The organism is Roseobacter insulae (assembly GCF_019375555.1).
GTDB lineage: Bacteria > Pseudomonadota > Alphaproteobacteria > Rhodobacterales > Rhodobacteraceae > Roseobacter > Roseobacter insulae.
Genome location: NZ_JAHXDN010000006.1, coordinates 230,687 through 327,200, shown reverse-complemented (window position 1 = coordinate 327,200; position 96,514 = coordinate 230,687). Strand labels below are relative to the sequence as shown.

At 61.7% G+C, this 96,514-nt stretch carries 90 protein-coding genes (1 of these 90 only partly in view); 45 read left to right on the top strand and 45 right to left on the bottom strand.

Annotation, left to right across the window (positions count from 1 at the left end; genetic code table 11):
- Nucleotides 1-932: 932 nt before the first annotated feature.
- From KX928_RS20770 to KX928_RS20740, 7 genes are read right to left on the bottom strand one after another with little or no spacing between them, the layout of a single operon-like run.
- Complete coding sequence (locus tag KX928_RS20770) at nt 933-2,195, bottom strand: ABC transporter substrate-binding protein (protein WP_219506478.1); 1,263 nt, start codon at nt 2,193-2,195, stop codon at nt 933-935.
- 17 nt (nt 2,196-2,212) lie between these two features.
- Nucleotides 2,213-3,169 carry a branched-chain amino acid ABC transporter permease gene (locus KX928_RS20765; RefSeq protein ID WP_219506476.1) on the bottom strand — a complete coding sequence of 319 codons (957 nt, stop codon included), beginning with the start codon at nt 3,167-3,169 and terminating at the stop codon, nt 2,213-2,215.
- On the bottom strand, nt 3,166-4,080 hold the full coding sequence (locus tag KX928_RS20760) for a branched-chain amino acid ABC transporter permease (protein ID WP_219506474.1): 915 nt from the start codon (nt 4,078-4,080) through the stop codon (nt 3,166-3,168). Before KX928_RS20760 ends, KX928_RS20765 begins: the two co-directional genes overlap by 4 nt.
- Entirely contained in the window at nt 4,077-4,808 is a 732-nt protein-coding gene (locus KX928_RS20755) for an ABC transporter ATP-binding protein (protein WP_219506472.1), read from the bottom strand. The genes KX928_RS20760 and KX928_RS20755 overlap by 4 nt, the downstream gene beginning before the upstream one ends.
- Nucleotides 4,801-5,574 carry an ABC transporter ATP-binding protein gene (locus tag KX928_RS20750; RefSeq protein ID WP_219506470.1) on the bottom strand — a complete coding sequence of 258 codons (774 nt, stop codon included), beginning with the start codon at nt 5,572-5,574 and terminating at the stop codon, nt 4,801-4,803. Before KX928_RS20750 ends, KX928_RS20755 begins: the two co-directional genes overlap by 8 nt.
- A complete protein-coding gene (locus tag KX928_RS20745) occupies nt 5,567-6,643 on the bottom strand; it encodes an aldo/keto reductase (RefSeq protein WP_219506468.1) in 1,077 nt (358 codons plus the stop codon). The genes KX928_RS20750 and KX928_RS20745 overlap by 8 nt, the downstream gene beginning before the upstream one ends.
- Complete coding sequence (locus KX928_RS20740; RefSeq protein ID WP_219506466.1) at nt 6,640-7,017, bottom strand: TIGR04076 family protein; 378 nt, start codon at nt 7,015-7,017, stop codon at nt 6,640-6,642. Before KX928_RS20740 ends, KX928_RS20745 begins: the two co-directional genes overlap by 4 nt.
- Before the next feature lie 116 nt (nt 7,018-7,133).
- On the opposite strand from KX928_RS20740, the gene KX928_RS20735 reads away from it, so the two are divergent.
- Nucleotides 7,134-8,600, top strand: coding sequence for an aldo/keto reductase (locus tag KX928_RS20735; protein ID WP_219506464.1), 1,467 nt, complete (start codon nt 7,134-7,136; stop codon nt 8,598-8,600).
- Nucleotides 8,601-9,017: 417 nt separating this feature from the next.
- Here the strand turns inward: KX928_RS20735 and KX928_RS20730 are convergent, their stop codons facing one another.
- The 6 genes from KX928_RS20730 to KX928_RS20705 all read right to left on the bottom strand — a co-directional run bounded on the left by KX928_RS20730 (nt 9,018) and on the right by KX928_RS20705 (nt 14,045).
- Nucleotides 9,018-9,710 (bottom strand): hypothetical protein, encoded by a 693-nt coding sequence (locus tag KX928_RS20730; protein ID WP_219506462.1) that lies wholly within the window; start codon nt 9,708-9,710, stop codon nt 9,018-9,020.
- Nucleotides 9,707-11,167, bottom strand: coding sequence for a PucC family protein (locus tag KX928_RS20725; protein WP_219506461.1), 1,461 nt, complete (start codon nt 11,165-11,167; stop codon nt 9,707-9,709). Before KX928_RS20725 ends, KX928_RS20730 begins: the two co-directional genes overlap by 4 nt.
- Before the next feature lie 97 nt (nt 11,168-11,264).
- Entirely contained in the window at nt 11,265-11,618 is a 354-nt protein-coding gene (locus KX928_RS20720; protein ID WP_219506459.1) for a light-harvesting protein, read from the bottom strand.
- Between the two features lie 12 nt (nt 11,619-11,630).
- Nucleotides 11,631-11,786 carry a light-harvesting antenna LH1, beta subunit gene (gene pufB / locus KX928_RS20715; RefSeq protein WP_219506457.1) on the bottom strand — a complete coding sequence of 52 codons (156 nt, stop codon included), beginning with the start codon at nt 11,784-11,786 and terminating at the stop codon, nt 11,631-11,633.
- 383 nt (nt 11,787-12,169) lie between these two features.
- Nucleotides 12,170-13,297, bottom strand: coding sequence for an MFS transporter (locus KX928_RS20710; protein WP_257883981.1), 1,128 nt, complete (start codon nt 13,295-13,297; stop codon nt 12,170-12,172).
- Nucleotides 13,290-14,045: a DeoR/GlpR family DNA-binding transcription regulator gene (locus tag KX928_RS20705; protein WP_219506455.1), complete on the bottom strand. Its 756-nt coding sequence runs from the start codon at nt 14,043-14,045 to the stop codon at nt 13,290-13,292. The genes KX928_RS20710 and KX928_RS20705 overlap by 8 nt, the downstream gene beginning before the upstream one ends.
- Nucleotides 14,046-14,319: 274 nt before the next feature.
- Here KX928_RS20705 and KX928_RS20700 point away from each other — a divergent pair, with 274 nt between their 5' ends.
- Nucleotides 14,320-15,306, top strand: coding sequence for a LysR family transcriptional regulator (locus tag KX928_RS20700; protein ID WP_219506454.1), 987 nt, complete (start codon nt 14,320-14,322; stop codon nt 15,304-15,306).
- Here KX928_RS20700 and KX928_RS20695 read toward each other — a convergent pair.
- A complete protein-coding gene (locus KX928_RS20695) occupies nt 15,290-16,816 on the bottom strand; it encodes a trimethylamine methyltransferase family protein (protein ID WP_308342420.1) in 1,527 nt (508 codons plus the stop codon). The genes KX928_RS20700 and KX928_RS20695 overlap by 17 nt on opposite strands.
- A 205-nt stretch (nt 16,817-17,021) precedes the next feature.
- Here KX928_RS20695 and KX928_RS20690 point away from each other — a divergent pair, with 205 nt between their 5' ends.
- The 13 genes from KX928_RS20690 (at nt 17,022) to KX928_RS20630 (ending at nt 34,809) form a co-directional block, all read left to right on the top strand.
- A complete protein-coding gene (locus KX928_RS20690; protein WP_219506452.1) occupies nt 17,022-19,442 on the top strand; it encodes a GcvT family protein in 2,421 nt (806 codons plus the stop codon).
- Nucleotides 19,443-19,590: 148 nt separating this feature from the next.
- Nucleotides 19,591-20,718, top strand: a complete 1,128-nt coding sequence (locus KX928_RS20685) for an MHYT domain-containing protein (protein WP_219506451.1) — start codon at nt 19,591-19,593, stop codon at nt 20,716-20,718.
- A 138-nt stretch (nt 20,719-20,856) separates the two neighbouring features.
- Nucleotides 20,857-21,711, top strand: a complete 855-nt coding sequence (locus KX928_RS20680) for an FAD binding domain-containing protein (protein ID WP_219506450.1) — start codon at nt 20,857-20,859, stop codon at nt 21,709-21,711.
- 13 nt (nt 21,712-21,724) lie between these two features.
- Nucleotides 21,725-22,219 carry a (2Fe-2S)-binding protein gene (locus KX928_RS20675; protein WP_219506449.1) on the top strand — a complete coding sequence of 165 codons (495 nt, stop codon included), beginning with the start codon at nt 21,725-21,727 and terminating at the stop codon, nt 22,217-22,219.
- The gene (locus KX928_RS20670; RefSeq protein WP_219506448.1) at nt 22,216-24,633 is read left to right on the top strand and encodes an aerobic carbon-monoxide dehydrogenase large subunit; all 2,418 of its coding nucleotides are present in this window, start codon (nt 22,216-22,218) and stop codon (nt 24,631-24,633) included. The genes KX928_RS20675 and KX928_RS20670 overlap by 4 nt, the downstream gene beginning before the upstream one ends.
- Before the next feature lie 51 nt (nt 24,634-24,684).
- Nucleotides 24,685-25,560, top strand: coding sequence for an AAA family ATPase (locus KX928_RS20665; protein WP_219506447.1), 876 nt, complete (start codon nt 24,685-24,687; stop codon nt 25,558-25,560).
- A complete protein-coding gene (locus tag KX928_RS20660) occupies nt 25,557-26,738 on the top strand; it encodes a vWA domain-containing protein (RefSeq protein WP_219506446.1) in 1,182 nt (393 codons plus the stop codon). The genes KX928_RS20665 and KX928_RS20660 overlap by 4 nt, the downstream gene beginning before the upstream one ends.
- Entirely contained in the window at nt 26,735-27,535 is an 801-nt protein-coding gene (locus KX928_RS20655) for an XdhC family protein (RefSeq protein ID WP_219506444.1), read from the top strand. Before KX928_RS20660 ends, KX928_RS20655 begins: the two co-directional genes overlap by 4 nt.
- Nucleotides 27,536-27,666: 131 nt before the next feature.
- Nucleotides 27,667-28,116, top strand: a complete 450-nt coding sequence (locus tag KX928_RS20650) for an SRPBCC family protein (RefSeq protein WP_219506442.1) — start codon at nt 27,667-27,669, stop codon at nt 28,114-28,116.
- Nucleotides 28,117-28,341: 225 nt separating this feature from the next.
- On the top strand, nt 28,342-28,977 hold the full coding sequence (locus KX928_RS20645; RefSeq protein ID WP_219506439.1) for a glutathione S-transferase family protein: 636 nt from the start codon (nt 28,342-28,344) through the stop codon (nt 28,975-28,977).
- Nucleotides 28,978-29,003: 26 nt separating this feature from the next.
- Complete coding sequence (locus tag KX928_RS20640) at nt 29,004-31,130, top strand: putative bifunctional diguanylate cyclase/phosphodiesterase (RefSeq protein WP_219506437.1); 2,127 nt, start codon at nt 29,004-29,006, stop codon at nt 31,128-31,130.
- A gap of 714 nt (nt 31,131-31,844) precedes the next feature.
- Nucleotides 31,845-34,190, top strand: a complete 2,346-nt coding sequence (locus KX928_RS20635; protein WP_219506435.1) for an ATP-binding protein — start codon at nt 31,845-31,847, stop codon at nt 34,188-34,190.
- The gene (locus tag KX928_RS20630) at nt 34,174-34,809 is read left to right on the top strand and encodes a response regulator transcription factor (RefSeq protein ID WP_219506434.1); all 636 of its coding nucleotides are present in this window, start codon (nt 34,174-34,176) and stop codon (nt 34,807-34,809) included. The genes KX928_RS20635 and KX928_RS20630 overlap by 17 nt, the downstream gene beginning before the upstream one ends.
- 378 nt (nt 34,810-35,187) lie before the next feature.
- On the opposite strand, the gene sucD is transcribed toward KX928_RS20630, so the two are convergent.
- The 4 genes from sucD to KX928_RS20610 are packed head-to-tail and all read right to left on the bottom strand — an operon-like array spanning nt 35,188 to nt 39,459.
- Entirely contained in the window at nt 35,188-36,084 is an 897-nt protein-coding gene (gene sucD / locus KX928_RS20625; RefSeq protein ID WP_219506431.1) for a succinate--CoA ligase subunit alpha, read from the bottom strand.
- A 12-nt stretch (nt 36,085-36,096) separates the two neighbouring features.
- On the bottom strand, nt 36,097-37,272 hold the full coding sequence (locus KX928_RS20620) for a malate--CoA ligase subunit beta (protein WP_219506429.1): 1,176 nt from the start codon (nt 37,270-37,272) through the stop codon (nt 36,097-36,099).
- 15 nt (nt 37,273-37,287) lie between these two features.
- Nucleotides 37,288-38,229 carry an HpcH/HpaI aldolase/citrate lyase family protein gene (locus KX928_RS20615; protein ID WP_219506426.1) on the bottom strand — a complete coding sequence of 314 codons (942 nt, stop codon included), beginning with the start codon at nt 38,227-38,229 and terminating at the stop codon, nt 37,288-37,290.
- Nucleotides 38,230-38,256: 27 nt separating this feature from the next.
- Entirely contained in the window at nt 38,257-39,459 is a 1,203-nt protein-coding gene (locus tag KX928_RS20610) for an aminotransferase class V-fold PLP-dependent enzyme (RefSeq protein WP_219506424.1), read from the bottom strand.
- Nucleotides 39,460-39,597: 138 nt separating this feature from the next.
- On the opposite strand from KX928_RS20610, the gene KX928_RS20605 reads away from it, so the two are divergent.
- The 4 genes from KX928_RS20605 to KX928_RS20590 all read left to right on the top strand — a co-directional run bounded on the left by KX928_RS20605 (nt 39,598) and on the right by KX928_RS20590 (nt 46,637).
- Nucleotides 39,598-41,001 carry a helix-turn-helix domain-containing protein gene (locus tag KX928_RS20605; RefSeq protein ID WP_219506422.1) on the top strand — a complete coding sequence of 468 codons (1,404 nt, stop codon included), beginning with the start codon at nt 39,598-39,600 and terminating at the stop codon, nt 40,999-41,001.
- Nucleotides 41,002-41,181: 180 nt separating this feature from the next.
- Nucleotides 41,182-44,331 (top strand): AAA family ATPase, encoded by a 3,150-nt coding sequence (locus KX928_RS20600; RefSeq protein ID WP_219506420.1) that lies wholly within the window; start codon nt 41,182-41,184, stop codon nt 44,329-44,331.
- Between the two features lie 83 nt (nt 44,332-44,414).
- A complete protein-coding gene (locus KX928_RS20595; RefSeq protein ID WP_219506418.1) occupies nt 44,415-45,449 on the top strand; it encodes a hypothetical protein in 1,035 nt (344 codons plus the stop codon).
- Nucleotides 45,450-45,635: 186 nt separating this feature from the next.
- Nucleotides 45,636-46,637 carry a D-cysteine desulfhydrase family protein gene (locus tag KX928_RS20590; RefSeq protein ID WP_219506417.1) on the top strand — a complete coding sequence of 334 codons (1,002 nt, stop codon included), beginning with the start codon at nt 45,636-45,638 and terminating at the stop codon, nt 46,635-46,637.
- Nucleotides 46,638-46,661: 24 nt separating this feature from the next.
- Here KX928_RS20590 and KX928_RS20585 read toward each other — a convergent pair whose 3' ends face one another.
- A complete protein-coding gene (locus KX928_RS20585) occupies nt 46,662-47,165 on the bottom strand; it encodes an anthrone oxygenase family protein (RefSeq protein ID WP_219506416.1) in 504 nt (167 codons plus the stop codon).
- A gap of 14 nt (nt 47,166-47,179) precedes the next feature.
- Nucleotides 47,180-47,809 carry an NAD(P)-dependent oxidoreductase gene (locus KX928_RS20580; protein WP_219506415.1) on the bottom strand — a complete coding sequence of 210 codons (630 nt, stop codon included), beginning with the start codon at nt 47,807-47,809 and terminating at the stop codon, nt 47,180-47,182.
- A 246-nt stretch (nt 47,810-48,055) separates the two neighbouring features.
- Between KX928_RS20580 and KX928_RS20575 the strand changes: the two genes are divergently transcribed.
- Nucleotides 48,056-48,454, top strand: coding sequence for a DUF4440 domain-containing protein (locus tag KX928_RS20575; RefSeq protein ID WP_219506414.1), 399 nt, complete (start codon nt 48,056-48,058; stop codon nt 48,452-48,454).
- Between the two features lie 50 nt (nt 48,455-48,504).
- Here KX928_RS20575 and KX928_RS20570 read toward each other — a convergent pair whose 3' ends face one another.
- Nucleotides 48,505-48,789 (bottom strand): DUF2312 domain-containing protein, encoded by a 285-nt coding sequence (locus tag KX928_RS20570; RefSeq protein WP_219506413.1) that lies wholly within the window; start codon nt 48,787-48,789, stop codon nt 48,505-48,507.
- A 216-nt stretch (nt 48,790-49,005) separates the two neighbouring features.
- On the opposite strand from KX928_RS20570, the gene KX928_RS20565 reads away from it, so the two are divergent.
- The 3 genes from KX928_RS20565 to KX928_RS20555 all read left to right on the top strand — a co-directional run bounded on the left by KX928_RS20565 (nt 49,006) and on the right by KX928_RS20555 (nt 50,745).
- On the top strand, nt 49,006-49,248 hold the full coding sequence (locus KX928_RS20565) for a hypothetical protein (RefSeq protein ID WP_219506412.1): 243 nt from the start codon (nt 49,006-49,008) through the stop codon (nt 49,246-49,248).
- A 63-nt stretch (nt 49,249-49,311) separates the two neighbouring features.
- Nucleotides 49,312-50,175, top strand: a complete 864-nt coding sequence (locus KX928_RS20560; RefSeq protein WP_219506411.1) for an MBL fold metallo-hydrolase — start codon at nt 49,312-49,314, stop codon at nt 50,173-50,175.
- Nucleotides 50,176-50,313: 138 nt separating this feature from the next.
- A complete protein-coding gene (locus tag KX928_RS20555; protein ID WP_219506410.1) occupies nt 50,314-50,745 on the top strand; it encodes a protein tyrosine phosphatase family protein in 432 nt (143 codons plus the stop codon).
- Nucleotides 50,746-50,751: 6 nt separating this feature from the next.
- On the opposite strand, the gene KX928_RS20550 is transcribed toward KX928_RS20555, so the two are convergent.
- The 5 genes from KX928_RS20550 to KX928_RS20530 form a co-directional block, all read right to left on the bottom strand.
- Nucleotides 50,752-51,873 carry a FliM/FliN family flagellar motor C-terminal domain-containing protein gene (locus KX928_RS20550; protein WP_257883980.1) on the bottom strand — a complete coding sequence of 374 codons (1,122 nt, stop codon included), beginning with the start codon at nt 51,871-51,873 and terminating at the stop codon, nt 50,752-50,754.
- A gap of 183 nt (nt 51,874-52,056) precedes the next feature.
- A complete protein-coding gene (locus tag KX928_RS20545; RefSeq protein WP_219506405.1) occupies nt 52,057-54,750 on the bottom strand; it encodes an ATP-binding protein in 2,694 nt (897 codons plus the stop codon).
- A complete protein-coding gene (locus KX928_RS20540) occupies nt 54,750-55,028 on the bottom strand; it encodes a hypothetical protein (RefSeq protein WP_308342418.1) in 279 nt (92 codons plus the stop codon). The genes KX928_RS20545 and KX928_RS20540 overlap by 1 nt, the downstream gene beginning before the upstream one ends.
- Nucleotides 55,029-55,031: 3 nt before the next feature.
- A complete protein-coding gene (locus KX928_RS20535) occupies nt 55,032-55,415 on the bottom strand; it encodes a response regulator transcription factor (RefSeq protein WP_219506403.1) in 384 nt (127 codons plus the stop codon).
- A gap of 164 nt (nt 55,416-55,579) precedes the next feature.
- Nucleotides 55,580-56,869, bottom strand: coding sequence for a helix-turn-helix transcriptional regulator (locus tag KX928_RS20530; RefSeq protein ID WP_219506401.1), 1,290 nt, complete (start codon nt 56,867-56,869; stop codon nt 55,580-55,582).
- A 236-nt stretch (nt 56,870-57,105) separates the two neighbouring features.
- Between KX928_RS20530 and KX928_RS20525 the strand changes: the two genes are divergently transcribed.
- The 5 genes from KX928_RS20525 to KX928_RS20505 all read left to right on the top strand — a co-directional run bounded on the left by KX928_RS20525 (nt 57,106) and on the right by KX928_RS20505 (nt 62,394).
- A complete protein-coding gene (locus tag KX928_RS20525) occupies nt 57,106-58,455 on the top strand; it encodes a substrate-binding protein (RefSeq protein ID WP_219506398.1) in 1,350 nt (449 codons plus the stop codon).
- A 117-nt stretch (nt 58,456-58,572) separates the two neighbouring features.
- Nucleotides 58,573-59,604: a branched-chain amino acid ABC transporter permease gene (locus KX928_RS20520; protein ID WP_219506396.1), complete on the top strand. Its 1,032-nt coding sequence runs from the start codon at nt 58,573-58,575 to the stop codon at nt 59,602-59,604.
- A 4-nt stretch (nt 59,605-59,608) separates the two neighbouring features.
- A complete protein-coding gene (locus tag KX928_RS20515; protein WP_219506395.1) occupies nt 59,609-60,808 on the top strand; it encodes a branched-chain amino acid ABC transporter permease in 1,200 nt (399 codons plus the stop codon).
- Between the two features lie 10 nt (nt 60,809-60,818).
- Complete coding sequence (locus KX928_RS20510; protein ID WP_219506394.1) at nt 60,819-61,583, top strand: ABC transporter ATP-binding protein; 765 nt, start codon at nt 60,819-60,821, stop codon at nt 61,581-61,583.
- Nucleotides 61,584-61,638: 55 nt separating this feature from the next.
- Nucleotides 61,639-62,394 (top strand): ABC transporter ATP-binding protein, encoded by a 756-nt coding sequence (locus KX928_RS20505; RefSeq protein WP_219506393.1) that lies wholly within the window; start codon nt 61,639-61,641, stop codon nt 62,392-62,394.
- Nucleotides 62,395-63,079: 685 nt separating this feature from the next.
- Here the strand turns inward: KX928_RS20505 and KX928_RS20500 are convergent.
- Complete coding sequence (locus KX928_RS20500; protein ID WP_219506392.1) at nt 63,080-64,582, bottom strand: class I adenylate-forming enzyme family protein; 1,503 nt, start codon at nt 64,580-64,582, stop codon at nt 63,080-63,082.
- A gap of 154 nt (nt 64,583-64,736) precedes the next feature.
- Between KX928_RS20500 and accB the strand changes: the two genes are divergently transcribed.
- From accB to aat, 3 genes are read left to right on the top strand one after another with little or no spacing between them, the layout of a single operon-like run.
- The gene (gene accB, locus KX928_RS20495) at nt 64,737-65,231 is read left to right on the top strand and encodes an acetyl-CoA carboxylase biotin carboxyl carrier protein (protein WP_219506391.1); all 495 of its coding nucleotides are present in this window, start codon (nt 64,737-64,739) and stop codon (nt 65,229-65,231) included.
- A gap of 12 nt (nt 65,232-65,243) precedes the next feature.
- The gene (accC, locus tag KX928_RS20490) at nt 65,244-66,596 is read left to right on the top strand and encodes an acetyl-CoA carboxylase biotin carboxylase subunit (RefSeq protein ID WP_219506390.1); all 1,353 of its coding nucleotides are present in this window, start codon (nt 65,244-65,246) and stop codon (nt 66,594-66,596) included.
- Between the two features lie 13 nt (nt 66,597-66,609).
- The gene (gene aat, locus KX928_RS20485; RefSeq protein ID WP_219506389.1) at nt 66,610-67,242 is read left to right on the top strand and encodes a leucyl/phenylalanyl-tRNA--protein transferase; all 633 of its coding nucleotides are present in this window, start codon (nt 66,610-66,612) and stop codon (nt 67,240-67,242) included.
- On the opposite strand, the gene KX928_RS20480 is transcribed toward aat, so the two are convergent.
- The 6 genes from KX928_RS20480 to KX928_RS20455 form a co-directional block, all read right to left on the bottom strand.
- Entirely contained in the window at nt 67,206-67,562 is a 357-nt protein-coding gene (locus KX928_RS20480) for a DUF2155 domain-containing protein (RefSeq protein WP_219506387.1), read from the bottom strand. The two genes, aat and KX928_RS20480, sit on opposite strands and share 37 nt — an antisense overlap.
- On the bottom strand, nt 67,559-68,005 hold the full coding sequence (gene mlaD / locus KX928_RS20475) for an outer membrane lipid asymmetry maintenance protein MlaD (protein ID WP_219506385.1): 447 nt from the start codon (nt 68,003-68,005) through the stop codon (nt 67,559-67,561). The genes KX928_RS20480 and mlaD overlap by 4 nt, the downstream gene beginning before the upstream one ends.
- 8 nt (nt 68,006-68,013) lie before the next feature.
- A complete protein-coding gene (locus KX928_RS20470) occupies nt 68,014-68,397 on the bottom strand; it encodes an NADH:ubiquinone oxidoreductase subunit NDUFA12 (protein ID WP_219506383.1) in 384 nt (127 codons plus the stop codon).
- A gap of 92 nt (nt 68,398-68,489) precedes the next feature.
- Nucleotides 68,490-68,852: a RidA family protein gene (locus tag KX928_RS20465; RefSeq protein ID WP_219506381.1), complete on the bottom strand. Its 363-nt coding sequence runs from the start codon at nt 68,850-68,852 to the stop codon at nt 68,490-68,492.
- Nucleotides 68,853-68,981: 129 nt separating this feature from the next.
- Nucleotides 68,982-70,247: an ATP-dependent Clp protease ATP-binding subunit ClpX gene (clpX, locus tag KX928_RS20460; RefSeq protein ID WP_219506379.1), complete on the bottom strand. Its 1,266-nt coding sequence runs from the start codon at nt 70,245-70,247 to the stop codon at nt 68,982-68,984.
- A gap of 138 nt (nt 70,248-70,385) precedes the next feature.
- Nucleotides 70,386-71,015, bottom strand: a complete 630-nt coding sequence (locus KX928_RS20455) for an ATP-dependent Clp protease proteolytic subunit (RefSeq protein WP_219506377.1) — start codon at nt 71,013-71,015, stop codon at nt 70,386-70,388.
- A 151-nt stretch (nt 71,016-71,166) separates the two neighbouring features.
- Between KX928_RS20455 and KX928_RS20450 the strand changes: the two genes are divergently transcribed.
- On the top strand, nt 71,167-72,369 hold the full coding sequence (locus KX928_RS20450) for an FAD-binding domain-containing protein (RefSeq protein ID WP_219506375.1): 1,203 nt from the start codon (nt 71,167-71,169) through the stop codon (nt 72,367-72,369).
- 268 nt (nt 72,370-72,637) lie between these two features.
- On the opposite strand, the gene KX928_RS20445 is transcribed toward KX928_RS20450, so the two are convergent.
- On the bottom strand, nt 72,638-73,570 hold the full coding sequence (locus KX928_RS20445; RefSeq protein ID WP_219506373.1) for a zinc ABC transporter substrate-binding protein: 933 nt from the start codon (nt 73,568-73,570) through the stop codon (nt 72,638-72,640).
- Between the two features lie 82 nt (nt 73,571-73,652).
- Between KX928_RS20445 and KX928_RS20440 the strand changes: the two genes are divergently transcribed.
- The 3 genes from KX928_RS20440 to KX928_RS20430 are packed head-to-tail and all read left to right on the top strand — an operon-like array spanning nt 73,653 to nt 75,669.
- Nucleotides 73,653-74,132, top strand: coding sequence for a transcriptional repressor (locus KX928_RS20440; RefSeq protein WP_219506371.1), 480 nt, complete (start codon nt 73,653-73,655; stop codon nt 74,130-74,132).
- Nucleotides 74,129-74,881: a metal ABC transporter ATP-binding protein gene (locus tag KX928_RS20435; protein WP_219506369.1), complete on the top strand. Its 753-nt coding sequence runs from the start codon at nt 74,129-74,131 to the stop codon at nt 74,879-74,881. The genes KX928_RS20440 and KX928_RS20435 overlap by 4 nt, the downstream gene beginning before the upstream one ends.
- Nucleotides 74,881-75,669: a metal ABC transporter permease gene (locus KX928_RS20430; protein WP_219506366.1), complete on the top strand. Its 789-nt coding sequence runs from the start codon at nt 74,881-74,883 to the stop codon at nt 75,667-75,669. Before KX928_RS20435 ends, KX928_RS20430 begins: the two co-directional genes overlap by 1 nt.
- On the opposite strand, the gene KX928_RS20425 is transcribed toward KX928_RS20430, so the two are convergent.
- The 11 genes from KX928_RS20425 to KX928_RS20375 form a co-directional block, all read right to left on the bottom strand.
- A complete protein-coding gene (locus tag KX928_RS20425; RefSeq protein WP_219506357.1) occupies nt 75,666-76,064 on the bottom strand; it encodes a RidA family protein in 399 nt (132 codons plus the stop codon). The genes KX928_RS20430 and KX928_RS20425 overlap by 4 nt on opposite strands.
- 26 nt (nt 76,065-76,090) lie before the next feature.
- Nucleotides 76,091-76,780 carry an ABC transporter ATP-binding protein gene (locus KX928_RS20420; protein WP_219506356.1) on the bottom strand — a complete coding sequence of 230 codons (690 nt, stop codon included), beginning with the start codon at nt 76,778-76,780 and terminating at the stop codon, nt 76,091-76,093.
- Complete coding sequence (locus KX928_RS20415) at nt 76,777-77,532, bottom strand: ABC transporter ATP-binding protein (protein ID WP_219506354.1); 756 nt, start codon at nt 77,530-77,532, stop codon at nt 76,777-76,779. The genes KX928_RS20420 and KX928_RS20415 overlap by 4 nt, the downstream gene beginning before the upstream one ends.
- On the bottom strand, nt 77,525-78,508 hold the full coding sequence (locus tag KX928_RS20410) for a branched-chain amino acid ABC transporter permease (RefSeq protein WP_219506352.1): 984 nt from the start codon (nt 78,506-78,508) through the stop codon (nt 77,525-77,527). The genes KX928_RS20415 and KX928_RS20410 overlap by 8 nt, the downstream gene beginning before the upstream one ends.
- Before the next feature lies 1 nt (nt 78,509).
- Complete coding sequence (locus tag KX928_RS20405; RefSeq protein ID WP_219506350.1) at nt 78,510-79,427, bottom strand: branched-chain amino acid ABC transporter permease; 918 nt, start codon at nt 79,425-79,427, stop codon at nt 78,510-78,512.
- A gap of 97 nt (nt 79,428-79,524) precedes the next feature.
- Nucleotides 79,525-80,673 carry an ABC transporter substrate-binding protein gene (locus KX928_RS20400; RefSeq protein WP_219506348.1) on the bottom strand — a complete coding sequence of 383 codons (1,149 nt, stop codon included), beginning with the start codon at nt 80,671-80,673 and terminating at the stop codon, nt 79,525-79,527.
- Nucleotides 80,674-80,746: 73 nt separating this feature from the next.
- Nucleotides 80,747-81,937, bottom strand: a complete 1,191-nt coding sequence (kynU, locus tag KX928_RS20395; protein WP_219506347.1) for a kynureninase — start codon at nt 81,935-81,937, stop codon at nt 80,747-80,749.
- Entirely contained in the window at nt 81,938-82,759 is an 822-nt protein-coding gene (locus tag KX928_RS20390) for a tryptophan 2,3-dioxygenase (protein ID WP_219506346.1), read from the bottom strand.
- Nucleotides 82,756-84,375, bottom strand: a complete 1,620-nt coding sequence (locus KX928_RS20385) for a benzoate-CoA ligase family protein (RefSeq protein ID WP_219506529.1) — start codon at nt 84,373-84,375, stop codon at nt 82,756-82,758. Before KX928_RS20385 ends, KX928_RS20390 begins: the two co-directional genes overlap by 4 nt.
- A 376-nt stretch (nt 84,376-84,751) precedes the next feature.
- A complete protein-coding gene (locus KX928_RS20380; protein WP_219506345.1) occupies nt 84,752-85,810 on the bottom strand; it encodes an ABC transporter ATP-binding protein in 1,059 nt (352 codons plus the stop codon).
- Between the two features lie 4 nt (nt 85,811-85,814).
- Nucleotides 85,815-86,606 (bottom strand): IclR family transcriptional regulator, encoded by a 792-nt coding sequence (locus KX928_RS20375; protein WP_219506344.1) that lies wholly within the window; start codon nt 86,604-86,606, stop codon nt 85,815-85,817.
- A 227-nt stretch (nt 86,607-86,833) separates the two neighbouring features.
- On the opposite strand from KX928_RS20375, the gene KX928_RS20370 reads away from it, so the two are divergent.
- From KX928_RS20370 to KX928_RS20325, 10 genes are all read left to right on the top strand, one after another.
- The gene (locus KX928_RS20370) at nt 86,834-88,090 is read left to right on the top strand and encodes an ABC transporter substrate-binding protein (RefSeq protein ID WP_219506343.1); all 1,257 of its coding nucleotides are present in this window, start codon (nt 86,834-86,836) and stop codon (nt 88,088-88,090) included.
- Between the two features lie 138 nt (nt 88,091-88,228).
- Nucleotides 88,229-89,155, top strand: a complete 927-nt coding sequence (locus tag KX928_RS20365) for a carbohydrate ABC transporter permease (RefSeq protein ID WP_219506342.1) — start codon at nt 88,229-88,231, stop codon at nt 89,153-89,155.
- Complete coding sequence (locus tag KX928_RS20360; RefSeq protein WP_219506341.1) at nt 89,152-89,505, top strand: MmcQ/YjbR family DNA-binding protein; 354 nt, start codon at nt 89,152-89,154, stop codon at nt 89,503-89,505. Before KX928_RS20365 ends, KX928_RS20360 begins: the two co-directional genes overlap by 4 nt.
- Before the next feature lies 1 nt (nt 89,506).
- Nucleotides 89,507-90,355, top strand: a complete 849-nt coding sequence (locus KX928_RS20355; RefSeq protein ID WP_219506340.1) for a carbohydrate ABC transporter permease — start codon at nt 89,507-89,509, stop codon at nt 90,353-90,355.
- A complete protein-coding gene (locus KX928_RS20350) occupies nt 90,352-92,436 on the top strand; it encodes an alpha-galactosidase (RefSeq protein WP_219506339.1) in 2,085 nt (694 codons plus the stop codon). Before KX928_RS20355 ends, KX928_RS20350 begins: the two co-directional genes overlap by 4 nt.
- Nucleotides 92,437-92,524: 88 nt before the next feature.
- Nucleotides 92,525-93,295: an SDR family NAD(P)-dependent oxidoreductase gene (locus KX928_RS20345; RefSeq protein ID WP_219506336.1), complete on the top strand. Its 771-nt coding sequence runs from the start codon at nt 92,525-92,527 to the stop codon at nt 93,293-93,295.
- Between the two features lie 7 nt (nt 93,296-93,302).
- Complete coding sequence (locus KX928_RS20340) at nt 93,303-94,208, top strand: 2-dehydro-3-deoxygalactonokinase (RefSeq protein WP_219506334.1); 906 nt, start codon at nt 93,303-93,305, stop codon at nt 94,206-94,208.
- A complete protein-coding gene (locus tag KX928_RS20335; protein ID WP_219506332.1) occupies nt 94,205-94,810 on the top strand; it encodes a 2-dehydro-3-deoxy-6-phosphogalactonate aldolase in 606 nt (201 codons plus the stop codon). The genes KX928_RS20340 and KX928_RS20335 overlap by 4 nt, the downstream gene beginning before the upstream one ends.
- Complete coding sequence (locus KX928_RS20330; RefSeq protein WP_219506329.1) at nt 94,807-95,667, top strand: SMP-30/gluconolactonase/LRE family protein; 861 nt, start codon at nt 94,807-94,809, stop codon at nt 95,665-95,667. The genes KX928_RS20335 and KX928_RS20330 overlap by 4 nt, the downstream gene beginning before the upstream one ends.
- A protein-coding gene (locus KX928_RS20325) for a beta-galactosidase (protein ID WP_219506327.1) crosses the window boundary here: on the top strand, nt 95,664-96,514 show its 5' end (the start). It continues 1,048 nt past the right edge of the window; only the first 851 of its 1,899 coding nucleotides appear in the window; the start codon lies at nt 95,664-95,666; the stop codon falls past the right edge of the window. The genes KX928_RS20330 and KX928_RS20325 overlap by 4 nt, the downstream gene beginning before the upstream one ends.

The window sequence follows — 96,514 nt, the reverse complement described above, 5'->3', positions numbered from 1 at the left end:
AACCCTCTCTTATCAAATCGACCTAATCTGTCCCATTGGCGCTGACGTTAGACAATGCCAATCAAACATCAAAACACTGGAAATGGAGCTTTCATCGCTAGCTAGCTCTACAGAACAGAATTGATATCAAACAGACGGCTGAATGCATATTGAAAAGGCGTTTGTACCGCAACTTCATCGGTAAGCCCCAGCAACTGAGTATTTCGATGAGATAGGGGTAAGTGACACTAAAACGCTGCAGCCTTAAGGTCATTTTTCGATTTCAGAGTAATCGCGAGATGTGGGTCGATGACCCGTTTCCGCTGCGACCCTTCGGGCACCTTCCGATTTCAGAGTAATCGCAAGATGTGTGTGGTAGTACCACACGTCTTTAAAAAGGGGCTGCTGCGCTCCCCCGTTTTATCCCCCAAAGCTGATGGCCGTGATGCGGCGTTGAGCCTTCCCATGACCATGCAAACATATCGGTGTTTGATCCCTCGTTGGGGAGATGTCATCTCTCCCCAACACCCCATAGACCAACCCTGCGCGGATTGAATGCCGTCAACGTAATCGACGCTGAACCCGAGCAAGGAGATTTCACTCTCCCTGCACCCATCGACATGAGGGCGTTCCTGCCCCCAAGACCCCAGACCACTTCATGGAGACCAAACGGTTCAGCCCGTTGGATTGCTGCTTGGGGCTACAGCCCCGAGCGCGGATCAAAGGGTGGGTCTTCGCCATGCTCGCTTCACTTACGTTGCAGCTTGCGCGTGGCTCTGGTCCCGCTGGCGCGCCTTTGATCCTTGCACCCCCGTTCATCCGGACCAACCGGCCATAAAGCTCAGCGGACATCCACCTTAAGGTGCAACATCTACACACAACCAAAGGAAAAGGCCGCCCAACCTGGGCGGCCTTCGGATGAAACGGCTCCTGCTGATCCGGCGTGACGCGCCCTAATTCAGGGAGGCCATAAACGCGTCGACGTCGTTCAGGGACATGTACTGGACCTCTTGCGTGCCGCCCTCGGAGAAGGACCAGACAACCGCCGGTGCAGAGACATCGCCGTTCGCATCAAAGCGGACATTGCCCGTCGCACCCTGGAACATCACCGTCCCGCCCCCGGCAAGCAGCTCTTTTGCGGCGGCAAATCCGGACGTGTCGGCGCTGACCGGCGTGCCATTCGGGTCTGTCACCCGGGACATGGCCGCAGCCACGTCCGCACCAGATGCGTCCTTGCCAGCGGCTTCCATGGCCAGAAGTGCCAGCATTGCCGCATCATAGCTGTTGGCAAGGCCGGGCCCGTTTGGCTCGGAGCCGAAACGCTCCTGGTAGGCCGCTCGGAACGCATCGGCACTCTCCGACCGAGGCGAGGCGGTGTCCGTGCCAAGCGCTGAGCCGAGATACTGCAGACCGACGTTGTCACGGAATTCATCTGACTTCAGCGAATTGGCAAGGATCATATTCTGCGTGCCGCCCAGCGACAGCCATTCGCGCACGGCAGCTGTGCCTTCCGCGGGATAGAGCGCGAGATAGAGCGCTTCGGGCTGGCCGGACAAAGCATCCGTGACCTCGGCGCGGTAGTTGGGTTGCGCATCGTTGATGGCCACTGATGCCGTCACTTCAACGCCGACGGCTGCGAAATCAGCGGCGATCAGACGGGCCATATCCTGCCCCCAGTCATCGTTCTTGTAGAGTATTGCGACCGTCTTGTAGCCCTTGTCTGCTGCGACTTTCGCCCCCACCGCCGATTGCACACCGGTGGTGGCAAAGGTGCGATACCACAGCCCTTTCGTCTTGCCCTCTTCCGACAGGCCGGTGAAGGCGGTCGATGACGAACAGCACGACATCTGCATGACACCGCTGGGTACGGTGACCGAGGTCAGGATCGGCATGGACACGCCCGAGGACACGGCCCCCAGCAGAACCTTTACGCCCTCCAGATCCACCAGGGCCTTGGCAGCATCGACGCCGACTTTCGGATCGACTTGCGTATCCCGCAGAACCATCTCGATCTGGCAGCCCGCCGCCCCGCCGGCGGCATTGACCTGATCGACGGCGAACTGCGCCGTTTCGGCAATGGGACGGCCCCAGTCGACCGACGTCGGCAGCACAGCTCCGATCTTGGTTGTGCAATCCTGCGCATGGGCGGCCCCTGAAAGGGCGCTGAACCCAAGGGCAAGCAAGCTTAATGTCCTCGAAACTCTGGTGGTAGGCATGGTCATAATTCTCCCTGTTACTCTGTTTGGGTCGTCCCCTTGTGTGATACGACAAGACGCTCTGGCAAAAATCCCTGGGGCCGCCACATGAGCATTCCGACGATAACCGATCCGATCAGTATGAATTGAACCGAGCCAGTGTAAAGCTGTACCTCCACCGGCGCAAATCGCGACAGCGCCCATCCCGAAGCGGTCCACGCGCCCCAGATCAGGAACGCGCCGAAGATCGCGCCGCGGTTGTTGCCGGCACCGCCGACAATCAGCATCGCCCAGATCTGGAAGGTCAGTGTCGGCAGAACATCCTGAGGGCTGACGAAGGCATAGAACGTACCGTACAGACCGCCGGCCAACCCGAGGATGACCGACCCTGTCACGAAAGCCACCAGCCGAACTCTTGCAGGGTTCTTGCCCAGTGATTGCGCGGCTTCTTCATCCTCACGGATGGCCCGGAGCAAGCGGCCAAAGGGCGAGACGACAAGACGTTGCAGGAACACATATGTGGCGATCAGGACCAGCAGGACGACCGCAAAGAAGAAGAGGTTGTAAACAAATCCGTCGCCAAGCGCGGCGCGCAGCGGCCGCTCGAACCCACGCACGCCCTTTGCGCCGCCCGCCAGCCATTCAGCGTTGCGCATCAGGTTCTCGAAGGCAACGGCGACACCAAAGGTTGCAATGGCAAGGTAGTCGTGGCGCAGCCGCAACGTCAGCAACCCGACAATCCACGCCATCAGACCGGCCATCGCCATACCGCCAAGAAGGGCCAGCGGATAAATGACGCCATAACCGCCAAGATGGCCGGTCTGCGCTGTCCCGCCAAGGATCAGCGTGCCGTAGGCGCCCGCACCGAAGAAGGCAACAACACCCCCGTTGAAGAGGCCCGTATTGCCCCATTGCAGGTTCAGCCCGAGAACCGCGATCGCCAGGATCGACGCCGTCGTGGCGAAGAAAACAAGATATGAGATAACACCAATCACATGCGTGCTTCTCCGAACAACCCGTGCGGTCGGATCATCAGAACCGCGAGGATCATCAGTAAGGGCACCGATGGCGTGTAGCCAGAGGGCAGCACGACCAGCGCCAGATTACCGGCAATGCCGACGATGAACCCCCCGAGCACCGCGCCGTAGACGCTGCCGATGCCGCCCACAATCGTGGCCGCAAAGATTGGCAGGACCAGATCGCGCCCCATGACCGGGATCAGCTGGTGGCTGATGCCGTAGAACACCCCCGCGACCGCCGCCAGCCCGCCGCCGATCAGCCAGACCGCCATGATCGTGCGCTGAAGGTTGACGCCGTTGACCTGTGCCAGCGTCGCGTTTTCGGCCACGGCCCGCAGCGCATATCCGAAGGTCGTGCGTGACAGGATCAGGTGCAGGATGAACATCAACAGCAGTGCCGCGATGAGCACAAATACCTGATCAGGCTTGACCAGGATCAGCGGGTCACGGCTGAGGATCGTTGCGAAGGCGATGTCGCGGGAATAAAGCTCTGGACTGAGTCCGAAGATCAGACCGATGACATTGCGGATGATCAGCGCCATGCCGAAACTCGCGAAAACCATCGAGAGTTCCTGCCCCTTTTCCCGCACGCGTTTAAAAACCAGCCGGTCCATCAGCAGGGCCGATAAGCCGGTCACGATCATGGAGACGATAATCGCCAAAATCAGCGACCCGGTCAGAGACAGCGGCGCCAGCTTGACCGCGAGAAAAGGCGCCAGTGCCGACACCAGCGCATCGCAAACCAGAGCAACATAGGCCCCCAAAGACAACAACTCGGCATGTGAAAAATTGGCAAACCGCAGAATGTGCATGACCAGCGTCAGCCCGATTGCACCGAGCGAGAGGTAGGATCCGGTCAGGACACCGTCGATCAGGTGCTGGATCATGCGGCCCCGACCCGTCTGTTTCCAAGATAGATCTCGCCAACGACCTTGTTGTCCCGCAGATCCTCCGCCGGTCCGTCTATCTGATTGCGTCCTTCCGCAAGAATGAAGCAGTGATCGGCCAGGCGCAGCGCCTGATTGACGTTCTGTTCGACCAGCAGGATCGAAACGCCCCGGGCCGTGAGCGCGCGGGCATGTTCCAGCACCTCTTGTGCCGCCTTCGGGGACAACCCTGCCGACGGTTCGTCCATCAGGATCAGCCTGGGGCCGGTGGCCAGCGCCATGGCGATCGCGAGAAACTGGCGTTGCCCGCCCGAAAGGGTGCCCGCCTTGTCCCGCTGCTTGGCGGCGAGCGCCGGAAACTGGTCAAAAAGGAGCCCCATCCTCGCCGCCGCCTCGCTGCCCGCACGCCGTAGCGCAAGGTCGAGGTTCTGCCGGATCGTCAGGCTGCGAAAGATGTTATCGGTTTGCGGAACATAGGCGATGCCGTGGGCAGAGAGTTGATCGGTGCGGATGCCGGTGATGTCCCTGCCGGCAAAAGTGATGTGACCTCCGCTGACCGGCAGCAGCCCGGCGATCGCCTTGATGAGCGTTGATTTTCCAGCCCCGTTCGGACCGATGATCAGCGTGATTTGCCCAGGCTGCACGGTCACAGACACGTCTCTCAGGATCGGCAGGTCGGGCACATACCCCGCCGTGACAGCATAGGCCTCCAGGATCGCCTCACTCATCCGTTGTCGCCCCGAGATAAGCATCCAGCAGCATCGGATTTGTCAGGGCCGCGTCACTGGTGCCTTCGAAGATCACCCGGCCCTCCGCAAGCGCGATGACGGGGTCACAATGACGCATGACGAAGTCCATATCATGCTCGATGATCACGAATGTCGTGCCTTGCCGGTTCAGTTCCTCGATCTTGCCGATCAGCGTCTCTGTCAGCACCGGGTTCACACCCGCCGCCGGTTCGTCCAGCAAGATCAGTTTCGGATCGCCCATCAGGACCCGAGCAAGCTCAAGCAGTTTCATCTGACCGCCCGAGATCTGCCCCGCCGGGTGATCCGCCAAGGCATCCAGCGTGACAAAATCCAGCACTTCCAGCGCCTTGTTCCGAATATCGCGCTCTTGCGCCTGCATCCGTCCCCGGAACAGGAAGGGCCCGGCGATGGCCTCGCCGATCTGGCCTTTCGGGGCAAGCATGACGTTTTCCAACACGCTCATTCGCGCAAAGGGCCGCGGGATCTGAAAAGTCCGGCCCAGCCCAAGCGCGAAGAGCCTGTCGGAAGGCATGCCGGTGATGTTCTGCCCGTCGAACCGCACGGTGCCGGCATCGGGTTTCAACGCCCCGGTCAGCAGATTGAACAGCGTTGACTTGCCCGCACCGTTCGGCCCGATGAGCCCGGTCATCGCGCCACGCCGCACCTTCAGGGATACGGCATCCACCGCCTTCAGCGTGCCAAAGCTGAGGCCGAGACCATCGGTTGCAAGGATCGGGTCAGCCACGCCCCAGCACCTTGTCGTCGGGCCGCGTGTTGAGGTTGTATTTCATGATCCGCCCATGCCGGCCGCCCCTGTCGCGTTCCAGGCCGAAGACGGCCCCCTGCGGCCCCGGAGCCTTCTGCAGCACAGCATCAATGGCAGCCTCGTCCTCGGCATCCAGCGCGAATCCAAAGACTTCCAGCGTTCGTGGAAGGTGACGTGCATAGCGCGCGCCGACGATGGCGGCACCAACCTGCGGCCGCTCCAGCACCCAGCGCGTGGCCACGGATGAGAGCGACACGCCATGCTTGTCGCCGACCGACTTCAAGACGGCGAGCAGGTGCTGAAACCTCTTCCATGGGCCGAATTCATCGATGATCAGCCGGTATTTGATCAGGCTGCGGTTCTCGAAGGTAAAGCCGGGGTCTTCCGCCCCGAGCCAGCGCTCGGTCAGAAAGCCGCCCGCCAATGTGCCATAACACAGAAGCTGCATATCCTGAGCATGGGCCCATCTGGTCAGGCCGTTCTCGGGTCGGCGATCAAGAAGGGAATACTGCACCTGGGTCGATATCACATCGAACCCGGCCGCCAGGAACGGCTGTGTCTCTGCCACGTCCCAGTTTGTCACGCCCAGATGCGCCACCTTGCCCTTCTCCTGACAGCGTTTCAGGACATCCAGCCCGACCAGCGGGTCGCCAAGCGTCAAATCCCACCAGTAGAATTGCACCAGATGCAGTTGCGCCACCTGAAGGCGCTTGAGCGACCGGTCGATGATCGCCTCGACCTGTTCGGGCTTGATGTTTTCCAGCAAGCCCAGATCCGGCACCAGTTTCGTGTGAACCTTCACACGGTCAGCAACCTCAGCGCCACGGCGACGACGCAGATCGCCGATGAAATCGCCGATCATCTCTTCGACACCAACATAGATATCCGCGCAGTCGAAGGTGGTGATGCCCGCATCCAGAAAGGCTTCCATATCGCGCACAGCCTCCGCCCGGTCCACCGGCCCATGGTCGCCAGCCAGTTGCCAGCCGCCCTTGATCACCCGCGAGATGGCGTAGCCCGGCCGCAGGTCCGCGGTGTGCACGGTCACGCGCTGTCCTCCTGCCAGTAAGGTGTGCCCCGGGCCTCCGGCTGTCCGGTTGTTGCGGCGTGGGTAAACCAGCGCTTGTCAAGCCGCGTGATCCTGAACCGCCCGCCGCAATGCGGATCGGGACAGGCCACCTCGGCATCGGTGCTGATCCAGTCATTGGGATCGGTCATGCGCTGTTTGGCAGGCAAAAGCGGCATCAGAGCAGTCAGCGCATACATCGACACACGTGTGCCGGGCTCGAACACCAATGTCTCCCCCTCGACCAGAAAACTCTCGCCTTCGATATGGCGACAGACAGGGGTGCGGCCGTCAAGGACCGTCTCCACCTTCAGATCATAGAGCCAGAAGCCCCGGCTCTCCGTACCCTCTTGCATCCCCGTCCTTTCCGCTGGACTGACGCCAACGCTTGGTCTTATCTGGACGAGGTTATCGGATATGGCGCGGTGCTCAAGTGCCATTTGCCGAACAGCACCGAAAGACGGGAGCCTTCATGACAGACCCACGCGCCCCGGAGCGTTTTCAGCTTTCGGATAGTTTGAACATATCGCGCGTCCTGACCGGCCTGTGGCAAGTCGCGGACATCGAAAAGGACGGGGCGACTATCGACCCTGACACCGGGGGCGATTGGCTGGAGGCCTACGCCCGCCATGGTTTTGATACCTTCGACATGGCGGACCACTACGGCAGCGCCGAAATCATTGCCGGAAATCTCCTGGCGCGCAGCAAAGCCCCGCGCGCGCTGGCCTTCACGAAATGGTGCCCCGCGCCCGGCCCAATGACGGCGGATGTGGTCCGTTCGGGTGTTGAAGACCGCTTGCGCAGACTTGGCGTCGATCAGGTGGATCTGCTGCAATTTCACTGGTGGAGCTTTCAGCATCCCGCCTGGCTTGACGCCCTGCATGAACTGGCGCTTTTGCGCGAGGAAGGGCTTATCGCAGAGGTGGGCGTCACCAATTTCGATGCCGCGCATTTGCAACTTGCCCTGTCCGACGGCGTGCCGCTGCTGACCGATCAGGTCTCGTTTTCGCTGCTGGACCGCCGCGCCGCCCACCAACTGTCCGATCTTTGCGCGCGTACCAACGTCAGGCTTCTGGCGTATGGAACGCTGTGCGGCGGGTTTCTGTCCGAACGCTGGCTGGGCAAACCCGAACCACAGGACATCGCGGACTGGTCCAAGATGAAGTACAAGCGCTTCATTGACGTGACCGGTGGTTGGGGCGGCTTTCAGGGCATCCTGGCTGCGGCTGGGGAGATTGCACAAAAGCACGGCGTGTCCATCCCGAACATCGCGACGCGATGGGTGTTGGATCATCCGGCTGTCGCTGGCGTGATCGTCGGCGCGCGCCTGGGCGAACGGAGCCATGCTGAAGACAATCTGCGCCTGTTTTCCTTCACGCTCGATGCAGAGGATCACGCGCGTCTGACGGAGGCTTTCGGCAGTACCGGAGAGGTCCCGGGCGATTGCGGCGATGAATACCGCCGCCCGCCGTTTCTGACCGCGTCGGGCGATCTGACCCACCATCTTGACGCACTCCCCTTGCCCCACGTTGCGACACAATCCCCGCACCGGAAAGACGGCCAGCAGGTCCTGAGCGGATCACGGTGGGAAGACATCGCCGGCTACGCCCGGGCGCAACGGGTTGGCGACCGCATCCTTGTCTCCGGCACGACTGCCACGGCAGGTGCAGACCGGATTGTTGCAAGGGAGGATGCAGGCGCGCAAACGACCTTTGTTATCGACAAGATACTGGCCGCGCTGGCCGCTTTGGGAGCCACCGCCGAAGATGTCGTGCGCACACGCATCTACATCGTCGACGAGGCCGATGTCGAAGCTGTCTCCCGGGCGCACGGGCGCGTCTTCGGCACAATCAAGCCCGCCAATACGCTGGTCGTCGTTGCAGGTCTCATCGATGGATATCGGGTCGAGATCGAGGCGGAGGCGATTCTGGCACCCTGACCCCGATGTCCGCCGTCTCACGGCCGTGCGAACTTTAAAGACACAGCCCCTGCTCCGGCAGTCAGATGGCATTCGTCGAGGTCGGCGACATCATGTCAGACCGCCCCTGGCGTGGATGGAGGCCACCGCAGGTGTGTCACATGCGGCCTTTTCGTCACCGTTGCTGGCAGATCGGCACTCAGGTCAGATCAGCGCCGGGTTTTCTCGGCGTCTCGGTGAAGAGAACCTCATCGCGCGTACCTGAGGCGTTTCAATGCATCAGGGGTGCCCGGCTGGACGAGACCGCCCGCGCGGCAACAGTTTCACAAGCTGAGGGCCGGGCTCCGCACCGATCTGCAAAGCCTGTCAGGTTCGGAACGTTCACCTTTCGCGGTCAAGGACACCAGGATGAACCGGATGCGGTGCTCCGGGTGTCCGTCAGCTTACAGGCGGCCACCCCAAAGCACGCGACAAGGGCAAATCCCCCCCGCGGATCACCGAGTTGGACCGGGGCTTTCGCGACAACAGGGGCATGGGCCAGAATGACTGCGACACGAAGCGGCCACCGCTGATCACCGATGACTTGCGGGGTTTGGTGGACAACAGCGGCATCGGCCAGAAAACCCGCGATTTGAACCCGCCACCACGGATCGCCGAGTCCCGCTTCTTGCGCGCGCTCAGCAACCGGATGCCCAGGCCGCGCGAGATCGGCGCGCCTTCGTACCCTGTCTTGTCGATCCGTACGGTCAGGAAATGCGGGTGTTCCTTCAATACGCTGGGCGTTGGTTCCGGACCGTCTGCCATGTAATAATCATCCACCACATCTCCAACATCCACGGTGTCGCGTTTTGCCATCGACTCGCGTACCTTGGTCGCCGCCATCAGCGGTTTATAGGTGGCCCGGACCGCCACCAGCGCCTTACCCTGTTGCACGTGCTTTGCGTACGTATCTATCGCGCTTTCGTGGACCTGCGCCCGCGTCATTTTAGACTTCAGCGCATCCGCATCCGCCGCACTGTCCTTGGTGATAACAGAGACCGCCCGCCCCGGAACACCGAGAAAAACAATCTTTTCGGCCACGTAGCGTGCTGTTTCTTCGTCTTCGAACAAACGTGTGATGACTGTTGTCATGGTACCTCCACCGGGTTTGAATGCGTCTCAGAGGGGTCGATATGACCCAGATGTGCCTGCGGTTGTTGCGGTCTGCCGGATCGCTGCCCCACGATCGGCCACGCGATAACGATTGCCGACGCGAGGAAAATAACCTCGATCGCGAAAACAAAATTATAGGGCGTCTGAGGGGCATTTCCAGCGATGTGCTGCAATCCCACGATCAGATCGCGTACAATTCCCGCCAACGCGATACCAATGCCTGCGGCGGTGGCCTGAACGGCCCCCCAGGCCCCCAGAGCAAGACCGATCCGGTCAGCGGGCGCCGCACGGAGTGTTGCCGTCAGGGTCGCGTGGCCGAACAGCCCGGCCCCCAGGCCCGTTGAAAAGGTCCCCGCCAGGAAAACCGGGATACCAGCCCCCAGCGACGACAGGATGATCGCTCCGAAAGCCGGCATCCCGACCAGCGCGCCGGTAATTGCATATCTCGCGGGCGATCCCCCCTGCCCCAGCCCCTTTGACGCCAGGGCGAATCCGATAAGCGTGCCTGCCGCGAAAAGCGCCGTCAGCTTTGTCGTGCTGGCGACGGAAAGGCCCAACACCTGCCCGCCATAGGGTTCGAGCAGCACATCTGCCATACCGAAGCCGAAGGTCCCCAGACCGATCACGATGAGCAGGCGCATCATCCCCGGCCGGTGAATGAGACCAGCCCAGGCATCACCGAAAGAGCTCGGGCGCATATCCTTCATGGCGCGCGCGCGGGTCCTGTCCCGCGCTTCCTGCTGCCACATGGCCAGGAGGTTCAACGCGACCGTAACAACCGCCGCGCCCTGAATGACCTGTATCAGCCGGCCCGGCGAATAGTTTTCCAAAAGGGTGCCGAAGACAAGCGCGCTGACCACCATGCCGACAAGCAGCATGACATACATCAGGCCCACGACCTTTGGCTGGTCCTCCTCCGCCACCAGATCGGTCGCAAGCGCCAGCCCGACGGTCTGGACGATATGGACGCCCGCCCCGACCAGCAGGAAGGACAGCGCCGCCGAACTATATCCGATCCACCGCGGCGCATCGATTGCGTCGCCGTAGCCGGACAGCACAAGCAAAGAAAACGGCATGATGGCGAATCCGCCAAACTGGTAGAGCGTACCCTTCCAGATGTAGGGCACCCGGCGCAGGCCGAGCGCCGACACATGCACGTCGGATTTGAAGCCTATCAGGGTCCGGAAGGGTGCAAAGACCAGCGGCAGCGCGAGCATCACAGCCACAAGCGTCGCGGGCACAGCCAGTTCCACGATCATCACGCGATTGAGCGTTCCGACAACGAGTACCAGCGCCATGCCCACGGTGATCTGAAACAGGGACAATCGCAGCAGTCGGGCAAGCGGCACCTCGTCGGTGGCCACATCGGCGAACGGCAGGTACTTGGGCCCGAGAGCCGCCAACTTGCGCGTGGCGAATGCACGATAATCAAACATGCTTTGACCAATCCCCGCGCGCGCCGCTCGCAGCGCGGCGCACGTTCTGCGGTTTTCGAAAAAGGGCCCGCCGTGCAAACGACGCGGGCCCTTTTTGCTATTGCGTTATGACCGAGTAGGTTTCAGCTGAACCCGAGGTTGCATGTATCTCGGGCGGCTGCAGGATGGCCTTGACCGGGGTTCCATCCGACATGATGATCGTCACTTCACGTGCGCCATCCGGTGTTGGCGCAACGTAGGACGCCTTTGCTGTGTCGGGGTCAGCCAGTATTGTCGCCGAGGCCGACTGCGCGCCCGAACCCAACTCGTTCCCGGACAGGAAGTCCGAAACCCACGTGGTATTGCTGAGCACCGCAACATGCACGGCGAATGATCCAATGGCGACCGCGCTGAGAAACAGCGGCACACCGACGGTCGGCTTCACGACGAGCCACATCTTTGCATTGTTCATGACGCGCCTCCCCTATCCCAGCCACGGGGTCGCGACCGCGACCAATATATGGGCAAGCAACGCAATCACGCCAAAAACGCGCGTTCCGTCAATGAGATAGCTGTGTACCTCTTCTGCCTCTTCGAGAGTCAAGCCGGTTGGCCAAACTTTGTCCTCACTGTCCGCCATATTTCGTCCTCCGCTTTTTGACGTAAGCAACTGTGGCTAGACACTTTGCCAGCCCGACCACCTTACAAAGAACGCGCACCGTAAGCGACAATGTGTCACGTTACAATTACATTCTCAAGTGTAAATTCAAGTTGACAGGTGTTTATCCGGCAATATAGCGCATAAATTTGCGTCCTTGATCCGCCCTATTCGCAGGGCCACCCGCATGAAAATCCAAGGCGCGGGCTGGCCGTTCAGATCGCCACGGGCGCCTGCGGTGCACAGTTTCCACGCCGGAAGTCGTGGAAAGCGGTCGGAGCAACCGCCGCCGCAGCCGGGTCAATGGCCGCCATTGCCCGCTGCCACCGGGCCTTCCGACATCACGGCTTGGGAAGGGTGCGGGGTCACCGCAGCGACCCAGCGACAAAGATGATCACGCCGGCAAGCGCGGCCAGAAGCCCGAAGGCGACGGGCAGAGTGCTGAGACCGGCAACAAACCCGATCACGGGTGGACCCAGCAGCATGCCACCGTACCCAAGGGTCGCAACACTCGAAATCGCCTGACCTGCCGGTATCGTCGGGTCGTTTGCGGCCCGGCTGAAGGCGAGCGGCATGATGACGGCATATCCGATACCCATGAGCGCAAAGCCGAAAAGCACCACCTCGACGGGGGCGGTCAGAATGACGCACACCACCCCCGCAAGGGCGAATGCCCCCCCGAACCGCGCCGCAACCACCGGTCCGAGATGCGTCGTGATCCTGTCGCCCAAAAGACGGATGACAACCATGGCCGCTGAAAAAACCGTATAGCCAAGGGCGGCCGTGCTTTCACTGGTGCCAACCACGTCACGCAGATAGACAGCCCCCCAGTCAGCCACGGCCCCCTCGCCGAGGGCGGCGCAGAAGGCCAGCACGCCCACCAGCACCAGTATCCCCGAGGGAAACGCAAAGACCGGCGCGTCGGTCTGCACAATGGATTGCGATACCCACGGGATATGCGCCGCATAAAGTGTAACCGCCGAGATCAGGGCGGACGAGATCAGGAAATGTGAGAAAAGACCTGCCCCCAACTGCACCGCAACATAGCCGCTCAGCGCCCCGAGGCCTGCGCCAAGGCTCCACATCGCATGAAAGGATGACATCATGCGCCGACCCACGCGGCGCTCCACCTCCGCGCCCCAGCTGTTCATGGCCACGTCCATCGCGCCATGCGCGGCACCGAACAGAAAGAGGGTCGCGCCAAGTGTCGCATAGGTGGGCGCAAGAGACATCAAGATCAGGGACACCGGGTAAGCAACCGCGATCAGTTTTGTGACCTTCACAGCGCCGACACGATCGACGGCCTTGCCTGCAATCGGAAACGAACACACGGCGCCCGCCGCCAGCGCCAGCAGCAAAATGCCAAGCTCGGTGTGAGAGAGGCCGATCTTTTCGGCGACCGCCGGCACGCGTGACGCCCAGATGCCGAACAGCGCCCCGTTCAGGACAAACATCGCGGACACCGCAACCCAGGGGGTTCTTATGTCAGACATGTGTGATTTCGATCCCCTGTGCGCGGAACCCGTCGCAGGCCCGTGGCATGGCATCGGTGATCAGGTGAGAGACCGCCGCCGGCACCAGAGTGCGATGGCGCGCGCGCGTTCCGATCTTTTGGGCATCCGCAAGCACCAGCCTGCGCGTCGCCGCCTGCGCCATTGCTTTTTTGACCCGCGCCTCGCCGCAATCATCCGAACTGACGCCGAATTCATCATCAAGCCCGCAGACTCCGATAACGGCGACCTCCGCCGCGATACCGGCGAGTTGCTCTTCACATTCCGCGCCCACATTGATGCCGCCACGCGCGCTGAGCCGCCCGCCAAGCATATGCACCTCGACGCCATTCTGCAGACAGGCGAGGGCCGCCCATGGCGAGGGCGTCACGACCAGCAAATCAGCGGCAGGTTGCAGGGCGCGCGCAAGGGCAAGCACCGTGGAGCCACCGTCCAGAATGAGCGTCTTGCACCCTGCCACGACATCCAGCGCGGCATGGACCATCGCGCGCGGAGGTGTCTTGCAGGCGAGGATTTTTTCCTGCATCGGCTCAGCCGGGTGCAAGATGGGGACCGCACCGCCACGCACCCGGTGTGCCTGCCCTGCACGCTCCAGCGCGATCAGATCCCTGCGCGCGGTGTCAATCGAGATCCCGAACTCTTCGGCAATCTCGGCCGCGACGATATGGGCACCCGCCGCCAACCGCTGCTGGAGATTGCGCTGCCGGGTGTCGGGGATATTCAGGCCCATCGCCAATCCTGCACTTTCTTGCAGAAACCTGCATAACATTGCATATTCGGTCTGCCAACCGTAAAGCACACGCGTGGTTGGTGTCGGTCTTCACCGCTCCACCAGGGTACGTGTCTTGGTGCCATCACGCTCTGCTGCCACTCCCCTGGAGCACCGTCGTCCCACAAGCGACAGGCCGCGCCCACGCAGATTTATCAAAAGTAACTTTTAATCTTGTTGATATCCGCGGCGGTCTTGATACCGTGGCACTGGTCAGCGCGTTTTCCGAGGCCCTATGCATCGCTCCAACCTCAGCCTGAAGTCGCTGGAAATCTTTCGCGAAACCGCGCGGGCGGGCCACGTCCAGTCGGTGGCGCGGGACAGCGGGCTGTCGATCGGCACGGTGTCTCATCACCTGAGCAAGCTTGAGAGTACCCTTGGTGTCCGTCTGCTTGACCATACACGCCGCCCGATGGTTCTGACGGCGGAGGGTACGGCTTTCCTCGGCTACATCGAACAGGCCCTGGCCCTTCTGCACAAGGCGGAAACCGAAGCGTTGTCGGGCCGGTTGTCGGACGTGCGCAGTCTGCGCCTTGCCCTTATCGAAGATTTCGACAGCCAGATTGCCCCTGAACTTGCGACGCTTCTGGCAAAGGTCATGCCATCGTGCGCCTTCACGCATCTCACCCGGCCCAGCCATGAAATCCTGTCTCTTCTCAGCGGTCGTTCTGTGGATGTCGGCATTGCCACGCAGCCGCAGACGGATCCTGACGGGCTGCGCGCACACCCCCTGCTGCGGGATCCTTTCGTGCTGGCGCTGCCGATGGGCGCGAGCATGGATCCTGACAGTTACATCAACGGGCAGACCGCCCTGCCGTTCCTGCGCTACAGCGATGAACAGATCATCGGCGGCCAGATCACCGCGCATCTGCGCCGGTTGCGGATCGATCTGCCGGGGCGGTTCCAGTTCGAGAGCAACCAATCCCTGATGGGCATGATCGCGGAAGGTACCGGATGGGCGATTACCACGCCGACAAATTTCATCCGCGCCAGCAGGTTCAGGGACCGGATCCGCCTGCTGCCCTTTCCCGGCAAGGAATTCGCGCGCTACATATCGGTGTTCACGCGCACCGATTTTGCGCCCGCCACATCGCGCGTCATCTGGACCAGCATGCGCTCCCTGATCGACCAGCATATGGTGATGCCCGCCACGCACGGCCTTCCATGGTTGCGCGGCAAGCTCACGCTTCTGGACGCGCCCGAGATCAGCTCAGAATCCTGAACGCGTTTCGAATGGCGGCGTCCTGCGCCGCATCTATGTAGGTCGGATGGTGCGTCTCCAAGATGCGACGGGCCGTGTCGCGCGCCCGCGCCCATGCATCCTGCGCACCGCCTTCCTGCCAAGTCCGGGGTGGGTTCCGGTCTGCGAGGGTTGGATAAAAATAGTCCCGTTCCATCGCGCCGTAGGTGTGCTGACCGCCCAGGAAATGGCCCTCGCCCAGAACCGCCTCGCAGATTGCGTCAAAGCCGAGATTTTCCTCAGTCACCTCTATTCCACGCAGCGCCCGGTAGGTGGCGGAATGCATTTCATCGTCGAGCACAAAGGCCTCGAAACTCGCCCCCAGCAGCGATGCGGTCATGCCAGAGCTTTCGTAGATCAGGTTGCCCCCCGCCAGCGCGGCCGCCAGCGACGTCATGCCTTTTTCAACGCCGTATTGCGCGTCGATCGCCTTGGCATCCGTCATCGAGGCAGCAACCCCGGACGGCAGCCCCAGCCAATTGCTCAGCTGCGCCGAGGCGGCGTTCAGGACCGTGATCTCGCCCCCGCCACCGGCAAAAGCGCCCGTCCGAAGGTCAATGACCAGCGGCCAGTTGGAAAACACCAGCGGGTGGCCCGGTTTGACGGCATCCACCATCATCAGCGAGGCAAGGGTCTCTGCAAGCGATTGCGCGAGAAACCCGGCAAGGGTCGCGGGGGCCGTTGCCCCGGACTGCGCAGCGGTGATGCAGGACACCGGGATGTTGTGGGCGAGACAGGCATAGGTGACATCAACCGCATCCTCGCCATAGCGCATCGGGGAAATCACCGGGCTGATATGCGCTTTGACAAAGGGGCGTCTGGAAAATGCCCCGGCACCACCGGCGATATGATCGAACAGCCCGACGATGGGCGCTACGTGATCGGCGTGGGTGAAGGCTGTTGCAACCGGTTTGGTCGTGTTGCGGAGCAGAGCGTAGGCCGTGTTCACATCCAGATCGAACGGGTCTGCGACATCGGTGGCAATGCAACAGCGCGTGAACCAGCTGACATTGGTCAGAACGTCCTGAAGCCGGGTGAAATCGTGAAGGTCCCGCAGGGTCGAAGGCCGGTATTCGGCGGTATCGATGTCCAGCGTCTGCACCGCGGCCCCGCCAGTGCCAAAGAAGACGCGGTCGCCGCCCACTTCGATGGAACGCGCGGGGTCCCGACCGTGCAGGACGAATTTTCCTGCGGCGCGGGCAATCGCATCCTCGGCCAGCGCACGCGAAAAAACCACGCGCCCGTCCTGCCGCGACCGCGCACCGGCGCGCACCAGATCGCCGCGCAGACGATCGGGCACCTCGCCCATCCCAAGCTCTGCCAGCAGCCTCAGGCTGGTGTCGAAAATCGCCGTCATGTCGCGCTCGGAGAGCGGCCTGTAGGCGCCGCCCCGGCGGCCGGGTGCTGCCGGGTTCACCTCCGGTTTCGCGGCACGCCTGGCCCTCCGGGCGGATCGACCGGCGCGCCGCGAAGCTGTGTTTTCCTGCGTCACCGCTATCGACTCCTGCCCGGGCATCAGGCCCCTGGTTTCCACCGTGGTGCGACAGACCGGAACCTGACAAGGACGTCGCGCCCCTTGAAGAGAAAATCGAAACTCAGTTTCAAAATTTTCAAACAGCCGCGCGCGCGCTTGACCCGCGAGGCTATGACCGGATGTGTTGGCCCGGAAACAGAACACCGGTGGCAAGGGGACTCACATGAAATCGTCAACGCGCGTCGTTGTGATCGGCGGCGGCATCGCGGGCTGTTCAACGCTCTATCACCTCACGCAGGAGGGCTGGAGCGACGTGATGCTGCTGGAGCGCAACGAGTTGACCTCGGGCACAACATGGCACTCCGCCGCCCAGGTGACCAATTTCGGCATGAACCAGACGATGGTGGGGCTGAAATCCCATTCCATCGCCCTCTACAAGGCGTTGGCAGAGGATCCTGACTACCCGATAAACTACCACCATGCCGATGGCGGGATCCGATTGGCCAACACGCCGGAACAAATGGACGGGTACCGGCATTTCGCCTCGATGGCGCGGGGCATGGATGTGCATTTTGAGATCATCGATGCGGCGGAATGCGCCTGCCGACACCCGCTGATCTCGACGGACAACCTGTTGGGCGGCTTGTGGGATCCGCTGGACGGTGACATTGACCCGGCTCAGCTCTGTCAGGCACTGGCGCGGCGCGCGCGGCTGGCGGGTGCCGAAGTACATCGCAATACGCCGGTGACCGGGCTGCACCAGCACGCCGATGACAGCTGGACGGTGCACACCGACAAGGGCGACATCCGCGCCGAGATCGTGGTCAACGCCTGCGGCTACCGCGTGAATGAAGTGGGCGCGATGATGGGTGTGCACCATCCGGTCATGTCGATGGAGCACCAGTACTTCCTGACCGAGGAGATCCCCGCGATCCGTGACGCGGACCACCGGATGCCCCTGCTGCGGTGCCCGATCAGCGATTACTACTGCCGTCAGGAAAAAAACGGCCTGCTCGTGGGGTTCTACGAGCAGCAGTGCAAGACATGGGGCATGGAGGGCATCGACCCGAATTTCGTGAACGCCCTCTGCCCGGATGATCTGGACCGCGTCACCGACGTGCTGGAGGGTGCGTTTGCACGGATGCCGGCCCTGATGGAGACAGGCATTCACACGGTGGTCAACGGCCCGATCACCTATACGATCGATGGCGCGCCGCTCGTCGGACCTGTCCCGGGCAAACGCAATGCATATTGCATCATCGGCTTGCGCGCCGGGCTGGGCGAAGGCGGTGGCCACGGCTGGTTGCTGGCGCAGCAGATCGTGCATGGCGAGGCCTGCTATGACACATGGGTTATCGACCCGCGCCGGTTTACCAGTCATGCCAACGTGGAGCTGACCGCCCTGAAGGCGGTCGAAGACTATCAGAACGAATTCCGCTTTCATTTCCCGCACGAACACCGGCCTGCCGGGCGGCCGATGAAAACCACGCCGCTGACGCCCGTTCTGGCGGGCGAAGGGGCCGCTTTTGGTGTCGTGAACGGCTGGGAACGGCTGGAGTACATCAAACCGGAGGCGGCATTCCACGAAGACTACAGCTTCAAGTTCAACAACGTCTTCGACATTGTCGCCGCCGAGGTTTCCGCCGTGCAGAATGCCGTCGGCCTGACGGAAGTAAGCGGGTTCAACAGGTTTGAACTGACCGGAGACGGCGTGCATGAGTTTCTGGACCGGATGATCTGTGGCCGCGTGCCGCGCAAGCCTGCCAAGGTCGGGCTGGGATATCTGCTTACCCATGACGGCATGCTAAAGTCCGAAGCGACAATCGCCAATTTGCCCGACGGCCGTGTCTGGTATGGCTCCGCTGCCGCGGCAGAGTTTCATGACATGGACTGGTTGCTGAGCCATCTGCGTCCCGACGACGACGTTCAGATAAAATCGCTCACCAACGAACACACCATTCTGGTGCTCGCCGGTCCGAAAGCCCGCGATGTCATGACATCGGTCAGCCGCGCGAACTGGTCTGCGGCGGCCTTTCCATGGCTTGCCGTGCGCGACTGCTTTATCGGTATCGCACCTGCCGTGGCGATGTCGGTCAGCTTTTCGGGCGAACTCGCCTATGAACTCCACGTGCCGAATGCGCATCTCTATGCCGCATACCGTGCGCTGCGACAGGCAGGTCAGGCGCATGGGTTGACGCTGTTTGGCAGCCGCGCGGTGGAGTCCATGCGGATTGAAAAAGGATATCTGCACTGGAAATCGGACATCCTGACAGAATTCGACCCCTTCGAGACCGGATTGCACCGCTTTGTGACGTTGGACAAAGCGGATTTCATCGGCAAGACGGCCCTGCTTGCACGCAAGGCGCTCGGCCCGGCAAAGAAACTTGTCACCCTGCATCTCGATACGGCTGACGCACCCGCGCATGGCGGCGCGTCCGTTCTGTCAGGTGGCGCGGTCGTGGGCACCGTGACATCCGGCGACTGGGGGCACCGTGTGGCCGCCAATCTGGCCCTCGCCTTTATCGACCCGGAGCTGTCTGAGGCCGGCCAGAGCCTTTGGGTCGATGTGCTGGGGGACAATGTCGCCTGCCAGGTCATTGCGACCGGTCCTTATGACCCCGATAACCTGCGTGTCAGGGGCTGAGATGCAGCAAAGCGCCGTCGCCTTTGCCAGCCCTGACCGCGTCTCGCCTGCCGCTCCGGTGGTCGTGGGCGCTTAAGCATGATCAAACATTAAGGAACAGCATGCATCACGCGTTGCATTGCCGGTTTTTTGACGACATTCTCGGGCCATGGATTATCTGGCCATTAGTCACAATGCCGGTTTGATTGCTGCATCCCTTGTCGTCGCCCTTGTTGCGGGATTTACCGGGCTGACGCTGACGAAAGACCTTTCGCAGAAAACAATCAGGCAACGCAAGTTCGCCATTGCGCTGGCCGCGGTGGCCCTTGGTGGCGGCATCTGGTCGATGCATTTCGTGGCCATGCTCGGGATGCAGATGCCGATCCAGTTCTATTACGATTCCGCTGTCACACTCGCATCCGCCCTGCTGGCGATCCTGATCGTCGGGGCCGCCCTGAGCATCCTGCATTTTGCGGACCGCTCCCCGACAACCGTCACTCTCGCGGGCGGACTTGTGGCGCTTGGGATCCTGTCGATGCATTATCTCGGCATGGCCGGTCTGCAACTGTGTCGCGCCGTCTATACGCCTGTCGGTATCGCGCTGTCGGTTGTCTCTGCTTTCGTCCTGTGCATCGCCGCCTTCTGGATCGCCTATGGCCACCGAACCAACAGGAACATCCTTTTCGGCACGCTCTGCTTTGGCATCGCCGTATTTGCCGTGCATTTCGTGGCCATTACCGGAACGCGGTTCGTTCAGGTGCCCTCCTTCAATGAGCTGGGTCCGGTAATGAGCAACGAGGTGTTGGCCCTGGGTGTCATACTCTCCAGCTTCGTGATCTTCGGCGCATTCCTGTGGATGAGCGTGACCTTTCTGTTGCCGCAGCCGACCGGGCCATCCGACACAGGCAGACAGGCCGCGCCGTCGCAGGGCATCGCCCGGACGCAGACCGATCCGGTTGCACCACTGCCAATGCGGATTCCCTGTGAAAAAGACGGTACCACGCTTTTCGTGGATCCCGCGCAGGTCGCTTTTGTCAGGGCCGAGGGGCATTACACGAATGTCTACACCGATGACGCCCAGCATTTCTGCGTCTGGCCCATCACCGAAGCCACGAAAAGGCTTGTCCCCCGCGGGTTTCTCAAGGTTCATCGCAGCTATCTGATCAACCCCGCCCGGGTCGAGAATTTCGAACGGTTGAAGGACAACGGGCTTTGCCGGTTTGCCGGCACCGGCCTGCCGCCCGTGCCCGTGAGCCGCTCCAACCTCAAGGCGGTCCGTGAGGCGCTCGGCGTCTGAGCCATTCGCATTTCGTGCACTCTCAGCCGCATTTCGTGAAAATTTCCGCCCCTTTCGTTGAATTAGGCAAGCGCATGTCGGCCTGGCGAGGCAGCCTTTATCTCAGCCAGACGAATTGCTCACGAGGGAGGACAAGCAATGATTCCAGCGCCGTTCGACTATTATCGGCCCACGGACATCGCGGGCGTGATCGCCCTTCTGGAGGAACACGGTGATGATGCGCGCGTGATGGCGGGCGGGCACAGCCTGATCCCGATGATGAAGCTGCGCATGGCCGAAATACCACATCTGATCGACCTGCAGGATGTCGCCGGGCTCGGCGGCATCACGATTGACGGCAGCGAAATTCGCATCGGTGCGATGACCACGCAGGCCGATCTGATCGACCACGAGGGCCTCGCGGCGGCCGCGCCCATTCTGCGGGAAGCGGCGCTGCAGATTGCAGACCCGCAGGTGCGCTACATGGGCACGGTTGGGGGCAATGTGGCAAATGGCGATCCCGGCAACGACATGCCCGGGCTGATGCAGTGTCTGGACGCGCAGTTCACGCTTGTGGGTCCGGATGGCGAACGCACCGTCGCGGCGCGCGATTTCTATGAAGCCGCCTACATGACGGCGCGCACGGATGAAGAGGTTCTGACCTGCGTGTCCTTCACCGCGCAACCGGGCGGCGCCGCCTACGAAAAGCAAAAGCGCAAGATCGGGGATTACGCGACCGCTGCCGCCGCCGTGCAACTGACCAGGGAGGGCAGCACATGCGCCGCCGCCTCGATCGCCATGACCAACCTGAGCGACGTGCCGGTCTGGTCACCTGCCGCAGGGGCGGCCTTGGCAGACACGCCCGTTGACGACAGCGCGATCAAAGCAGCCGTGGACGCAGCGCTCGCCGATATCGATCCCACCGAAGACAACCGTGGCCCTGTCAAGTTCAAGCGCCATGTGGCCGGCGTGATCCTGACCCGCGCGATCAAGAGCGCCTGGGCGCGCGCATAGTAGAGGACCCAAGATGCCAGATAAAATGCATATCAAAGTGACTGTGAACGGCCAGGATGAGGAGTTCCTCGCCGAACCTCGGGAACTGCTGATCTACGCCCTGCGCGAGCGGCTGAACCTGACCGGCCCGCACGTGGGTTGCGAAACCTCGCATTGCGGCGCCTGCACGGTGATCGTGAACGGCAAATCCGTCAAATCCTGCACGATGTTCGTGGGTCAGGCCAATGGTGCCGAGATCACGACAATCGAAGGGCTGGGCAGCCCGGATGCGTTGCACGTACTGCAGGAAACCTTCCGCGAGCACCATGGGCTGCAATGCGGATTCTGCACACCGGGCATGATCACCCGGGCGCACAAGCTGCTGGAGGAAAATCCCAATCCGACCGAAGAAGAGGTGCGGTTCGGCATGGCGGGTAACCTGTGCCGCTGCACCGGCTATCAGAACATCGTGAAATCCATTCTTGCCGCTGCGGCACAGATGAATGGCGCACAGGAGGCCGCGGAATGAAAGACGAAGTAGAAAGCCGCGACGACCGCGTCGCCAACCTCAAGGGCCTGGGATCGGCGCGCAAACGTGTCGAAGACGTGCGGTTCACCCAAGGCAAGGGCAATTACGTCGATGACATCAAACTGCCCGGCATGCTGCACGGCGACTTCGTGCGCTCGCCCTATGCGCACGCGCGCGTCAAATCGATCAATATCGATGCCGCCATGGCGCTCGATGGCGTGGTCGCTGTTCTGACCGCCAAGGATCTGGAGCCCCTCTCGCTGCACTGGATGCCGACGCTCGCAGGCGACAAGCAGATGGTGCTCGCGGATGGCAAGGTTCTGTTCCAGGGGCAGGAAGTGGCCTTTGTCGTTGCACGCGACCGTTATGTGGCCGCCGATGCGGTGGAACTCGTGGAGGTGGATTACGAAGAACTGCCGGTTCTGACCGATCCCTTCGAGGCGATGAAATCGGACACTGTGTTGCGTGAAGACCTTGAGGATGGGGCGGATGGGGCGCACGGCCCGCGCCGCCACCACAACCACATTTTCCTCTGGGAGGAAGGCGACAAGGCGGCGACCGAGGAGGTGATCGACAGCGCCGAGGTGGTTGTCGAAGAGATGGTCTATTATCACCGTACCCACCCCTGCCCGCTGGAAACCTGCGGGGCGGTGGCCTCGATGGACAAGGTGAATGGCAAGCTGACGCTTTACGGCACGTTTCAGGCGCCTCACGTGGTGCGCACCGTCGCCTCGCTGCTCTCGGGCATCGAGGAGCACAACATCCGCGTGGTCAGCCCCGACATCGGCGGCGGCTTTGGCAACAAGGTAGGCGTCTACCCCGGGTATGTCTGCTCCATCGTTGCCTCCATCGTGACCGGTTTGCCGGTCAAATGGGTCGAGGACCGGATGGAAAACCTGATGGCCACGGCCTTTGCCCGCGATTACTGGATGCAAGGCAAGATCAGCGCCACCAAGGAAGGCAAGATCACCGGTCTGCATTGCCATGTAACGGCGGATCACGGTGCCTTTGACGCCTGCGCGGACCCTACAAAGTACCCCGCGGGCTTCTTTCACATCTGCACCGGGTCTTATGACATTCCGGTGGCTTACGTCGGGGTCGATGGGGTCTATACCAACAAGGCGCCGGGCGGCGTTGCCTATCGCTGTTCCTTTCGGGTGACCGAGGCTGCCTATTTCATTGAACGCATGATCGAAGTGCTGGCGATGGAGCTGAACATGGATGCCGCCGAGCTGCGCCGGATCAATTTCATCAGAAAAGAGCAGTTTCCCTATCAGTCCGCCTTGGGATGGGAATACGATTCCGGCGATTACCACACCGCATGGGACAAGGCGCTGACCTCCGTTGGTTATGACGATCTGCGCCGTGAACAGGCGGAACGTGTCGAAGCCTTCAAGCGGGGCGAGACGCGCAAGCTGATGGGCATCGGGCTGAGCTTCTTCACCGAGATCGTGGGCGCGGGCCCCGTCAAGAATTGCGACATCCTCGGCATGGGCATGTTCGACAGCTGCGAGATCAGGATCCACCCCACCGGATCGGCAATCGCGCGGCTTGGCACCATCAGCCAGGGGCAAGGCCACGCGACGACTTTCGCGCAGATTCTGGCGACGGAAACCGGTATCCCGGCGGATTCGATCACCATCGAGGAGGGCGATACCGACACCGCGCCCTACGGGCTGGGCACCTACGGGTCGCGCTCCACCCCGGTGGCGGGGGCGGCCACGGCGCTCGCAGGCCGGAAAATCCGCGCCAAGGCACAGATGATTGCGGCCTACCTGCTCGAAGTGCACGACGATGACGTGGAGTTCGATGTGGACCGTTTTGTCCTTAAGGGTGCGCCGGAGCGGTTCAAGACGATGAAAGAGATCGCCTATGCCGCCTATAATCAGGCCATTCCGGGGATCGAGCCGGGGCTGGAAGCGGTCAGCTATTATGACCCGCCGAACATGACCTACCCCTTCGGGGCCTATGTCTGCGTGATGGACGTGGACGTGGACACCGGCACCACGGACATCCGCCAGTTCTACGCGCTGGATGACTGCGGCACGCGGATCAACCCGATGGTGATCGAGGGGCAGGTACACGGCGGCCTGACCGAAGCCCTGGCCATCGCGATGGGACAGGAGATCGCCTATGACGATCTGGGCAATTGCAAAACCGGCACGTTGATGGATTTCTTCATCCCCACCGCGTGGGAAACGCCGAATTATGTCACCGATCACACCGAAACGCCCTCGCCGCACCATCCGATCGGGGCCAAGGGTGTGGGCGAGAGCCCTAACGTGGGCGGGGTTCCGGCGTTCTCCAATGCGGTGCATGATGCCTTCCGGGCCTTTGGGCTGCGCCAAGCGCATATGCCGCACGATCACTGGCGCATCTGGCAGATCGCCAATGATCTGGGCCTGCACGACTAAAGTGACCCCGGGCGGGTCATGGCACCTGCCCGCACGGCAAAGAGACGGATAATGGCCTGGAACGATCTTCAAGACGCAATGGCGGGGCATGGGTATGTCGCTTCCGACGATCTGTCGGTGGCGCTGCACCTTGCGCTGTCGCTGGGGCGCCCCATCCTGCTGGAAGGCGCGGCGGGCGTGGGCAAGACCGAAGTGGCGCGCGTTCTGGCCGCGGTTCAGGACACCCGACTGCTGCGGCTGCAATGCTACGAAGGTCTGGATGCGGCACAGGCAATCTATGAATGGAACTACCAGCGCCAGTTGTTGTCGATCCGCGCGGCGGCGGAAGATGGTGAAACCGGCGCCAGCGTCGAAGCGCGCATCTTTTCCGAAGACTTCCTGTTGGAGCGGCCGCTGCTCGCCGCCATCAGGCAGGACAAACCGCCTGTCCTTTTGATCGACGAAATTGACCGGGCAGACGAGGAATTCGAAGCCTACCTGCTGGAGATCCTTGCGGATTACCAGATCACGATCCCCGAGCTGGGCACGATCCGCGCCGTGACCCGGCCCATCGTGGTGCTGACGGCCAATGGGACACGTGATCTGTCCGATGCATTGCGACGACGCTGCCTTTACACCTACGTGGACTACCCTGACCGCGCCACGGAACTGGCGATCCTATCAGCGCGTTGCCCCGAGATCGAAATGAAGCTTGCAGGCCAGATCATTGGTTTTGTTCAGAAACTGCGCAAAGAAGAGCTTGAGAAAGCCCCCGGCATCGCCGAGACACTGGATTTCGCGGCCGCCCTCATGGGTCTGGGCGTGGCCGATCTGACCGATGATCCTGCGGTGCTGCAAGCGACGCTGACCACCCTGCTCAAAACCCAGAGCGATCAGGCCAGTATCACGACGGAAGTGGCGCAGCGCATCGCCGGGCGCGCCGCATGAGCCGCGTGACCAGATTTGCGGCACGAGACCCCGGCCCCGCCGCGCGTGTCAGCGGCTTTCTGGCGCATCTGCGCGAAAATGGGCTGCGCCTTGGCGTGGCGGAGACAGAGCTTGCCCTGACCGCCCTGACACAGGTCGATGCCGCCGTGCCGGTGCAGAGCAAACGGGCGCTGCGGGCGGTTTGCACCGGATGCAGGGAAGACGCGGACCGCTTTGACGACCTGTTCGACAGTTTCTGGCTGAACGGCGGGCGGGTCAAACAGAAGATTGTTCCCAGCAAGGGCGAAACGGCCAAGGATCACGTCCACTCGTCCCGTGTGGCGCAAGGCGCGCCGGCAACCGGCGCCGGGGAGGCCACCGCGCCGGATGGCGGCAGCGGCGCGTCGGAAGGCGATGGTCTGGGCAAGCTTATGGCGACCGAGGTCACAAACCTGATGAAAAAGGACCTGCGCGATCTGGTGCGACCCGAGGATATACTGGCAGCAGAGCGGGTGGCGCTGCGCCTTGGCGCGGCGTTGCGGGATCGCAGGTCGCGGCGACGCAAGGCCGCGCGCAAGGGCGACAGGCTGCATTTCCGGCGCGTGATCCGGCAAAGCCTTGCCACCGGCGGCCAACCGTTTGACCTGCCGAAAAAACACCGCCCGGACCGTCTGCGCAAGATTGCCGCGATCTGCGATGTCTCGGGATCGATGTCGGTCTACGCGCAGGTCTTCCTGGCGTTTCTGGCCGGGCTGATGCGTGCTGATCAGACGGCGGATGCTTATCTCTTCCACACGCGTCTTGTGCGAATTACCCACGCCCTGCGCGACCGGGATGCGCTGCGGGCACTGGCGCGCATGTCGCTCATGGCCGATGGTTTTGCCGGGGGATCCAAGATCAGCCACAGCATCGGCCGTTTCGCCGACACCCATGCCAAGAGATTCGTCGACGGGCGCACCGTGGTCCTGATCTTGTCGGACGGATTCGATACCGACCCGCCCGCCGCGATGTCGGCGGCGCTGAGCCGTCTTCGGAAACGCGGCTGCAAGGTGATCTGGCTCAACCCGCTGAAAGGGTGGCGGGATTATGAGGCGACCGCACAGGGAATGGCCGCCGCCCTGCCCTACATTGACCTGTTCAAAGCGGCGAACACGCTGGAGGAGCTGGCCGGGCTGGAACCGGAGCTGGTGCGCCTATGATGCCCAAAGAGTTGCTGGACCCGCAGATGACCGACGCGCTGGAGGCGCTGCGGCTGCGTGACGAGCCCTTCGCCGTGGCAACCATTGTCCGCACGGCCGGGGCGACAGCGGCCAAGCCCGGCGCCAAGGCGCTGCTCCGGTCCGACGGCACGATACTGCACGGCTGGCTTGGTGGCGGCTGCACGCGGGCCGCGGTGCAAAAAGCCGCCCTTGTTGCCATAGCCCAGGGCAAACCACAGCTTGTTTCGGTCGCGCCGGAAGACATTCTTTCGGACAAGGGACTGGTGGCGGGTGACGAGGTCGAGGGCGTGTATTTCGCCCGCAACGGGTGCCCGTCGAAAGGCTCCGTGGACGTATTTATCGACCCCAGCCTGCCCCGCCCCGAGGTGGTGATCATCGGCGCATCGCCCGTTGCCACGGAGCTTGCCGAGCTTGCCCCCCGGTTTGACTGGGAGGTGACCGTTCTGGCGCCGGGTGACAGCTTTGCCCAGACCGCGCCGGGCCGCAGGCGGGCGATCGTGATCGCGACCCAGGGCCAGGGCGACCGCACAGCACTTGAAAAGGCGCTTGCCACAGAGGTCGATTATGTAGCCTTCGTCGGCAGTCGAAAGAAATATGCCGCCCTGGCAGAAAAACTCCGGCAATCAGGGATTTCGCAAAACCGCATCAATGCCGTCCGTGCCCCCGCCGGCATCGACATTGGCGCGGTCACGCCCGAGGAAATTGCGCTTTCCATCATCGCTGAACTCACGCAGGTCAGACGCCATGCGCGACACGGGGCCGTCGCCGATGCGTGATGCCACCGTTGCCCGGCGCGCTGCAGACTTGGGTTGTGCAGCACTGCCACACCCCCCGCAGGCGGATGAATGGCGATCCGGACGCACGTCCCGCCGGAATAAAACCCCATACAGTTAACAAAGGAACCGTCATGGAACTGAGCGATGAAATCACCATCAACGCGCCGATGGAAGATGTCTATGCGGCGCTGAACGATCCAGAGATCTTAAGGCAATGCATTCCCGGCTGCGAGGAACTTGTCCAGACATCTGACACCCAGCTTGAGGCCAAGGTCGTGCTCAAGGTCGGCCCGGTGAAGGCAAGGTTTTCAGGCGAGGTCGCGCTGGATAAATCCGGCGCCCCCACCCGGTTTTCACTGACCGGTCAGGGCAACGGCGGGGCGGCGGGACATGCCAAGGGCGGTGCCGATGTCACCCTTGAAACACTCGGGGATCAGACTGTTCTGCGGTATGATGCAAAGGCACAGATCGGCGGCAAACTGGCGCAGCTGGGCAATCGGCTGATCCAGGGCACGGCCAAGAAGCTGGCGGCGAAGTTTTTCGCGAACTTCGCGAAAGTCATGCAGCAACAGGCGGCATGACACCGGCGACGCAAGCTTGGTTGCTCTTTGGACGGACAAAAGGGCGTGATTTCGTGCAATTCGGATTTGGGAAACGACAGCCCCACACCCCGAAACCTACAGGATCGAATGGTGAAATCCCTCTGAGGGGCCATTAACCATCCCGCTCTGTTTTGCCGCTTGTTTAAGGATTTTTAGGGATAGTTTTTCATATGTGATGTCCGACTTTGCACCTTGGAGATCGATATGACACAAAAACTATATGCCTGTCTGGGATCGGGCAATTGTTTCAAACCGTGGCTAGCGTTCCATCAGCTTAACCAGTCTTTTGACCTGCAAATTATCGATGTTCTGGCCGGTGAGCAGAAATCGCCCGCGTTCTTAGAGGTCAATCCCCTCGGTGTGGTCCCCTATCTGCAAACAGAAACCGGTTTTGGTATCGGCGAAAGCAACGCGATGCTCTGGTACATTGCCGACGGCAGCCACCTCATGCCACAGTCGCTGGCGGAACGCGCCGAAGCGTTGCAGTGGATGTTTTTTGAACAATCCAAGCTGGAGCCATTCATTTCGCCAGCCCGGTTTTTCACCACGATTGTGCCGCAGCAACGCGAAGAGCGCGCAGCCGACATCCGCGTCTGGCAGGACAACGCGCTAAACGGCCTGATGCGCCTCGAAGCGCACCTTGCGCAGCGCAAATTCATCCTGTCCTGCGGATATTCGATCGCCGATATCGCCCTCTTTGGCTACACACATGTGCTCGAAGAGGCCGGGCTGACACTCGAAGACTACCCCGCCATCGCCCGCTGGATCGATGACGTTGCACAGACTGAAAACTTCCGTCCTCTTTCCGAGCTTGGACAGGTGGCGTCAGCTGCCGCTTAACACCAGACTGGTCCGGAGTGGGCACCATGGGAGAAGGCAAAATCACGTCCGCTGCCCGCAGTGAAAGGTCATTGATACCTTTGTCCAACGCCCCCGACCCTTCCGGCCCGGAATTTGACCCGTTCCAGGCAGCCCGGCAATTACGCACGGCTGTCTGGATTTTTGACATCGACAATTCCTGCATTCTCCACGCGAATGAATCCGCATGCAAACTGTGGCAGGCCGACAACGAGGACCTGCTGTGCGCGCGCGATTTGTCTGAAGGCATGTCGTCGACAGTTGCGGCCCGTCTCAAACAGTATCAAATCGACTTTGAAGAACGTAATTCCGTCTTCAATGAACTCTGGACCTTGTACCCTAACGGAGAACCGGAAACCGCCATGGTGGTCTTTTCCGGTTTTCGCCTGCCCGACGGGCGGATGGCCATGCGATGCGAGGCCACCGGAAGCGTTGACGATCTGCCCGAAAACCTGCGCAGCGCCGAGGCATTGTTGCATACCGATGTGATGATCATGCTCTTTGATCTGGACGGCCCGGCGCTGTATATGAACCCGGCAGCCCGCAAAGCCACCCCCCGATCCCTGGACAGCTTTGCTGAGATTTTTACGGATCACGCCGACTTTGTGGCTCTGGAAAAAATGCTGGAGCAACATGGCGAGCACAGGTGCGTCGCCCTGGTGGAAACCGCGACGGAGCCACATTGGTATGACATCTCCGCCAAACGCTGTTCTGACGCGGTAACCGGCAGTCCCGCGGTTCTGGTCACCGCCATTGATGTGAGTGAGCTTAAAAATGCACGCGATCAGGCGCATTACCTTGCCGAGCGCGACCAGCTGACCGGCTGTTTCAACCGCTCTTTCGTACAATCCCGGCTCGAAGCGCTCGAAGCCAAGAATACCTCCACGACCTATGCGCTTTTGTATCTGGACGTGGACCGGTTCAAACAAATCAATGACCGCTTCGGTCACGAGATGGGTGACGCTGTCCTGAAAGAGCTGGTGTCACGGTTCGACGCCGAGTTATCGGAGGATGATACGCTCGCGCGCATGGGCGGCGACGAGTTCGTCATCCTGATCAAGAATGCGTCACAAGAGTCTGATCTTATTGAAAAGATCGAAAGGCTGAGGCTCGCGATCAACAAGCCGATGGTGTATGATGCGATCCTGCTGAACGTGACGATCAGCATCGGGGTCGCGCTGATCGAACCCAATGACCAGACCGTCATGGATGCGATCCAGCGGGCGGACATCGCTCTTTATGCCTCAAAACAGCGTGGCCGGAACCGCTTCCTGTTCTTTGATTCCGAAATGGGGGCCGAAGCCTCGGAGCGCAATCAGCTGGAAGTGGAGCTCATGCGCGCCTTGGAAAAGCGTGAATTCGTCCTGTATTTCCAGCCCCGCTACGATCTGAGAAGCAACCAGGTTGTATCTGCCGAGGCGCTGGTGCGGTGGCGTCATCCGGTGCGCGGGCTGGTAATGCCGGGCAAGTTCATTCCGATTTGTGAAGAAACCGGTATCATCGAGGAGTTGGGGCAGTTCGTTCTGGAAGAAGGCTGCAATCAGGCCATTGAGTGGCATCGCAGAGGTCTGGACATCGGATTGTCCATCAATGTCTCTCCCCGTCAGTTCTCTGGCGATAAACTGATGGAAACACTGCGCGCATTCTCTCAAAGGCCCGATTTCCCCAATGGTTACGTCGAGTTGGAGATCACCGAGACAGCCCTGATCGGTGATCTGGAGATGATCGCACAGAAGCTGCGGGCAATCACCGACCTTGGGTTTCGCATCGCGATTGACGACTTCGGCACAGGCTATTCAAACCTCTCCTACATCACACGCTTTCCGCTAAACTGCCTGAAGATCGACAAGTCCTTCGTCGACCAGCTGCCCGACACCATTCCGATCATCCAGCTGATCTTGACAATGGCGGCTCAGATCGGCGTCACCACTGTTGCGGAAGGTGTTGAAACCGCCGAACAGATCGAACAGCTTGCGGTTTCAGGGTGTGAACAGGTTCAGGGGTATTACTTCACCAAGCCCGTGCCGCTGGAGGCCTTCGAGGAAACAACCCGACGCCTGAACGAAAACGGGTTTTCAATCGATGCCGGAGACGCTCCCGAGGCTCACCGGATACCGGCACGCGCCACCCGGTAGAACCTCGCGGCGCACCCCGATTTTCGCGCGGAACCGGCGAGGACTGCGAGACAACGGCGCCTGGGCACAGCTCTGGCTGTTTTTAACGGGTCGTCAGCGTTCCGGAAGGTCAGGATCATGGCGTTTTGCCTGCCGCGCTCTGCCTGCGCCGGTTTCGTCCAGCCTGCCCGCATTGAGGCTTAACAGTAGTCTTTTAAAACAGGCTTCTGATGGCCGGGGGCGGAGATTGTCCCGGGGAAGATCACGGCAATGTCGGGCATTATGTTTGATCCATAATCGCGTCTCTGCCTGAACCACCGCGGCGTCAATTTGATCAGGTGTCTCAAGCCAAAACAGACGCTTTTGCCGAATGGTGCCAGCACAAAGCCACACACCGCATTTTCCGCCACAACGGGGCAGATAGCCTAGCGTCCGCCTGCCTTGGAACCCGTGGACGGGCAAAACCGTCCCAATGTCGCGAAAGCTTTCACAGCTGCGACATCACGCCGATGCAGCGAATTGTTGCTCAAATCGAAAGTGCCATGCAAAGCAACTGACGAAACATGCCACAGTGTGACAGAAGAGCCGCCAATAACTTGCGAGACATAATCGCACTTTTCCGCGACCTTTGTCTTTCAGGACGCACGACAGCGATGGAAATCTATTGATCGAGACCCTATTCGCCTGCACCATCACCCTGCAAAAACGCGGCAGGTATAAAAAGTTGTATTTCCCATGAAAATTTCACTCGGAATGGTTCTGGCCCTTTGCCTTGCCGGATTGCAGTTTGTCGCGGTTACCTTTGTTGTCTTTTCGTCCTTTTTGACGTCTGAAAAAGTGCTGCTCGCACATGCGCGCGACCTGCTGCGCGATGTCGGCACCAATACCATCGAACACTCCAAGGGGTTTCTCAAACCGGCGCGCGGGGCAGCCGAACTGGCCACGCGCCTTGCAGAGAACGAGGTCATTGCCAGCGACAACTTCGAACAGCTGGAAAAACTGCTGTTTCAGCAACTTCAGATCTCGCCCCAGTTCGCCGGCGTGTTTTACGGCGATGAGACGGGCAACTTCGTCTACGTCATGCGCAGCGATGGCCCCGGGCCCTTCCGGTCAAAGATCGTCATGTGGGAAGACGGCCAGCGGACAACCGACCTGATCTGGCGCGATGATCGCTATGCCATTGTCGAAGAACGCGCGGACCCGACCGACACCTACGACCCGCGCGAACGGCTCTGGTACCAGACGGCCAGCGAAAAGCTGACAAGCATCTGGACCGACCCCTACATCTTCTTCACGTCGCAAAAGCCGGGCATCACCGCAGCCTCGCCGGTTTTTGATCCCTTTGGCGGTATTCGGGGCGTTGTGGGGGTGGACATCGGGATCGACGCAATTTCCGAGTTTTTGTCGCGGTTGAATGTCGGCGACAGCGGTAAGGCGCTGATCCTCAACCGAAATGGTGATGTGATTGCGCATCCCAACCAGGAACTGATCCGAACACAGAACACTGATGGTACGTTCCGCTTTGTCAATATCGCGGAAATCGGCGATCCGGTGGCACGGGCCGCCTTCGGACACCTGGACAGCACCGCCGAGGTCTCCGTGGAGCGCGAGGTCTCGTCGCGCTTCGGCCTTGGCGACTCGACCTTCGTGTCCACCCTGATGCCGGTGATCAGCGAGGAATTGCCCTGGACCATCGCCGTTTACGCCCCCGAGGCCGATTTCACCGGTGAAATCAAAGCCAACCGCTCGCAGAATGTCTGGATTGCGGCCTCCATCGCCCTGATCTCGGGCATTTTCGGACTGGTGCTGGCCAACTACATCCATAAGCCGGTGCGCGCTTTTGCCGTGCGGTCATCGCTTGTCTCGCAGGGGGAGGTTTCCGCATCCGAACCCCTGCCGAAAACCTACCGCGAACTTGAACGCGCGAATGAAACGCTTGTGCAGGCCATCGCCGAGCGCAAGAAATCCGAAGCTGAATTCGGACGCACCTTCGACCTTGCATCGCGGGGTATGGCACAAATTCAGGCCAAAACCGGAAAGCTGATGCGCGTAAACACAAAATTCGCGGATATGCTGGGATATACCAACGACGAAGTGCTGCAACTGACGGCGCATGACATCTCTCACCCCGACGATCCGGTTGCCGCTTTCTTCTTCGAGGACGGCGGGAACACCGGGTCGGAATATCTGCATGAAAAGCGGCTTTTGCGCAAAGACCGCAGCGTGATCTGGGTCAGCGAGAACGTTATCGTGATCCGGGACGACGCGGGCAACCCGCTGCATGCCGTCGTGACCGTGGATGACATCACCGAACGGAAAGCCTCCGAGCGCAAGATACAGCAACTCAGCTGGGACCTGTCCCATTCGGCGCGCGTCAATGTGATGGGCCAAATGGCTACCAGCCTCGCACACGAGTTGAACCAGCCGCTTCTCGCGATCACGCAAAACATGGACAGCGCGTTGTTCAACCTGCAGCAAAGCACCTGCGACATCGAAGAACTGAAGACCATTCTGCAGGAAACCGACCGTCAGGCCCATCGCGCAGGCGATATCATCAAGGCGCTGCGGGGCTTTGTCAAAAAAGATGGGGTTGAAAAGGCCGAATTCGATTTTCAGGAGCTGTTGGAACAAACGCTGCAGCTGGTGCGTTCTGAAGCGAAGGAGCATGGGATTCACATCAGCACCGACGCGGTTGACCTCGATCCGGTTTACGGATCGCGGGTTCAGATTGCGCAGGTCCTTGTGAACCTGCTTAGAAACGCCATTGAGGCGATTGCAGATAGCGATGTGGAAGAGCGGTTAGTGAAACTGAAGGCCATGAATACGGACAATGGGCTGATGGTGGACGTCCTCGACACCGGGCCGGGCTTTGACCCGACAAGCGACCTCTTCGAACAGTTTGAAACCACGAAGGAGGACGGCATGGGGCTTGGCCTGTCGATCTGCCGCACGATTGTGGAATCGCACGGCGGAAAGCTCTGGTATCAGGAGGACGAAAACGGCAATTCGCGGTTCTGCTTTACCCTGCCCGCCCTGATCCCGAAATCGGTGCCAGAGATCCAGAATGAACTCAGCGCCTGAGCCCTGCATCTTCATCGTCGACGACGATGAAGATATCCGTGCCTCGCTGTCGCGCGCCTTGCGCACCCGCGGCTACGCGACCGAGGCTTTTGCCTCCGCACAGGCGTTTCTGGATGCCTATCACCCGGAGCAATCCGGGTGCCTGATACTGGACTACGGCATGCCGGCCATGTCCGGCCTCGAACTTCAGGAGCTGCTTGTCACCAAGGGGATTTCATTGCCCATCATCTTCATCACCGGGCACGGTGGTGTGCCGGAATCGGTGCGTGCAATGAAGCTGGGGGCAATCGACTTTCTGGAAAAACCGTTTCGGCAGGAAGTGTTAATCAAGCAGATTGATGCAGCGCTTGAACTTGACGCCAAGGGGCGACGTGGCCGCGACCGGGCCAGAAACGCCAAGGAGCGGTTCACCAACCTGACCGACCGGGAAAAGGAAATAGCCGAGTTGCTGGTCTCCAACCCTTCCAGCGCATCGAGCAAGGACGTGGCGCGTCACCTCGACATCAGCCCCCGGACGGTGGACCACCACAGGGCCCGTATTCTTGAAAAAATGCGGGTGAATTCCGTGGCCGAACTGGTCGATCTGTCGATCAGCACACGGCTTTTCGAAAGACGCTAATCCGGCATAGGCAAAATTACCTACGTAGTTACACGAATTTACGGGGCTCCCCCCATCCAGCATACTTCCGGCACAATGTGAGTGTTGAGTGTTGGGAACCGTGAGCACAGTTTTGTGCAAGCTGTTAGTGAGTGACCGAGTTCCGATTTGGTGAGCAACTCGTAAAAAGTTTTTTTCGCATCCGGAAATTGGTTTCGAGTACACGTTGCTTGGACAGTCCGGAACAGCGTTGCAACCGGGGTCACATTGCTGGTTGCAACGCGCTTGCACGCTCGGTTTTGAATTTAAGAGTACCTAATCATTTAAAGGAAACCCGCAGCGATCCGATTGCTGCGGGTTTTCGCATCTTGCCCCGATATGCATCCTCAAAGCGGAGGATCACGCGGCCTTCTGCAACCCGAGAACATCCGCAACCGTCGCCCCCATCGCCGATGGGTTTGGCGCAACCGTAATCCCGACAGCGCTCAACATCTCCACTTTCTCCTGCGCGCTCTCCCCGAAGGCGGAGATGATCGCCCCCGCATGTCCCATCTGACGGCCCTTGGGCGCGGAAAGGCCAGCCACATAGGCAATAACCGGTTTCGTCATGTGCTCGGACACGAAAGCAGCCGCCTCCGCTTCCTGCGGCCCGCCGATTTCGCCGATCATCATGACGGCGTCGGTCTCCGGATCGGCTTCGAAAAGCGCCAGTATGTCTCGAAATGAGGATCCGTTGATCGGGTCGCCACCAATACCGACCGAGGTGGAAACCCCAATCCCCAGGGCCTGCATCTGGCTGGCCGCCTCATACCCCAGCGTGCCGGAGCGCCCCACGATACCGACCCGGCCCGGTGTGTAGATATGCGGCGGCATAATCCCCATAAACCCTTTTCCCGGAGAGATCACGCCCGCGCAATTCGGACCGATCAGACGCATTTTGCGCTCTCTTGGGTAGCGTTTGAGAAACCGTTTCACCCGCATCATGTCCTGCGCCGGAATGCCATCAGCCACGCAAACAGCGGTGCGGATACCCGCATCTGCCGCCTCCATCATCGCGTCGGCGGCAAAGGGCGGTGGCACGAACATCAGGCTGGCCTCCGCGCCGGTGGCGGCGACCGCCTCGCGCACTGTATTGAATACCGGGCGCCCCAGAACGGTCGTGCCGCCCTTGCCCGGGGTCACACCGGCCACAACGCGGGTGCCGTTCTCGATCATCTCCTCCGCGTGGAATTGGCCAATGCGTCCGGACATGCCCTGCACCACCACTTTGGTGCTCTCATCTATCAAAATCGCCATGGATGGTTCTCCCTATGCGGCGGCCGGTTGGGGCCGCAGTGAAACCGCGGCGTCAGCGGCTTCTGCCAATGTGTCCGGTGTGACGATCGGCAGGCCCGAGGCCTGCAGGATCTGCTGACCCTCTGCCACATTCGTGCCTGCCAGCCGCACCACGACCGGCAGGTGGAGCCCAAGGTCACGGTAGGCCTGCACAACCCCCTCGGCGATCCAGTCGCAGCGGTTGATACCAGCGAAGATGTTCACGAGGATCACACTGACATTCGGATCGGACAAGACAGTCCGGAAGGCCTTGCACACACGATCCGGGCTTGCGCCACCGCCAATATCAAGAAAATTCGCAGGCTCACCGCCAGCAAGCTTGATCATATCCATCGTGGCCATCGCCAGCCCGGCACCGTTGATGATGCAGCCGATGTCGCCCTCCAGCCCCACGTAGGCCAGACCATGGTCAGCCGCCATCGCCTCGCGGGGGTCTTCCTGGCTGGGGTCACGCAGGGCCGACACCTGAGGACGGCGATAAAGCGCATTGGTATCAAAGCTCATCTTGGCATCCAGCGCCACCAGATCACCCCCGCCTCGGATGACCAGCGGGTTGATCTCGACCATCATCGCGTCAAGATCGCGGTACGCGCGATAACAGGCCCGCAGCACATTCACCATCTGCGCAATCTGCCCGCCGGTCAGCCCGAGGGAAAAGGCCAGTTCGCGGGCCTGGAATTCGGCCAGCCCAACCGCGGGGTCGACGACCATGCGCCGCAGGCTGTCCGGATCCTTCTCCGCGAGGTCCTCGATCTCCATTCCGCCATGCGCGGACGCCACGATCATGATCCGCTCGGTTTTGCGATCCAGCACGAACCCCAGGTACAACTCCCGCTGGATGTCCGAAGCTTCTTCGACCCACAGGCGGTAGACGCCCTTGCCCGCCGCGCCGGTCTGCTTGGTCACCAGTTGCTTGCCGAACAGCTCGGCGGCACAGTCCCGCACTTCCTCTTCTGTTTGGCAGAATTTCACGCCGCCCGCCTCGCCGCGGCCCCCGGAGTGTATCTGCGCTTTGACAACCCATGCAGCACCGCCCAGTTCGCGCGCGCGATACCCGGCCTGCTCCGGCGAATAGGCCACGCCGCCGCGCGGCACAGGCACGCCGAAGCCCGCCAGAATTTCCTTGGCCTGATGTTCGTGAATGTCCATATCGTCCTCCTGAAATCAGACCTTTTCAGCAATCGCCTGCGCCACCTCGATGACGTTGCGCGCCATCTTCTCGGATGCCGCGTCGATCATCTTGCCGTCGAGCGACGCCGCCCCGCGGCCCTCGTCTTCGGCCTTCTTGAGCTCTTCGATGATCCGCTCCGCCTTGGAGATTTCGGTCTCCGGCGGGCTGAACACTTCGTTTGCCATTGCAACCTGACTGGGGTGGATCGCCCATTTGCCCTCGCAGCCAAGAGCGGCGGCCCGGCGCGCGCCCGCCTTGTACCCTTCCGGATCAGAGAAGTCGCCAAACGGTCCGTCGATCGCGCGCAACCCGTAGGCGCGGCACGCGATTACCATGCGCGTGATAGAGGCATGCCACTGATCCCCGGGATAGTCCGGGTTGAGCCCGCCAATGTTAACCGTCCGCGCGCGCATCGAGGCGGCATAGTCCGCGACCCCGAAATGCAGCGCCTCAAGACGGCCGCCAAACTGCGCCACGGCCTCGACATTTGCCATGCCGAGGGCAGTTTCGATAAGCGCTTCGAGACCGACACGCGTTGCAAGCCCGCGCCCCTGTTCGATCTGGTTGACCATCGCATCAACCATGTAGAGATCCGCCAGCACACCCACTTTCGGCACCAGAAGCGTGTGCACGCGGTCCCCGGCCTGTTCCATCACATCCACCACGTCGCGGTACATGTAATGCGTGTCCAGACCATTGATCCGTACAGACACGGTCTTGCCTTTCGCCGCCCAGTCGATGTCATTCAACGCCTGAATGGCATTGCGGCGCGCCTGTGTCTTTTCGGGCGGCGCAACCGCATCCTCAAGGTCGAGAAAGACGTAATCCGCGCCGCTTTCGGCGGCCTTGTCGATCATCGTCGGGTTAGACGCGGGAACGGCCAGTTCCGAGCGTTGCAGACGTTGCTTGTTGAGCGGATAAAGCGTGTGGGACACGGGGCAATTTCCTTTGTTTGGTGGTGATTATTCTGCGGCGACCCGAAAGTCGCGCTGCGCGAGGTGTTCGGACATGAACCAGCTTTGCGCGGCCGCAACGCCGGCCCCCAGGTCAAGACGGGTACCGGCCCGCATCAAGGCCATTTCGGCAACCGACAGTGCGGTGAGGCACATGCCTTCATTCAGGTCGCCAATATGCCCGATGCGAAAAACCTTGCCCGCAAGACGCGCCAAGCCGGAGCCCAGCGACGTGTTGTAGTCTTCATAGGCAATGCGGATCACCTCACGGGCGTCTACGTGGGGCGGTGTCCGGATGGCCGACACGGTGTTCGAGTAAAGCGACGGATGCTCTGCCACCAGATCGAGACCCCAGGCCGCCACGCCGTGCCGGACACCTTCCGCGAGGCGCCTGTGGCGGGCGATCACGTTATCCAGACCCTCCGTCGCGATCCGGTCCAGCGATTGACGCAGACCATGCAACAACTGCGTTGGCGGGGTGTAGGGAAAGTACCCGTCGGCATTCATGGCCACCATATCGGCAAAGTCATGGTAGGCGCGGCGCATCGTCGATGTGCGCGACATCAGCATCGCCTTTTCGCTGGCGGCCAGAATGCCCAGCCCGGCAGGCAGCATCAGCCCTTTCTGGCTGCCGGTGATCGCCAGATCGACCCCCCATTCGTCCATGCGGAACTCCAGCGATCCGATGGAGGAGACGCCGTCCACGAACAAAAGCGCATCATGAAAGTTTTCATCCAACGCGCGGCGCACCCCCGCGACATCGGATGTGACACCTGTTGCCGTCTCGTTGTGGGTCACGAAAACCGCCTTGATCTCATCGTTGGTGTCGGCGGCCAGCAGGCGGTTGAATTCACGCACCGGTGCCCCTGCACCCCAGGGAACATCGACCACCTGCACATCGAGCCCAAGGCGCTGCGCCATCTCCACCCACAGGGTCGAAAACTGGCCATGACGCGCCATCAGCACCCGGTCGCCGGGGTTGAGGGTGTTGGTGATCGCCGCCTCCCACGCAGAGGTGCCGGACCCCGGAAACATCATGACGGTGCCGCTTTGCGTGCGGAAAACCGATTTGAGGTCGTCGAAAAGGCGCCGCGTCAGGTCACCAAAATCCGGCGCGCGCATGTCCTGCATGGGCAGATTCATCGCCTGTCGAACGGTTTCGGGCACGTTGGTCGGGCCGGGAATGAACAGGTGGGTGTGGCCGGTGCGCATGCGAGGTCTCCTTGCTGGTTTCCCGGACCATGCAACCATCGGGCACATCCGCAAAACGGAACCGCGTCCTGCTGTGTATGCAAAATTTTACAAACAATAATTTTTGTAAATTTGTGAACTTTTCAGTAAAGTGCAATTATGAAGACATTCATCGGGCCAAAATTACGGCGACTTCGTACCGACAGTGCACAGACCCAGGGACAAATGGGCAAGGCCCTTGGGATCAGCACGTCTTATGTCAATCTGTTGGAGAAAAACGAACGCTCGGTATCCGTGCCGGTCCTGTTGCGGCTGCTCGAAGTCTACGGGGTCGACTGGCGTGATCTCGTGGAAGACGATGACACCGCAAAGCTGGCAGACTTGCGTGGCGTGCTGCAGGACCCGCTTTTTGAATCGGATCGCCCCGACCTCACGCAGTTGCGCGGCGCGTTGACCCACAGCCCCGATCTGGCCGCGTGCTTTTTGCGCCTGCACCGCGCCTATCTGGCCGCGACCGACCAGTTGATGAGCGTGGCCCAGGCCGGAGACGGCGCCCAGACAAAACTGCCCACATCAACAGAAGCGTCGGTTCATAACTTCTTTCGCGAGAACGATAATTACTTCGATAGCCTTGAGCTGGCGGCCGAAGCTTTCTGGGGCGGCAGGAAGGTGGCCACGGATGATATCTACGCGGCGCTGAAAGACAGGTTGCGCGAAAAACTGGACCTGCGCGTGCGTGTCGTACCTGTATCGGAATTGCCGGAAACACTGCGCGAATACAGCGAAGAACGCCGCGAAGTCGTGATGTCCGAAGCGCTTGATCACACCAACCGGGTCTTTCAGCTGGTGCATGTCTCAGGCCTGATCGAACAGCGGCAGGTGCTCGACGATCTGCTGGCCAAGTCAGGTATTGACGACACACTCGGCCGAGCAAGATGCCGTGTCGAACTGGCAAATTACTTCGCCGCGGCCGTGCTGATGCCCTATGAGCCATTTCTGGACGAGGCGCTGGCCAGCGAATATGACTTCGATCACGTTGCCACGCGGTTCGGTGTCAGTTTCGAACAGGCCTGTCACCGGGCCACCACCCTGCAACGTCCGGGGATGCGCGGGGTGCCATTCTTCTTTCTCAGGATCGACAAGGCGGGCAACGTCTCCAAAAGGTTCAATTCCACCGATTTCCAGCTGGCCGAATATGGCGGGGCCTGTCCGAGGCTGGATGTGCACACGTCCTTTCGCACACCGGGGCGGATCGTTCCGCAATTTGTCGAAATGCCGGACGGGAGCCAGTTTTTCGTCTTTGCCCGTACCGTGGATCGTCCCAATGTGTCCCGCTTTGCCCAGGATGTCCGGCTGGCCGTCGCCATGGGATGCAGTACCGAGCACATCGGCGCCATCGGATACGCGGAGGGCCGCAGCCTGTCAGCGGTGCGCATGACCCCCATCGGGATCAACTGCCGGATATGCCCGCGCGTGAACTGCGACCAGCGCGCGCATCATGCGGTGGTCTTGTCCGATCCGCTGGACATGCGGCGGCGGGGCGCGACGCGGTATGCAAGTTAGCCGCACGCCAGCGCGCGGTCCCCAAAAATGCTCTTGCTGGCCCCGCCGGGGCCGCTCTGGGCGCTTCACCGCCTCGTCCCGGTGTTTCCTGTCGACATTAACACGACCGGTGGTAGTCTGCGTTCGGGGAGTTTTGGAATGTAGGGGAAGCAGGTTGCTGATCTGCCGAGTTGCACGGGCATGAAGTCACTAGAGGCCTGGTTGCAGTCTCTGAACCTCGAAAAGTATCTTGAGACTTTCGAGGCCAATTCCGTTGATCTCGACATCATCGCGGACCTGACCGAGCAGGATCTGGCGGACCTCGGGGTATCGCTGGGGGATCGCAAACGGATCAAACAGGCCACAGCGAAACTGGCCCGCCCCGACGGCATGCCCGCAGCACATGCGCAGGCCGACCGCGCCGAGGCGGCCGATCCGACAAAGAACTTGCCCCCGTCCAACGCCGTGGAGCTGCGCCAGCTGACGCTGATGTTTGTCGATCTGGTCGGGTCCACCAAGCTGTCAAACCAGTTGGATCTAGAACAGTATCACGACGTGCTGGCCGGCTTTCAGCGCTGTTGCCTCACCGCGATCCGCAATCATTTCGGCTATTTCGCGCAGTTCGTGGGGGATGGAGTGGTGGCCTATTTCGGCTATCCCATCGCCGAGGAGGATGACGCGGAACGCGCGGTTCTGGCGGCGTTGGATATTCAGCGCACGATCGCGGACGCGGCGCCCGATCTGGACACCCGCCTGCAGGCGCGTGTCGGCATTGCCACCGGCGACGTGCTGATCGACGACCTCCCACGTGACGACAAGACAGCCGATCATCTGGCGCTTGGCGATATTCCCAATCTGGCAGCCCGGTTGCAGTCACTCGCGGAACCCGGTCAGGTGGCAATCAGCGATCAGACGAAAATCAGGCTTGGGGCGAATTTCAGCTGCACATCCATCGGCCAGCACCAGTTGAAAGGGTTTTCCGAACCCGTTGGTGTCTGGATCGCCAAGTCTGCCCGCGACACGGAATTGAGGTTTGAGAAACGCCAGCACGGCAAGCTTTCCCGCCTGGTCGGTCGCGAAGACGAATTGCGTCTGCTTGAGGGGCGATGGAGCAATGCGCGCCAGGGAAGCGGGCACGCTGTTTTCCTGACTGGCGAAGCCGGTCTGGGCAAATCGCGCCTTGCACAGGCCTTGCATGACAAACTGCGCGCCACGGAGGCGGTGCGGATGAGTTTTCAATGCTCTCCCTACCACCAGACAAGTGCGTTCTACCCGGTCACATCGCACCTCAACCATGCCATCAAACTGCGCGAAGACGACGCAACGGATGCTCGCAACGCCAAGATCGACGCTTTCGTGGCAACCATTGCAGACCCGGTGCGTGCGCCTCTGACGCAGGCCATCTTTGCCAACCTGCTGTCGGAAGACACCTCCGGCATCACGGCTGCGATGACACCGGAAGAGTTAAAAGAGAAGACTTTCGAGACGCTGATCAGGTATTTCGAACGGGCTTCCGCCACCCATCCGGCCCTTGTGCTTTTCGAGGATCTGCACTGGATCGACCCTTCGACCGAAGAGTTGCTTGGGCTTCTTGTCGACCAGCTGGACCGGATCAACCTGTTGCTGATCGGCACCTACCGCCCGGACTACATAAGACGCTGGGGCGGGCAATCCCATGTCACAACCCTGTCTCTGGCGCGGCTTGACACGCGACAGTGTAAATCGCTTGTCTCCGAGCTGTCGCAGGAACTGCAGATGGCGCCTGAACTGGTGCAGAAGATTGCCGACCGGGCCGAGGGCGTGCCGCTGTTTGTCGAAGAAATGGTGCGCATGGTGCAGCGTCGGCAACGCATGACGGCACAGGATGACCTTATTCGCAACGGGCTGGAGCTGCCGTCGAACCTGAAAGACCTGCTTCGCGCGAAAATCGACCACCTGCCCAGCACGCGCGACATCGTCTTTGTCTGTGCGGCCCTGGGCAGGGAGATCTCGACCGAGGTGGTTTCCGCCATCTGCAAGACAGACCGGGAGTCCACCGAACGGCACCTCGATATCCTCGTGCAGGCACAGATTCTGACAGCCCATGACGACGGGCGCAGCCATTCGTTTCGGCACGCCCTGATCCAGGATGCAGCCTACGAATCGATGCTGCCACGGCGTGCCAGCAACCTGCATGGTCAAATTGCGGACACACTGGTGCAGAGCTTTCCGGCCTTTGCCGAACGCAGCCCGGAGGTGGTCGCGCAGCACTATTGGCGCGCGAATGTTTTCGACAAGGCGCGCGACAAGTGGCGCGAAGCCGCCGAAATCGCGCTGAGAAGCTACGCCGGTCAGGAAGCAATGGGGCATCTGGAGGCCGCCATTGAGGCCAACACGGCGGCAGATCTTGGCGAGGAAGGCGAAAGACAAGAGATCGAACTGCGCGAAATGCTGAGTGTCGCCCTTGAAATCCGGTCCTGGGGCGCGCCGGAAATTGCGACCAACCTCGACCGGCTGCGCATTTTGCAGATGAAAACCGGGACGCCCAGCGACGTGTTTCTGGTGTTGCATGGGCTGTGCGGCACCCATCTGATCGGCGGACGCCCGGACCTTGCGCAGGATTATTGCGACCAGATGAACGACCTGGTGGGCGAGGACGCCCCGCCCGCCATGCTGACGCTGCGCGAACACAATACCGCTGTCACCTCGCTTTTCCTGGGGCGATTTGATAAGGCAATCCGGCATTTCGACAAGGCGCTGGACTACCGGCAACACGCCGAGATTGCGCAGATCAACCGCTATTATGCCGCGGACCCTGCCACCATCGACAGGGTGATGCGGTGCTGGGCGGGAGCGCTCAACCAGAACGACAGAGCGGCGCTGGAGGTCGAAATCGATACGGCGATCGCCACGGCGCAGTCGGAACCCAGCGACTTTTCGAGATGTTATTCGCTGAGCATTATTGCCAATATATTCCAGACGCTTGACGATCCGGAGCGCGCCCTTCAGTTCGCCCAGGCAGCATATGCGATCAGCCAGAAGATCAAGTTCGAGTATTGGGAAGCCTGGTGCAGTATCATCCTGGGCTGGGCGCTGGCCCGCACGGGGGAGCCGACGATTGGGACAGAGACGCTCAAGGCAGGGCTGAAGGGCTACATCAGTACCGGCTCGGCACAGATTATCACCTATGCGAAAACCCTGCTGGCCGACGCGCATCTGGCAGCGCATCAGCCTGAAACAGCCGAAGCGCTGATCCGGGAAGTGCAAACCACGCTTGAGCGCTCGCCCATTCGGTTTCACGTGGGCCTGACGGAAATGATCGCCCAAAAAGTCAGCCACGCGCTGAATGATCAGCCGTCTTCGCAAGATTGACCCTGGCTGACGCTAAGTAAAGGCAGGCTTGACACAAAACCATTCCTGAACACACACTAACCAAGGGTTGTAGGGAGTTTATTATGCTTTCACGTTTTAAGACATTAGCAATTGCAGTTCCATTTGCATTCGTTCTCGCCTCTTGTGATGAAATTTATAGTCCACTCAAAGAAGCACATACCGTTGATGCGGAGGTTGACGAGGTCTACGGGCCGCATCCGCTGAACCTGAAAGTGGGCGGGTTTTCCACTAACCGCGAAGAAGGTCCGCGCAATGTCAATGACTTCAAAAATGCCCGGGAGTTCCGTCAGGCGCTGACCAGCCTGGCCCCCGAGCTGTGCTCCGAAGAAGACAAGCTGGGCACCTGCCTGCAAAGGCTGCGCAACGAGGAAAACGACAAGGCCAACGGGCTTTTCCAGGGGGTCGCCGGGCTGACCGGGCGCACCTTTCTGCGCGTCGGGCAAAGCACGATCAAAGAGGGTGGCCGCTTTCGGCGCGCCAACGTCACGATCAAGGGGCAGATTACCCCTTACTGCCTTCACGACAGCAAGAAGCGTGGCTATGCATATGACGCCCGGAACGCAAAAATGCATATCTGCGTGATCGTGAAAACAACGATCGAACATCCCGGTGTGAACGCTTTCACGGCGCAGAAAGACCCTGAAACGCTCTACCAGTACTTTCACGTGGCAGCGCGGAAAAACGTTGGCGTCGACGATGGCGCGGGTGGCAGCGCCGATAATGCCTTCCCCAAGGCAGCCGCGGCGACCAAGCTGAAAATCCCGCAATCCCTGCCGGACAGCTTCACGCCGCCGCTTACCCACAAGCTCTATGCATGGGGCGAGGCGATCCGGGTCATGAACTATTGGGAAACGACCAAGGCCGACGCAAACGGTGACCCGATTTGGGACAACAATCAGAAGTACGCGCGCCAGTCCAACGGCGCGCCGCCGACCAATGCACCGCAGCGCATCAAGGCGTTTTTCGCGCTCGATCCCGAAGCCTGCATCGACATGCTGTTCCTTGGGCCACCGCCCTCCGACCTGCAGGGGTACACCGGCGGTGTCTCCTATTGCCTCGGGCGGTGCGACTTCCCGCCGATTGTCAACACGCGCTAGCCATGACGGCCTGCGCCTCACAACACACCCGCAGCCGTTGGTTGCGGGTGTTTTCGTTGGAACGTGGCCATCTGTGCGGGATGGCTTTTAATGTCCGACGCCCGCCTTGCGTCGTGTTACACTGACGCCCGCGATCATTCATCGGGCACGCTGTCCCGAGCAGCCTTCACCCAGTCCGGAGTTATTATGACCTTTGCCCGTGCCGACCTTGTCAGTGCCGCGACGCCGATTGAGCCTCTGCCGAACCTGTCCGCATTGCTTGGCATAGACTTGCACATCAAACGCGATGATCTCGCCGGGACCACGATGGGCGGCAACAAGTCCCGTCAGCTGGAGTATTACCTGGGAGCGGCACAGCAAAAGAATGCGCAGACCGTGCTGATCACCGGTGCGGTACAGTCAAATTTCGTGCGCACAGCTGCAGCCTCCGCAGCCAAGCTGGGCATGAAGACAATCGTTCAGCTGGAAGCCCGGGTTCCGGATGTCGATGCGCTTTATGGGTCCAACGGCAATGTTCTATTGTCCCGGCTGCTGGGGGTGGAGGTCATGCATTACCCGGTGGGAGAGGACGAAGCCGGTGCGGATGCGGCCCTGCGCGCCCGAGCTGAGGCCGAGGAAGCCGCGGGCCGAACGCCCTATGTGATACCGCTTGCACTGGGCAATCCGCCGCTCGGCGCGCTGGGATACATGCGCGCGGCAGAAGAAGTTATCCATCAGGACCCTGATTTCGATGTGGTTGTCATCGCCTCCGGCAGCGGTCTGACACATGCCGGTATGTTGGCCGGGTTGCGGAACGCTGGTCATTCCGTACGTGTTATCGGCAGTTGCGTGCGCCGCGACGCGGAACAGCAACGGCACCGGATCGCGACGGTGCTGGAGGCATTATCCCGCCTGTTGGGGTCACCGGTACCGGTATCGCACGATGACATCGATATCTGGGATGGCGCGCTGTCGCCGGGTTACGGACGCCTCGGGCCGCAAGCGGCACAGGCGATGGCGATGATGGCACGCTCCGAAGGTATCGTTCTGGATCCGGTTTACACCGCAAAGGTTTTCGCCGCCGTGCCAGCGATGGTCAAAAGCGGTGAAATTGCCGCGGGCGCACGGGTCCTTTTCGTTCATACGGGCGGTCTGGCGTCGCTCTTTGCCTATCAATCCGCACTGGAAAACGCCTTTCCGCATGGCTGAGCCACGCCCACGTCTTCATGCGGATCAACTCGTTTGCGCTAGATGGAGAGCGGCCAGCATGTAACAGCCGGTTGCCCCCAGGGCCGCGATCCACCTCACGTGATTACACAAAACCCACGCGTTCGCGTAGGCGGGCCAATAGGCCTGCGCGTCCTCACTGCCATCGGCGCACGCCGCAAGCTTTTGGTTCATCGGGACGTTGCCGACCGCGGATACGCCAAATACGCCCAGAACATAGAGGGATGCCGCAACAACCAGGCTGGATTGAGCGGGACCGTCCAGAAAATAAGCCCCGACAAGCGCGAGGCCAAGTGACACCGGAATGAGGCCGACGAACAGCAGCATGAACAGCGATCTGTAGACCTTGCGGTTGATGATCTGCATGGCTTGCGTCCCGGCCGCGGGGTGCGCGGCCACCAGAGACTTCATCACGAAATCTGAGAAGGCGAGGAGCACGCCCGCCACCAGACCGCAGGCCATCGACATGCCAACCAGCCCGGCGATCAGAGGAGATATCGACACGATCATGGCTCTCCCCCGGATCAGTTTGAAATACCGACGGCGGCCCGCAGATAGGTCATCTCTGACACCTGCCGGGCGAGGAATGCGGCCACATTGGCACGGGTGATTTTCAACGAAAGACCCCGCTCCAGCGGGCCGAAGTTCTCCTTAAACTGACCGTCAGCCGGACCATTCGTGAAAGCGCCGGGGCGCACAATTGTCCAATCCAGCCCGCTGGCGCGGACCAGTGCCTCCTGCAACTCGTGGTCGCGGAAGACCGGTTTGAGCAGAGCGCCGAACATGATCCGCTTCCAGAAGAAGTTCAGATTGCTCCAGCTTTCATGGGCTCCGAGGGTGGATTGACAAATCAGGCGGTCGATCCCCTGCTCCTGCATGGCTTGTATAACGGCCAGCGTGCCCGTCGAGCGGATCAGGTTTTTGCGCGACATCCCGGCGCCCAACGTCACGACGACAACATCATGCCCGGCCACTGCCGTGGAAACAGTCGACAGATCCGTTGCATCGCCCGCGAAAGATCTCAGATTGCGGTGCGTCACGCGCAGGTGATCCGGGTTGCGTGCAAATGCCGTCACCTCGTGGCCGTCCTCCAGCATCCGCTCAACCGCCAGGCTTCCCACCGTGCCGGTGGCTCCAATAACAATGACTTTCATTTCGGCGTCCTTTCATCAAATCACTTTACTCAGTGTAAAGCTTCTGATGGCGAAATAGGAAATACTTTACATCATGTCAAGCTCAAAGAGAATGCGATATGACCCCGCTGACACCCCGGCATCCAATGTGTAGGAGTCAATGGTAACTGAGCGGCGGTAAAATCGGTGTCCCCGGCTTGCCAGGCGTGTGACGCCACGCGTACCTAGGCCCGACGCCACCGCCACCAACTATCTGAAAGGCTGCCAATGCCCAGCGACACATCGGCCGATACCCTTTTGACGCAAACGCTTTTGCCTTGCGAAACGGCGGTCTGGGAGGCGTTGGTCAAGGGTGACGCGGCGCAGGATGCGGCGGCGCTGGATGAAACGTTTCTCGGCGTCTATCCCGACGGGTTTGCAACAAAACACGAACATGTGGCGCAACTGGCGAACGGTCCCACCATCCGCTGGTTCAGCATAACCGACGCGCGGTCGATGGCTTTGGGCCAAGGGTTCGCCCTATTATCCTATCTGGCAATATATCAGCGGGTAACGCGGGAAACACCCGAACAGATGTTCGTCAGCTCCATCTGGCGGCGCGAGGGTGATACCTGGATCGGCGTGTTCAGTCAGGACACCCCGGCCCAATCGCCAGCGGCCACCTGACCTGTCACACCCAAAAACAGCCGCCCGACCGGGGCAAGCTGCGGAAAGGCTTACATACCCAGGGCTTCTTTATACATCTCAAGCACCGCTTCTTCTTCTGCGATGTCGTCCGCGTCCCGTTTGCGCAGCGCAATGACCTTGCGCATGACCTTGGTGTCATACCCACGGGCCTTGGCCTCCGCCATGACTTCCTTCTGCTGCTCCGCAAGGTCTTTCTTTTCCGCGTCCAGCCGTTCAATCCGTTCCACGAATTGTCGCAATTCGTTTGCCGTCACGCGGTAAGTTGCGTCGCCGGGGGTTTCTACAACGGCAGGGTCGGTTGCGGTGTCACTCATGAAAAGCTCCTTGCGGGTTGCAGATATCGGGTCGGCACCTGACTAGCCTCCCGTTCCCTGCGCCGCAAGCGGGTTTGACGACAATTGTTGCGTTGCGCAGGGGGCACCGGCACAGGCCAGCGTGCGCGTCCAAAAGTCAACGGCACGCTGCTCTGCCCCCGCGGCGGTCAAGGGCTTCCTCTTGCACGATATGGATTCATTCGATAGCCCGGCACCATGGAAATCACTGCGGCATATTCGGTATTCGACCTGCTGATCTGGGGCGGCGCCTTGCTGACGCTCACCGGGTTTCTCGGCTTGATCTGGTGTATCGTCTACGTTGCGCGCGCGCGGCGCGCCAATCTCGAAGATGAGGCCATGCGTGCCAAGTTGCAAAAAGCGCTGCCCATGAACCTCGCGGCCCTTTTCCTGTCCGTGATCGGGCTGATGCTGGTTATTCTGGGTATCTTTCTGGCCTAGCAAGACGCTTGCCACAGCTTCATGCGCCAGCTTACACTTGGAAAACTTCAAGGGAGCCTCGCAATGTCCCCGCATGTAACCGCCTTTTTCGACACGGCAACAAACACGGTCAGCTATATCGTTCAGGACCCGCAAGGCGCGGCCTGTGCGATTGTCGATTCGGTTCTGGATTTCGATCACGCCTCAGGGCGCACCAACACCGCATCTGCCGATGAAATCATCGCCCACGTGCACTCCGAGGAGCTTCAGGTCCAATGGATACTGGAGACACATGTGCATGCAGATCACCTGTCGGCAGCCCCCTATCTGCAGGAAAAACTGGGGGGACAGATCGGCATCGGTGATCAGATCACGACAGTTCAGGACACTTTTGGCAAAGTCTTCAATGAAGGCACGGAATTTCAGCGCGACGGCAGCCAGTTTGACCGGCTCTTTTGTGACGGTGACAGTTTTCACATCGGCCAGATGCGCGCGGATGTCATGCACACGCCCGGTCACACACCCGCGTGCATGACCTATGTTGTCGGCGACGCGGCCTTTGTAGGCGATACGCTGTTCATGCCGGATTTTGGCACCGCCCGATGCGATTTCCCGGGTGGGTCTGCGCATGATCTCTACCGCTCCATCCAGCGCATTCTCAGCCTGCCCGACGAGACCCGCATTTTTGTCGGCCATGATTACAAGGCACCCGGACGCGAAGAATTCGCGTGGGAGACAACTGTGGGCGCGCAGAAGGCACGCAATGTTCATATAGGCAAGGGTCTGGATGAAGACAGTTTTGTCGAGATGCGAGAGGCGCGGGATGCCACCCTTGGCATGCCGAAACTGATCCTGCCCTCTTTGCAGGTCAACATGCGCGCGGGCCACATGCCCGAACCCGACGCGGATGGCGATGTGATGCTGAAACTGCCCATCAATAAACTGTGAGCCGCGCGTTAGGCGGCACCGCGCCGACCATAGTGTCGCTGGTAGTAAAGCCTTCCTGGCGTACCATTACCTTTTCGATGAGCGCTGATCCGCGAAGCCATCTGGACAGTTCCGCCAGCTGAATTTAAGCCTAAACGCATGGATATCCGCCAGATTACACCCGATTTTTACGCCGCACCGCAGATTTGTGCCGAAGACATGGCCGACATTGCCGCCATCGGTATCAAGCTTGTGCTGTGCAACCGGCCCGATGCCGAAGTGCCGCCCAGCCATCAATGTGCCGCGATCGAAGAAGCCGCAGCCGCCGCCGGGCTCGATTTTGCGTATCGTCCCCTCACCCATCAATCGATGACACCCGAGGTGATTGCCGCAAACCGCGGGGTGATGGATGACGCGAATGGCCCTGTGCTGGCCTATTGCGCATCCGGTACACGCTCGACAATTGCCTGGGCCCTGGCTGCCGCGCGTGACCGCCCCGCCGAGGAGATCATTCAGGCGGCGCGCGCCGGAGGCTACGATCTGGAAAATCTGCGCGGCACATTAACGGCGATTGCCGGGCAGGCCCGCTGAAAGCGGTCAGGCAATTTTAATGTCCGGCAGCCCGTCAAGAGGCGGCAGGTCACCATCGTTGTCCAGGTCCGGCAAATCGGGCAACTCCGGTAGATCGGGCAGGTCCGGCAACGTGGCTGCCTCGTCAAGGTCCGGAAGGTCCGGCAGATCGGGCAGATCGGGCAATTCGCCGGCAGCGTCCAAATCCGTCGGCATATCGGTTGGCATATCGATGGTGTTCAGGGGGTCGGCGGACATTCTGGGGGACAGCGACGATTCAACCGGGGCAACCTCCGGCAAATCAAGGCCATCGCGATCCGCGGCCCGTCGCTTTGGGTTTTGCGGCGTTGCGGGGTTTGACTGTAACTGGACAGCGCGCTGCCCATCCACCTGCCCCATTGAGCCACGACTGACCACCCGGCCTTGCCGTGTGATCACCTCCACCGCGTCAAACGCATCAGGGCGCAGGGTCAGCACGTCTCCCGCGGACATCTGGCCCAGCTTCGACAGCGGCAGCTTGACGCGCCCCAGGACCGCGGTCAGGTCAGCCTGAATGCTCATCACGGTTTTTTCGAGCGTCACCGGAGCGGGCGCCTCATCCGGCCGGTCCGGCACCATGAGATCAGCGCGTTTTTCAATCACCGGCAACAACAGGGTCAGGCTGGACTGGAAAGCCCCTCCCGAGACATCAATGGTCAGCTTGAAAACCTGATATTCCGTCGCTTCCAGGGCCAGGCCGAAAAGCCGGGTGTTTTCAACGCGCGCCCCGAATTTGAAGACCGGGAACATGTCACGGTCCTTCTCCGTTTCGAGCATATCATGCGCCCGTTGAAAAAGCGCATCAAGCAAGGGCGCGCAGAGCGCTGCATCGGTTGACGTGAGGGGCCGCTCGGTCGCCGGCTCCTTGGACACTTTGCCGGTGGTCTGCTGCTGGATCATCGCGCCCACCAGTTCCGGACCGATCATCGCGCCGCCAGAACACTCCGTCGGCCCGTCCAGAAGCACAAGCAATGCCGACTCGTCCAGTTTTTCAGCAATCGTATCGCCTTCGCAGCGTTCTTGCGTGATCCCGATGACCACAAGGGCCATGTCAAACAGCTGGTCGGCGATTTTGGCGACACCCACGCGCAAAGCTTTGGGCACGGTCATAGCCCGCGCCTGATGTTCCTGTTTACCTGCCTGCGCCTTGCGCTGCAAAACTGACATCTTCGGCCCTTGTCAAAATAGCCCGCACTGATCCCGCCGCGCGAGGCTTCGTTCAGTCAGGGAATAAGGGCCAATGGTTACGATTGCCTTTATGGCTGTGACTGCGTGGCCCATCAGGCCAAAAAATTATTGTGCAGCAAGGGCCTGCGCCTGGGGCAGCACCACGCGAAACGCCGTGCCCCCGGTCCCGTCCAGATAGGTCACATCGCCACCCAGACGTGTCATGATCTCCCGACAAATCGCCAGTCCCAGCCCCGCGCCATTACTGTCTTCGGCCCCGATGCGACTGAACTTTTCGAACATCACATCACGCGATGCACGCGGGATACCGGGACCATTGTCCATGAAATCAACCACCACAGCCTCACCCTGGCGGGAGACGGCGATTTTCAGGACCGGATCATCGGCGCCGCAGTACTTCTGGGCATTGGTGATCAGGTTGATGAACACCTGCCCCAGACGGTCCAGATCGGTGTGCAGTTCGACGGTTTCTTCCAGCCGTCGTCGGTCAATCCTGATGTTGCGCGCCTCGCTGGCCTGCGCGGTGGCGATCGCACGGTCCAGCAGATCGACGAGGCTGCCGGTTTGCATGTTCAGCGTCACCTGTCCGTTTTCCAGCACGCTGAGATCGAGCAGATCATCCAGGAGGCGTGTCAGACGGATGGCTTCAACATGGATGATGTTTGCATATTTCGCCTTTTCGATAGCCCCCAGGCCGTCTGTGTCCCGCAGGATTTCCGAAAAGGCGCGGATCGAGGTCATCGGCGTTCTCAACTCGTGGCTGATCTGACTGAGAAAAGCATCTTTCTGGTGGCTGAGCTGGGTGAGCTTGGCATTGGCGTTGCGCAACTGGGCGGCGGTCTGGCTCAATTCGCGCGACTTCACTTCAAGCTGGCTTGAGTATTCAAGCATCTGCGCGGATTCGTCTGCCACCGCCAGCAGATCCTGCACCGAGACCGAGGACCCTCCGACAATCTGCCCGATCATGGCATGCGCCGTTGCCGCCCCGACCGACCCGGCCAGCTCGCGCTCCAGCCGTTGCAGGAAATCCGGCGTCGGTTCGGGCAGATAGCCCCTGCGCCCCTGCCCCGCGGCCTCTGCCTGAAACAACCGCTGCGCTTCGGAGGCCCCCAATATCCGCTGCGCCATGATCATCAGATCCTCGCTTTCCGCAACGGACGCCTGCCAGCCACGGGTCTGTGCGGAGTGTTCGAACACGTTGACGAACTGGGCACCCTGCAACCGTTCCAGCGGATGCGGGAAGGTCATCAGCGACACCAGCGCAAAGCTCACCGCGTTCAGCAGCAGGCTCCAGAAAATGGCATGTATGGTCGGATCCATGCCCGGAATGCCAAAAAGCGCTTGCGGGCGCAGCCAGCCGACACCGAGCAGCCCGTTATCAAAGGTCGCGGCGCTGAGGAACACATCCGGGCCAAAACTGGGCAGCAGCATCGTGAACACCCACAGGGCGAAGCCAACACCAAGCCCCGCCAGGGCCCCGATCCGCGTGGCGCCACGCCAGAAGATACCGCCCAGCATCGCCGGCAGGAACTGGGCGACACCTGCAAAGGAAATCAGACCAATCGCGGCCAGCGCGCCGGAGCCTCCCGAGGCCTGGTAATAGACGTAGCCCAACCCGATGATGCCCAGAATGGACAGGCGCCGCGATAACAATACGACATTGCGTACGTCACCGGATTGCGTGGCCCCGCCCTGACGCAGATACAGGAAGATGGGCATGACCACATGGTTCGACACCATCGTCGACAATGCCAGCGTCGCCACGATCACCATGGAGGTGGCCGAGGAAAATCCGCCCAGAAAGCTCAGCGTCGCCAATCCCTCCCGCCCCTGGCTGAGCGGCAGACTGAGCACGAAGAAATCCGGGTTCGATCCCTTTGGCAGAAGGTCCAGACCGATGACCGCAATGGGCACCACGAAAAGGCTCATCAGCATCAGGTAGAGCGGAAAGGCCCAGCTGGCGATTTGCAGGTGCCGTTCGTCGTCGTTCTCCACCACCATGACCTGAAACATCCGGGGCAGGCAGAGAAAGGCAGCGGCGGACACGAAGGTCAGCCCGGCCCAGCGGCTCCCGTCGATCTGCCATGTCCCGAGCGCCGAGGCGTCGATGCGCGCCAGCGTCTCCGACACACCGCCGGCGATCCCCCAGACGACGAAGACGCCCACGGCCAGCAAGGCGATCAGCTTGACAACGGCCTCCACCGCGACGGCGATCACCACACCATGGTGGCGTTCATTCACGTTGAGATTGCGGGTCCCGAAAAGCACGGTGAAGAGCGCAAGCCCGATGGCGATCCAGAGCGCGGCAGAGGCAGCCTCCGTCCCTTGATTGAAGCCCCCTTGCTCGGCTGCGGCAAAGATGGAAAGAGACGATGTAACTGATTGAAGCTGAAGCGCAATATAAGGTGTGACGCCGATCACGGCCATGACCGTCACCACGATCGCCAGCGCATTGGATTTGCCGTATCGCGAGGAGATCAGATCCGCGATCGACGTCACCTTGTGACTACGGCCGATCCGCACCAGACGCCGCAATATCCACCACCACCCGACGATCACCAGACTGGGTCCGAGGTAGATCGTGACATACTCCAGACCGGACCGCGCCGCGTAGCCGACGGCCCCGTAAAATGTCCATGCCGTGCAGTAGATCGACAGGGAGAGCGTGTAGACAAGCGGTGAGCGCAACAGCCATCCGGCCCGGCCCTTCATACCCGCGCGTTCGGCCAGAAACGCAACACAGAACAGCAGGAAAACATAAACGAGACAAACAGCGATGAGCGCGTTGAGGGACGCCATCACGCGGCTCCGCTATCGTCCGTCCGCGACGGCATGCGCCGGATGCCCCGAGCCAGAAACGCCGACCCGACAATCAGGAACCACCAGACACCGAACACATACAGCAGCGCCCTGGATGTGGACACCGCCTCCGCTTCGGACGCGCCGTCAGAGGGCCACAGCAAGGGGATCATCCACAAACCGGCACCAAGAATGACCAGCAGACGCACCGCATCCATCATCCGCCGCTGGCGGTACCCGTCACGCTCCAGAAACAGCGGTGTGCCGGGCGCGGCCAAGGCTCAGGTCCTTTGTCCGTGAACGTAGAGCAGGTCGCGCACGGCGGTCAGCACTTCGGTGTTCGAGAACGGCTTGGTCATGAAGCGGCTCACGCCCGCCTTCTCCGCCATTTCCCGATCCCGGCTCTGGCCGCGGGCGGTCAACATCAACACCGGCAAATCCTCCGTCTCTTCATGGCCCCGCAACTCCTCCAGTATGTCAAAGCCGCTTTTTCCGGGCAACATGACGTCCAGCACCACCAGATCCGGTTTTCTTTCCCGGATGATTTGCGCCGCATCCGTGCCGTTGGAGTGCGTGTCAACCTGCCAGCCCTCACGGCTGAGCAGGAATCGAATGGCTTCGATGATGTTCAGCTCATCTTCTACCAAAAGCACATGCTTGCCCATTGCGCCCTCCTCCCAAAGGTGCCCACCCCGCCGGACCCGCAGTCCGTCTCCCTCAGGGGTGAGGTTGAACTATTGTCGGTTTTGCCTGCGGTGTCAAAACCCTCAACGGGCGCGGGGCACATTTCAACCGGCGGTTCCGGTCCCATAATCCGCCCCGAACAGGCTTACAATCCGGTGCTTAAAATCGATGGCTCGCGGCGGCCCGGGCAACCGGTCCGGGGACAAACGCCGCAAGTGGCCCCGACCTCGGTTGCATCCGTGGTGTCCCGCGCGGAACTCGGGAGCACCAGCATGCTCGCCTGCACCAGCGGCGCCTGGTTGTAGGTTGGCCCGCCGACAACTTCGGCGACGGCAATGCAGTCGAACGCTGCCCGCCCCCGACCCAATTGCACCAGCGGCGTCCGCAATACCTGACCCGGCTGTCCCAGCACGGCAAAGAGTGGCCATAACGCACAGGCGGACCCGAACCTCGGAATGACAAAGCCCTGCGTTGGTTTGCGAAACAGCAGGCTGCCCGCGCGGTCACAGACCACCAGACCCGCTTCCAGTTCCGGCAGGCTGGCAAGACGCCGCAATATCCTGCCAATGGGCGCAGCGAAGCGGCGCGCCAGTTTCACCGGGTCGGGGCCCATATCCTGCAGCGCGCCGCGCAGGCTCTCCGCCGACACCGCGCCTGCATCTTCTGCCACACGGTCGAGGATGGACTTTGCCATGTGACGCGCCGCGCCCGTCCGCAGGCTTGGCGCATCGTCAATGACCTGGTCGACGGATTTGCTGCCGGTTTCCAGCGCGTCGAAGCAGAATTTATTCTCCGTCAGAAAAGCTTCCAGCTCATCCTGTGGACTGGTCGCCGCATCTTCGACGCCCTGCCCGGCATCAAGGTAGTCAACCAGCGCCTTGGAGCTTTCCGCAAGGCGGCGGCTGTCCTGATTGATATTGGCGTGGAAGCGGTCACGCCATTCGTCGGTCAAATCCGTTTCATCCGCGAGAATGGCGGCCGTCGACCGGATCGCCGCCGCGGTGGACAGGAGTTCGTGCACGGAGGACGCCAGATGCGGATCATGGGTCAACCGGTCCGACAGGGTTTCAACCGTCCGTTCAAGGCTCGCGATGCGCCGATGCCCGGCGGCCAATACCTCCGCCCAGCCCGGAAACCGGCCCGCAAGCTCATCCGCACGAGCCACTTCGGCGCGCGGCATATTGGCGGCATTCGCCGCTTCGCGCAGCGTCGCGATCAAGGCGGCCTCGGCCCCTTCGGTGAGCGTTGAGGGTTCCACGTTTAGAATGCGCGCAATGTCGAGCAGCAGCTTGCCGCCGATTCTGCGGCGGTTGTGTTCGATCAGGTTCAGGTAGGATGCCGAAATTCCCAGCGCGCGCGCAAGATCGGCCTGGCGCATGCCCGTCACGGATCGGCGCTCGCGGATGCGACTGCCTGTCAATCCTTCGCGTGCCATGTCACCCCCATAAACAATCTACCGTCTTTTCAATGGCTTTCTGCACTGCAATATCACTTAATTTACAGATAACCATTTCCATTTGTGCATTTGTTTACAAAATAGTTGTTCATTTCAAGGCACTTGTTGCGAAATTTTCTGTCGCCGGGTGATAAGTTCTTTGCACCTTTGTGCCGCGCGCACCCGTCGGGGAGGAAATCGTCGGGCGCGGCGTTTTAACAACTGGGAGGATATTCATGTCCAATTCGAAACTTACGCGTCGTGGTCTGATCAAGACTGGCGCCGTCGCTGGCGCCGCCGGCCTGACGTTGCCGACGTATCTGCGTGCTGACGGGCACGCGGGCTTTACCAACGCCCCGACAGGCGACACGGTGACGCTTGGCTTCAACGTACCGCAATCCGGACCCTACGCCGACGAGGGCGCAGATGAATTGCGCGCCTACGAACTGGCTGTCGAACACCTGAACGGTGGCGGCGATGGCGGGATGATGAACACGTTTTCATCCAAGGCGCTGCAGGGCAACGGCATTCTGGGAAAGAAAGTCGAATACGTTACCGGCGACACGCAAACCAAATCTGACGCAGCGCGCGCCTCCGCCCGCTCGATGATCGAAAAAGACGGCGCGGTGATGATCACGGGTGGCTCGTCTTCGGGTGTGGCGGTTGCCGTGCAAGCGCTCTGCCAGGAGGCAGGCATCATCTTCATGGCCGGTCTCACGCACTCCAATGACACAACAGGCAAGGACAAGAAAGCCAACGGCTTCCGTCACTTCTTCAACTCCTACATGTCCGGTGCAGCGCTCGCGCCGGTGCTGGCGGCGAATTACGGAACGGACCGCAAAGCCTATCACCTGACCGCCGACTACAACTGGGGCTACACCACCGAAGAAGCGGTGCGCTCCTCGACCGAAGCGATGGGCTGGGAAACTGTGAACGCGGTGAAAACACCCCTGACACAGACCGATTTCTCCTCTTACATCGCGCCTGTTCTGCAATCCGGTGCCGATGTGCTGGTTCTGAACCACTACGGCGGCAACATGGTGAACTCGCTGACCAACGCGGTTCAGTTCGGCCTGCGCGACAAGCTGGTCAACGACAAGAACTTCGAGATCGTCGTGCCGCTTTACTCGCGCCTGATGGCGAAGGGTGCGGGGGCCAACGTGAAAGGCATCTTCGGCTCTACCAACTGGCACTGGTCGCTGCAGGACGAAGGCTCGAAGGCCTTCGTGCAGTCCTTCGGCACCAAATACGGCTTCCCGCCCAGCCAGGCAGCGCATACCTGCTACGTGCAGACGCTGCTTTATGCGGATGCGGTGGAGCGGGCCGGATCGTTCAACCCCTGCGCGGTTGTCGAAGCGCTCGAAGATTTCGAGTTCGACGGCATGGGCAATGGCAAGACGCTCTATCGTGGCGCCGACCACCAGTGCTTCAAGGACGTGCTGGTCGTGAAAGGGAAAGAGAACCCGCAGTCCGAGTTCGACCTTCTCGAAATCGTCGAAGTCACGCCGGTTGCGCAGGTTACCTACGATCCCGATCACCCGCAGTTCTCGGGTGGCAACCTGGGCACGTGTAACCCGGGCGCGTAAGCGACCCGTCGGGTGGCGTGACCGCGCCACCCGCACCCCTCAAACACGGCGCGTGGCAGATGCTGCCACGCGCCTCTCCCGGCACCCGGGCGACAATCGCTTCATGAAGGTGGGACCATGGACGCAATCATCCTGCAAATCCTCAACGGCCTCGACAAGGGCTCAGCCTATGCGCTGATCGCCCTCGGCCTGACACTGATCTTCGGCACCCTGGGGGTTGTGAACTTCGCACATGGTGCCCTGTTCATGATCGGCGCATTCTGTGCCGTCACCCTCAGCCGTATCCTGACGCTCAGCCACACGATCATTGACGAGACACAAAAGGACTTCCTGGGCAATCCGCTGAAAGTGGATGTGCCTTACATCTACGACATCTTCGGACAACAGACCGGTGACGCGATCATCGACTGGGCGGTGCCCTTGTCGATCCTCTTTGCGATCCCGGTGATGATCGGTATCGGCTTCATCATGGAGCGTGGGCTGATCAAGCATTTCTACAAGCGTCCCCATGCGGATCAGATCCTCGTCACCTTCGGTCTCGCCATCGTGCTGCAGGAGATCATCAAATATTTCTACGGTGCAAACCCGATCCCCACCCCGGCTCCGGATGCCTTTCGCGGCTCGTTCGACTTCGGCGCGATGCTGGGCTTTGACCCCAACACCATCATCTACCCCTACTGGCGTCTGGTGTATTTCGCCTTCGCCGCCGTGATCATCGGCGCGGTCTTTGCCTTTCTGCAATTCACCACCTTCGGCATGGTGGTACGCGCGGGCATGGCCGACCGCGAAACCGTGGGGCTGCTGGGCATCAACATCGACAAACGCTTCACCATCATGTTCGGCATCGCCGCCGCCGTCGCCGGGCTCGCCGGCGTGATGTACACCCCCATCAACTCGCCCAATTACCACATGGGCATGGACTTTCTGGTGCTGAGCTTCGTGGTGGTCGTCGTGGGCGGCATGGGCTCTCTGCCCGGCGCTGTGCTCGCAGGGTTCCTTCTGGGGATTCTGGAAAGCTTCGCCTCGATGGCGGTGGTGCTCGAGATCCTGCCCGGCATCAACCAGATCATCATCTATCTGGTCGCCATTATTATCTTGCTGACACGTCCGCGTGGCCTGATGGGCCGCCGGGGCGTGATGGAGGAATAGGATCATGTTCGGATTGACAAAACGCGACTCCACCCTGCTGATCATCGTGATCCTGCTGACCGTCCTCGCGCCCTTCATCCTCAACCCCTTCCCCGAAGGCTCGGCAATGGCGCAGTTCAACGCGGGCTACCCGGACCTGATGCAGCGGCTGGTGATCTTCGGCATCTTCGCCATCGGGTTCAACATTCTCTTCGGCCTAACGGGCTATCTCAGCTTCGGTCATGCGGCCTTTCTGGGTGTCGGGTCTTACGCCGCCATCTGGATGATGAAGCTGCTGACAATGAACGTTGTCCCCGCGATCATCATTTCGGTCGTCGTCGCCGGTCTCTTCTCGCTGCTCGTGGGGTGGATATCGCTGCGCCGCTCCGGCATCTACTTCTCGATCCTGACGCTGGCCTTCGCGCAGATGTCTTACTCGCTTGCCTATTCGGTGCTGACCCCGATCACCGGCGGTGAGACGGGCCTTCAGCCAAAAGTCGATGATCCGCGCATCCTCGACGGCGCCCTTGCCGCCGGTCAGACACCACGCGCCAACTTCTTCGGGCTCGAGATGGGCACCAGCTACGAACTGGAATTGGGCAACTGGATCTTTACCTTCAACGCGGGCTACTACATCGCGGCGATTGTCATGATCCTGGCCTTCTACCTGTCGATCCGTATCTTCCGGTCGCCTTTCGGCATGATGCTGAGGGCTGTGAAATCAAACCAGCAACGGGTCAATTACACGGGCCTGAACGCCAAGCCCTACACGCTGGCCGCCTTTGTCATCTCCGGCATGTATGCCGGTCTGGCCGGGGGCCTGCTGGTGGCGATGGACACGCAGGTGGGCGCGGAACGCATGTTCTGGACAGCCTCGGGCGAGGTCGTCCTGATGACGATCCTTGGCGGGGCCGGCACGCTGATCGGTCCGGTTCTGGGCGCGGGTTTCATCAAATACATGGAAAACATCGTCTCCAAGATCAACAAGTCGGTGCTGGAACAGTGGTTTGCCTTCATGCCCGACGGTATCGAGGATTTCCTGATCGCCATCGTCTACCCGTTCATCGGCAAGGGCTGGCACCTGACGCTCGGCATTCTGTTCATGCTTGTGGTGATCTTCCTGCCCGGCGGTCTGGTCGAAGGCGGGCAGCGCATCGGCCGCCTGTTCAAACGCAAAAAACCATCCGACGATGCCGCTGACGGCAAAACCACGCCTGCGGAATAAGGAGACGGCTATGGGTATTCTCGAAGTCAAAAACGTCGGCAAGCGCTTTGGCGGTCTGCAGGCTCTGGGGGATGTGAACCTCAGCATTGCGGAAAATTCCGTGCACGCGATCATCGGGCCCAACGGGGCGGGCAAATCCACGCTGCTCAACTGTCTGGTTGGCAAACTGATCCCGGATACCGGGTCGGTGATGTTTGACGGGCAGTCCGTGCTCGGGCGCAAACCGCATGAGATCAACCAGATGGGCATCAGCCGTGTTTTTCAGACCCCGGAAATCTTTGGCGATCTGACGGTGATGGAAAACATGATGATCCCCTGTTTTGCGAAACGGGACGGCGCGTTCGAGATGAATGCAATCGCCAGCGTGGCATCGCAACGCGACATCGTGGAACGCGCAGAACACATGCTGGAAGACATGAACATGGCGGACAAGCGCGATATGCATGCGGCCGCGCTGTCACGGGGTGACAAACGGCGTCTTGAGATCGGCATGTGCCTCAGTCAGGAGCCGCGCCTGTTGCTTCTCGATGAGCCCACCGCAGGCATGGCCCGGGCGGATACCAACAACACCATCGACCTGCTGAAACAGATCAGCGATGAGCGCGACATCACCATCGCCATCATCGAACATGACATGCACGTGGTCTTCTCGCTCGCGGAGCGCATCACCGTGCTGGCGCAGGGCACCCCGCTGGTGGAAGATACGCCCGACAACATCAAGGGGCATCCGAAAGTGCGCGAGGCCTACCTCGGCGAAACACAGACGGCTGCATAAATTCATTCCGGGGCCGGTATGACGCCCCCCACCCGCAAGATGCGAGGACACCGACATGAACGTCAAACCGGACTTCTCCAAACATGCCAACCAGGCGGCCACGGCGCCCGCCTTCCTGTCCGTCTGGGACGTGCACGCCTATTACGGCGAAAGCTACATCGTGCAGGGCGTGACCTTCAACGTGCACGAAGGCGAAATCCTCGCACTGCTCGGCCGCAACGGCGCGGGCAAGACATCGACCCTGCGCGCCATCGCGCGACTGGGCGACCCGGAGGTGCGCAAGGGCGAAATCTGGCTTGACCACCAGCCATTGCACAACATGGCCAGCCATCAGGCCGCGCAGGTGGGCTTGGGGCTGGTCCCCGAAGATCGCCGTATCATTGCGGGCCTGACGGTCGAGGAAAACCTCAAGCTGGCGCAGATCGCGCCGCCTATCGGCTGGTCACTCGACAGGGTGTACGACCTGTTCCCGCGTCTGCGCGAACGGCGCACGCAGGAAGGCGTGACCCTGTCGGGCGGCGAACAGCAGATGCTGGCCATTGCCCGCGCGCTCTGCCGGGACATCAAGGTGCTGCTGCTGGATGAACCTTACGAGGGTCTGGCCCCGGTGATCGTCGACGAGATCGAAAAAACCCTGCGCATCATCAAGGAACAGGGGATCACGACCATCCTTGTGGAACAGAACGCCGTGCGCGCGCTGCAACTGGCGGATCGCGCCGTGATCCTCGACACCGGCGGGATCGTCTTTGACGGCACCGCGGCCGAAGTTCTGGAAAATCAGGAACTGCGCGAAGAATACCTCGCCATCTGACGCCGAACAGTTTCCAGCGGCCCCTGAAACCACCCGCACGTTCGGACGGGCGTGGCACGGGCCGGGTCTGCCGTTTGCCTGAAAATGCCGCTTTTCGCCCGGATGATCAGGCACATGACACGTTTTGCGCCCTCAGGTCCCGCGATCTTCCTACTCACCGCGGCGCTTGCCGGGTTGGTACTGATGCGTGTTACCGGACCGGCGGGGAGCGGCGCTGCGATACTGGCCGGGCTCAGCACCATGGCGCTGATCGGCGCTGCGGGCTGTTACATCTTTTATTTGCCGACCGGCTCTCTCGCGAAAGAGGGAGAGGCGACCGCGACAACCCCGCGGCACAACGCCGCCTGGCTCTTCGTCGTGACGGCTGGCTTTGTCATCCTGCCGCTGGTGATCTCTGAAAACGCCGTGCCGATGGTCCGGGCCTGGGCCATCGACCACCTCGTTCTGGTCCTTGCCGCGCCTTTCGCGATTGTTTTATTTTTGGCTCTGACGCCCGGCAGCCGTTTTCCGGCAGGCACGGAAAAACGCCCGCCGCCTTGTCATCGCGGGCCTGATCTTTCTGATCGGCGGGGTCGGTTACGTGTTTTGGACCGGCGCGTGGAAACCACCCATGACAGCGGATGCGTTTCGCGCGCAGCTGCGCGGCACCGCCTCCGCCGAAATCCCCGAACACCAGAACGACGGCTCAGTCCTGCAGCAACCGACGCAGCTCTGTCTTCAACACCTTGCCGTAGTTGTTCTTTGGCAGAGCGTCGATCGCGATGTATTCCTTGGGCCGCTTGAAGCGTGCAATATTCTCAAGGCACAGACGGTCGAGACGATCCGGATCCGCCTGCCCGACGATGAAGGCCACAACCTCCTCGCCCCATTCAGCATGCGCGCGGCCCACTACCGACACCTCCTGCACGTCAGGATCGGTCAACAAAACCTCTTCCACTTCGCGCGGATAGACGTTGGAGCCACCGGTGATGATCATGTCCCTGGACCGGTCACGCAACGTGACATAGCCGTCCGCATCCATGAACCCCATATCGCCGGTCATCAGCCAGCCGTTTACCAGTGTCTTTGCGGTGGCATCGCGGTTTTGCCAGTAGCCCGGCATGACGGTATCGCCGCGCACCATGATCTCGCCATGGGTGCCGGGCGGGACAAGATGACCCTCTTCATCGCCGATGGCGACCTCCACCACAGACTGCGCGCGGCCCACCGATTGCAAACGCGCGGCCCAGTTTTCGTGATCACGGTCGGCGACATCGCCGCGGGACAGCGCGGTAATGCCCATCGGGCATTCTCCCTGCCCATAGATCTGCGCGAAAACAGGGCCGAAGTGATCCACCGCCTCGATGATGTCCGCGTTGTACATCGGGCCACCGGCGTAGATCACCGTGCGCAATCCCTTTCCGCGCGCACCACTCTGCCTCGCCACCTGTGTCATGCGCTGCACCATCGTCGGCGCCGCGAAGAGCTGCATGCTTCCGAAGTGACCGGCAAGGTCAAATATCTCGGCGGGCTCGAAGCCCCCTGACACCGGACAGACATGGCGCGCGCCCGCGCGCACGTGCAGCATGTTGTAGATGCCCGCGGCATGGCTCATTGGTGCGGCATAAAGCGTACTGTCGGCTGCCGTGACCGTATCGACATCGATAGTGTAGCACAGGCTCATATTGGCCAGCATGCGGTGGGTCATGATCACCCCCTTGGGCTTGCCCGTCGTGCCGGAGGTGTAAAAGAGCCATGCGAGATCGTCCGCCTGCCGACGCACCACGCTTTTCAGCGGCGCATGGCGGCGCAGCGCCTCGAAGTCCGCGCCCGGCGCGATTGTGATCTGCGCCGCCACGCCCGCCGTGCGCAGGCCCGGTGCCAGATCGGCGGTGGCAAAGACGTGATGCGCGCCGCTGTCTTCAAGGATGAAGGCGGCCTCGCGTCCGTGCAGTTTCGAGTTGATCGGCACAACGGCCGCGCCGGCCGCCCAGATCCCGTAAAACACCGTCAGGTATTCAGGGCAGTTCTTCATGAAGATCGCCACGCGGTCACCGGCGGTCACACCCTGCGCGGCCAGCCAGCCCCCGATGGCGCAGGCGTCAGACCAGAAGGTTCCATAATCGGCCACGCAGTCGCGCCCGAGAAAGAGCGCAGGGCGCTCAGGCGCGGTTCCTGCCTGCCGCTCCAGCCAATGCGCAAGATTCATGATCACTCCTGAAAAAACCGTCTCCGCCGCGATGTTAGCCAAAGAACACCCCCACGCAATAGGCGGGTTTCCATGGCGTAACCCTTGGCCTATAACAGTCGCGCAGGAACAAGGGCCGAACGCAACAAGGCTCCCCGAACGGTCGAGGACTTACATGACAAAGAAGAACCATGACGCTGATGTGGCCTTTATTCAGGCCCTGGCGGAATTGCTGCGTGAAAACGACCTGACAGAATTGCAGGTCAAGCGCGACTACGGTGCAGATGACAGCCTGAATGTGCGCGTCAGCCGGCACGTGCAACAGCAGGTCGTCACGCAGGTATCGCCACCGGCGGCCGCCCCTGGCCCGGCACCGGCGGCCGCGCCTGCAGCGGCCCCTGCCGCGTCCGGTGGCAGCGATGATCCGGCGGAACACCCGGGTGCGGTGACCTCGCCGATGGTCGGCACGGTTTACATGCAGGCCGAACCCGGCGCCGATCCGTTCATTTCCGTGGGCGCCAGCGTCTCGGAAGGCGACACGCTGCTCATCGTCGAAGCGATGAAGACCATGAACCACATTCCCGCGCCGCGGTCCGGTACAATCAAGCGTATCGTCGTCGAGGATGGCGCTGCCGTCGAATTTGGCACACCGCTTGTGATCCTCGAATAGGAGGCCCGCGCGATGTTCAACAAAATCCTGATCGCCAACCGCGGTGAAATTGCCCTGCGCGTGGTGCGTGCCGCGCGCGAGATGGGCATCGCCACGGTCGCGGTGCATTCCACTGCCGACAGCGACGCGATGCATGTACGCATGGCCGATGAAAGCGTCTGCATCGGCCCTCCCGCCGGGACGCAAAGCTACCTCTCGGTGCCCGCCATCATCTCCGCCTGCGAGATCACGGGTGCCGAGGCGATCCACCCCGGCTATGGTTTCCTGAGCGAGAACGCCGGGTTCGTACAGGTGGTCGAGGATCATGACCTCACCTTCATCGGCCCCACCGCCGAACACATTCGCATCATGGGCGACAAGATTACCGCCAAGGATACGATGAAGAAGCTCGGGGTGCCCTGTGTGCCCGGCTCGGACGGCGGTGTCGAAACACTGGCGGACGCCAAGCGGATCGGTGAAGAGATCGGCTACCCCGTGATCGTCAAGGCCACGGCAGGCGGCGGCGGGCGCGGCATGAAGGTGGCACAGACCGCGGCGGATATGGAAAAAGCGTTCCACACGGCGCGCGCCGAAGGCAAATCCAACTTCGGCAACGATGAAGTCTATATCGAAAAGTACCTCACCACCCCGCGCCACATCGAAATTCAGGTCTTTGGCGACGGCAAGGGCCGCGCGGTGCACCTGGGCGAGCGGGACTGTTCGCTGCAGCGCCGCCACCAGAAGGTTTTCGAAGAAGCCCCCGGCCCCGCGATTTCCGCCGAAGAGCGTGCTGCGATCGGCAAGACCTGTGCCGACGCCGTGGCGCGGATCAACTACATCGGCGCGGGCACCATCGAATTCCTCTACGAGAACGGTGAATTCTATTTCATCGAGATGAACACGCGCTTGCAGGTCGAACACCCGGTGACGGAGGCGATTTTCAACGTCGATCTGGTGCGCGAGCAAATTCGCGTCGCCTCCGGCATGGAGCTGTCCTTCCATCAGGAAGACCTGAAGATCACCGGCCATGCGATCGAGGTACGGATCAATGCCGAAAAGCTGCCGAATTTCGCGCCCTGCCCGGGCCGGATCACGCAGTACCACGCGCCGGGCGGGCTTGGCGTGCGCATGGATTCCGCCCTTTATGACGGGTATTCCATCCCGCCCTATTACGACAGCCTGATCGGCAAGCTGATCGTGCATGGGCGCGACCGGCCCGAGGCCCTGGCCCGTCTCAAACGCGCCCTGGGCGAGTTGATCGTCGATGGCGTCGACACCACCGTGCCGCTTTTCCACGCGCTTCTGGAAGAAGAGGACGTTCTGTCCGGCGGGTACAACATCCACTGGCTGGAGCATTGGCTGGAAACCAATCTCGGCGAAAGCTGACCCGCGGGGCGTCATGCATCTGACCCCGGACGTGTTGATGCAAGGCTACGCCACCGGCATATTTCCGATGGCAGAGCATCGCGACGATCCGGAGGTCTTCTGGGTGGACCCGCAGCGTCGCGGCGTGATGCCGCTGACCGGGTTCCACGCCTCGCGTTCCCTGCGGCGGGCGATGCGCAACACCCGCTTTGAGGTGAGCATCAATCAGGATTTCGCAGGTGTCGTTGACGGCTGTGCGGACCGCGCGGATACCTGGATCAGCACTGAAATCCGCAGCCTTTACATCGCCTTGCACAAACGCGGTCAGGCCCATTCGCTGGAGGTCTGGGACGGGTCGGCTTTGGTCGGCGGTGTCTACGGGGTCACGCTGGGTGCGGCCTTCTTCGGGGAAAGCATGTTTTCGCGGCGTACCGATGCATCCAAGATTGCGCTGGCCTGCCTGGTCAACCGGCTGCTCGACGCCGGGTTCAGGCTTTTTGACACGCAGTTCCTCACGGATCATCTGGCGTCGCTGGGCGGTATCGAGATCAGCCGGGCCGCGTACCGCACGGCGTTGCAGGCGGCCAAGGCACTGCCTGCGGATTTTACCGCCCCCGTGCTGCGCTCACCTCAGGAAGTGGTGCAGCGCATGACCCAAAGGTCATAGCGCGCATGGTCCATCGCCGACAGCGCCGGGGCGGAGGCAATCATCCATCCCGAGAACAGTTCCGTGCCGTCGGTTGCATCCGATACTTCCAGGGCGGCAAAGGCATCGCCCGCCGGGTTGCCCACCGGATAGCGGCATGAATTGAGCGTGATCCGCAGCCGTTCGAACGTCGCGGTCTGCCCGGATTTCATTTCAATATCATAGACCTGGCCGCTGATCTTATCGAGACCGCGCAGGATCACCCCTTGGGCTTCGCTCACCTGCTGCGCCCCGGCCGCAGAGGCGAGAACGGCAAGCATCGCAGCCGCACGGAAGATCATTCGGTTGAGCCGCTCACGAATTTCAGCAACAACGACACGAGGCTGACCGCGCCCTGCGTATCGGTGATGGTGTCCCCCGCCTCGAAATAGAAGGGGGAACCGCCGGGCACGATCTCCACGAAATTACCGCCCAGAAGCCCTTCGGAGGAGATGATGATCGCACTGTCATCGGGCACCTCGATGCCACGGTTCAGCGACACCGTTGTGTCCGCGCGGTAGGTTTCGGGGTTCAGCGTCACATCGGCAACCGTGCCAACCTTGACCCCGGCCAGACGGACGTCCGTGCCGACGCCCACGCCTTCAAGGCTGCGAAAGCTTGCCTCCAACGGGTAGGTCGCCCCGCCGCCGGAGAAATCGGAGACTTGCCCGGCATAGACAACAAAGGCCACGGCAACGGCTAGCACGCCCGCGCCGACGATGACTTCGGTGGTGTTTTCAGACATATGAATCGTTACTCCGGCGACCAGGCCTCGTAGTCGCTGCGCGGCGCGGGATCGGCGCGGCGCAACGATCCTTTGGGCGCATAAGCGAGCGCGGTACCTGTCAGGTTTTCCTGATGTGGTTTTTCCCAAGCCTTGTGCGGCAGCGGGGCGTCGGTTGGTGCCGCATCCCATGTGTGATGCAGCCAGCCGTGCCAGTCGGGATCCACGCGGCTGGCCTCCGCCTCGCCGTTATAGATCACCCAGCGGCGTGATTTATCCTTGTTTTCGTAGAAGACATTGCCCTGGCTATCTTCGCCGACCTTGACACCCTTGCGCCACGTCCAAAGCTGCGTGTTCAACGTCTGGCCATTCCACCAGGTGACTGCGCGCAGAATAGAAGTGAGAATTCCCATGAAATGCCTCCGGTCGCATTGCTGATCCACATATGCAGGATTGCGGAAGAAACGTCCAGATGGATGCGCAACCTGCGGCGCCTTTCGGGGCGTTAATCGGGCACCAGGGCAGTCACCTCGATCTCGATCCGATCCTCAGGCGTGATCAGACCGCATTCGATCATTGTCGCCGCGGGTGGATTCTCGCCAAACGCGTCGCGCAGCATCGGCCAGCAGGCGTCAAACTCGGATCTGTCGGGCAGCATGTAGGTCACGCGCACAACATGCGCAAAATCGCTGCCGGCGTCCGCCAGCGCCTTGCCGATGATCTCAAGCGCGGACCGGCATTGCTCAACGGCCGTTGTGCCATGGCCCACGGTGCCGGCGACATGTACCCAGCCACCGGCAACAACCGCCCGGCAGTAACCGACTTTCGGCTCGAATTCGCCGCCTGAATGAATGCGTTTGATGGTCAAAAAGCCCCCTTCGCGCCGCGGCACATCAAAGTCAGGTCTCTGAACAGCCGGTCTGCGATCAAGAAAACGCGAACCGGCAAAGAGAAGGCGGGTGCAAGACCCGCCATTCATCACGATTACGGCCGCGCATCAACCCGCGCTGGCCGGTTCCTTCTCTGCATCCGCATGGATCATCAGCGGCGCCGCGTCAGAGACAACGGCCTCTTCGTTCACCACCACTTCGGTCACGCTGTCAAGCCCCGGAAGGTCGAACATCGTGTCCAGCAGGATATCTTCGAGAATGGAGCGCAGCCCCCGGGCCCCGGTCTTGCGTTCGATCGCGCGTTTGGCGATGGCCGACAGCGCATCATCGGTGAAGGTCAATGAGGTGTCTTCCAGCTCGAACAGACGCTGATACTGTTTGACCAGCGCATTCTTGGGCTGGGTCAGGATGGTGACCAGCGCATCTTCGTCCAGATCCTCCAGCGTCGCCAGCACCGGCAGGCGGCCGACGAATTCCGGGATCAGGCCGAACTTGAGCAGGTCTTCGGGTTCCAGATCGGTAAAGATCTCGCCCACGCCACGCTCGTCATTGTCACGCACATCGGCACCGAACCCCATGGCGGACCCCTTGCCGCGGGCGGCGATGATCTTGTCCAGACCGGCAAAAGCGCCGCCGCAGATAAAGAGGATATTCGTGGTGTCCACCTGCAGGAATTCCTGCTGCGGATGCTTGCGCCCGCCCTGGGGCGGCACGGAGGCCACGGTGCCTTCCATCAGCTTCAGCAGCGCCTGCTGCACCCCCTCGCCCGACACATCGCGGGTGATCGAGGGGTTTTCGGATTTACGGGTAATCTTGTCGACCTCGTCGATATAGACGATGCCGCGTTGCGCGCGCTCGACATTGTACTCCGACGCCTGCAACAGCTTGAGAATGATGTTTTCCACATCTTCGCCCACGTAGCCCGCTTCGGTCAGCGTGGTGGCATCCGCCATCGTGAACGGGACGTCAAGGATGCGCGCCAGCGTCTGCGCCAGCAAGGTCTTGCCGCAGCCCGTCGGGCCGATCAGCAGGATGTTGGATTTCGCCAGTTCGATATCCCCACCCTTCTGGGCGTGATTCAGCCGCTTGTAATGGTTGTGCACGGCGACCGACAACACGCGCTTGGCCATCGCCTGACCGATCACGTAATCATCCAGCACATCGCAGATATCCTTGGGCGTCGGCACACCGTCCGTCGCCTTGAGCCCCGACGCCTTTGTTTCCTCGCGGATGATGTCCATGCACAGCTCAACACACTCATCGCAAATGAAAACCGTTGGCCCGGCGATCAGTTTGCGCACCTCATGCTGGCTCTTGCCGCAGAAGCTGCAATACAGGGTGTTCTTACTGTCGCCCGTCGAATTCGTAGCCATATCAACCCTTTCAGGTCCTGGGTGTCGTCTGGTGCGCCCCGCAAATCAGAGCGCCTGTTAAGCTTATGCCAGCTTAGGCCAGCGCTGACAGGTCCACAATCGCAAAATGGTAAACTGACTGTGCGCCTGTCGTGTCCTTTAGCTGTCGCTGTCGTCTTTGCTCCGGCTCTCCACAATCTCGTCGATCAGCCCCCATTTCTTGGCTTCTTCGGGAGACATGAAATTGTCGCGTTCCAAGGCTTCTTCCACCTTTTTGAGGGTCTGTCCGGTGTGTTTCACATAGATTTCGTTCAAACGGGTCTTCAGTTTCTGGGTTTCCTGTGCGTGGATCATGATGTCCGTCGCCTGCCCCTGGTACCCGCCGGAAGGCTGGTGCACCATCACGCGGCTGTTGGGCAGGGAAAACCGCATGCCCGCTTCGCCCGCCGTCAACAGCAGCGACCCCATGGAGGCCGCCTGACCGATCACCAGCGTGGACACCTTGGGCTTGATGTATTGCATCGTGTCGTAAATCGACAGGCCGGAGGTCACAACACCACCCGGCGAGTTGATGTACATGGAAATCTCCTTGGAGGGATTATCCGCCTCAAGGTGCAGCAACTGCGCCACGATCAACGAGGACATACCATCATGAACCGGCCCGGACAGAAAGATGATCCGCTCTTTTAGCAGGCGCGAGAAAATATCATACGCGCGCTCGCCCCGGCTGGTTTGTTCCACCACCATAGGGACAAGGGTATTCATGTAAGTGTCGATTGGATCATTCATGTGGGAAGCCTGTTCGTTGGTGTTCGACGGGACCATACCCGCTGAACCGTTACTCAAAGCTTAGTATTGCCACCGGGGGGCTGCAAGGGGGGCCGGCCGAAACTTCGATGCTGACGTTGCTCTGCACAGGGGCCGGGCTAGTTCGCGGGTCATGACGGCATTGGACCTCTTCCCGCCCACCAGAACCGCAGCGCTTGAACGGCTGTCGGCATTCGTGCCGAAAGCGGGCCGTGCCTATGCGGCGCGGCGCAATTACGATCACGGCCCGGGCCAGCATGGCGATGTCTCCACCCTGTCGCCCTACGTGCGCTGCCGCCTGATCACCGAGGCGGAAATCCTCACCGCGGTTCTGGGGCGGCATTCCGAAAAATCGGCAGAGAAATTCATTCAGGAGGTGTTCTGGCGCACCTATTGGAAAGGCTGGCTGGAACGCCGCCCGACCGTGTGGGAGGCCTATCAGCACGACCTGCGCCAGGCCTGGGACGCGGTGCAGTCGCAAACCGGTCTGCGCGACCGATGGACCTGCGCCTGCCTTGGAAACACCGATATCGAGTGCTTTAATAACTGGGCGCAAGAGCTTGTTTCCATGGGATATCTTCACAACCATGCGCGGATGTGGTTCGCGTCGATCTGGGTGTTCACGCTGGAGCTGCCATGGCAGCTGGGCGCGGATTTCTTCCTGCGGCACCTGCTGGATGGCGACCCGGCCTGCAACACGCTGAGCTGGCGCTGGGTGGCCGGTCTTCAGACGGTTGGCAAGACCTATCAGGCCCGCGCCGACAATATCGCCAAATACACGAACGGACGGTTCAGACCCAGGGGCCAGCTGGCACAGACCGCCGCCCCGCGCAGCGGCCAGCCCGTGCCGCCGCCCCAAGCTCTGCGCGCATTGCCCCCTGTCGACAGGGGGCTGAAAACCGGGCTGCTGCTGCACCACGATGATTTGAGCCCGGGCTACGTGTTCGATCAGGCAGCACCGGTCAGCCTGTGCCACGTCGCTGTGGAAAACGGGATCAGCCCGCTGCTGCCCGCCCCCCACGTCGGGGATTTTCGCACCGCAGCAACCCGGGATTCCGTCGCCCGATACCAGCACCGGGTCGATACCGTCACCGAGGCGCGGAGCCTTGACGACATCCTGTCCTGGGCGGCGCGGGAAAGGCTGGGGCAGATCGTCATGACGGAACCGCCTGTCGGTCCCGTCGCCGCATTCATGGACAGGTTGGCCACGCACCCCGACGCGCCACTGCTACGGCCGTTACGCAGGCCATACGATCAGGCCGCCTGGCCACATGCGACGACGGGATTTTTTGGTTTCAGGAAGGCCATCCCGGACCTGATTGCGCGCCTGAATTGAAATCTGACCCTGCCACATCGTATCGCTGTGAAACCGGGAATTTGTCACACCCATGTTACACGCGGCAGGCAAAGAACGGGCGTGCTCAGGTGGCCATTTTCGCGCGTCAGCCGATCGGTTTCAGATCATGCCAAGGCTGATGTGAACGCGTGACTTCCCAAGGTCGCGCCGTGCGAATGGACAACGCGACCGCAGACAGGGACATTGTTAAAGACATTTCAGCAGCAAACAGGCCCTGCGCCCCCCGCAGGGCCTTTTTCATGCCGTCTCACTTGGCAAGGCAGTCGTGAAACGCCCCCGCCACATGGTTTAACAAAGCCGTGTAGAAATCTGACCCCAAAGGGATTTCCCGCCCCAGAGGGTCAACCTCGCGTATCGTCGCGACCTGCGTTTCCATGACGGCATCCACCAGCCCGTTCTGCGCCTGCGGTTCGGTCAGCACACAGGATACGCCCAGCGACGCGATCCTGTCTCGCACCTCCGCCAGACGCGCCGCGCTGGCACCCCCGCCATCCGCAAGGCTGATCGCGGCCGAGGCTTCGATCCCGAAATGCGACTCGAAATAGTGGTAGGCATCATGAAAGACGACGAAGGGCGTGTCGGTGACCTGCGCCAGCAGGCTGGCAATGCGGGCTTCGGCCTCCAGTATTTCTGCGCGGGCCTGCGCTGCATTGGTCTTGTAGCCTTCCGCGTTCGCCGGATCTGCCGTGCCGAGATGGGTTGCCACCATGCCCACAAAGGCGACCGCGTTATGCGGATCGAGCCAGACATGCGGATCGCGCGCCTCGGTTTCCGCGTCATGATCGTCATGGCCGTGATTGCCGTGATCATGCTCTGCATGCGCCTCGAACAACGCCCCTTCCCGGAACGGCAGAAGGGCGACACCGGCGCCCTCCATGAAGGCCACATGCTCCGCATCGGGCGCCAGCGTCTCCAAAGGTTCGGCCAGCCATGGCGACAACGCCGGCCCGACCCAAAAGACGACATCCGCCGCAGAGAGGGCGCGCGCCTCAGACGGGCGCATCGCGTAGCCATGCGGCGACGCACCGGGCGGCAGAATAAGATCGGGTGTCCCGATGCCCTGCATGACGCGGCTGACCAGACCGTGCACCGGCGCGATATCGGTGACGACGTTGGGCACATCCGCCCGGGCGGGCTGTACGCTCCAGGCCGCCAGTAGAAGTGAGAGAAAGAAGCGCATTTATCCACCTTGTGTTGACATTCACGCTCTGCTAACAGGGATGTTATAACATATCAATACCCCTCCTGCGAAGGTGCCCCCGATGTCCGCCATTGGCTTTTGCGCTCATGATCATGCCGCCTGCGTGGCAGACAGGATGACCCATGCCCGCGATCTGTGTCGTCGGGACGGTCTGAATTTCACCCCTGTCCGCCAGCGTGCGCTGGAAATTCTGCTGCGCGAACACCGGGCCTTGGGCGCCTACGACCTGCTTGCGCAACTGGCCGAGGATGGGCTGGGCTCGCAGCCGCCCGTCGCGTACCGGGCACTGGATTTCCTTGTCAAAGCGGGACTGGCCCACAAGATCGAAGCACTGAACGCCTATATTGCCTGCTCCCATTCAGGCGCGGACCATACCCCGGCCTTTCTGATCTGTCGCAAATGCAACGCCGTGGCCGAAGCCGATACGACCTTGGCCTCGGGCCGGTTGGGCGACACCGCCCGCGCCGTCGGGTTCAAGATCGAACACACGGTTGTCGAGGCGCAGGGGGTGTGCCCCGCCTGTCAGGACGTTGCGGCGTGACAACCCTGATCGACACGCGCGACCTGACGCTGGCCTACCACGGGCGCACCGTGTTGCGGGACGTCAACCTGAGCCTCGCGCCGGGGGAAATCGTCACGATTGTCGGGCCAAACGGCTCGGGCAAATCCAGCCTCATTCGCGCGCTGATCGGGGCGCTGCCCCCGGCTCAGGGACATGTGACACGCAAACGCGGGCTGAAAATCGGCTACGTGCCACAGTCCCTTGCGATCGACCCGACCCTGCCCCTGACGGTGGCGCGGTTCCTGAACCTGCCTCGCCGCATCGGGGCGGGCCGCGTGGCCGAGGCGCTGCGCCAGGCGGGTGTGCCCGACCTCGCCCAGCACCAGATGACCGCGCTGTCCGGGGGACAGTTCCAACGCGTCCTGCTGGCCCGCGCCTTGCTGAGCGAGCCGGACATCCTGATCCTCGACGAGGCCACGCAGGGGCTCGACCAGCCCGGGGCGGCGCAGTTCTACCGGCAGATCGAGGCGGTCCGGCGGCAAAAGGGATGTGCGGTGCTGATGGTCAGCCATGATTTGCACGTGGTGATGGCGGCGTCAGACCGGGTGCTGTGCCTGAACGGCCATATCTGTTGCGAAGGCACCCCCGAGATCGTGGCAAGCGCCCCTGAATACCGCGCTTTGTTCGGCACCGGCACGCAGGGCGCGCTGGCGCTGTACCGGCACGAACACACCCACAGCCACGGGCCCGACTGCGACCACGACCACGGCCACGAGGCGGCGGAGTAATGCTGGATGATTTCCTGGTGCGCGCGGCGCTTGCCGGGCTTGGCGTGGCGATCGCGGCAGCCCCGCTGGGATGTTTTGTCGTCTGGCGGCGCATGGCCTATTTCGGCGATGCCACCTCGCATGCGGCCATCCTCGGCGTTGCGCTCGCGCTGGCGCTCGACCTGCCGGTCTTCGGCGGCGTGCTAGTGATCGCGCTGGTCATGGCGCTGCTGCTGACGGCGCTGACCGGGCGCGGCATGGGCGGAGATGCAGCGCTGGGTGTTCTGGCGCATACCGCGCTGGCGCTGGGGCTTGTGGCCGTCTCCTTCCTGCCCAGTGTCCGCGTGGACCTCTTGAGCTATCTCGTGGGCGATATTCTCGCGGTGTCCGGCACCGATCTGGTCGTCATCTGGACGGGCGCGCTGGCGGTTCTGATGCTGCTGTCATGGCGGTGGTCCGCGCTGTTGTCCGCGACCCTCAGCCCCGACATGGCGCGGGCGGCCGGCGTCGACCCGCAGCGGGAGCAGTTCATCCTGACCCTTGCGCTGGCAATCACCGTTGCCGTGGCGATCAAGGTCGTGGGCGCCCTGCTGATCGCCGCCCTGCTGATCATCCCTGCGGCCGCCGCCCGCCCGCTGTCGCGCGGGCCGGAGACGATGGCCGCCGCCGCCATGGCGATCGGCGCGGCCGCGGCACTTGGCGGCCTGCTGGTCTCATTCGCCCTCGATACGCCAACCGGCCCCACCATCGTCAGCGTCGCCGCCGCGATATTCGCCCTGACGCGCAGCCTGCAGGCCGCCCGCGGCTAACGGCGGATCACCGCGGTCGCCTCGATCTCCACGCGTGCTGCATCTTCGATCAGGCCGGCGACAACCACCATGGTCATCGCCGGGAAGTTCCGTCCCAGGATGTCCCGGTAGGCGGCGCCGACCTCGGCCTGATGCGCGACATATTCCGATTTATCGGTCACGTACCATGTCAGCCGGGTGATGTCCTCCGCCTGCCCGCCCGCCGCCGCGACCACGGCAAGGATGTTGCTCAGCGCCTGCCGCATCTGGCCGATGAAATCATGCGCCTCGAACACCTGATCGGCAGTCCAGCCGATCTGCCCGCCCACATACAGCGTGCCATCATCGCAGAGCATGCCGTTCGCATAGCCTTTTGCCGGCTTCCAGCCCGCCGGATGAATGATCTGATGCGCCATGATATGTCCTCTCCAAAGCGGCGCTCTCACACGCCGAGAAATTGATCCGCAACCGTGGCCGAAACACCCGCCATCGGACCGGACCAGACGGTTGCGCCGCGCTCCAGTATGACGGCATGGTCCGCGACCTGCCGCAGTTCGGCCAGCGATTTGTCCACCACCAGAAGGGCCATGCCGGTCTCGGATTTCAGGCGCTGAACCGCTGCCCAGATTTCCTGCCGCACGACGGGGGCCAGCCCCTCGGTCGCCTCGTCCAGCAGCAGCAGCCGCGGGTTCGTCATCAACGCACGTCCCACCGCAAGCATCTGTTGCTCTCCCCCCGACAGGGAAGCGGCGGATTGGTCCCGGCGCTCCCGCAGGCGCGGGAAAAGATCCGCGACGCGGCCAAAATCCCAATGCCCGGGCCGCGCCGCCGCGATCAGGTTTTCATACACCGTGAGATTTGGAAAACACCGCCGCCCTTCCGGCACAAGCCCCAGCCCCGCCCGCGCCGCCCTGTAGGGCGGCAGGGGCGCCAGATCCTGCCCGTCGAACGTGACCCTGCCACCGGAATGGGCCAGCAGCCTGCAAATGACCTTGATGGTGGAGGATTTGCCCATGCCGTTGCGTCCCATCAGGGCACAGACCTCTCCCTCGGCCAGCGCCAGATCCACGCCGAACAGCGCCTGGCTGGGGCCGTAAAAAGCCTCGATACCTTCAAGGCGAAGAAAGCTCATGCCGGCACCTCATCGCCCAGGTAGGCCTCGCGCACCTCCGGGTGGGCCCTGATCTCCTGTGCGGTGCCCGTCGCGATGATCTTGCCGTAGACCAGCACCGAAATGCGGTCCGCCAGCGCGAAAACCGCATCCATGTCATGCTCCACCAGAAGGATCGGCGCTTCCCGGCGCAACCCGTCAAGAAACCCGGTCAGTCGTTTGGACCCGCTGGCCCCCAGCCCGGCCATCGGTTCGTCCATCAGAAAGACCTTCGGGTGCAGGGTGAGGGCAACGGCCACTTCCAGCAACCGGCGCTGCCCGTGGCTGAGGTCGGCAGTGCGTTTGCCCGCCTGATCCGCAAGGCCGACCCGCTCCAGCGCCGTGAGGGCGGCGGCGCGCAGATCGGCGTTTTTCATCACCGGCGCAAAAAACCGCCACACCGTGCCGCGGTGACCGAGGGCACCCAGAACCGCGTTTTGCAGCACCGTGTATTCCATCGCCAGCGAGGAGATCTGGAAGGTCCGCCCCAACCCGGCCCGGGCCCGCGCCACGGTGCTCAGGGCGGTGATGTCCTGCCCGTTGAACCGGATCTCGCCCGCATCGGGCTTCAGCCCGCCCGCGATCTGCTTGATCAGTGTCGATTTACCCGCGCCATTGGGTCCGATCAGCGCATGAATTTCCCCCGGCTCCAGCGTCAGCGACACATCGTCGGTGGCCACCAATGCGCCGAAGGCCTTGTTCAGGCCCTTGATCTGCAACAGGGCGTCAGTCATGCGCCACCGCCCGCCCGGCCAGCGACCCGATCATGCCGCCGCGGGCGAAAAGCACCACCAGCAGCAGCAGAATGCCCAGGTAGACGTGCCAGAAATCCGACAGCCCCCCAAGAATATGTTCCAGCAGGATGAACAGCGCCGCCCCCGCCACCGGGCCATAAAGACGCCCCACGCCGCCCAGAATGACGAAGATCATGATCTCCCCCGACATCTGCCAGCTGAGCATCGTGGGGCTGACAAAGCGGTTGAGGTCGGCAAAAAGCGCCCCGGCCAGCGCGGTGATGGCCCCCGAGATCACGAAAGCCAGCAACCGCAGCCGATAGGGCGACATGCCCACCGTCTCGACCCGTTCGGCGTTTTGCCGTGCGGCAGACAGCGCCAGCCCGAAGGGCGCCGCCGCCAGGCGCCCGGCAAACCACAGCACCAGGGCCAGCACCCCGAAGGCGAGGCTGAAAAACTGGATAGGGTCCAGCGTATTCAGGCCGGGAAACCCGTTGCGCACATAGATCGACAGCCCGTCTTCCCCGCCGTAGGCGGGCCAGCTGATCGCGAAATAATACAGCATCTGCCCGAAGGCGAGCGTGATCATGATGAAATAGACCCCCGAAGTACGCAGAGAGAGCGCCCCGATGGCCAAAGCCGCCAGCGCACCGGCGATCACCGCGACCAGCCAGATGACCGGCATCGACTTGGTGCCCTCAATCAGGAACGTCACCTCCATCAGCGGGTCAAAGCTCTGTGCATGCGCCGCCAAGATGCCCATGGCATAGCCACCGATCCCGAAAAACGCCGCATGCCCGAGGCTGACCAATCCGCCCAGCCCCAGCGCGATGTTCAGCCCCACCCCGGCCAGCGCCAGAATCGCGACCTTGGTGGTCAGCGTGATGATGAAAGGTTCCTCCAGCAGCCACGCCGCCCCGGCGGTCACCGGCAGCAGCAGGAAGAGGAACAGGTTGATGAGCGCTTCGCGGGTCATGTCAGGTGGTCCCGTAAAGGCCGGTGGGCCGGAAGAGCAGCACCCCGGCCATCAGGATATAAATCGACATCGACGCCAGCGAGGAGCCGACGGCGGTGGCGGCCGAAGGCTCCATGAAGGTGGCGAATAGCCCCGGCAGCAGCACCCCGCCCAGCGTGTCCGTCAGCCCCACCAGCAAGGCCCCCACCAGCGCGCCCCTGATCGAGCCGATGCCACCGATGACGATGACGACGAAGGCGAGGATCAGCACCGGCTCTCCCATGCCGACCTGCACCGACTGGATCGCCCCCACCAGCGCCCCTGCAAGCCCGGCCAGGGCGGCCCCCAGCGCAAAGACGATGGTGTAAAGCCTGGAGATATCGACGCCGAGCGCCGCGATCATCTCGCGGTCGCTTTCCCCGGCCCGGATCTGAATGCCGATGCGGGTGCGCGCGATCAGCTGAAAAAGCCCAAAGGCGATCAGCAGTCCGACGGCGATGATCAGCAACCGGTAGGCGGGGTACTGAATGCCGCCGGGCAAGGTCACCGGCCCCGACAGGGCCGCGGGGATGTCCAGAAACAGCGGGAAGGAGCCGAACAGCCAGCGGGTGCCTTCGGAAAAGATCAGGATCAGCGCGAAGGTCGCCAGAACCTGATCCAGATGATCCCGGTCATAAAGCCTGCGGATCACCACCAGTTCCACCAGCGCCCCGGCGGCGGCGGCGGCGATCAGGCTGGCGATCAGCGCCAGCACGAAGGACCCGGTCGCGCCCGCCACGGCAGCCGCCGCGAAGGCCCCGACCATGTAAAGCGAGCCATGCGCGAGGTTGATCAGCCCCATGACGCCGAAGATCAGCGTCAGCCCGGCAGCCATCAGGAACAGCATCACGCCGAACTGCAGACCGTTCAGGACCTGTTCAATGAGCAAGAGCATGGACATGGGGCAAACGCTCCGGGATCGCGGCCCGCGCCGCGCTGTGAAGGATCACGGTTAGAGGAAATACCGCCCCGAAACTGTCTCCGGGGCGGTCATCGGATCAGTAGCTGCACTCGGCGGCATAGGCATCCGCGTGGTCGGTGAGACTGGCGGAGATGATCTTGTTGGTGAAGACATCCCCTTCCTTGATCACTTCGCGTACGTAATAGTCCTGAATGGGATGCTGGTTCGGCCCGAACCTGAAATCGCCGCGCACCGAATCGAACTTGGCGGCGGCCAGGGCGGCGCGGAAGGCATCCGCGTCGCTGACATCGGCTTCGGCCATCGCGCTGAGGATCAGATTGGCCGCATCATAGCCCTGGCTCGCATAGAGCGAGGGCAGACGTCCGTATTCGGCCTGAAACGCCTGCACGAAAGCGGCATTCGCCGGGGTGTCGAGGTCCTTGTTCCACTGCGAGGTGTTCTTCACCCCCAGCGCCGCATCGCCCACGGCCTGCAAAATGCCCTGATCGAAACTGAAGGCAGGGCCAACTACCGGCAGGTCCACGCCCGATCCAGCATATTGTTTCAAAAAGGAAATCCCCATGCCGCCGGGCAGGAAGAAGAAGACCGAATCCGCCCCCGACGCGCGGATCTGCGCAATCTCGGCGGCATAGTCGGTCTGGCCCAGCTTGGTATAGACCTCACCCGCAAGCGCACCGCCATACATCCGCTTGTAGCCGGTCAGGGCATCCTGGCCCGCCGGGTAATTCGGCGCGAGGATAAAGCTGTTTTTATACCCTGCGTCATTGGCGTAAGCGCCTGCCGCCTCGTGCAGATTGTCGTTCTGCCAGGCCACGTTGAAATAAAGCGGATGGCAGCCCTTGCCCGCCAGCGCCGAAGGGCCGGCATTGGGCGAGATATAGAATTTACCCTGCGCGGTCGCGGCAGGCACCACGGCCATGGCGAGGTTCGACCAGATGATCCCGGTCATGATGTCGACCTTTTCCGACTGGATCATCTTGTCGGCCAGCTGCACCGCGATTTCCGGTTTGCGCTGGTCATCCTCGATCACCACTTCGAGGTTCTCGTTGCCCGCCATTTTCGCGGCCAGCATGAACCCGTCGCGCACATCAATGCCAAGGCCCGCACCACCGCCCGACAGGGTGGTGATCATGCCGACCTTGACCTTGCCGCCATGACCATCCGCCAGACCGGCGGTGGCAAGGGCGGTCAATCCCGCCGCCAGAACCCATGATCTTAAATTCATCTCGTATCTCCCGTGTTGGTGAGGCGTCTTCGCACCCCGCTTATGGCCCGGCCTGAAAGCCGTGGTTCAAATGTCAGGTCACCCTGTTGCGTGTCTTGTACTTTGGATCATCCCAAAGCTTGTCGTCCATCACTTTGGCGATGCGATCAACCGCTTCGGTGACGTCACCGGCATCGATGTAAAGCGGCGTGAAGCCAAAGCGCATGATGTCGGGCGCGCGAAAATCGCCGATCACATCCATATGGATCAGCGCCTGCATCGCGGCATAGCCATGCTCGAACCGGAATGACACCTGGCTGCCGCGCGCGTCCGGATCGCGCGGACTGGCCAGCGTCAGCGCGGGCACCCGCGCCTCGACATCCGCGATGAACTGTTCCTGCAGGGCAATGGAGGCGGCGCGCAACGCCCGCATGTCCACATCGTCCCAGACGCGCATCGCTTCTTCCAGCGCGGTCATCTGCATCACCGGCGGCGTGCCCACGCGCATCCGCTCGATCCCGGGCCCGGGGCGATAATTCATCGCGAAATCAAAGGGCGCCTCATGCCCCAGCCAACCGCTGAGCGCGGGCTGTATCGTCTCCGCCAGATCGGACCGGACGTAGATGAAGGCGGGCGCGCCCGGGCCGCCATTGAGGTATTTATAGGTGCATCCCACCGCCATTTCGGCATTGGAGGCGGCAAGGTCGACCGGAATCGCCCCGGCGGAATGCGCCAGATCCCAGACCATCACCGCCCCATGCTGATGCGCCCGTTGCGTGATCGCGTCCATATCGTGCAGGCGGCCCGTGCGGTAGTCGACCTGCGTCAGCATCACCACCGCGATGTCATCGCCGATGGCCGCCGCCACATCCTCCGGGGCCACGGTGCGCAGCTCATACCCCTGATCCAGCGTCCGGATCAGCCCCTCGACCATATAAAGGTCTGTTGGAAAATTGCCCGTGTCCGACAGGATCACGCGGCGTCCCGGGGTCATCTTCAGCCCTGCCGCCACCGCCTGGTACACCTTGATCGACAGGGTATCGCCCATCACCACGGTGCCCTGCGGTGCGCCGATCAGACGGGCCACCATGTCGCCAATGCGCGAGGGCTGGTCCATCCACCCGGCGGCATTCCAGCCCTTGATCAGCAACTGCCCCCATTCGCTGGACACCATTCGGCTGAGCGTCTCGGGCATGTTCCGCGGCATCGGCCCCAGCGAATTGCCATCGAGGTAGATCACTCCCTCCGGCAAGGAGAAGACGTCTTTTCTAAGTATTTCAGACACCTACAGGGCCCCTCTTACGTGCCAGAGTTCCGGAAACAGCTCAACTTCCAGCATTTTGCGCAAATAGCCAACACCTGACGTGCCACCCGTACCACGCTTGAAGCCGATGATGCGCTCCACGGTCGTGACATGGTTGAACCGCCAGCGCCGGAAGTAATCCTCCAGATCAACCAGCTTCTCCGCCAGCTCGTAGATTTCCCAATACTCCGCAGGGTTCTCGTAGACCTTTTGCCACAGGTCCTGGATCGCCGCATCGGGCTGCCAGGCGGTCCGTCCGGGTGCGCCTGCCACGTCTGCATGCCCCATGCGGTCGGCCAGCAGATGCAGGGCGGTCTGATAGAGGCTCGGGCGCGCCAGTTCCGCTTCCAGTGCGGCCGTTGCCTCCGCCTTATGCGCGTGCAGCTTCATCAACCCGGCGTTTCGGTTGCCCAGAATGAACTCGATCAGACGGTACTGATGCGACTGGAACCCCGATGAATTGCCCAGTGACGGGCGGAAGGCGGTGTATTCGCTCGGCGTCATCGTCCGCAGCACGTCCCAGGCGTTGTTGAGCTGCTCAAAGATTCGCGCCACCCGCGACAACATCTTGAAAGCAGGCCGCAACTCCCCCCGCGCGATGGAGCTGCGCGCGGCGCTGAGTTCGTGGATCGCCAGCCGCATCCACAGCTCCGAGGTCTGGTGCTGGACGATAAAGAGCATCTCGTCATGCGCATCGGATCTGGGGTGCTGCGCGTTCAGGATCGGATCAAGGCTCAGGTAGTCGCCGTAGGACATGTCTTGGGCGAAATCCATCTTCGCACCGTGCGAGGGGGTCTCGGTCATCTCTGCTCTCTCAGGGCGAAACGTTGAATCTTGCCCGTCGCCGTCTTTGGCAGGGCGCCGATAAAGCGTATGTCGCGCGGGTATTTGTAAGGTGCAATGGTGGCTTTCACATGATCCTGCAAGTCTTTCACCATCCGCGCGTCGCCCCGGTACCCGTCGGCGAGCACGACATGGGCCTGCACGATGCTGCCGCGGGTGATGTCGGGGGCCCCGACCACGCCGCATTCCGCCACCGCAGGGTGCGACAGCAGCGCGGCCTCCACTTCCGGCCCGGCGATATTATACCCGGACGAGACGATCATATCGTCATTGCGGGCCGCGAAATGCAGATAGCCCTCTGCATCCATCGTGAAACTGTCGCCGGTGATGTTCCAGCCATCCCTGACGTAGTCTAACTGCCGGTCATCGGCCAGATACCGGCACCCGGTGGGGCCGCGCACCGCCAGCCTGCCCACGGTCCCTGTGGCCACCTCCTGGCCTGCGTCATCGACGATCCTGGCCTCGTATCCGCGCACCGGCTTGCCGGTGCAGGCCGCCTTGTGGTCATCGAACCGATTGGAAATGAAGATATGCAGCATCTCCGTCGCCCCGATGCCGTCCAGCATCGGTTTGCCGGTCTTTTCCTGCCAGTCATGATAGACCGGCGCGGGCAGTGTTTCGCCCGCGGAAACAGCGGCACGCAGGCTGCTCAGATCCGCCCCCTCCTCCATCGCCGCCAGCATCGCGCGGTAGGCGGTGGGCGCGGTGAAACAGACGGTTGCGCGGTATTTCTCGATGATCTCGATCATATTGGGCGGCGAGGCTGTCTCCAGCAGGGTGGCCGCCGCTCCGAAACGCAGCGGAAAGATCGCAAGCCCTCCAAGACCGAAGGTAAAGGCCAGTGGCGGCGAGCCGACAAAGACATCCTCCGGCACCACGCCCAGCACATCGCGGGCATAACCATCGGCGATGATCAGCAGGTCGCGGTGAAAATGCATCGTCGCCTTGGGGCTGCCGGTGGTGCCGGAGGTGAACCCCAGCAGCGCCACATCGTCCTGTGCCGTGTCCGCCGCCGCGAACTGCACCGGTTTTTCCAGCGCCAGCCGGTCCAGTTCCGCGTCATGATTAGAGGTGCCATCGAAGCCGACAACCGATTTTAGGAACTTGCTGGATTTGGCACAGGCGGTCATTTCATCCATCAGCCGGGTGTCGCACAGCGCATGGCTGACCTCTGCCTTGTCGACAATCGCCGTCAATTCGCCCGCGCGCAGCATCGGCATCGTGTTGACGACAACGGCGCCGGCCTTCGTGGCGGCCAGCCAGCAGGCCACCATCGCCGGGTTGTTGGCAGAGCGGATCAGCACGCGATTGCCCGGTTTCAGCCCGAGGTCGTCAACGAGCGCATGGGCCAGCCGGTTGGTCCAGTCGCTCAATTCCTTATAGGTCCGTCGGCGACCGTTCCCGATCAGCGCGGTGTTATCGCCAAAACCGCGTTCCACCATCCTGTCGGTCAGTTCGACGGCAGCATTCAGACGATCCGGGTAGGCAAACCCCTCCAGCAGAAGGTCCGGCCAGGCGCTCTCCGGCGGCAGGTTGTCCCGGGCGAAGGTATCGACATGCGCGGACGGAAGCATCAGCAGCCCCCGGCGACTGGCGCGGGCTGCCACGCCGCGAAATCAGCTCCCCGAAAGCAGCGACCTATCATCTTACCGGATGTCATTTCATGCACAAAAAGCGATGATACAGGGGTATTGTTCGCGACATCGCGGGCATTGTTATCACTATTCGAACAATTACCCCTGTTTTCCCGGCATTGCACAGAACTGCGGAGGACAAGACGTATCTTGTGAAATCGCCCGTGAAAAAATGCGCCCATAGCCTGCGAACACCTCTGAAAGGGAGGCACAGTTGCCCTGCGCCCCTCACCAAATGTTAGGGTGAGTCGCAATTTGCTTCAAGGGAAAATATTTTAAACCTAAAACATATTCGCTTGCGAGGCAGGCGGCGGTAACGTCAGCGAATGCGCTGCTCGCTTTCTTTCTCGAACAGCATGGCACGGCGCGCTTCGAAGGTAACGTCGACCGTATCGCCCTCATTCGCCCGCTCGTCGCCCCGTTCCTCGACGATGATGCGTTCACCGGTGGGGGTGTCGAGGTGCAGGTACGACACGCCACCCAGCGCCTCGGACAGTTCAGCCTTCAACGCCCCCTGCCCGATGTGCACGTCAAGGTGTTCGGGCCGGATGCCCAGAATCACCGCGGTTCCCTTGGCGGGCAACGTCACGTCAACGGGCACCGTGCGGCCCAGTCCGGGGACCTCCACACCGCCCTCGGTCACCGTGCCTTCGAGGAAATTCATGGCGGGCGAGCCGATAAACCCGGCGACGAACTTGTTGTCCGGATCGCGGTAAAGCTCCAACGGCGCGCCCACCTGCTCGATATATCCCGCGCGCAGCACCACGATCTTGTCGGCCAGCGTCATCGCTTCGACCTGATCGTGGGTCACGTAAACCATCGTGGCCCCGATTTCCTTGTGCAGCCGGGCGATTTCCACCCGCATCTCGACCCGCAGCTCGGCATCGAGGTTGGACAGCGGCTCATCAAACAGGAACACCTCCGGCCCGCGCACGATCGCCCGGCCAATGGCGACCCGCTGACGCTGCCCCCCGGACAGGGCCGCGGGCTTGCGGTCGAGATAGACATCCAGCTTCAGCACGTCCGAGGCCGCCTTGACCTTGCTGTCGATCTCGGATTTGGGAAAACCGTTCATCTTCAGACCGAACCCCATGTTCTCCTTGACCGTCATATGCGGATAAAGCGCGTAGGTCTGGAACACCATTGCGACACCGCGCTCCGACGGGTCCATCCTGGTCACGTCCCGCTCGCCGATGTGGATCTTGCCGTCGCTGGTTTCTTCCAGCCCCGCGATCATCCGCAGCAATGTCGACTTGCCGCAGCCGGACGGGCCAACGAAGACGCAGAACTCGCCGTCCTCGACTTGCAGATCAACACCGTGGATCACCTGAACGTCGCCATAGCGCTTGACGGCCTGATTGAGTGTGACACCTGTCATTTTTCTATGTCCCTGTCTTTTGAAGGTTTGAATCGGGGAACCGCCAGGCTTGCGCCACGGTGGCAATGGATTGTGCGGTATGCGCCAGCCGGGGCGTCAGGGCCTCCAGCTGCGTCAGCGTGATGGTCCGGGTCGATCCGGTGATCGACAGCCCGCCCATCACCCGGCCCCGGTCTGACAGAATGGGCTGCGCGATGCAGATGATGCCGGGTTCATGCTCTTCACGGTCAAAGGCGTAGCCGCGCTCGCGGATCGCCTGAAGCTCGGCGCGCAACGCCGCCGCGCTGGTATAGGTCTGGTCGGTGAAGCGGTGGAAAGACTGCTGCTTGATGATACGCGCCAGATCCTCCTCCGGCAGGAAGGCCATCATCGCCTTACCGACACCGGTACAGTAGGCTGGCCCCACCTTGCCAGCATCACTATACATTTCAATGGGTTGCGCGGCGTTACGCTTGTCGACATAGAGCACCTGCGCATTGTCCAGCTGGGCCAGGTGCACCGTGTGCCCGACGTCCGAACTCAGCTGATCAAGAAACGGCCGCGCGATGGGCGCCAGTGAACTCTGGGTCCAGGCCGCATGCGCCAGCCGCACAAGGCGCACCCCCAGGCTGTAGGTCTGCCGGTCGGGGTCATATTGCAGCATGCCCTGATTCGTCAGCGTCTGCAGAAACCGGTACAGCGTCGCCTTTGGGAAATCGCTGTTCGCCAACAGCGTGCCGAACCGCACCGGGTGCCGGTGGCGTGCAACCTGATCCAACACGTCTAGTGCTTTTCCTACAGTGCCGTCGCCGGACATCTATCAGCGCCTCCCTTGCGTCATTGCGGTGCTTCTGCATGGCGCGATCACCCTCCCCGGATCCCGCGCGCCGCCCCTCCTGAAACATCGCTTGATCTCCGTTGACACGAAGAACATGGTTGACAGTCTAGGCAGATTGCAGTGTAGTTTTCAATATATAAAACTTGGTTTCAAATAATGGAACCACCTAGACGTTAAAATATCGCACGTACCTTAGGGAGGACACCATGCGTTTCACCACCAAATCAATGCTCATGGCATTGGCGGGTTCCACGATGCTTGCCGGCACCGCTACGGCAGAGCTGACGGGCGACCTGAAAATCTTCCTCGACACTTCCAACCCGGCGCCGCGCGCAACAATGGAAAAGATGATCGCGGATTTCGGCGCGGAGCATCCCGGCCTGAACATCGAAACCACGGTGATCGACCGCGAAGCCTATAAAACACAGATCCGCAACTTCCTGACGGCGGATGCGCCGGACGTGGCCACATGGTATGCGGCCAACCGGATGAGCCCCTATGTAAAGGCCGGCCTTTTCGAGGACGTCTCCGACCTCTGGGCAGAGCCCGCGATTGCCGACAACCTCGCCTCCACCAAGGGCGCGATGACCATCGACGGCAAGCAGTGGGGCGTGCCTTACACATATTACCAGTGGGGCATCTATTACCGCAAGGACATCTACGAAGAGCTGGGCCTGAACGAGCCTGCCACCTTCGAGGAGATGAAATCCAACTGCCAGGCGATCCTCGATTCGGGCCGCAAATGCTACACCATCGGCACCAAGTTCCTGTGGACCGCGGGCGGCTGGTTCGACTATCTCAACATGCGGACCCACGGCTTTGACTTCCACATGGAACTGGCTAACGGCGACGTCAAATGGACCGATGACCGTGTCAAGCAGACCTTCGCCAACTGGCGCGAGCTGATTGACATGGGTGCCTTCGTTGACAACCACCAGAACTACAGCTGGCAGGAATCGCTGCCCTTCATCGTGAACGGCGAGGCTGCCGCGATCCTGAAAGGCAACTTCGCCGTGGCGCCGCTGCGCGAGGCGGGTCTGGATGACGGCAAGCTCGACTTCTACCAGTTCCCCGAGATCACGCCGGGGATCGCATTGGCGGAAGACGCACCAACCGACACCTTCCACATCCCGGCCAATGCCTCCAACAAGGAAGCCGCACGCGAATTCCTGCGCTTCGTGGTCTCGGCCAATGTCCAGTCTGAAATCAACAACGGTGCAAACCTTGGTCAGCTGCCTGTGAACGCAGGGTCCACTGTAGATGACGACAAGTTCCTCAACGAAGGCTTCACCATGCTGTCGGAAAACTCTCCCGGTGGCGTGGCGCAGTTCTTCGACCGTGACTTCCCGGCGGAAATGGCTGCCGAAGCCATGCAGGGCCTGCAGGAGTTCATGGTCTTCCCGGACAACCTCGACGACATCCTCAAGCGTCTCGATAAGGTTCAGGAACGCGTCTACAAGTAAGCTGATGACAGGTCGGGCGTGCTCCCAACGCGCCCGGCCCATCCCCGGCCCAGTCGCCAGCACGATTGCCCGTGCTGCCGTGTGCGCCGCCCACGTAAGTGATCGCGTGCCCCGCACGACCGAGGAGGAGATGCGTCGATGACAACCGCCCCAGCCGTTCCCACTACAACAGCCCAGCCACGCGGCTGGTACAAGCGCAACGAAATCGCGGTCACGCCATGGCTGTTTCTGGCTCCCGCCATCCTGTTTTTCGCCTTTTACGTGATCTGGCCGATCTATCAGTCGATCGTCATCTCCTTCTATGACTGGGACGGGCTCGGCGAGGCGCGGTTCATCGGCATGGACAACTACGTTGAGCTGATGGATGATGGCGCTTTCGAGGTGTCGCTCTGGAACAACCTCAAGTGGCTGCTGTTCTACCTGCTGGCGATCCCGGGCGGGCTGTTCATCGCCCTCTTCCTGAACCAGACGGTCACCGGTATCCGCATCTACAAATCGCTGTTCTTCTTCCCCTTCGTGCTCAGCCAGGTTGTTGTGGGTCTCGTGTTCTCGTGGTTCTACCTGCCGAACGAAGGCCTGCTGAACGGAGTGCTGGGCCTTGTGGGTCTTGGCCCGGTCAACGTGCTGGGCGATCCGACGATGGCGACCTACGGCATCATCGCCGCCGGTCTCTGGCCGCAGACCGCCTATTGCATGATCCTTTATCTCACCGGGTTGAACGCCGTGGACCCCGAGCAGATCGAGGCCGGGCGTCTCGATGGCGCCAAGGGCTGGCGGATGCTGTGGTTCATCATCATCCCGCAGCTCAAGCCTGCCACCTTCATCGCCTTCGTGGTGACGATCATCGGCGCCCTGCGCTCCTTCGACCTGATCTCGATCATGACCAACGGCGGCCCCTTCGGCCAGACCCGGGTGCTCTCCTTCTACATGTTCGAAAAGGCGCTGTCGGAATACGGGTTCCGCATGGGCTATGGCGCGGCCATCGCCGTGGTGCTGTTCCTGATCATGCTGGTCTTCATTGCCTATTTCCTCTGGTCGATGTGGAAAGAGGAGAAAGGCCGATGACCTTCCGGGAGCGGGTGCACAAGATCTGCGCGCCCCTGCCGGGGGCGGAGAAATCCGACCCCTGGGGTGGCGGCCACGACGCCTGGAAAGTCGCCGACAAGATGTTTGCCTGCATCGGCGCGTCTCTGCCCGGCGTGTCGGTCAAAACGGCGGATGTGGATACCGCCACGATGCTGATCGACGCCGGTGTCGGCATCAAGGCGCCCTATTTCCACCGCAGCTGGATCACCCTGCCGGACACCACCGATGACAGCGAATTGTCGCACCGGCTCTGCACATCCTACGACATCGTGCGCGCCGGTCTGACCAAGAAAGCGCAAGCCGCACTGCCCGCCCGCGAGGAGGCCTGACATGTTCCCGACACCCATTGAGAAAACCCCCCGTTCCTGGCAGCTGACCTACCAGTCGCTCCTGCCCGTCGCCCTGATCATGTGGCTGCTGCCGCTGATCGCCGTTGCGGTCTTTTCGATCAAACCGGCGGTGGATTTCACCCAGGGCAACTACTGGGGCCTGCCCTCGTCCTTCGAGATGTTCAACAACTACGGGCAGGTGTTCTTCAACTCCGACATGCCCCGCTACATGCTCAATTCGGTGCTGATCACCGTGCCCACGGTCATCGGCGCGGTCACGCTCAGCTGCCTCGCGGGCTTTGCGCTTGGCATCTACAAGTTCAAGTCCAACATCTGGGTCTTCTTCATGTTCGTGGCAGGCAACTTCGTGCCCTTCCAGATCCTCATGGTGCCGGTGCGCGACCTCACCCTCGACATGGGGCTTTATAACACCAAGACCGGGCTTGTGCTGTTTCACGTCGCCTTCCAGACCGGTTTCTGCACCCTCTTCATGCGCAACTTCATCCGCGCCCTGCCGTATGAGCTGGTCGAGGCCGCCCGCGTCGAAGGCATCGCGGAATGGAAGATCTTCTGGTACGTGGTCATCCCGCTGATGAAACCTGCGATCGCGGCGCTGGCGGTGCTGATCTTCACCTTCATCTGGAACGATTACTTCTGGGCCGTCGTGCTGACACAAGGCCCCGAAAGCCAGCCCGTCACCGCCGGGATCACCAGCTTCAACGCGCAGTTCCGCGCCGCCTATCACCTGATGAGCGCAGGCTCCATCGTGGCGGCCCTGCCCCCGGTACTGATGTTCTTCCTGATGCAGAAGCACTTCATCGCCGGCCTGACACTTGGTGCCGTAAAGTGACAACGGCCTGGCGGTTGGATGACGAGCGTCAGACGCTGGCGCTCGCCTCTTCGGGCGGCCGTTGCCCGCAGGTGATTTACTGGGGCGCGCCCCTGCCCGAAGACGAGGACCTCGTGCAACTGGCGCGCACCAGCGCGCTCGATGTGACCGGCGGCATGCTGGATGAAAACCCCGACCTGTCGCTCTGCCCGGAAGCCTCGCGCACATTTCCCGGCCAGCCCGGCATCGTGGTGCGCGATCAGGACGGCACGCCGCTTCTGCCCAAGTTCAAACTGGCCGATGTCACGCCGCGCGACAACGGCCTCACCGTCACCTGCCGTGACACGGACAACCGCCTGACCTACGAGGCGACCTTCGAGCTTGACCCCGAAACCCATGTGATCGTGATGGCCGCGCGGCTGCACGCGGACCGCCCGCTGCACCTGCACTGGCTCGCCGCCCCCGTGCTGCCCGCGCCGCAGCACTCAGACGAGATGATTGATCTGGCCGGGCGCTGGTGCGGCGAATTCCAGCTCAACCGCACCGCGTGGTCACCGGGCATCCGCTACCGCGAAAACCGCACCGGGCGCACCGGGCATGAACATTTCCCCGGCCTGCTGGTGCCCTGCCGGGGGGCGACCAATGCCTCGGGAGAGGCTTTCGCCTTTCACTACGGCTGGTCGGGCGGACACCGCATGATTGCCGAGGAACTGCCCGACGGTCGGCGGCAGATCCAGTTCGGCCACGCCGCGCGCATGGAAACCGCCCCCGCCACCGAATTCCGCACAGCACCGCTCTACGCGGTCTATTCTTCCGACGGGCTTAATGGCTGCGCGGTCTCCTTCCAGCGTCATATGCGCGACCGGATCGTCACCTGGACCAAACCCGGCCGTCCCCGCCCGGTGCATTACAACTGCTGGGAAGCGGTTTATTTCGCCCATGACCTGCCCGTGCTCAAGGACATCGCGACACGCGCCGCCAAGCTCGGGGCGGAACGTTTTGTGCTGGATGACGGCTGGTTCGGGCAGCGTGACGATGACACCTCAAGCCTCAGCGACTGGGAGGTCGACCCGCGCAAGTATCCCGACGGGCTGGGCCCGCTGATCGACTACGTGCATGGTCACGGCATGAGCTTCGGCATCTGGTTCGAGCCGGAAATGATCAACCCCAATTCCAACATTCACCGCGCCCATCCCGACTGGGCGCTGGGGGCCGAAGACCAGATCCTCGGCCGCCAGCAAAAAGCCCTGAACATGGGTCTTCGGGATGTGCGCGATTTTCTCTATGACCGCATCGCTGCGCTGCTCGCCACCCATCCCATCGACTACATCAAATGGGACCATAACCGCGTGCTGCCGATGCCGGACGCGGCCCAGACCCGTGGCTCTTATGCGCTGATCGACCGGTTGCGCGCCGATTTCCCGGATGTGGAGATCGAAAGCTGCGCCTCCGGCGGCGGCCGCATCGACTTCGGTATTCTCAGCCGTACCCAGCGGGTCTGGCTCAGCGACAGCAATGATGCGCTGGAACGGCTGAACATGCAGCATAACGCGGCGCTCTTCATCCCCTCGGCGGTGACCGGCAGCCACGTTGGCCCCCGGCGCTGCCACACCTCGGGACGCACCCTCGACATCGAATTCCGCGCCTGGGTCGCCGCCCAGCGCCACATGGGGTTCGAGATGGACCCGCGCGAGCTGACCGAGCATGAGACCGCCGTGCTCACCGATGTCACCACGTGGTGGAAGGCGAACCGTGACTGGATGTATGCCGCCGATATCCTGCGGCTCGATGCCTCTGACCCTTCGGTCATCGCCGAGCAGCAGCAGGCGCGCGACGGCAGTCGCTTCGTCGTGTTTTCCGGCAAATCCGGCACCTCGCCCCAGATCGCCCCGCGGCCGCTGCGCCTCACGCGGCTGGACCCTGCGGCGCGCTACGAGGTCAGCTTGCGCAATCGCGGCTCTGCCTCCATGCTGTCGCGGGGAAAGCTCGCGCTGAAAGACGGACCCGTGACCCTGACCGGGGCGGCCCTGATGCACAACGGCCTGACCCTGCCGTGGAGCTTTCCTGAATCCATGTGGGTGCTGGAAGGCAGGCGCCTGTGAGGATGTCCCGCAAGTCCAGTGCCGCCGCGGTGCACGTGCTGTGCACAATCGGTGCACACCGATCATACGTCAGTTTGGAGCGTGACCCATGACCCAGAATGCAACCTTTCACGATCTCAAGGGGGCCTCGATCTACATCACCGGTGGCGGGTCGGGCATCGGCGCGGACCTCACGGACGGCTTTCTTGCACAGGGGGCAAATATCGCCTTCATCGGACGCTCGGATGCCAGCGAATTCGTTGCCGAGATGAACGAGAAACACGGCCGCGCGCCGCTGTTCTTTCAGGGCGACATCACAGACACCGAGGGGCTGCGCAAGACGATCGCCGCCGCAGAGCAAGCCCATGGCCCGATCGACGCGCTGGTGTCGAACGCCGCCAACGACCGCCGCCACAACTGGCTGGAAGTCACGCCGGAGGAATGGGATTTTCTGTTATCTATCAACCTCAAAGCCTATTTCTTCGCCGCCCAGGCCGTGGCCCCGGGCATGATCAGGCGCGGCTCCGGCTCGATCATCAACTTCAGCTCGATCAGCTACATGATGGGCAACGCGGGCTACCCCGCGTACACCTCGGCCAACGGCGGGATCACGGCGATGACGCGCAGCCTCGCGCGGGAACTGGGCCCGGATGGTATTCGTGTGAATGCCCTTGCGCCCGGCTGGGTTCTGACCCAAAAGCAGTTGGAAAAATGGGCCACGCCCGAAGGTCTTGCCGCGCATCTGGAACGGCAGTGCCTTAAAACCCACCTTGAGCCGCAAGACATTGTAGATGCTGTTCTTTTTCTGGCCTCACGGACCAGCAAGATGATGACGGGGCAGTGTATGGTGGTGGACGGTGGCGTCGTGACGACAGGATAGCGCGCGTATGAGCAAAGACATCGCACCGGACTGGATCGCCGTGGATTGGGGCACCACCAATCTGCGCGCCTTTGCCATGCAGGGGGCGACGGTTCTGGCGCGCGCCCAGTCCGAGGATGGCATGGGCAAGCTGTCGGCGGATCAGTTCGAGCCTGCCCTCGCCGCGCTGATCGCCGACTGGCTCACCGCGGACACGGTGCCGATAGTCGCCTGCGGCATGGTCGGCTCGCGGCAAGGCTGGGTCGAGGCCCCCTACCGCCCGGTGCCCTGCACGCCGCTGGCCGATCAGCTGACCCCCGCACCGACCTCCGGCGATCTGGATGTGCGGGTGATCTCCGGCCTGTCCCAGGCCGCCCCGTCGGATGTGATGCGCGGCGAAGAGACCCAGATCGCAGGCTTCATGCAGCTGAATCCCGGATGGGACGGCGTGTTGTGTCTGCCGGGCACCCATACGAAATGGGCTCAGCTCAGCGCGGGCGAAGTCGTGAGTTTTCAAACCTTTATGTCCGGCGAACTCTTTGCGCTCCTCAGCGACAAATCGGTTCTGCGACACTCCCTGAAGGAGGCGGGCTGGGAGGACGATGCCTTTTCCGGCGCGGTAAACGACGCGATCTCGAAGCCCGAACGGCTTGCCGCCCGGCTTTTTGGACTGCGCGCCGGGCACCTCCTGCATGGCACCGGTGCCGCCACAACACGCGCGGCGCTCTCGGGCCTGCTGATCGGGGCGGAACTGGCCGCGGCCCGGCCATACTGGCTGGGCCAGAATGTTGCGATCCTGGGCATGGGCCGTCAGGCAAACGCTTATCTGGCAGCGCTTGAAACGCAGGGAGTACCGGCCATGCTGGTCGACACGGAAAGTGCTACACTGGCAGGCCTTACCGCGGCCCACAGACAGTCAAAGGCATATTCATGACCCTTCCCATCATTGCGATCCTGCGCGGGATCACCCCGGCAGAGGCACCTGCTGTCGCCGAAGCTCTGATCGCCGCTGGCATTGCCCGGATCGAAGTGCCGCTGAACTCGCCGGATCCCTTGGACAGCATTGCCGCCCTGGCGCGCGGCTTTGATGCTCAGGCGCTGATCGGCGCGGGCACCGTCCTGAGCGTGGACGACGTGCGCGCGGTTGCGGATGCGGGTGGCAAGCTGATCGTCTCCCCCAATTGCGACGGCGAGGTGATCGCCGCCACCAAGGCTGCCGGGATGGAGAGCTGGCCGGGCGTATTTACCCCGACCGAGGCCTTTGCGGCGCTGAAGGCGGGGGCAGACGGGCTGAAGCTGTTTCCCGGGGCGATGGCCGGTGTCGCAGGGCTTGCCGCCATGCGGCCTATTCTTCCCAAGGGCACGAAGGTCTTTGCCGTCGGCGGCGCGGGTCCGGAGAATTTTGGCGAGTGGATCGCGGCCAGTGCCGACGGGTTCGGCATCGGGTCTGCCATTTACAAACCCGGCATGACCGCCCAGGACGTCGCGGCCCGGGCCAAGAATATCGTCGACGCCTACAGCAAGGCGGTGGCGTGACCCCGCATGTCTACGATGCCCGGCAGTGCCAGCTGGGTGAAGGCCCGCTCTGGCATCCCGCGCGGCAACAGCTTTTCTGGTTTGACATCATCGGGCGCAAGTTGCTGACGCGCAGTGCACGAGGCGCCGATGAATGGCCGTTTGACGAAGCGGTTTCCGCCGCCGGCTGGATCGATGACATGACCTTGCTGATCGCCTCCGCCACCGGGCTGTGGCGCTTCAACCTGCAGGATGGCAGCCGCTCCATTGTCACGCCGCTGGAAGGCACGAACCCGGTCACCCGCTCCAATGACGGGCGGGCGGATCCCTGGGGTGGTTTCTGGATCGGCACGATGGGTTGCAATGCCGAACCGGGCGCCGGGGCGATCTACCGGCTATACCAGGGTCAATTGCGCAAGCTCTTCGCTGATATCACGATCTCGAACGCGATCTGTTTCGCCCCGGATCGCAGCTACGCGTATTTCGCGGACACCTCGACCGGCAAGGTGATGCGCGTGCCGCTGGACCGCTCAGGATGGCCGGCCGGGCCGCCCGTGGTCTTCATTGACCTGACAAAAGACAGCTTGAACCCGGATGGCGCCGTCGTGGATCAAGAGGGCAACATCTGGATGGCACAATGGGGGGCCGGTCGTGTGGCGGCCTATACACCCGACGGGGTCTTTCAGCAGGCTGTCGAGGTTCCGGCGGCCCACGCCACCTGTCCGGCGTTCGGGGGGGCGGCCCTGACGACACTCGTGATCACCACCGCACGGCAGGGCATTCCCGATAACCGGTTGGAACAGGAAAACGCGCACGGCATGACCTTTGCGGCTGAAGGGGTGGCCCGGGGGCTGCCGGAACCGAGGGTGATATTGTGAAACGCGCATTGGGGGTTTGCTACTATCCCGAACACTGGCCCGAAGAGATGTGGGCGCAGGATGCCGCACGCATGGTTGAGACGGGTATCTCATGGGTCCGGATCGGCGAATTCGCATGGAGCCGGATCGAACCGGCGCCCGGGGTCTTTGAGTTCGGGTGGCTGGACAGGGCGATTGCGACGCTGGCGGATGCCGGGTTGAAAATCATTCTCGGAACGCCGACCTGCACGCCGCCGCGGTGGATGCTGGAGCGGTTCCCCGACATGCTGGCGGTTGATCCACAGGGCAATCCGCGCAAGTTCGGCTCGCGTCGCCACTACTGCTTCAGCCATGACGGATACCGGGCGGCGAGCGGTGAAATCGCGGCCCGCCTGGGCGACCGCTATGGCCGCGATGCACGGATTCACGCCTGGCAGATCGACAATGAATATGGCTGTCATGACACCATCCTGTCTTTTTCCGATGCCGCCCGCGAAGCATTCAGAACGTGGCTGGCCGCGCGGTATCAGGACATCGACGCGCTGAACCGGGCCTGGGGCACGGTTTTCTGGTCCATGGAATACCGTCATTTCGGGGACATTGACCTGCCCAACCTCACGGTAACACAGCCCGCGCCCGCCCATGAGCTTGCGTTCCGCCGGTTCAGTTCCGATCAGGTGATGCGTTATCACGAGGTACAGGTGGCCGCCCTCCGCGCGCGCAGCGACGCACCGCTGATACACAACTACATGGGGCGCGTGCTCGATTTCGATCATTTCGATGTCGGCCGGTCGATTGATATCGCCAGTTGGGACAGCTACCCGATCGGGTTTCTCTCCGACCGTCTCGAAGCCAGCGAGGAGCACAA

What these genes read in the sequence shown, in the direction of transcription:
- KX928_RS20770 (WP_219506478.1), bottom strand. Translation starts at nt 2,195, where the DNA reads ATGCCTACCACCAGAGTTTCGAGGACATTAAGCTTGCTTGCCCTTGGG.
- KX928_RS20760 (WP_219506474.1), bottom strand. Translation starts at nt 4,080, where the DNA reads ATGATCCAGCACCTGATCGACGGTGTCCTGACCGGATCCTACCTCTCG.
- KX928_RS20755 (WP_219506472.1), bottom strand. Translation starts at nt 4,808, where the DNA reads ATGAGTGAGGCGATCCTGGAGGCCTATGCTGTCACGGCGGGGTATGTG.
- KX928_RS20740 (WP_219506466.1), bottom strand. Translation starts at nt 7,017, where the DNA reads ATGCAAGAGGGTACGGAGAGCCGGGGCTTCTGGCTCTATGATCTGAAG.
- KX928_RS20735 (WP_219506464.1), top strand. Translation starts at nt 7,134, where the DNA reads ATGACAGACCCACGCGCCCCGGAGCGTTTTCAGCTTTCGGATAGTTTG.
- KX928_RS20730 (WP_219506462.1), bottom strand. Translation starts at nt 9,710, where the DNA reads ATGACAACAGTCATCACACGTTTGTTCGAAGACGAAGAAACAGCACGC.
- KX928_RS20725 (WP_219506461.1), bottom strand. Translation starts at nt 11,167, where the DNA reads ATGTTTGATTATCGTGCATTCGCCACGCGCAAGTTGGCGGCTCTCGGG.
- KX928_RS20720 (WP_219506459.1), bottom strand. Translation starts at nt 11,618, where the DNA reads ATGAACAATGCAAAGATGTGGCTCGTCGTGAAGCCGACCGTCGGTGTG.
- pufB (WP_219506457.1), bottom strand. Translation starts at nt 11,786, where the DNA reads ATGGCGGACAGTGAGGACAAAGTTTGGCCAACCGGCTTGACTCTCGAA.
- KX928_RS20710 (WP_257883981.1), bottom strand. Translation starts at nt 13,297, where the DNA reads ATGTCTGACATAAGAACCCCCTGGGTTGCGGTGTCCGCGATGTTTGTC.
- KX928_RS20705 (WP_219506455.1), bottom strand. Translation starts at nt 14,045, where the DNA reads ATGGGCCTGAATATCCCCGACACCCGGCAGCGCAATCTCCAGCAGCGG.
- KX928_RS20700 (WP_219506454.1), top strand. Translation starts at nt 14,320, where the DNA reads ATGCATCGCTCCAACCTCAGCCTGAAGTCGCTGGAAATCTTTCGCGAA.
- KX928_RS20690 (WP_219506452.1), top strand. Translation starts at nt 17,022, where the DNA reads ATGAAATCGTCAACGCGCGTCGTTGTGATCGGCGGCGGCATCGCGGGC.
- KX928_RS20685 (WP_219506451.1), top strand. Translation starts at nt 19,591, where the DNA reads ATGGATTATCTGGCCATTAGTCACAATGCCGGTTTGATTGCTGCATCC.
- KX928_RS20680 (WP_219506450.1), top strand. Translation starts at nt 20,857, where the DNA reads ATGATTCCAGCGCCGTTCGACTATTATCGGCCCACGGACATCGCGGGC.
- KX928_RS20675 (WP_219506449.1), top strand. Translation starts at nt 21,725, where the DNA reads ATGCCAGATAAAATGCATATCAAAGTGACTGTGAACGGCCAGGATGAG.
- KX928_RS20670 (WP_219506448.1), top strand. Translation starts at nt 22,216, where the DNA reads ATGAAAGACGAAGTAGAAAGCCGCGACGACCGCGTCGCCAACCTCAAG.
- KX928_RS20665 (WP_219506447.1), top strand. Translation starts at nt 24,685, where the DNA reads ATGGCCTGGAACGATCTTCAAGACGCAATGGCGGGGCATGGGTATGTC.
- KX928_RS20660 (WP_219506446.1), top strand. Translation starts at nt 25,557, where the DNA reads ATGAGCCGCGTGACCAGATTTGCGGCACGAGACCCCGGCCCCGCCGCG.
- KX928_RS20655 (WP_219506444.1), top strand. Translation starts at nt 26,735, where the DNA reads ATGATGCCCAAAGAGTTGCTGGACCCGCAGATGACCGACGCGCTGGAG.
- KX928_RS20650 (WP_219506442.1), top strand. Translation starts at nt 27,667, where the DNA reads ATGGAACTGAGCGATGAAATCACCATCAACGCGCCGATGGAAGATGTC.
- KX928_RS20645 (WP_219506439.1), top strand. Translation starts at nt 28,342, where the DNA reads ATGACACAAAAACTATATGCCTGTCTGGGATCGGGCAATTGTTTCAAA.
- KX928_RS20640 (WP_219506437.1), top strand. Translation starts at nt 29,004, where the DNA reads ATGGGAGAAGGCAAAATCACGTCCGCTGCCCGCAGTGAAAGGTCATTG.
- KX928_RS20635 (WP_219506435.1), top strand. Translation starts at nt 31,845, where the DNA reads ATGAAAATTTCACTCGGAATGGTTCTGGCCCTTTGCCTTGCCGGATTG.
- KX928_RS20630 (WP_219506434.1), top strand. Translation starts at nt 34,174, where the DNA reads ATGAACTCAGCGCCTGAGCCCTGCATCTTCATCGTCGACGACGATGAA.
- sucD (WP_219506431.1), bottom strand. Translation starts at nt 36,084, where the DNA reads ATGGCGATTTTGATAGATGAGAGCACCAAAGTGGTGGTGCAGGGCATG.
- KX928_RS20620 (WP_219506429.1), bottom strand. Translation starts at nt 37,272, where the DNA reads ATGGACATTCACGAACATCAGGCCAAGGAAATTCTGGCGGGCTTCGGC.
- KX928_RS20610 (WP_219506424.1), bottom strand. Translation starts at nt 39,459, where the DNA reads ATGCGCACCGGCCACACCCACCTGTTCATTCCCGGCCCGACCAACGTG.
- KX928_RS20605 (WP_219506422.1), top strand. Translation starts at nt 39,598, where the DNA reads ATGAAGACATTCATCGGGCCAAAATTACGGCGACTTCGTACCGACAGT.
- KX928_RS20600 (WP_219506420.1), top strand. Translation starts at nt 41,182, where the DNA reads ATGAAGTCACTAGAGGCCTGGTTGCAGTCTCTGAACCTCGAAAAGTAT.
- KX928_RS20595 (WP_219506418.1), top strand. Translation starts at nt 44,415, where the DNA reads ATGCTTTCACGTTTTAAGACATTAGCAATTGCAGTTCCATTTGCATTC.
- KX928_RS20590 (WP_219506417.1), top strand. Translation starts at nt 45,636, where the DNA reads ATGACCTTTGCCCGTGCCGACCTTGTCAGTGCCGCGACGCCGATTGAG.
- KX928_RS20585 (WP_219506416.1), bottom strand. Translation starts at nt 47,165, where the DNA reads ATGATCGTGTCGATATCTCCTCTGATCGCCGGGCTGGTTGGCATGTCG.
- KX928_RS20580 (WP_219506415.1), bottom strand. Translation starts at nt 47,809, where the DNA reads ATGAAAGTCATTGTTATTGGAGCCACCGGCACGGTGGGAAGCCTGGCG.
- KX928_RS20575 (WP_219506414.1), top strand. Translation starts at nt 48,056, where the DNA reads ATGCCCAGCGACACATCGGCCGATACCCTTTTGACGCAAACGCTTTTG.
- KX928_RS20570 (WP_219506413.1), bottom strand. Translation starts at nt 48,789, where the DNA reads ATGAGTGACACCGCAACCGACCCTGCCGTTGTAGAAACCCCCGGCGAC.
- KX928_RS20565 (WP_219506412.1), top strand. Translation starts at nt 49,006, where the DNA reads ATGGAAATCACTGCGGCATATTCGGTATTCGACCTGCTGATCTGGGGC.
- KX928_RS20560 (WP_219506411.1), top strand. Translation starts at nt 49,312, where the DNA reads ATGTCCCCGCATGTAACCGCCTTTTTCGACACGGCAACAAACACGGTC.
- KX928_RS20555 (WP_219506410.1), top strand. Translation starts at nt 50,314, where the DNA reads ATGGATATCCGCCAGATTACACCCGATTTTTACGCCGCACCGCAGATT.
- KX928_RS20550 (WP_257883980.1), bottom strand. Translation starts at nt 51,873, where the DNA reads ATGACCGTGCCCAAAGCTTTGCGCGTGGGTGTCGCCAAAATCGCCGAC.
- KX928_RS20545 (WP_219506405.1), bottom strand. Translation starts at nt 54,750, where the DNA reads ATGGCGTCCCTCAACGCGCTCATCGCTGTTTGTCTCGTTTATGTTTTC.
- KX928_RS20535 (WP_219506403.1), bottom strand. Translation starts at nt 55,415, where the DNA reads ATGGGCAAGCATGTGCTTTTGGTAGAAGATGAGCTGAACATCATCGAA.
- KX928_RS20530 (WP_219506401.1), bottom strand. Translation starts at nt 56,869, where the DNA reads ATGGCACGCGAAGGATTGACAGGCAGTCGCATCCGCGAGCGCCGATCC.
- KX928_RS20525 (WP_219506398.1), top strand. Translation starts at nt 57,106, where the DNA reads ATGTCCAATTCGAAACTTACGCGTCGTGGTCTGATCAAGACTGGCGCC.
- KX928_RS20520 (WP_219506396.1), top strand. Translation starts at nt 58,573, where the DNA reads ATGGACGCAATCATCCTGCAAATCCTCAACGGCCTCGACAAGGGCTCA.
- KX928_RS20515 (WP_219506395.1), top strand. Translation starts at nt 59,609, where the DNA reads ATGTTCGGATTGACAAAACGCGACTCCACCCTGCTGATCATCGTGATC.
- KX928_RS20510 (WP_219506394.1), top strand. Translation starts at nt 60,819, where the DNA reads ATGGGTATTCTCGAAGTCAAAAACGTCGGCAAGCGCTTTGGCGGTCTG.
- KX928_RS20505 (WP_219506393.1), top strand. Translation starts at nt 61,639, where the DNA reads ATGAACGTCAAACCGGACTTCTCCAAACATGCCAACCAGGCGGCCACG.
- KX928_RS20500 (WP_219506392.1), bottom strand. Translation starts at nt 64,582, where the DNA reads ATGAATCTTGCGCATTGGCTGGAGCGGCAGGCAGGAACCGCGCCTGAG.
- accB (WP_219506391.1), top strand. Translation starts at nt 64,737, where the DNA reads ATGACAAAGAAGAACCATGACGCTGATGTGGCCTTTATTCAGGCCCTG.
- accC (WP_219506390.1), top strand. Translation starts at nt 65,244, where the DNA reads ATGTTCAACAAAATCCTGATCGCCAACCGCGGTGAAATTGCCCTGCGC.
- aat (WP_219506389.1), top strand. Translation starts at nt 66,610, where the DNA reads ATGCATCTGACCCCGGACGTGTTGATGCAAGGCTACGCCACCGGCATA.
- KX928_RS20480 (WP_219506387.1), bottom strand. Translation starts at nt 67,562, where the DNA reads ATGATCTTCCGTGCGGCTGCGATGCTTGCCGTTCTCGCCTCTGCGGCC.
- mlaD (WP_219506385.1), bottom strand. Translation starts at nt 68,005, where the DNA reads ATGTCTGAAAACACCACCGAAGTCATCGTCGGCGCGGGCGTGCTAGCC.
- KX928_RS20470 (WP_219506383.1), bottom strand. Translation starts at nt 68,397, where the DNA reads ATGGGAATTCTCACTTCTATTCTGCGCGCAGTCACCTGGTGGAATGGC.
- clpX (WP_219506379.1), bottom strand. Translation starts at nt 70,247, where the DNA reads ATGGCTACGAATTCGACGGGCGACAGTAAGAACACCCTGTATTGCAGC.
- KX928_RS20455 (WP_219506377.1), bottom strand. Translation starts at nt 71,015, where the DNA reads ATGAATGATCCAATCGACACTTACATGAATACCCTTGTCCCTATGGTG.
- KX928_RS20450 (WP_219506375.1), top strand. Translation starts at nt 71,167, where the DNA reads ATGACGGCATTGGACCTCTTCCCGCCCACCAGAACCGCAGCGCTTGAA.
- KX928_RS20445 (WP_219506373.1), bottom strand. Translation starts at nt 73,570, where the DNA reads ATGCGCTTCTTTCTCTCACTTCTACTGGCGGCCTGGAGCGTACAGCCC.
- KX928_RS20440 (WP_219506371.1), top strand. Translation starts at nt 73,653, where the DNA reads ATGTCCGCCATTGGCTTTTGCGCTCATGATCATGCCGCCTGCGTGGCA.
- KX928_RS20430 (WP_219506366.1), top strand. Translation starts at nt 74,881, where the DNA reads ATGCTGGATGATTTCCTGGTGCGCGCGGCGCTTGCCGGGCTTGGCGTG.
- KX928_RS20425 (WP_219506357.1), bottom strand. Translation starts at nt 76,064, where the DNA reads ATGGCGCATCAGATCATTCATCCGGCGGGCTGGAAGCCGGCAAAAGGC.
- KX928_RS20420 (WP_219506356.1), bottom strand. Translation starts at nt 76,780, where the DNA reads ATGAGCTTTCTTCGCCTTGAAGGTATCGAGGCTTTTTACGGCCCCAGC.
- KX928_RS20415 (WP_219506354.1), bottom strand. Translation starts at nt 77,532, where the DNA reads ATGACTGACGCCCTGTTGCAGATCAAGGGCCTGAACAAGGCCTTCGGC.
- KX928_RS20410 (WP_219506352.1), bottom strand. Translation starts at nt 78,508, where the DNA reads ATGACCCGCGAAGCGCTCATCAACCTGTTCCTCTTCCTGCTGCTGCCG.
- KX928_RS20405 (WP_219506350.1), bottom strand. Translation starts at nt 79,427, where the DNA reads ATGTCCATGCTCTTGCTCATTGAACAGGTCCTGAACGGTCTGCAGTTC.
- KX928_RS20400 (WP_219506348.1), bottom strand. Translation starts at nt 80,673, where the DNA reads ATGAATTTAAGATCATGGGTTCTGGCGGCGGGATTGACCGCCCTTGCC.
- KX928_RS20390 (WP_219506346.1), bottom strand. Translation starts at nt 82,759, where the DNA reads ATGACCGAGACCCCCTCGCACGGTGCGAAGATGGATTTCGCCCAAGAC.
- KX928_RS20380 (WP_219506345.1), bottom strand. Translation starts at nt 85,810, where the DNA reads ATGACAGGTGTCACACTCAATCAGGCCGTCAAGCGCTATGGCGACGTT.
- KX928_RS20375 (WP_219506344.1), bottom strand. Translation starts at nt 86,606, where the DNA reads ATGTCCGGCGACGGCACTGTAGGAAAAGCACTAGACGTGTTGGATCAG.
- KX928_RS20370 (WP_219506343.1), top strand. Translation starts at nt 86,834, where the DNA reads ATGCGTTTCACCACCAAATCAATGCTCATGGCATTGGCGGGTTCCACG.
- KX928_RS20365 (WP_219506342.1), top strand. Translation starts at nt 88,229, where the DNA reads ATGACAACCGCCCCAGCCGTTCCCACTACAACAGCCCAGCCACGCGGC.
- KX928_RS20360 (WP_219506341.1), top strand. Translation starts at nt 89,152, where the DNA reads ATGACCTTCCGGGAGCGGGTGCACAAGATCTGCGCGCCCCTGCCGGGG.
- KX928_RS20355 (WP_219506340.1), top strand. Translation starts at nt 89,507, where the DNA reads ATGTTCCCGACACCCATTGAGAAAACCCCCCGTTCCTGGCAGCTGACC.
- KX928_RS20345 (WP_219506336.1), top strand. Translation starts at nt 92,525, where the DNA reads ATGACCCAGAATGCAACCTTTCACGATCTCAAGGGGGCCTCGATCTAC.
- KX928_RS20340 (WP_219506334.1), top strand. Translation starts at nt 93,303, where the DNA reads ATGAGCAAAGACATCGCACCGGACTGGATCGCCGTGGATTGGGGCACC.
- KX928_RS20335 (WP_219506332.1), top strand. Translation starts at nt 94,205, where the DNA reads ATGACCCTTCCCATCATTGCGATCCTGCGCGGGATCACCCCGGCAGAG.